General features: G+C 64.9%; 97 protein-coding genes, 1 pseudogene and 1 riboswitch (2 of these 99 cut by a window edge). Of the genes and pseudogenes, 60 read left to right on the top strand and 38 right to left on the bottom strand.

Annotation, left to right across the window (positions count from 1 at the left end; genetic code table 11):
- Window positions 1-252, bottom strand: the beginning of a protein-coding gene (locus tag JQ573_RS32255) for a carboxymuconolactone decarboxylase family protein (RefSeq protein WP_212317302.1). It extends 300 nt beyond the left edge of the window; 252 of the gene's 552 nt are visible here — the first part of the coding sequence; its start codon is at window positions 250-252; its stop codon lies off the left edge, out of view.
- A 174-nt stretch (window positions 253-426) separates the two neighbouring features.
- Window positions 427-1,332, bottom strand: a complete 906-nt coding sequence (locus JQ573_RS32250) for a LysR substrate-binding domain-containing protein (protein ID WP_212320528.1) — start codon at window positions 1,330-1,332, stop codon at window positions 427-429.
- 139 nt (window positions 1,333-1,471) lie between these two features.
- Here JQ573_RS32250 and JQ573_RS32245 point away from each other — a divergent pair, with 139 nt between their 5' ends.
- From JQ573_RS32245 to JQ573_RS32220, 6 genes are all read left to right on the top strand, one after another.
- A complete protein-coding gene (locus JQ573_RS32245; RefSeq protein ID WP_212408777.1) occupies window positions 1,472-2,023 on the top strand; it encodes a hypothetical protein in 552 nt (183 codons plus the stop codon).
- Window positions 2,024-2,395: 372 nt separating this feature from the next.
- Complete coding sequence (locus JQ573_RS32240) at window positions 2,396-2,605, top strand: DUF2945 domain-containing protein (protein WP_212318396.1); 210 nt, start codon at window positions 2,396-2,398, stop codon at window positions 2,603-2,605.
- Window positions 2,606-2,617: 12 nt separating this feature from the next.
- Window positions 2,618-3,166, top strand: coding sequence for a DUF488 family protein (locus JQ573_RS32235; RefSeq protein WP_212318394.1), 549 nt, complete (start codon window positions 2,618-2,620; stop codon window positions 3,164-3,166).
- Between the two features lie 103 nt (window positions 3,167-3,269).
- Window positions 3,270-4,541, top strand: a complete 1,272-nt coding sequence (locus JQ573_RS32230) for a serine hydrolase (protein WP_212318392.1) — start codon at window positions 3,270-3,272, stop codon at window positions 4,539-4,541.
- 585 nt (window positions 4,542-5,126) lie between these two features.
- Window positions 5,127-5,510 carry a hypothetical protein gene (locus JQ573_RS32225; protein WP_212318390.1) on the top strand — a complete coding sequence of 128 codons (384 nt, stop codon included), beginning with the start codon at window positions 5,127-5,129 and terminating at the stop codon, window positions 5,508-5,510.
- Between the two features lie 213 nt (window positions 5,511-5,723).
- On the top strand, window positions 5,724-6,401 hold the full coding sequence (locus tag JQ573_RS32220; RefSeq protein WP_212318388.1) for a Crp/Fnr family transcriptional regulator: 678 nt from the start codon (window positions 5,724-5,726) through the stop codon (window positions 6,399-6,401).
- Between the two features lie 55 nt (window positions 6,402-6,456).
- Here the strand turns inward: JQ573_RS32220 and JQ573_RS32215 are convergent, their stop codons facing one another.
- Window positions 6,457-7,008, bottom strand: coding sequence for a hypothetical protein (locus tag JQ573_RS32215; protein WP_212318386.1), 552 nt, complete (start codon window positions 7,006-7,008; stop codon window positions 6,457-6,459).
- A gap of 25 nt (window positions 7,009-7,033) precedes the next feature.
- Between JQ573_RS32215 and sfnG the strand changes: the two genes are divergently transcribed.
- Window positions 7,034-8,134 (top strand): dimethylsulfone monooxygenase SfnG, encoded by a 1,101-nt coding sequence (gene sfnG, locus JQ573_RS32210; RefSeq protein WP_212318384.1) that lies wholly within the window; start codon window positions 7,034-7,036, stop codon window positions 8,132-8,134.
- A 67-nt stretch (window positions 8,135-8,201) separates the two neighbouring features.
- Here sfnG and JQ573_RS32205 read toward each other — a convergent pair whose 3' ends face one another.
- The gene (locus JQ573_RS32205; protein ID WP_212318382.1) at window positions 8,202-8,507 is read right to left on the bottom strand and encodes a hypothetical protein; all 306 of its coding nucleotides are present in this window, start codon (window positions 8,505-8,507) and stop codon (window positions 8,202-8,204) included.
- Between the two features lie 451 nt (window positions 8,508-8,958).
- Between JQ573_RS32205 and JQ573_RS32200 the strand changes: the two genes are divergently transcribed.
- Window positions 8,959-10,260 carry a sorbosone dehydrogenase family protein gene (locus tag JQ573_RS32200; RefSeq protein WP_212318380.1) on the top strand — a complete coding sequence of 434 codons (1,302 nt, stop codon included), beginning with the start codon at window positions 8,959-8,961 and terminating at the stop codon, window positions 10,258-10,260.
- A 12-nt stretch (window positions 10,261-10,272) separates the two neighbouring features.
- Here JQ573_RS32200 and JQ573_RS32195 read toward each other — a convergent pair whose 3' ends face one another.
- From JQ573_RS32195 to JQ573_RS32175, 5 genes and pseudogenes are all read right to left on the bottom strand, one after another.
- Window positions 10,273-11,745 (bottom strand): cytochrome-c peroxidase, encoded by a 1,473-nt coding sequence (locus tag JQ573_RS32195; protein WP_212318378.1) that lies wholly within the window; start codon window positions 11,743-11,745, stop codon window positions 10,273-10,275.
- Window positions 11,746-11,850: 105 nt separating this feature from the next.
- On the bottom strand, window positions 11,851-12,039 hold the full coding sequence (locus JQ573_RS32190) for a hypothetical protein (RefSeq protein ID WP_212318376.1): 189 nt from the start codon (window positions 12,037-12,039) through the stop codon (window positions 11,851-11,853).
- A gap of 235 nt (window positions 12,040-12,274) precedes the next feature.
- Window positions 12,275-12,655 carry a 4-oxalocrotonate tautomerase family protein gene (locus JQ573_RS32185; RefSeq protein ID WP_212318374.1) on the bottom strand — a complete coding sequence of 127 codons (381 nt, stop codon included), beginning with the start codon at window positions 12,653-12,655 and terminating at the stop codon, window positions 12,275-12,277.
- Window positions 12,656-12,741: 86 nt separating this feature from the next.
- A pseudogene (locus JQ573_RS32180) lies at window positions 12,742-13,500 on the bottom strand (alpha/beta fold hydrolase).
- Between the two features lie 42 nt (window positions 13,501-13,542).
- Window positions 13,543-14,247: an alpha/beta fold hydrolase gene (locus JQ573_RS32175; protein WP_212318372.1), complete on the bottom strand. Its 705-nt coding sequence runs from the start codon at window positions 14,245-14,247 to the stop codon at window positions 13,543-13,545.
- Window positions 14,248-14,411: 164 nt separating this feature from the next.
- Here JQ573_RS32175 and JQ573_RS32170 point away from each other — a divergent pair, with 164 nt between their 5' ends.
- The 7 genes from JQ573_RS32170 (at window position 14,412) to JQ573_RS32140 (ending at window position 22,141) form a co-directional block, all read left to right on the top strand.
- Complete coding sequence (locus tag JQ573_RS32170; RefSeq protein ID WP_212318440.1) at window positions 14,412-15,026, top strand: ABATE domain-containing protein; 615 nt, start codon at window positions 14,412-14,414, stop codon at window positions 15,024-15,026.
- A gap of 254 nt (window positions 15,027-15,280) precedes the next feature.
- Window positions 15,281-15,628 (top strand): hypothetical protein, encoded by a 348-nt coding sequence (locus JQ573_RS32165; RefSeq protein WP_212318371.1) that lies wholly within the window; start codon window positions 15,281-15,283, stop codon window positions 15,626-15,628.
- Window positions 15,629-16,197: 569 nt separating this feature from the next.
- Window positions 16,198-17,661, top strand: coding sequence for a phenylacetate--CoA ligase family protein (locus JQ573_RS32160; RefSeq protein ID WP_212318369.1), 1,464 nt, complete (start codon window positions 16,198-16,200; stop codon window positions 17,659-17,661).
- Between the two features lie 23 nt (window positions 17,662-17,684).
- The gene (locus tag JQ573_RS32155) at window positions 17,685-18,482 is read left to right on the top strand and encodes an ABC transporter permease (RefSeq protein ID WP_229168658.1); all 798 of its coding nucleotides are present in this window, start codon (window positions 17,685-17,687) and stop codon (window positions 18,480-18,482) included.
- Window positions 18,483-18,494: 12 nt separating this feature from the next.
- Window positions 18,495-19,322 (top strand): ABC transporter ATP-binding protein, encoded by an 828-nt coding sequence (locus JQ573_RS32150; RefSeq protein WP_212318367.1) that lies wholly within the window; start codon window positions 18,495-18,497, stop codon window positions 19,320-19,322.
- A complete protein-coding gene (locus tag JQ573_RS32145; RefSeq protein ID WP_212318364.1) occupies window positions 19,322-19,915 on the top strand; it encodes a GNAT family N-acetyltransferase in 594 nt (197 codons plus the stop codon). Before JQ573_RS32150 ends, JQ573_RS32145 begins: the two co-directional genes overlap by 1 nt.
- 165 nt (window positions 19,916-20,080) lie before the next feature.
- On the top strand, window positions 20,081-22,141 hold the full coding sequence (locus JQ573_RS32140) for a DEAD/DEAH box helicase (RefSeq protein WP_212318362.1): 2,061 nt from the start codon (window positions 20,081-20,083) through the stop codon (window positions 22,139-22,141).
- A 223-nt stretch (window positions 22,142-22,364) separates the two neighbouring features.
- Here the strand turns inward: JQ573_RS32140 and JQ573_RS32135 are convergent, their stop codons facing one another.
- Entirely contained in the window at window positions 22,365-23,858 is a 1,494-nt protein-coding gene (locus tag JQ573_RS32135) for a sensor domain-containing diguanylate cyclase (protein WP_212318360.1), read from the bottom strand.
- 122 nt (window positions 23,859-23,980) lie between these two features.
- Here JQ573_RS32135 and JQ573_RS32130 point away from each other — a divergent pair, with 122 nt between their 5' ends.
- The gene (locus JQ573_RS32130) at window positions 23,981-24,238 is read left to right on the top strand and encodes a hypothetical protein (RefSeq protein WP_212318358.1); all 258 of its coding nucleotides are present in this window, start codon (window positions 23,981-23,983) and stop codon (window positions 24,236-24,238) included.
- Between the two features lie 80 nt (window positions 24,239-24,318).
- On the opposite strand, the gene JQ573_RS32125 is transcribed toward JQ573_RS32130, so the two are convergent.
- The 3 genes from JQ573_RS32125 to metG form a co-directional block, all read right to left on the bottom strand.
- A complete protein-coding gene (locus JQ573_RS32125; RefSeq protein ID WP_171947977.1) occupies window positions 24,319-27,195 on the bottom strand; it encodes an EAL domain-containing protein in 2,877 nt (958 codons plus the stop codon).
- Between the two features lie 120 nt (window positions 27,196-27,315).
- The gene (locus tag JQ573_RS32120) at window positions 27,316-28,314 is read right to left on the bottom strand and encodes an NAD(P)H-quinone oxidoreductase (RefSeq protein WP_212318356.1); all 999 of its coding nucleotides are present in this window, start codon (window positions 28,312-28,314) and stop codon (window positions 27,316-27,318) included.
- Window positions 28,315-28,383: 69 nt separating this feature from the next.
- Window positions 28,384-30,063, bottom strand: a complete 1,680-nt coding sequence (gene metG, locus JQ573_RS32115) for a methionine--tRNA ligase (protein WP_212318354.1) — start codon at window positions 30,061-30,063, stop codon at window positions 28,384-28,386.
- A 268-nt stretch (window positions 30,064-30,331) separates the two neighbouring features.
- Here metG and JQ573_RS32110 point away from each other — a divergent pair, with 268 nt between their 5' ends.
- Both JQ573_RS32110 and JQ573_RS32105 read left to right on the top strand, forming a co-directional pair.
- Window positions 30,332-30,523, top strand: a complete 192-nt coding sequence (locus JQ573_RS32110) for a DUF1192 domain-containing protein (protein WP_212318352.1) — start codon at window positions 30,332-30,334, stop codon at window positions 30,521-30,523.
- Window positions 30,524-30,991: 468 nt separating this feature from the next.
- Window positions 30,992-31,504 (top strand): DUF1465 family protein, encoded by a 513-nt coding sequence (locus JQ573_RS32105; RefSeq protein ID WP_092123179.1) that lies wholly within the window; start codon window positions 30,992-30,994, stop codon window positions 31,502-31,504.
- A 16-nt stretch (window positions 31,505-31,520) separates the two neighbouring features.
- Here the strand turns inward: JQ573_RS32105 and JQ573_RS32100 are convergent, their stop codons facing one another.
- Window positions 31,521-33,038 carry a PLP-dependent aminotransferase family protein gene (locus JQ573_RS32100; RefSeq protein ID WP_212318350.1) on the bottom strand — a complete coding sequence of 506 codons (1,518 nt, stop codon included), beginning with the start codon at window positions 33,036-33,038 and terminating at the stop codon, window positions 31,521-31,523.
- Between the two features lie 99 nt (window positions 33,039-33,137).
- Here JQ573_RS32100 and JQ573_RS32095 point away from each other — a divergent pair, with 99 nt between their 5' ends.
- Window positions 33,138-33,764, top strand: coding sequence for an FMN-binding negative transcriptional regulator (locus tag JQ573_RS32095; RefSeq protein WP_212318348.1), 627 nt, complete (start codon window positions 33,138-33,140; stop codon window positions 33,762-33,764).
- Window positions 33,765-33,776: 12 nt separating this feature from the next.
- Entirely contained in the window at window positions 33,777-34,394 is a 618-nt protein-coding gene (locus tag JQ573_RS32090; RefSeq protein WP_212318346.1) for a LysE family translocator, read from the top strand.
- Between the two features lie 536 nt (window positions 34,395-34,930).
- On the opposite strand, the gene rpmE is transcribed toward JQ573_RS32090, so the two are convergent.
- Entirely contained in the window at window positions 34,931-35,158 is a 228-nt protein-coding gene (gene rpmE, locus JQ573_RS32085; RefSeq protein ID WP_016845230.1) for a 50S ribosomal protein L31, read from the bottom strand.
- Window positions 35,159-35,349: 191 nt separating this feature from the next.
- Here rpmE and JQ573_RS32080 point away from each other — a divergent pair, with 191 nt between their 5' ends.
- The 10 genes from JQ573_RS32080 (at window position 35,350) to JQ573_RS32035 (ending at window position 59,449) form a co-directional block, all read left to right on the top strand.
- Complete coding sequence (locus JQ573_RS32080) at window positions 35,350-37,206, top strand: ABC transporter ATP-binding protein/permease (protein WP_212318344.1); 1,857 nt, start codon at window positions 35,350-35,352, stop codon at window positions 37,204-37,206.
- Between the two features lie 152 nt (window positions 37,207-37,358).
- A complete protein-coding gene (locus JQ573_RS32075) occupies window positions 37,359-37,751 on the top strand; it encodes a hypothetical protein (protein WP_249132585.1) in 393 nt (130 codons plus the stop codon).
- A gap of 154 nt (window positions 37,752-37,905) precedes the next feature.
- A complete protein-coding gene (locus JQ573_RS32070; protein WP_212318340.1) occupies window positions 37,906-39,396 on the top strand; it encodes an amidohydrolase family protein in 1,491 nt (496 codons plus the stop codon).
- A gap of 1 nt (window position 39,397) precedes the next feature.
- A complete protein-coding gene (locus tag JQ573_RS32065; protein ID WP_212318338.1) occupies window positions 39,398-40,327 on the top strand; it encodes a GTP-binding protein in 930 nt (309 codons plus the stop codon).
- A gap of 229 nt (window positions 40,328-40,556) precedes the next feature.
- Window positions 40,557-40,753, top strand: a riboswitch (cobalamin riboswitch).
- Between the two features lie 105 nt (window positions 40,754-40,858).
- Complete coding sequence (locus tag JQ573_RS32060) at window positions 40,859-43,138, top strand: TonB-dependent siderophore receptor (RefSeq protein WP_212318336.1); 2,280 nt, start codon at window positions 40,859-40,861, stop codon at window positions 43,136-43,138.
- A gap of 2 nt (window positions 43,139-43,140) precedes the next feature.
- A complete protein-coding gene (locus tag JQ573_RS32055; protein ID WP_212318334.1) occupies window positions 43,141-44,625 on the top strand; it encodes a PepSY domain-containing protein in 1,485 nt (494 codons plus the stop codon).
- A 234-nt stretch (window positions 44,626-44,859) separates the two neighbouring features.
- Window positions 44,860-45,480, top strand: a complete 621-nt coding sequence (locus tag JQ573_RS32050) for an STN domain-containing protein (protein WP_212318332.1) — start codon at window positions 44,860-44,862, stop codon at window positions 45,478-45,480.
- Complete coding sequence (locus JQ573_RS32045; protein ID WP_212318330.1) at window positions 45,477-46,019, top strand: RNA polymerase sigma factor; 543 nt, start codon at window positions 45,477-45,479, stop codon at window positions 46,017-46,019. Before JQ573_RS32050 ends, JQ573_RS32045 begins: the two co-directional genes overlap by 4 nt.
- 62 nt (window positions 46,020-46,081) lie before the next feature.
- Window positions 46,082-47,062, top strand: a complete 981-nt coding sequence (locus JQ573_RS32040; RefSeq protein WP_212318328.1) for a FecR family protein — start codon at window positions 46,082-46,084, stop codon at window positions 47,060-47,062.
- A 195-nt stretch (window positions 47,063-47,257) separates the two neighbouring features.
- Window positions 47,258-59,449, top strand: a complete 12,192-nt coding sequence (locus JQ573_RS32035) for a filamentous hemagglutinin family protein (protein ID WP_212318326.1) — start codon at window positions 47,258-47,260, stop codon at window positions 59,447-59,449.
- Between the two features lie 90 nt (window positions 59,450-59,539).
- Here the strand turns inward: JQ573_RS32035 and JQ573_RS32030 are convergent, their stop codons facing one another.
- Both JQ573_RS32030 and gspD read right to left on the bottom strand, forming a co-directional pair.
- A complete protein-coding gene (locus JQ573_RS32030; protein WP_409334710.1) occupies window positions 59,540-60,067 on the bottom strand; it encodes a tetratricopeptide repeat protein in 528 nt (175 codons plus the stop codon).
- A gap of 22 nt (window positions 60,068-60,089) precedes the next feature.
- Window positions 60,090-62,468 carry a type II secretion system secretin GspD gene (gspD, locus tag JQ573_RS32025; protein WP_212318324.1) on the bottom strand — a complete coding sequence of 793 codons (2,379 nt, stop codon included), beginning with the start codon at window positions 62,466-62,468 and terminating at the stop codon, window positions 60,090-60,092.
- Between the two features lie 322 nt (window positions 62,469-62,790).
- On the opposite strand from gspD, the gene JQ573_RS32020 reads away from it, so the two are divergent.
- From JQ573_RS32020 to JQ573_RS31975, 10 genes are read left to right on the top strand one after another with little or no spacing between them, the layout of a single operon-like run.
- On the top strand, window positions 62,791-64,467 hold the full coding sequence (locus JQ573_RS32020; RefSeq protein WP_212318322.1) for a GspE/PulE family protein: 1,677 nt from the start codon (window positions 62,791-62,793) through the stop codon (window positions 64,465-64,467).
- Window positions 64,468-64,471: 4 nt separating this feature from the next.
- Window positions 64,472-65,683: a type II secretion system F family protein gene (locus tag JQ573_RS32015; RefSeq protein ID WP_212318320.1), complete on the top strand. Its 1,212-nt coding sequence runs from the start codon at window positions 64,472-64,474 to the stop codon at window positions 65,681-65,683.
- Between the two features lie 53 nt (window positions 65,684-65,736).
- The gene (gene gspG / locus JQ573_RS32010; RefSeq protein ID WP_212318434.1) at window positions 65,737-66,219 is read left to right on the top strand and encodes a type II secretion system major pseudopilin GspG; all 483 of its coding nucleotides are present in this window, start codon (window positions 65,737-65,739) and stop codon (window positions 66,217-66,219) included.
- Window positions 66,220-66,234: 15 nt separating this feature from the next.
- Window positions 66,235-66,699: a type II secretion system protein gene (locus JQ573_RS32005; protein WP_092126604.1), complete on the top strand. Its 465-nt coding sequence runs from the start codon at window positions 66,235-66,237 to the stop codon at window positions 66,697-66,699.
- Window positions 66,665-67,084 (top strand): prepilin-type N-terminal cleavage/methylation domain-containing protein, encoded by a 420-nt coding sequence (locus tag JQ573_RS32000; RefSeq protein ID WP_249132583.1) that lies wholly within the window; start codon window positions 66,665-66,667, stop codon window positions 67,082-67,084. Before JQ573_RS32005 ends, JQ573_RS32000 begins: the two co-directional genes overlap by 35 nt.
- The gene (locus tag JQ573_RS31995; RefSeq protein ID WP_212318318.1) at window positions 67,081-67,788 is read left to right on the top strand and encodes a type II secretion system protein J; all 708 of its coding nucleotides are present in this window, start codon (window positions 67,081-67,083) and stop codon (window positions 67,786-67,788) included. The genes JQ573_RS32000 and JQ573_RS31995 overlap by 4 nt, the downstream gene beginning before the upstream one ends.
- Window positions 67,788-68,705 (top strand): general secretion pathway protein GspK, encoded by a 918-nt coding sequence (locus JQ573_RS31990; protein ID WP_212318316.1) that lies wholly within the window; start codon window positions 67,788-67,790, stop codon window positions 68,703-68,705. The genes JQ573_RS31995 and JQ573_RS31990 overlap by 1 nt, the downstream gene beginning before the upstream one ends.
- Window positions 68,705-69,778 carry a PilN domain-containing protein gene (locus JQ573_RS31985; RefSeq protein WP_212318313.1) on the top strand — a complete coding sequence of 358 codons (1,074 nt, stop codon included), beginning with the start codon at window positions 68,705-68,707 and terminating at the stop codon, window positions 69,776-69,778. Before JQ573_RS31990 ends, JQ573_RS31985 begins: the two co-directional genes overlap by 1 nt.
- Window positions 69,775-70,338: a type II secretion system protein GspM gene (gene gspM / locus JQ573_RS31980; RefSeq protein WP_224944000.1), complete on the top strand. Its 564-nt coding sequence runs from the start codon at window positions 69,775-69,777 to the stop codon at window positions 70,336-70,338. Before JQ573_RS31985 ends, gspM begins: the two co-directional genes overlap by 4 nt.
- Window positions 70,335-70,982, top strand: coding sequence for a hypothetical protein (locus JQ573_RS31975; protein WP_212318310.1), 648 nt, complete (start codon window positions 70,335-70,337; stop codon window positions 70,980-70,982). Before gspM ends, JQ573_RS31975 begins: the two co-directional genes overlap by 4 nt.
- Before the next feature lie 19 nt (window positions 70,983-71,001).
- Here the strand turns inward: JQ573_RS31975 and JQ573_RS31970 are convergent, their stop codons facing one another.
- Window positions 71,002-71,649, bottom strand: a complete 648-nt coding sequence (locus JQ573_RS31970) for an A24 family peptidase (protein ID WP_312011693.1) — start codon at window positions 71,647-71,649, stop codon at window positions 71,002-71,004.
- Between the two features lie 77 nt (window positions 71,650-71,726).
- On the opposite strand from JQ573_RS31970, the gene JQ573_RS31965 reads away from it, so the two are divergent.
- From JQ573_RS31965 to JQ573_RS31950, 4 genes are all read left to right on the top strand, one after another.
- Window positions 71,727-72,512 carry an EfeM/EfeO family lipoprotein gene (locus JQ573_RS31965; protein ID WP_212318308.1) on the top strand — a complete coding sequence of 262 codons (786 nt, stop codon included), beginning with the start codon at window positions 71,727-71,729 and terminating at the stop codon, window positions 72,510-72,512.
- Window positions 72,509-73,885, top strand: coding sequence for a cytochrome c peroxidase (locus JQ573_RS31960; protein ID WP_212318306.1), 1,377 nt, complete (start codon window positions 72,509-72,511; stop codon window positions 73,883-73,885). The genes JQ573_RS31965 and JQ573_RS31960 overlap by 4 nt, the downstream gene beginning before the upstream one ends.
- Before the next feature lie 238 nt (window positions 73,886-74,123).
- On the top strand, window positions 74,124-76,181 hold the full coding sequence (locus JQ573_RS31955) for an alkaline phosphatase family protein (RefSeq protein ID WP_249132582.1): 2,058 nt from the start codon (window positions 74,124-74,126) through the stop codon (window positions 76,179-76,181).
- Between the two features lie 120 nt (window positions 76,182-76,301).
- Window positions 76,302-77,015, top strand: coding sequence for a hypothetical protein (locus tag JQ573_RS31950; RefSeq protein WP_249132581.1), 714 nt, complete (start codon window positions 76,302-76,304; stop codon window positions 77,013-77,015).
- 9 nt (window positions 77,016-77,024) lie between these two features.
- Here the strand turns inward: JQ573_RS31950 and JQ573_RS31945 are convergent, their stop codons facing one another.
- Window positions 77,025-78,455, bottom strand: a complete 1,431-nt coding sequence (locus JQ573_RS31945) for a cytochrome c peroxidase (RefSeq protein ID WP_212318304.1) — start codon at window positions 78,453-78,455, stop codon at window positions 77,025-77,027.
- Between the two features lie 303 nt (window positions 78,456-78,758).
- Between JQ573_RS31945 and JQ573_RS31940 the strand changes: the two genes are divergently transcribed.
- Window positions 78,759-80,528, top strand: coding sequence for an alkaline phosphatase family protein (locus tag JQ573_RS31940; RefSeq protein ID WP_212318302.1), 1,770 nt, complete (start codon window positions 78,759-78,761; stop codon window positions 80,526-80,528).
- A 69-nt stretch (window positions 80,529-80,597) separates the two neighbouring features.
- Here the strand turns inward: JQ573_RS31940 and JQ573_RS31935 are convergent, their stop codons facing one another.
- A complete protein-coding gene (locus JQ573_RS31935) occupies window positions 80,598-84,611 on the bottom strand; it encodes a DUF5801 repeats-in-toxin domain-containing protein (protein WP_212318300.1) in 4,014 nt (1,337 codons plus the stop codon).
- Window positions 84,612-85,011: 400 nt separating this feature from the next.
- On the opposite strand from JQ573_RS31935, the gene JQ573_RS31930 reads away from it, so the two are divergent.
- Window positions 85,012-85,665, top strand: a complete 654-nt coding sequence (locus JQ573_RS31930; protein WP_312011692.1) for a FecR domain-containing protein — start codon at window positions 85,012-85,014, stop codon at window positions 85,663-85,665.
- 37 nt (window positions 85,666-85,702) lie between these two features.
- Window positions 85,703-86,566, top strand: coding sequence for a tetratricopeptide repeat protein (locus tag JQ573_RS31925; protein WP_212318298.1), 864 nt, complete (start codon window positions 85,703-85,705; stop codon window positions 86,564-86,566).
- A 102-nt stretch (window positions 86,567-86,668) separates the two neighbouring features.
- Here the strand turns inward: JQ573_RS31925 and JQ573_RS31920 are convergent, their stop codons facing one another.
- The 5 genes from JQ573_RS31920 to JQ573_RS31900 all read right to left on the bottom strand — a co-directional run bounded on the left by JQ573_RS31920 (window position 86,669) and on the right by JQ573_RS31900 (window position 91,351).
- Entirely contained in the window at window positions 86,669-87,556 is an 888-nt protein-coding gene (locus tag JQ573_RS31920) for an HlyD family secretion protein (RefSeq protein WP_212318296.1), read from the bottom strand.
- On the bottom strand, window positions 87,553-87,759 hold the full coding sequence (locus JQ573_RS31915) for a DUF1656 domain-containing protein (protein WP_173639069.1): 207 nt from the start codon (window positions 87,757-87,759) through the stop codon (window positions 87,553-87,555). Before JQ573_RS31915 ends, JQ573_RS31920 begins: the two co-directional genes overlap by 4 nt.
- Window positions 87,756-89,807, bottom strand: a complete 2,052-nt coding sequence (locus JQ573_RS31910) for an FUSC family protein (RefSeq protein WP_212318294.1) — start codon at window positions 89,805-89,807, stop codon at window positions 87,756-87,758. The genes JQ573_RS31915 and JQ573_RS31910 overlap by 4 nt, the downstream gene beginning before the upstream one ends.
- 2 nt (window positions 89,808-89,809) lie before the next feature.
- The gene (locus JQ573_RS31905; protein ID WP_212318292.1) at window positions 89,810-90,313 is read right to left on the bottom strand and encodes a MarR family winged helix-turn-helix transcriptional regulator; all 504 of its coding nucleotides are present in this window, start codon (window positions 90,311-90,313) and stop codon (window positions 89,810-89,812) included.
- 480 nt (window positions 90,314-90,793) lie between these two features.
- On the bottom strand, window positions 90,794-91,351 hold the full coding sequence (locus tag JQ573_RS31900; RefSeq protein WP_016845270.1) for an HNH endonuclease: 558 nt from the start codon (window positions 91,349-91,351) through the stop codon (window positions 90,794-90,796).
- Window positions 91,352-91,543: 192 nt separating this feature from the next.
- Between JQ573_RS31900 and JQ573_RS31895 the strand changes: the two genes are divergently transcribed.
- Complete coding sequence (locus tag JQ573_RS31895) at window positions 91,544-93,304, top strand: chloride channel protein (RefSeq protein ID WP_212318290.1); 1,761 nt, start codon at window positions 91,544-91,546, stop codon at window positions 93,302-93,304.
- A gap of 174 nt (window positions 93,305-93,478) precedes the next feature.
- Here the strand turns inward: JQ573_RS31895 and JQ573_RS31890 are convergent, their stop codons facing one another.
- From JQ573_RS31890 to JQ573_RS31870, 5 genes are all read right to left on the bottom strand, one after another.
- A complete protein-coding gene (locus tag JQ573_RS31890) occupies window positions 93,479-94,456 on the bottom strand; it encodes a peptidyl-alpha-hydroxyglycine alpha-amidating lyase family protein (protein WP_212318288.1) in 978 nt (325 codons plus the stop codon).
- 127 nt (window positions 94,457-94,583) lie between these two features.
- Window positions 94,584-96,371 (bottom strand): NAD(P)/FAD-dependent oxidoreductase, encoded by a 1,788-nt coding sequence (locus JQ573_RS31885; RefSeq protein ID WP_212318286.1) that lies wholly within the window; start codon window positions 96,369-96,371, stop codon window positions 94,584-94,586.
- Window positions 96,372-96,482: 111 nt separating this feature from the next.
- On the bottom strand, window positions 96,483-97,568 hold the full coding sequence (locus tag JQ573_RS31880) for a DUF2855 family protein (RefSeq protein WP_212318284.1): 1,086 nt from the start codon (window positions 97,566-97,568) through the stop codon (window positions 96,483-96,485).
- Between the two features lie 104 nt (window positions 97,569-97,672).
- Window positions 97,673-99,190 (bottom strand): acyl-CoA synthetase, encoded by a 1,518-nt coding sequence (locus JQ573_RS31875; RefSeq protein ID WP_212318282.1) that lies wholly within the window; start codon window positions 99,188-99,190, stop codon window positions 97,673-97,675.
- A gap of 30 nt (window positions 99,191-99,220) precedes the next feature.
- A complete protein-coding gene (locus JQ573_RS31870; protein ID WP_212318280.1) occupies window positions 99,221-100,192 on the bottom strand; it encodes a nitronate monooxygenase family protein in 972 nt (323 codons plus the stop codon).
- A 174-nt stretch (window positions 100,193-100,366) separates the two neighbouring features.
- Here JQ573_RS31870 and JQ573_RS31865 point away from each other — a divergent pair, with 174 nt between their 5' ends.
- Entirely contained in the window at window positions 100,367-101,254 is an 888-nt protein-coding gene (locus JQ573_RS31865; protein WP_212318424.1) for a LysR family transcriptional regulator, read from the top strand.
- A gap of 7 nt (window positions 101,255-101,261) precedes the next feature.
- On the opposite strand, the gene JQ573_RS31860 is transcribed toward JQ573_RS31865, so the two are convergent.
- A complete protein-coding gene (locus JQ573_RS31860) occupies window positions 101,262-102,854 on the bottom strand; it encodes a glycosyl hydrolase family 17 protein (protein WP_212318422.1) in 1,593 nt (530 codons plus the stop codon).
- 142 nt (window positions 102,855-102,996) lie between these two features.
- Window positions 102,997-103,650 (bottom strand): DNA-3-methyladenine glycosylase, encoded by a 654-nt coding sequence (locus JQ573_RS31855; RefSeq protein WP_212318421.1) that lies wholly within the window; start codon window positions 103,648-103,650, stop codon window positions 102,997-102,999.
- Window positions 103,651-103,851: 201 nt separating this feature from the next.
- Here JQ573_RS31855 and gluQRS point away from each other — a divergent pair, with 201 nt between their 5' ends.
- Together gluQRS and JQ573_RS31845 are read left to right on the top strand one after the other, a co-directional pair.
- Window positions 103,852-104,721 (top strand): tRNA glutamyl-Q(34) synthetase GluQRS, encoded by an 870-nt coding sequence (gene gluQRS, locus JQ573_RS31850; RefSeq protein ID WP_212318278.1) that lies wholly within the window; start codon window positions 103,852-103,854, stop codon window positions 104,719-104,721.
- Window positions 104,722-105,048: 327 nt separating this feature from the next.
- Window positions 105,049-106,344 carry an ATP-binding protein gene (locus JQ573_RS31845; protein WP_212318276.1) on the top strand — a complete coding sequence of 432 codons (1,296 nt, stop codon included), beginning with the start codon at window positions 105,049-105,051 and terminating at the stop codon, window positions 106,342-106,344.
- On the opposite strand, the gene JQ573_RS31840 is transcribed toward JQ573_RS31845, so the two are convergent.
- Window positions 106,271-107,131 (bottom strand): YihY/virulence factor BrkB family protein, encoded by an 861-nt coding sequence (locus JQ573_RS31840; protein WP_409334711.1) that lies wholly within the window; start codon window positions 107,129-107,131, stop codon window positions 106,271-106,273. The genes JQ573_RS31845 and JQ573_RS31840 overlap by 74 nt on opposite strands.
- Window positions 107,132-107,297: 166 nt before the next feature.
- Here JQ573_RS31840 and JQ573_RS31835 point away from each other — a divergent pair, with 166 nt between their 5' ends.
- The 5 genes from JQ573_RS31835 (at window position 107,298) to JQ573_RS31815 (ending at window position 111,077) form a co-directional block, all read left to right on the top strand.
- Complete coding sequence (locus JQ573_RS31835) at window positions 107,298-107,492, top strand: twin transmembrane helix small protein (RefSeq protein WP_212318272.1); 195 nt, start codon at window positions 107,298-107,300, stop codon at window positions 107,490-107,492.
- 51 nt (window positions 107,493-107,543) lie between these two features.
- Window positions 107,544-108,116 (top strand): cob(I)yrinic acid a,c-diamide adenosyltransferase, encoded by a 573-nt coding sequence (locus JQ573_RS31830; RefSeq protein WP_212318270.1) that lies wholly within the window; start codon window positions 107,544-107,546, stop codon window positions 108,114-108,116.
- 117 nt (window positions 108,117-108,233) lie between these two features.
- Entirely contained in the window at window positions 108,234-108,983 is a 750-nt protein-coding gene (locus JQ573_RS31825; protein WP_092123260.1) for an electron transfer flavoprotein subunit beta/FixA family protein, read from the top strand.
- Entirely contained in the window at window positions 108,983-109,933 is a 951-nt protein-coding gene (locus JQ573_RS31820; protein ID WP_212318268.1) for an electron transfer flavoprotein subunit alpha/FixB family protein, read from the top strand. The genes JQ573_RS31825 and JQ573_RS31820 overlap by 1 nt, the downstream gene beginning before the upstream one ends.
- A gap of 262 nt (window positions 109,934-110,195) precedes the next feature.
- Complete coding sequence (locus tag JQ573_RS31815) at window positions 110,196-111,077, top strand: 3-hydroxybutyryl-CoA dehydrogenase (protein ID WP_097674094.1); 882 nt, start codon at window positions 110,196-110,198, stop codon at window positions 111,075-111,077.
- Window positions 111,078-111,091: 14 nt separating this feature from the next.
- Here JQ573_RS31815 and JQ573_RS40690 read toward each other — a convergent pair whose 3' ends face one another.
- The 3 genes from JQ573_RS40690 to JQ573_RS31805 are packed head-to-tail and all read right to left on the bottom strand — an operon-like array spanning window position 111,092 to window position 112,805.
- Window positions 111,092-111,217: a hypothetical protein gene (locus tag JQ573_RS40690; RefSeq protein WP_283815130.1), complete on the bottom strand. Its 126-nt coding sequence runs from the start codon at window positions 111,215-111,217 to the stop codon at window positions 111,092-111,094.
- Entirely contained in the window at window positions 111,214-112,425 is a 1,212-nt protein-coding gene (locus JQ573_RS31810) for a pyridoxal phosphate-dependent aminotransferase (RefSeq protein WP_249132579.1), read from the bottom strand. Before JQ573_RS31810 ends, JQ573_RS40690 begins: the two co-directional genes overlap by 4 nt.
- On the bottom strand, window positions 112,422-112,805 hold the full coding sequence (locus JQ573_RS31805) for a tautomerase family protein (protein WP_212318266.1): 384 nt from the start codon (window positions 112,803-112,805) through the stop codon (window positions 112,422-112,424). The genes JQ573_RS31810 and JQ573_RS31805 overlap by 4 nt, the downstream gene beginning before the upstream one ends.
- Before the next feature lie 114 nt (window positions 112,806-112,919).
- On the opposite strand from JQ573_RS31805, the gene JQ573_RS31800 reads away from it, so the two are divergent.
- Window positions 112,920-113,771, top strand: a complete 852-nt coding sequence (locus JQ573_RS31800) for a LysR substrate-binding domain-containing protein (protein WP_212318264.1) — start codon at window positions 112,920-112,922, stop codon at window positions 113,769-113,771.
- A 22-nt stretch (window positions 113,772-113,793) separates the two neighbouring features.
- On the opposite strand, the gene JQ573_RS31795 is transcribed toward JQ573_RS31800, so the two are convergent.
- Window positions 113,794-114,162, bottom strand: coding sequence for a chlorophyllide reductase (locus JQ573_RS31795; RefSeq protein WP_212318262.1), 369 nt, complete (start codon window positions 114,160-114,162; stop codon window positions 113,794-113,796).
- An 85-nt stretch (window positions 114,163-114,247) separates the two neighbouring features.
- On the opposite strand from JQ573_RS31795, the gene JQ573_RS31790 reads away from it, so the two are divergent.
- The 3 genes from JQ573_RS31790 to JQ573_RS31780 all read left to right on the top strand — a co-directional run bounded on the left by JQ573_RS31790 (window position 114,248) and on the right by JQ573_RS31780 (window position 115,309).
- Window positions 114,248-114,823: a DUF2975 domain-containing protein gene (locus JQ573_RS31790; RefSeq protein WP_212318260.1), complete on the top strand. Its 576-nt coding sequence runs from the start codon at window positions 114,248-114,250 to the stop codon at window positions 114,821-114,823.
- A gap of 10 nt (window positions 114,824-114,833) precedes the next feature.
- A complete protein-coding gene (locus JQ573_RS31785; protein WP_212318258.1) occupies window positions 114,834-115,052 on the top strand; it encodes a helix-turn-helix transcriptional regulator in 219 nt (72 codons plus the stop codon).
- Between the two features lie 68 nt (window positions 115,053-115,120).
- A complete protein-coding gene (locus JQ573_RS31780) occupies window positions 115,121-115,309 on the top strand; it encodes a putative motility protein (protein ID WP_092123268.1) in 189 nt (62 codons plus the stop codon).
- Here JQ573_RS31780 and tlpA read toward each other — a convergent pair whose 3' ends face one another.
- Window positions 115,310-115,343, bottom strand: partial view of a thiol:disulfide interchange protein TlpA gene (gene tlpA, locus JQ573_RS31775; protein WP_249132578.1) — the 3' end only. 647 nt of this gene lie beyond the right edge of the window; the window shows 34 of its 681 coding nt (coding positions 648-681); the start codon falls outside the window, past its right edge; the stop codon is at window positions 115,310-115,312. It lies immediately after the preceding gene.

The following is a 115,343-nucleotide window of genomic DNA, read 5'->3' as shown; positions in this document are numbered from 1 at the left end:
GGTGTGGGCCGTCAGGCAGTAGCTGCACCCGTTGACTTCGGCGGTCATGATGTGAAGACGTTCGCGGGTCTTGTGACCAAGGCTTTTGCCGAGCGTCGCATGCATCTCGGCGATCGCCTTCAGGGCATCGGGCGACTGCGAGATGAGGGCGAAAAAGTTCGGCACCAGACCGAGAACTTTAACGTAGTTTTCGAGGATCGGCTGGGACTTGGCCGGGGCGTCCTGGACGGCCGGAATGGCGATGCGAGCCATGATTGTTCTCCTTTGCAATCGAGCCACCGTGGCTCGGTGAGGAGAAAATGTGCGGTTGCGCCGAAAAGAATAATCCGTTGATTTCGAGAGTGTATCTTTCACGGGATGGAAGTTAAGGGCCGCTCGCCGACTATCGGAATTGTCAGAAACGGGCCCCCGGTGGAAGCGCCGAGATCACCCCAGGTTCGACAGGGCAGAGCGCAATTGGCTGGCCGCGAAGTCCAGGAAGACGCGCATCTTGAGCGGCAACAGGCCGCGAGCCGCGTGAACGAGATGGACGGGGATGGATTCCACATCGAACTTTTGCAGGACCTGAACGAGCGCCTTCGAGCGTAGCGCCTCCGCGCAATGATAGCGGTACACCCGAGTCAGGCCGGTGCGCCGGAGTGCGGCCTGGACGGCAGCCTCGGCCGACGTCACCGACAGGCGCGGAACGATGTCGACGTCGAACAGACGCTTGGAGGCCGGATCCCGGAAGGACCACGTGGTCGTGGCGGGACCGGCGAAAATCACGCACGGAAGTGTCTGAAGATCCTTGGGGTGTTTCGGTGTGCCGTGCGCCGCCAGCAGGTCCGGCGAAGCACAGACCACCGTATCCATCGACCCAACGCGGGTCGCGATCATGCTGCTGTCCGGCAACGCGCCCAGGCGCACGGCCATGTCCACGTGGTCGTCGAACAGATGCAGGTTTCTGTCCGACAAGACGAGCCGGACGTTGATCTCCGGGTAGGCGGCAAGGAAGTCCGTGACGATGGGCAGGATGTACATCTGCCCAAACAGTTGGGGCGCCGTCAGCACAAGCTCGCCGCGCGGGGTCGTGTACTCGCTGGATGCGGCTCTTTCGACCTCCTCGATCTCTTCCATGATGCGTTTGACGGCCTCGACATAGTTCTGGCCTGCGTCGGTCAGGGTGAGCTTGCGCGTCGAACGTTGCAGCAGCTTGGTGCCGAGATACGCTTCGAGTTCGCTGACCTTCCGGCTGAGGGTCGGCAGCGGCATGTTCAGCGCCTTGGCGGCCCCCGTAAGACTTCCCTTTTCGACCGTGCGCAGCACGATCGTCATCGCTTCCAAACGGTCCATCTATTCTTCCATCGAATGGAAGTCATACTCCATAAATATCCATATTATCTCTCTCGGCGCAATATCGCAATCTTCGCCAGCCAAGCCCAGCGGCTTGGAAGGGCCATGTCGACGACGTGCCATTGCAACGGAGGCATCGATGATCACGAAGGCCGCGCTGGTTTCTGCACTGACCGACTTTCTCGGTCTAATTCTCCCAGGGAACGAACCTCTGTGCGAGGCGTGGGGACAAAACCGACGGGCTTGTCTCGGCGTTCGGACGATTGCGGCTGTCGCGACTATCTTCGCGCCGCCGGGCACTCTGGCGGCTCAGGACGCGTTGCTCCTCATCATCCCATCGTTGGCTATGGCAAATTCGATGTTCAGGAAGTTGGCGTCGATACGAAAACCTATGCGCCTGCGAGGAAATTTTCCGGTGCTTATTCGCTTAGGTAGGTTTGCCGAGCGGTTGGTTCCCGTCGCCCAGGGTGGATGCGATAGAAGAAGCCAAGTCGCCTCAACCGAAAACTGGTCGGCTCCGAGTGTCGTCGTCGATTTTCGCGGCGAGCTTCCATCGGGCCGTTCAGATCTGCAGGCAGCGCATTGCGCCCCAGTTGCGCCGGTGACGGTTGGAGACGACCGCGCGTGGCAAAGCGGTCGTTCGTCAGCCAACAAGCTGAAGGTGATAGGCTCAAATCCTATCCAGATTTGAACCAAGCCAGAGGTTTGACCAAGCGGCGGCTTCCGGCAGGCCATATAGGTTGTTCCCCCGCCAATAGCAAAACAGGGCTCCCGCGATGGCTTCGCGATGTAGCGAACCTCCGCCACCATGCCAAGCACTCACGCCACCATGCTCAGGACAAACAGCGGTTCGTCGTGTCGGTGGTTGCGTATGATTCCGTCCCTGGGCACCATTCCCCTCGTAGCAATTCTGACCAGCCCAGCCGCGCATTCGGACGATCCAGAACGCAAGGCAGGAACTTGCCCGGCGGCCAACCGGTTTGCAGCGGCGGACATCTTGATTCCGGCGACGGATTTGGCGCCGTATCGTAGAAGCAATCCCGCGCCCGAAGGACATTGCGATATGACCAAGCGATTCAAGGTCGGCGATCACGTCAGATGGAATTCCAAAGCCGGCCGCGTCTCGGGCACCATCATCGCTGTTCATACCAGCGATTTCGACTACAAGGGGCACACGCACCGCGCCTCGGAGGCCGATCCGCAATACGAGATCAAGAGCGACAAGACCGATCACGTCGCGGCCCACAAGGGCAGCGCGCTGCATTACGCGTGATAGGGGCGCGGCGTGACGCTTCCGCTTTTCACGATCGGCCATTCCAATCGCAGTCTCGAGGATTTCGTCGTCCTTCTCACCGTGGCCAGGATCGAGCGCGTCGTCGACATCAGAACAGTGCCGAAGTCGCGTACCAATCCGCAGTTCAACAAGGACACGCTGCCCGCATCGCTGGCGGCCGCGAGTATTTCATATGAGCATCTGGCCGATCTCGGCGGGCTGCGCGGCAAGGCGCGAAGCGTGCCACCTGCGGTCAACGGATTCTGGAGCAATGAGAGCTTTCACAACTACGCCGACTATGCCTTGTCGCCGCAGTTCCACGCGAGCCTGCAGCATCTGCGCGAGGAGGGCCACCGGCAACGCTGCGCGATCATGTGCTCGGAAGCGGTGTGGTGGCGCTGCCACCGCCGCATCGTCGCCGACTATCTCATTGCGTCGGGCGAGACCGTCGTCCACCTCATGGGGGAGGGGCGCCAGGAGCCCGCCCGCCTCACTGAAGGCGCCGTCGTGCAAGGCGATGGTACGGTAGTCTATCCGGCGACGGGAGAACTGGGATTGTGAGGGCGCGGCGCCGCGCCTTGCCGCGCTAGCCGGCGTCATCTAAGCCTGCCGGAGCGGGCAGCGAATTGCATAACAATCGCCCGTGGTCCCCGGTGAGGAAACAATGAGAAAAACCGTCATTGCCGCGGCTGCCGCCGCCACGAATCTTGTCTTCAACATCGCCCATGCCGCGCCGCCGCTCCCGCAAGTCGCGGCGCACCAGGTCGGCTTCTCGGACAAGGGACTGGCGCGGCTCGACGACTTCTTCGCGCGCGAGATCGCGGCCAAGCGCGTACCTGGTGCCGTGGTGGCGATCGCGCGCGACGGCGGGCTCGTGCACTACAAGGCCTACGGCCAGCTCGACCCGGCCAAGGGCACGCCGATGCCGATCGATGCGGTGTTCGCGCTGGCCTCGATGACCAAGCCGATGGCGGCGGTCGCGGGGCTGACGCTGATGGAGCAGGGCCGCTTGCCGCTGCAGGCGAAGGTTGCCGAGTTCTATCCGGCGTTCGCCGACATGAAGATCGGCGTGCAGCAGGCCGATGGTTCGCTGACGATGGAGCCGCAGGCCCGGCCGATCTTCATCCACGACCTCTATCGCCACACCTCAGGCCTGATGTATGGCGGCCGGCCCGACAGCTCGAGCGCGCTGGCGCGGCTCTATCCCGACGGCATGGCACCGGCGGTCGAAGGCGACACGGCGGCCTTCATCGACCGCATCACCAAGCTGCCGCTGGTGCATCAGCCCGGCACCGAGTTCGAATACGGCTTCTCGATCGACGTGCTCGGCGCCGTCGTCGAGAAGGTTTCCGGCCAGCGGCTCGGCGACTATCTTTCGGCCCATGTCTGGAAACCGCTCGGCATGAAGGAAGCGACGTTCCACCCGACCGACGCCCAGCGCGCGCGTCTGGCGCATCCGTTCCCCAACGATCCGCTCACCGGCAAACCGCAAGCCATCAAGCTGCTCGACGCGCCGACCAAGTTCGACTGCGGTGGCGCCTGCTCGTTCGCCACCGTGGGCGACTATGTCCGGTTCGGACAGATGCTGCTCAATGGCGGCGAGCTCGACGGCCAGCGCATCCTCAGCCCCAACACGGTGCGCCTCATGACGTCGAACCATCTCGGGCCCGAGATCAAGAACAACGTCGCCGCGGTCGAGCCGCATCGCGGCGGCTTCGGCTTCGGGCTGGCGGTCGCGGTGCGGACCAGCGAGGGGCTGTCGTCGGTGCCGGGCAATCCCGGCGAGTTCACCTGGAACGGCGCCTACGGCACGCAGTTCTTCTGCGATCCGAAGGAGCGCCTCGTCGTGGTGGTCGGAACCGCAGCGCCCGGCGAGCTGCGCAAATATTATCGCGAGAACGTGCAGGACATCGTCTACGGCGCGATGGTGAGGTGAGAGCCGTCAGCGCAGTGTGAGACCTCTTTCAGCAAGGCATCAAGGCCCATCGCTCGAACTTAAGCGATGGGGCCTTGATTGGCGTGATGAGCGGGCGTGTGGGGCAAACGACCCTGGCGAAGCCGACCGTCATGTTTCGTGTCATGTGAGCAATATTGCTCAGTCGCGGGCAGCGCGGCGTGGCATCGTGCCGGGCTTTTTGGTCTGACGTGTTTTCTTCGCGCGAACCGGGTGCCACTGCGCCCGCAGACGCCGCAGGAAGACTGTCTCGCTCTGCCCGGACGCCGGTGTCATTCCGCCGTTTGATCGGACAGGACGGCTTCAAGCGAAAAGCCCGGCCGCGAGGGCCGGGCTGATCGGCAATATAGTCTATCGAGCAATGTGCCGAATAGACCGGCGACGGCTCCCTCTGTCTGTTCAAAAAGGAACACGGAACCGACTATTTGGGCACCGTCCGCGCCAAACTGCGCGGGAGAGGAATCTGGGTCCGCCCGCGCCTGAATGAGCAATTTGGTACAGACGCCGATCATCCGACGTGTCTTAGTTCCACGAACAGTCCTAAACCTCTAGGTCAGGATGAAGATCATGGAAATCTCCAAGGAAACAAAAGCTGCCATGCGGCCCGCGCTATGGGGTGCTGCAGGCGGAGCAATTGCTCTGGCTATCGTGGGGTTCAGCTGGGGTGGCTGGGTGACGGGCGGGTCGGCCGAGACCCTCGCAAGCAACCGTGCTGCGACGGCCGTCGTCGCAGCTCTCACACCCATCTGCGTTGACAGGTTCCAGCAAGCCGCCAATGCCTCGGCGAACCTGGCCGAAATGAAGAAGGCGACTTACTCATTCGACCAGGGCAGGTTTGTCGAAAAAGGCGGTTGGGCCACGATGCCGGGAAGCACTGAGCCGAACTCGGCAGTCGCAAGGGCCTGTGCCGAATCGCTCGGCAGCGGCAAGGCCGCGGAGCGCCGCAGCTAATCAGGCAACCCGCGCAGGGTGAAATCCGCGCAAAGACGCGCGACCTCTCGACGTGTCCGCATCTCGCGCAATCGCAGGGGGCTCTTGCAAAGGTGGTCAGGCGCGTCGCTTTGACGCCAATTTCGGGCCGCGCGCGCCTTTCCGTGGATGATCATCCTGCAGAACCTTGGTAGCATGACAGAATGCTAACGCCCAGCGAACGAGAGTGCCGTTTTGGTTAAGCCCTCGAAGGACTTGTTTGATCCCAAAAGCTTCTTGGCCAAGGTCGGGGCCGGAAAGTCGATTTCTAGCTTTGGAAAAGGCCAGAACGTGTTCGCACAGGGAGATGTCGCGGACGCGGTATTCTACATTCAAGAAGGAAAGGTCAAACTCACAGTCGTCTCTGACCAAGGTAAGGAAGCCGTGGTCGGGATCCTGGAGCCGGGACAATTCTTCGGTGAGGGCTGCCTCAACGGTCATCCATTGCGGATTGCCACGACCACGGCAATGGAGGACTGCGTCATCACACGAATATCGAAGACGGCGATGATTGCAACGCTCGAAGCCAAGCCGATGTTCTCTCAATTGTTCATGACCTATCTGCTCGCGCGCAATAGCCGAATGGAAGAAGACCTGATCGACCAACTTTTCAATTCCAGCGAGAAACGCCTGGCGCGCCTGCTGCTCCTGCTGGCAAACTTCGGCAAGGAAACCAGCGCGCAACCCATTGACGTCGAAATCAGCCAGGAAACGCTCGCCGAAATGATCGGTGCGACCCGTTCAAGGGTTAGCTTCTTCATGAACAAGTTCCGCAAGCTCGGCTTCATCAGCTACAACGGAAAGATCGAAGTTCACAGCTCGCTTCTAAACGCCGTTCTGCGCGACAAACCCGAGATAGGCCGCAAGGACTAACCGTGGCGCGCTTGAACGGCGCCTACAGCACGCAGTTCTTCCGCGGTCCGCAGGATCACCTCGTCGTGGTGATCGCAACGGCGCATCCGGTGAACTCCGCAAGCATCGCTGCGAGAACGCCCTGGACGTCGTCTATGGAGCGATCGTGAAGTGAGCCGCCTTGCCGTAGCGGACCGCGCGTGGGGCCTAACGGTTCCCGGCTGCTTGTTTCGCCGTTCGTCGCGGGACCAAATCCGCCACAAAGCAACAAACGACGCATTTCTCGCAAACAACAGAATGCGGCTTTCCCGGACTCGATGAAAAAGAGTTTGGGCTGGACTCGCTCCCTCGCGGTTTGTCTGAGACTATTGGCGGCGTCTTGATAGTGCTTGCGAGAGGAATGTTGATGACCTGCAATAGCCTCTTCGATGAAATGAATATCCGCGTCACGCTGAGAGAACCGTGTCGCATCGTCTGCTGCTGACGAATCTGCGGCGCACCGCGGAATTGTGACCGCTCCAATCCTGTGAAAACTCAAGCCTGACTCCGGCTTCAACCAGCCGCGTTGCAACTCGCTGACCCCGTGCAGCTTGGATGCATCGTGTTGCTCGCGCCACCCTTTCACCATATGCCAACTCCGTGAGGTAACCCGAATGACCGCCAGCAATGATCAGATCAAGTTCGCCTATTGGGTGCCCAACGTCTCCGGCGGGCTCGTCATCAGCAAGATCGAACAGCGGACCGGGTGGGACATCGACTACAACCGCCGGCTGGCGCAGATCGCGGAGGACAGCGGCTTCGACTATGCGCTGAGCCAGATCCGCTTCACCGCCGGCTATGGCGCCGAGTTTCAGCATGAGCCGGTGGCCTTCAGTCACGCGCTGCTCGCAGCGACGAAGAAATTGAAGGTGATCGCGGCGCTGCTGCCGGGGCCATGGAATCCGGCGGTGGCGGCCAAGCAGATCGCGACCATCAGCCAGCTCACCGAAGGTCGCGTCGCCGTCAACATCGTCAGCGGCTGGTTCCGCAGCGAGTTCACCGCGATCGGCGAGCCCTGGCTCGACCACGATGAGCGCTACCGCCGCTCGGAAGAATTCATCCGCGCGCTGCGCGGGATCTGGACGCAGGACAATTTCACGTTCCGCGGCGACTTCTACCGCTTCTCGGATTACACGCTGAAGCCGAAGCCGGCGCAGCCGTTGCCCGAGATCTTCCAGGGCGGCAGCTCGCGTGCGGCGCGCGACATGGCCGCGCGGGTATCGGACTGGTACTTCACCAACGGCAATTCGGTCGAGGAGATCAGGAGGCAGGTCGAGGACATCCGCGCCAAGGCGCGCGCCAACAATCATTCCGTCAAGATCGGCGTCAACGCGTTTGCGATCGCGCGCGACAGCGAGGCCGAGGCGCGCGCCGTACTCGACGAGATCATCGTCAAGGCCGATCCGGAGGCGGTCAATGCCTTCGCGCATGAAGTGAAGAATGCCGGCAAGGCCTCGCCGGAAGGCCAGGGCAATTGGGCGAAATCGAGCTTCGAGGACCTCGTCCAGTACAATGACGGCTTCAAGACTAATCTGATCGGCACGCCCGAGCAGGTCGCCGAGCGCATCGTCGCGCTGAAGCAGGTTGGCGTCGATCTCGTGCTGCTCGGCTTCCTGCATTTCCAGGAAGAGGTCGAATATTTCGGCGGCCGCGTCATTCCGCTGGTCCGTGCGCTGGAGGCGCAGGCAGCGGTGCACGTTGAGGCGGCCGAGTGAGGCGAGGAAGGAACGGGAAAAAGGCCCATCGCTCAAGCCGAGCGATGGGCCTTCAGATTTGCGTGGGCTACCACTGGCGATAGACGCCCATCAGCGTGCCGTTGTTGTTGCCCTCGGGACCGACGTCGCCCTGGGTCGAGCTCGGCGTCGGATGGTTGCTGCCATGATGGTAGCGATAGAGCCCGTACCAGCCGCGCTGCGCCGGATAGTACGTCACGTGCGGCCGGACGCGATCGAAGTTCGGGCCGTTGTAATCCCAGGCATAGTCAGCGTTCCGGTGCGGATCGTCGTAGAAGCCCTGCGCGAACGCGCCGGCGGTGGTTGCGATCAGCGCAGAAGCGGCCAGAGCGAGGATCTTGATCTTCCGTTGCATTCGCTTGCTCCTTGCTGTGTCCCGACCAGCCCAACGGTCGTTGGTGGAGCAGCGTTCCCGGTTTTCCGATCAACTCCGTGGCGTGCACACACGCATCGTGATCATGTTCTGGTGAAAGGGATTTGCTCCCTGAAGACCTGTACCGAGCGTTCTGCCCGGTAGAATGCATCCGCCGCTGGCGCGCTATGCTTTTCTGGCTATAACGGCTCGCGGCCGAACCGCGCACGCGGCGCTTTGAAAGAGCCGGGCGCTGCGGAAAAGGAAGCCCGCCGACCGGGGCGGGCAAGGTCTCAGGGAGGAAAACGCTCTGACAAGGGAGCGTACAGCCAGTCTCGTCGATTCGATGGCGGATGCGAAGATCGTATAACTACTGTCATCAGGGCCGGCATTATGCGAATGCTGCTGCGGCCCGAGGCCGGCGGGCAAGGCGCGAATCCAACAGGGGAAGTTCATGAGCACGTCTGGAGTTTTTGCCCGCGTCGTCGCGGCAATCGGGGCCGGCGCCGTGGCGTGGCGGCGGATGCAGGGCGCCGAGCCCGCACCGGCCTGGGGCAGCGCGCCGCAAATCCCGGCGGCGAAGTCGCAGGGCGCGATCCCGACGCTGAAGATGCCGACCGCACGGGGCTGGGACAAGGGCCAGCTTCCGACCGCGGCGCCAGGGCTCAAGGTTAACGCCTTTGCGGCCGGGCTCGATCATCCGCGCTGGATCAACGTGCTGCCGAACGGCGATGTCCTGATCGCGGAGGCGACGCAAATCGCTGGCACGCCGCGCAGCGTCTTCCACTATGCGATGCAGGCGACGATGCGCCGCGCCGCCGCCCTCGGCGTCAGCGCCAACCGCATCACGCTGCTGCGCGACCGCGATGGCGACGGTGTCGCCGAAAGCCGCGGTGCCTTCATGGAAGGATTGCGCCAGCCGTTCGGCATGGCACTGATCGGCGACACCTTCTATGTCGGCAACACCGACGGCGTGGTCGCGTTTCCCTACACCGCGGGCGCGGACCGCATCACGGCGGAGGGACGCAAGCTCGTCACCTTCAAGCCCGACGGGCACTGGACGCGCAGCCTGCTGCCGAGCGCCGACGGCAAGAAGCTCTACGCCGGCGTCGGCTCGCTCAGCAACATCGCCGAGAACGGCATGAGGGTCGAGGAAGGCCGTGCCGCGATCTATGAGCTCGATCTCGCCGCCGGCACCAGCCGCATCTTCGCCGGCGGCCTGCGCAACCCGGTCGGGCTCGCCTGGGAGCCGACCACCAATGTGCTGTGGACCGTCGTCAACGAGCGCGACGGCATCGGCGATGAGACGCCGCCGGACTATCTCACCTCGGTGCGCGACGGCGGCTTCTACGGCTGGCCCTACTGCTACTGGGGCAAGACGGTGGACGATCGCGTGCCGCAGGATCCGGCGATGGTCGCCAAGGCGATCCAGCCGGACTACGCGCTCGGTGGCCACACCGCCTCGCTCGGCCTGTGCTGGATGCCCCAGGGCACGCTGCCGGGTTTTCCCGATGGCATGGCGATCGGGCAGCACGGCTCGTGGAATCGCTCGACGCTGTCAGGCTACAAGGTGGTGTTCGTGCCGTTTACGAACGGCCGTCCCTCGGGGCCGGCGCGCGACATCCTGTCCGGCTTCCTCGCGCCCGACGAGAAGGTCTCGTACGGCCGCCCGGTCGGCGTCGCGCTCGGCCCCGACGGCTCGCTGCTGGTGGCCGACGATGTCGGCAACGTGATCTGGCGCGTCACGGGGGCATAAGCGGCAGGCGAGCTAGTTCTTCGCCGGTGTGTAGCCGTCCGTCAGCGTTCGCATGAACGCGACCAGCGCATCTTCCTCCTGGTCGGTGAGGCGGAGATGGCCGGTCTTGCTGGTGTTCATGTTGTCGGTGGTCTCCGGCGCCGGCCAGCAGCCGGTGCCTTCGCGCGCATCGTGCACGGCGCAACGCGGCAGCACGTCACGCGTGTTGTAGAAGTGGACGATCTCTTTCAAGCTCTTGAAGTAGCCGTTATGGCCGTAGGCCTTGACGAAATCGGGCGACGGCCGGTTGTCGACGTTACGCAGTGTCGGCACCCGGAATCGGCCGCGGGTCTGCGGCGCCAGCGGTTTCCAGCGCGCGTCGACTGCGGAGGGTTGACTGAGCGGATGACCGTTCGCCAGGAAGGCGCCAACCCCGCCATCGACGAACGCAGCGCCATCCTTGTTCGCGACATAGCCGCGATCATCCGGCGCGCTCTCCGCATAATAAGGCAGGTCCGGGTTCGCCGGCGTCCCGATATTGCTTGCGGTGAAGTCGGTGAACAGCGGATCCTCTCCGGGCCCGCCGTCGCGATGACATTCGTTGCAGCGGCCCTTGCCGCGGAAGATCTCGTATCCCTGCTGCTCCAGCGCCGCGAAGGTGGCCTTTCCGGCCTGCGCGGCATCGTATTTCGAGGAGAACGCCGTGACCTCGTGCGAAGCCTCGTAGCCCGCGATCGATTGTGCCATCTGGTCGAAGGTGCTCGCCGCGCGGCCGCGATCCACGTTGCCGAGATGCACGGGAAGCGGATCGCCGGCGGATGGTGGTCCCGGCGTGTTGCAGACTGCCTCGACATCGGCCGGCCAGTCGATCGCGAATGCTTGTGCGCCCCAAACGGCCTCGAACAAGCCGCGATAGGGGCGCTGCGAGGCGCGATACACCGCGCAGGCGATGTCGGGCAGGCCCATCTCGACCGGATTGGTCGGTGGGCCTTCGGCCTGCTCGGCGGCGGGATTGCCGAGGCGCCGTCCGGTTGCGCGCATGTCCCAGAAATTGCCGCCGACCAGATCGCCCTGGCCTTCGTTGTAATGCAGGACCGGCGCCAGCGGCGCGTAGGTGTGGGTCTGCGGCTTGCGTTCGCTGAAGCGGGTGCGGACCGAGCCGGGATAGGAGCCGGTGGTCCGGTTGATCTCCGAGATCGGTCCGGTGAAGCCGGCCTCCGGCATGTGACAGAAGGCGCAGGCTTCGTTGCGGTTCACCGACAGCTGTTTGTCGAAGAGCAGCAACTTGCCGAGCAGCTCGATCTGCTGCACCTGATTGTCGGGAACGGCTGTCAGACGAGTCAACGTATCGCCTTCGATCCGGTCGATCTCCGCTTCCACGCGGGCGATCTCGGCAAGCGTGGCCGGCGACAACGGGCCTGCGCCGTTTCCCGCGAGCAGGAGCGGAATCGCCGAGCATGTGGCGGCGACCGCGACGGCGACGCCGGCCAGAATCCGAAATCTCATCTCGTCCCCCTGGACGCGGTCTTCGCGATGCAAGCTGCCCGCGCTGTCCGCGCAGGGCCGGCAGCCTACAAGTCGAGTCTGCGGCACTCAATGGGCTTTGATCAATCACTCGTAGCGCGACCGGGTCATGACGTATCTGCCGTGCACCTTTGCGAAGGTCTGATGAAGACATCCGGACGCGGTGCAGAGCCTCGGCTGGTTGCCGCATTGCAGGGCTGAATAGTCGAGGTGGATGACGGTGGCACTGTTGGCGAAGGTCGCGAAATAGTGACCGGCTTCGGGCCCGCTGCGCATCTCGCCTGGACGGCATGTTGAACTTCGGCCAGCAACCGTTCGATCCGCTCGGTGCTCCAGACCGGCTCGACAGCGGCGACCGCCGTTGCGTTCGCGGCGAGGGCATGTCCAATCAGAACTGCGCCCATCGCCATGCCGGTAATGCTCTCATGGGACTCCTCTCGAGGCCTGAAACGGCGTCGCGCCACGCGAACGCACCGTTGATCGAGGAGCTAGTTTGACGAACTGCGGAAGATTAGTTGACCACGACTGGATGGACATGGCCGAACTCGATCATCTGCCGCGGCTGCAACTCCTTGAGATAGACCCAGACCGCGCGCTTGCTGTCGACATTGGCGGCTTCAGCAACTGCATCCGCCATCATCCGGACTATCCGCGTCTTGTCGACGGCGGCGCGGCCGGAACGGATATGGCCGTAGACGAAGATGTGGTCATGCGCGACCGGGACCCCGCCCATGAACCAGTTGTCGGACGTGACCTCGCTGAAGATCACCTGCGCGAAAAAGCTCGGCGCGCCCGTCATCTCGGCGTGGATCCGGGTGATCTCGCCCGCGATCCGGCCCTTCTGCTCCGCGCTGAGGCGGCCTTGCGCACTGGTGCAGCAATAGGTTGGCATCTGCGTGAACTCACTTGGATGTCGATCGGGTCCAGCTTCCGCGCCGAATCCGTGCAGTCAAGCGTCAAGCAAGGATCATGCAGACGTCAGCGGCTCAGGAACTCGCGGATGCTTTGCGCGATCTCGGCGGCATGGGTTTCCAGCGCGAAATGGCCGGTGTCGAGGAATTTGACCACTGCCTTCGGATTGTCGCGCTTGAATGCTTCGGCGCCCGGCGGCAGGAAGAACGGATCGTTCTTGCCCCACACCGCAAGGAACGGCGGCTGATGGGTGCGGAAGTAGTTCTGGAAGGCCGGGTAGAGCGCGACGTTGCTCTTGTAGTCGTCGAACAGGTCGAGCTGCGCGTCATGGGCGCCGGGCCGGGCCATGTAGTAATTGTCGAGGTTCTGGCCGTCCGGCGACACGGCTTGCGGATCCGACGTGGAGACCAGCCGTCGCTGAGGCCTTCTTCATAGGCGTTGCCGTTCTGCGAGATGATCGCGGTGATCCGCTCCGGATGCTTGACCGCGAGGCGGAAGCCGGTCGGCGCGCCATAGTCGAACACATAGACCGCGTAGCGATTGAAACCAATGACCTCGGTGAAGCGATCAATCACGCCGGCGATGTTGTCGAACGTGTAGCTGAATGTCTCGCGCGGCGGCATGTCCGACTGGCCGAAGCCGGGCAGGTCGGGTGCCACGATGTGGAACTTGTCCGCGAGCAGCGGGATCAGATCGCGGAACATGTGTCCCGCGCTCGGGAAGCCGTGCAGCAGCAGCAGTTTTGGCGCGCCCGGCGAACCGGCCTCGCGATAGGAACACCTTGAAGCCGTCGACGTCGGCCGTGCGATATTTGACCTGAGACATCTGTCACTCCTGTGGTCGCGATGTGGTGGTGAGGTTTGGAGGTCAGGATTTGGTCTGCCCGGCAAGCCCGCCGATCGCTTCCCGGATGATGTCGGCGACGAGTTTTGGCGCCGTCACGATCGGGGTGTGATCGACGGCATGAGATCGTACGGCAGCCTTCATCCGCGCCGCCATGCTGCGCTGAGTCTCGGGCGCGATCATCCGATCCTCCTCGGCGACCAGGAACCAGCTCGGGACATCCTTCCAAAGCGGGCGGCCGACCGGCACGGTGATGCAGGCTGGCGAGATCGGCCGCTGCACGGCGGCGAGCACCGCGAGGTCCTCGGCGCGCGCGCCTTGCGCGAAGGCCGATGCGAAGCCGGGCTCGGGCAGCCAGATCAGGCCGTTCGCGTCAGGTGCGAGCTTAGGCGCGAACGGATGCGGCGGTGCGCGATAGAACATTTCGGCCACCGTCTCGCCCTCGTCCGGCGCCAGCGCCGCGACATAGACCAGCGCCTTGACGCGCGGCGAGCGGGTCTCGGCGATCACAGCACCGGCATAGGCATGGCCTGCCAGCACGACCGGTCCCTCGACGCGGTCGAGCGTGCGGTTCAATGCGGCGACATCGTCGGCGAGGGACGTCAGCGGCAGCGGTGCCGCGACTGCGGTGATGCCTTCGGCGTCGAGCGCCGTGATCACCCGCGCCCAGCTCGACCCGTCGGCCCATGCACCATGGGCAAGCACCACGCTTACATCCTTGTTCGACATCTTGAGCTCCCTGGCATCAGGCAGATTTGCCTGTAACCTCTAAAATAGCATTTGACAGGTTACGGCGCTTATGATCCGACATTCGTAACTTGTCAATAGGCTTTAAGCAGGTTATTCGAAGAAGCCGGCTGGAGGACGTCACCGTGCAATCCCACCCGCCCGCGATGTTCATCGCCGATAGCTTGGGTCTCGATTTCATCAATTCGATCGCGACCCCGGTCGATACGCCGGTCGACTGGATCGCCGATGGGGGCGGCCTGTTGCGCTGGCTCGCACAGGCGAAGCTTGTGCCGTCAGATGTGCTCGACGAGCTGAAGACGCGCGCGGCGCCGGGCGAACTCGACCGCGTCGCCGGTCAGGCGCGCGATCTGCGCGAATGGTTCCGCGGCTTCGTCCGCAGGCATATGGGCCGGCCGCTGACGCCGCGGGCGCTCAGGGAATTGGAGCCGCTGAACCGGCTGCTCGAAACCGACGCTGCCTTCAGCAGGATCGTGGCGCATCGCCAAGAGGATGGCGAGTCCGGCCATGACGGTTTCGCGCTGGAGCAGACGCGACGCTGGCGCTCGGCTGAGTCATTGTTGCTGCCGATCGGCGAGGCGATGGCCAAGGTCGTCTGCGAGGAAAGCTTTTCCGACATCAAGGCGTGCGAGGGCCCGGCCTGCACGCTGATGTTTGCCGATCACACGCGGGCGCGTGCGCGCCGCTGGTGCAGCATGGCCGTCTGCGGCAATCGCGCCAAGCAGGCCGCGCATCGCAGTCGGATGAAGGACAGGGGCTGAGACCAGAGCACGCTTCGGTTCGACGTCGCCGGCCAGCTGATCCGCCGCCATGGCGCGAAAGGTAACGGCTCCTGACGGATCGCGCGCCTAACGGGAACTCAGAAATGCCTCCAGGCCGATCGCTCGGAAGCGCCTAAAACCGGAATGAAATCCATAGCGGTTTTCAACCATGCCCCTTGAGCCTTCCTCAACTTCCGCGGCCGATGCTTTGCCCGCCGCACAGCACGGACCAGGGATCGACAAGGAGCTTGAACATGCCAGCCAAGGCACGAACGACCGCGAGTAGCGCCACCGCGCAATCGCGCGAGGATATCCTGAACGCGCGGGCCATCAGCACGCTGGGCGCCGGCGTCGTCAACGCGATGAGCGCAGTCGGCGCCGCCGTCATCAAGAAGCACAAGCCGGCGCTCGGCAAGAGCCCGGATTGGTTCTGGCACGTGTTCGCGAAATGCGAGGCCAAGGCGGCACGCGTCGCCGAGCAGGCCGCCCGCGATCCGGAGGCCTGTGGCGATGCCACCTTCATCGAGGTCTATGCCGCGCAATTGCCGAAGCTGATGGCAGCCGCGCTCGATAGCCACGACAAGGTGCTCAAGGCGAAGTGAGGTCGCGTCAAGTCGAAGCGGACAACGGCGATCGTGCCGTTGTCGTTCCCCCGATCTTTCAATTGCATTGCTGCGCAGAGCAGCCATGCGCCTGAAACCATAACCCGCCGCCGTTCGTAACTAGCGGGTGGCAGAAGTCCGCGCCCGCGGGCTTCCGGATTTTTCAATCCAAGGCGGTGGATGGTGAAGCACCTTGTTTCCGATGAAGAAAAGTGTGACGCGTGCAACGGGACCGGCTTTCCAGAGGTGAAGCAGCCGGGCGAGCCGGGACGGAAGATTTATCCCGAGCCCTGCAAGAAATGCGGCGGCAAGGGGCGAGTCAGGAAGGCGACGTGGGGCAAGTAGACGACTGAAGCAATCGGGTCTGTAGGGCGGGTTAGGCGAAGCCGTAACCCGCCACTGCTCCATCGCATAGAGTTGCGGCGGGTTACGCTTCGCTAACCCGCCCTACGTCTCGGCCTGCGCGCGGGGGGCGACCGCGTGTGACGCGCGTCACGGCGGCCACGCGCGCCGCGAGCCATTGATAGCGCCATGAACGGGCGGTCCTCCCGTCAATCATGGAGCTGAAAATGACGTCCTCCCTTGCGATCAGCGTTTCCGATGACGGCGTTGCTCTGGTGCCGGAGCATGATCAAGCCGCTGCGTCCCTCGTTCCCGCCGATGCGGCCGGCGCGCCGCAGCGCCAGTTCTGGGAGACCGAGCACACCCGCCCGGATTTTCAGCCCTCCAACGAGGCAGCACCCGAGCTGGTCGCGGCCACCGCGAACTATCTCGGCGAATGCATGCGGCATCCCTATCTGCCGGTGTCCGAAATCCGCGCGCGGCAGTTCGCCCGCATCAAGGAGCTGGTCGAGCTCGCCTACCGCGACATTCCGGTCTACCGCGCCAAGTATGATGCGGCCGGCTTCAAGCCGGAGCATCTGCGTGACTATGACGACATCCAGAAGATCCCTGTTATCACCAAGCCCGAGCTGGTCGCGGCCTTCCCGGAGCAGTGCGTCAACAAGAAGTACAAGCCGGAAAACCTGTTTCCGACGCGCTCATCGGGCTCGTCCGGCCAGACGTTGCTGATCCGCGTCGATTATGACGCCGTCATCACTGACACCATCCAGGGCGTCCGCCAGTTCGCGATGCAGAGCGGCGGCAATTACCGCGCCGAGGATCTGCTCGCCCATGTCTACACCGTGCCGTGGTGGTTCGATTCGATCGGCGGCGACTATCCGACCGCCTTCATCTCGAACCTGATCCCGCCGGCGCGCGTCGCCCAGCATCTGCGCTATCTCGGGCCGAAGATCCTCTCGCTCTATCCGTCGAGCCTCGACGCGCTGATGCCGCATGTCGACGAGTTCCGTTCCTCGCTCAATCTCGCGGTGACGCATTCGGAATATTCCTCGCGCACTGCGCGCGCGGAATGGTCGCGCCAGCTCGGCGTGCCCGTGCTCGACGAATATTCCTCCGAGGAGGCAACGCGGATCGCGCTCGAGATGCCCGACGGCCAGTATCACGTCTGCGAGGACACCGTGCATCTCGACGTGCTCGACCCCGTCACGATGGCGCCGCAGGCTGCCGGCCAGTCCGGCATCGCCGTGATCACCAATTTGCTCAACGAGGCGATGCCGTTCATCCGCTACGTGCAGGGCGACTACATCACCCAGCCGGCCAACCCTGCGCCGTCTGATATCAACTGGTCGCAGATCGCGAGCATCGACGGCCGGCTCAACGACGCCTTCGTCAACCGCGACGGCCGCAAGGTCCCGGCGGGCAGCATTCTGGATGCGACCTATCGCTGGATGTTCGACTGCAATCTGCATCTGGCGCAGTTCGAGATCGTGCAACGCGGCGTCGACCTCGTCGAGGCGCGCGTCGTGCTCGGCCAGGATACGCCGATGTCACGGCTGCACGGCTCGGTCGCGCATCTCGAGGATCTGCTCGCAGCCTGCCTCGAGCATCCGGTCCGGGTGCAGGCCAACGCGCTGCTGGCGTTTCCGCCCAAGGTCGGCAAGCGCCGCCCGATCCGCCGCGAGATCGACTAATGCCGGCCACACGGATGGATGCCATGACACAGTCACTGAACCGCATCGCCGCCATGACGGCGCGCTATTACTACATCCTGCGCTCGTCATGGCTGCGGCTGCTCGAGATCATCTACTGGCCGGCGATGCAGATGCTGGTGTGGGGTTTCCTCTACACCTACCTCTATCAGAGCAAGTCGGCGATGGCCTCGACCGCCGGCCTGCTGCTCGGCGCCGTCCTGCTCTGGGACGTGCTGTTTCGCGGCCAGCTCGGCTTCACCTTCACCTTCCTGGAGGAGATCTGGTCGCGCAATCTCGCCAACCTGATGATGAGCCCGCTACAGCCGTTCGAGCTTGCGGCCTCGCTGATGCTGATGAGCCTGATCCGCCTCGTGATCGGCACACTGCCGGTGACATTGCTGACGCTGCTGCTGTTCGGCTTCAACGTTTATGCGATGGGGCCGGGGTTGATCGCGTTCTTCCTCAACCTGGTGCTGACCAGCTGGGCGATCGGACTCGTCGTCGCCGGCCTCGTGATCCGCCAGGGCCTCGGCGCCGAAAGCCTCGCCTACTCGATCATGATCGTGCTGCTGCCGCTGTGCTGCGTCTACTACCCGGTCGAGGCGCTGCCGGCCTGGCTGCATCCGGTCGCCTGGTCGCTGACGCCGACCTATGTGTTCGAGGGTATGCGCGCCGTGCTGCTCGACGGCACCTTCCGCACCGACCTGATGATCGAAGGCCTCGCGCTCAATGCCGTCTATCTCGGCTTGGGCTTTGCCACATTCGTTGCCCTGTTGCAGAGCGCCCGCCACAAGGGCGGCCTGCTCACCATGGGCGAGTAAGGGGAGACATCCATGAGCCGCATCGAACGCTTTTTGCCCCGCAGACATCTGACACCGGTGTCGCCAGACGCCGCCCCCGCGCAGGACAATGCGCCTGTCAGCCTCGGTATCGATGAGGCGCCGGCCATCGCGGTCGAGGACCTCTGCAAGAAGTACCGCACCCATTGGGCCGTCGACGACGTGAACTTCAACGTGCCGAGGGGCTGGACCGTCGGCCTGCTCGGCGGCAACGGCGCCGGCAAGACCACCACCATCGCCATGATCATGGGCCTGGTGGTGCCAAGCTTCGGCCGCGCCATGGTGCTCGGCCACGACATGGCGACCGAGCGTCACAAGGTGCTCAGCCGGATGAATTTCGAAAGCCCCTATGTCGCATTGCCGGGGCGACTCACCGTGCGGCAGAACCTGACGGTGTTCGGACGGCTCTATGGTGTCGCCAATCTCAAGGCGCGGATCGAGGAACTGATCGAGGATTTCGAGCTCGGCGACGTGCTCGACCGCGTCACCGGGCGGCTCTCGGCCGGGCAGAAGACCCGCGTCGCCGTCGCGAAGGCGCTGATCAACGACCCGGACGTGCTGCTGCTCGACGAGCCGACCGCATCGCTCGACCCTGACCGTGCCGAGTGGGTGCGCAGCCGGCTGCGCGCCTATCAAAAGCGCCGCGGCGCCACCATCCTGCTGTCCTCGCACAACATGACCGAGGTCGAGCAGCTCTGCGACTTCGTCGTGATCATGAGCCGCGGCCGCGTCGTCGCGATGGGGCGTCCGGGCGAGCTCGCCGAGCGCTTCAAGTGCCGCGACCTCGACGAGGTCTTCATCTATCTGGCGAGGGTCGCGTGATGCCCTCATTCGGTTCTCCGAACGACAAACCGGTTGCGATCCGTCAGGAACGCCGTTCGGACGTGGCGGCGCGAGAGGGTCTGCTCGACGCTGCATTCGGTCCTGGCCGCTTGGCCAAGACCTCGGAGCGGCTGCGCGAGGGCCGCAAGCCTGCGCGCGGCCTCGCGTTTGTCGCGCGCCGTGGCAGCCACCTGGTCGGCACATTGCGGCTGTGGCCGATCGTGACCGGCACCGGTCACGCCTGCCTGCTGCTCGGCCCGCTCGCGGTGGCGGAGGAGGCGCGATGCCTCGGCATCGGCGCCGCGCTGATGCGGCAGGCCTTGCAGCGGGCGCAGCGGCTCGGCCACCGCGCTGTCATCCTGGTCGGCGATGCAGCCTATTATGACCGCTTCGGCTTCTCGGCGGCGCAGACCGGCGCGTTCCGCATGCCCGGCCCGTATCAGCGCGATCGCCTTTTGGCCTGCGAACTCGTGCTGGGCGCGTTGCGCGGGGCGGGCGGCCTGATTGCCGCAGCCAGCCGGCCGCCATCGCGGTTGTCCGGGTTGGTGGACAGGATCGCCGGCAGCCAGGCCCCGCTCGGACAGCCGGCCTGATCCGGCACCTTTTCCGGCTTGGGGGGCCTTGGGGGCATGGCGGTTTGGTTGTTCTTGGCGTAAAGCAGCCCAAATCGTCATGCGGCTGTGCCGCCTGCCGGGTACGCAGCCTCAGGTCGTCCTGCTCGACGTTCTGCACCCGGACCAATCAAGGTTTTCCATCCAGTGCCCTTCCCGACCACAAGTTCGCCGCTCGCCCGCGCCTTGGCTGAGCGCAACTACGAACAGCCGACCCCTGTCCAGCTCGCCGTGCTCGCGGACGACGCCGTCGACCGTGATCTTCTCGTTTCGGCCCAAACCGGGTCGGGCAAGACCGTTGCCTACGGATTGGCCATGGCAAAGGACCTCCTCGACGGCGCCGAGCGGTTCGAGCCGGCGGCCGCGCCGCTGGCGCTGATCGTCGCGCCGACCCGCGAGCTAGCCTTGCAGGTTCAGCGCGAGCTCGCCTGGCTCTATGAGCATGCGGACGGTCGCGTCGTCTCCTGCGTCGGCGGCATGGACCCGCGCCGCGAGCAGCGCGAGCTTGCCGCAGGCGCCCACATCGTGGTCGGCACGCCCGGCCGGTTGTGCGACCATTTGCGGCGGGGCCGTCTCGACATTTCGGGATTGCGGGTCGTCGTTCTCGACGAGGCCGATGAGATGCTCAATCTCGGCTTCCGCGAGGACATGGAATTCATCCTCGAGACCACGCCGGACACGCGCCGAACCCTGCTGTTCTCGGCGACGTTTCCGCGCGGCATCGTCGCGCTGGCCAAGCAGTATCAGCAACAGGCGTTCCGGATCGAGGTCGCGGGCGACGAGGGCGGCCACGCCGATATCGAGTACCGCGCCATCCGGGTGGCCGCCGACGATGTCGAGCACGCGGTCGTCAACGTGCTGCGCTTCCATGAGGCGCCGAGCGCGCTGGTGTTTTGCAACACGCGAGAAGCCGTCAGGCATTTGCAGGCGGCGCTGCTGGAGCGCGGGTTCTCCGTGGCCTCGCTGTCAGGCGAAATGACCCAGAACGAGCGCACCCAGGCGCTGCAGGCGTTGCGCGACGGACGCTCCAGGGTTTGTGTCGCGACCGACGTGGCGGCGCGCGGCATCGACCTGCCGAGCCTCGACCTCGTCATTCATGCCGATCTGCCGAAAGACCCGGAGGTCATGCAGCATCGCTCGGGCCGCACCGGCCGCGCCGGCCGCAAGGGTGTCAGCATCCTGCTGGTGCCGCCGGCACGGCGGCGGCGCGCCGAATTGCTGCTGGGTCTGGCCGGCATCGATGTGGTCTGGGGTTCTGCGCCACAGGCGGACGAGATCCGCAAGCTCGACCATGACCGCCTGCTGCAGGATGCGGTGTTCTCCGAGGAGATGAGCTCCGACGATCAGGTGCTCGCGCAAGCCTTGCTTGCCGAACGGTCGCCCGAGGCGATTGCCGCGGCGCTTGCCCGGTTTTATCGCGCGCGGCTGCCTGCGCCCGAAGACATTCTCGATCCCGGCGAGGGCCGGAGCCGCGACCGCGACGATCGCCGCGGCGAGCGCACCTCGCGCCGCGAGGATCGTCCCGCCGGGCCGCGATCGAAGACCGGCAAGGCCTCCCCGCGTCACGGCATGGAGGAGGCTACCGTCTGGTTCCGCGCCTCGATCGGACGCAGGAAGAATGCCGAGGCCCGCTGGCTGTTGCCGATGATCTGTCGTCGCGGCGGCATCGACAAGCACGACATCGGCGCCATCAAGATCTCGGATACGACCACCGAGTTCGAGATCGCCGCGCGGGTCGCGGAGTCCTTCGCCGTCAAGATCAAGCGTCCGGACAAGGAAGACACCATCCGCATCGAGCCGCTGGCGGATGCTCCGCAGCGGCAGGCACCCTCGGACAAACCGGCGCGCAAGCCCAGGCACGATGCTTGGCGCGACAAGGATGACGGCGGCCACAGCACGCCGCGCCGCGACGAGCCGCGTGACGACGCGGCAGCAAAACGACGCGGCAAGCCGGACCGCGAGGCGCGAGCGTTTTCGAGCGAAGTCGCGGGCCGTTCGCGCGAAGACTACGCGCCAAGACAAGAATCCGGAGCCCCGTTCCGATCCAATCGGGACGGAAAGGGCGCGAAGCCGAAATTCGACAGCGAGCCGGGGTTCGGCAAGAAAAAGAAGAATCGGAACAAGCCCGGCCAGGCCGGACACTGGCCAGACGTGTCGGCTGCGAAGCCGAAGTTCGGCAAGAAGCCAAAGAAGAAGCACCGCGGCTGAACTGGCGTCAGCGCGGCGCGGCGTTTCGGTCAGCATTCCGCGACGAGCCATGTCGCGAGAATACAGAACTGCGTCCCCACCAACACGCGTCGTCGCCCGGCTTGACCGGGCGATCCAGTACGCCGCGGCTTCTCGGCTCAAGCGCCGGCGCCTCTGGAATACTGGATCACCCGCATGCGCGGGTGATGACACCGAATATGCTCTTTGACATAAGAAGCCGAACTCACGCCACCAGCGCGATCTTCGGCACGGTGGCGAGCACCGACTGGTTGCGGCCGTTGGCCTTGGCGGCGTAGAGCGCCTTGTCGGCGGCTTCGATCAGGTCGGACCATTGCTGGCCTGCGAGCGGCCGCATGCTGGCGGCGCCGATGCTCACCGTCGTGATCAGCTCACCCTCGCACCATTGCTGGACCTTGCCGCGGATGGTCTCGGCCAGGTTGAAGGCCTCGAGCGCGGTCATGTTGGGCAGCAGCACGGCGAATTCCTCGCCGCCGAAGCGCGCCGGGCAATCGCCGGCGCGGCGCACCGCATCCGAAATGCAGATCGCAATTCCCACCAGCACCTGGTCGCCGGCCTGATGCCCATAGGTGTCGTTGTAGGCCTTGAAATGATCGGCATCGATCATCAGCAGTGCGACCGGCTGGCCGTAGCGGCCGGCACGACGCCATTCGCGGTCGATCTCGGCATCGAACTTGCGCCGGTTCTTCAGGCCGGTGAGCGCGTCGGTGGTCGCCAACTCCTCGAGCTTGTCCTCGGCGTCGGCGCGGCGGACGATCTCGCGGGCGAGCACCAGCGTCGCGCTGAGCACGAACAGCACCAGAAAGGCCATGATCGCGCCGATCCGGATCGCCTCGGTGCGCCATAGATTGAAGACGGCTTCGAGCGGCTTGCCGACCACCACGTAAAGCGGCCCGCTGCTGCTGCGCCTGACATAGAGCCGCGGCGTGTCGTCGACCGGGCCCTTACCCGAGAACGCGCCGCCCACCTTCAGGTTCTCGGATCGCCAGTCCAGCTGCTCGGCGAGGTTCTTGCCGATCACGTCGAGATCGAACGGTGTCCGCATGATGATGGTGCGGTCGTTGCGCAGCACCGTGATGGTGTCGCCCGGCGTGAGGTTCAGCCGCCCGAACAGATCGTGGAAGTAGCTGAAGCGGATCGAGCCGACCACGACGCCGAGAAAGCGGCCGTCCTCACCGGTGATGCGCCGGCTCAGCACGATGGCGTAGGCGCCGCGATGCAGCATCGGCCGGCTGACATACAGCCCGGTGTCGGGATGGTCGCGCTGGATCGTGAAATACTCCTCGTCGCTGCGGTTCTCCGGCCGCGGATCGAGGCTCGCCGCGTCGATGGTCAGATTGCCCTTGGTGTCGAACACCTGGATCGCGCCGAAATGCTTTGCGGTCGCGGCATGATCGAACAGGATCAGCTGGCGCAGTTCCTTGCTGACGCCGCGGATCTCCGGCATTTCCAGATTGCTGGCGACCGCGCGCAGCGACAGGTCGTAGAGCTCGATGTTGCGGCTGATGTCGGCCTCGATGCCTGACGCCAGATTCTCCAGGGTCCGGCGGGCCAGCTGCTCCTCGCCGCGGCGCATGTCGAACATCACGCCGGCGCAGATCGCGGAAAAGCCGAGGACGGTCGCAATCGACGCTGCGATCAGCAGCTTTGCCGATAGCCGCCAGCGCCGCCTTGCGTCGTTTCCCCGTCGAAATGGCATGTCCCGCTCCAAAGTGCCGTCATGCAACGGAAAATCTTGTTGTCGCCTTAAATGGCGACAGCGGTCGCCGAATGGGTTAACGGGTGGTTGCCGGACCCTGGTTTATTGTCATTGAGGATGTTGTGAACGACTACGACGCGCTGCGCGACTATCTGAAGAAGCAGCATTTGCCCGAATTCGTGCTGACTTTCGACGAGATCGAGGCGATCATCGATGCCGCGCTGCCGCGCGCCGCGCACCGGGCGTCGTGGTGGGAAACCCTGCGCAGCCCGCAGGAGAAGATGCCGCAGCGCGAAGCCTGCCTCGACGCCGGCTACATCGCCACCCGCCAGGCCGACGGCAAGAGCGTCAGGTTCAAGCGCATGCCCAAGCCGCGCTAGCGCATGGTCCGGAAAAGTGCGAAGCGGTTTTCCGAATAGATCATGCGCAAAACAAACGGCTAAAGCGCTCTCGTCGCGCTTTAGCTCGCGGCTTCCAGCCGTTCCTCGGTGAGGAGGCGCGTGGCGGCGTCGGCGTCCATCGGCTCGCCGAAGGCAAAGCCCTGCGCGTATTCGCAGCCGAGCTGGTAGAGCTCGACGGCGTCCGAATCCGTCTCGGCGCCTTCGGCGACCACTTCCATGCCGAGATCGTGTGCCAGCGCGATGATCGATTTCAGGATCACCGGGCGGGTGCCGCGGCTGGTGGTGCGGACGAAGGACTGGTCGATCTTGATGGTGTCGAACGGGAAGCGCTGCAGATAAGACAGCGAGGAGTGTCCGGTGCCGAAATCGTCGAGCGACAGCCCGGTGCCGAGCTCGCGGATCCGCGCCAGCATCTGGGCGGCGTGCTCCGGATTCTCCATGACCAGCGATTCCGTCAGCTCCAGCTTCAGCGTGCCGCGCGCCACCGAGGAGCGCGACAGCACGGTGCGGATATCGTGGATCAAATCGTGGCGCAGCAATTGCCGCGACGACACGTTGACCGACGCGAAGATCGGCTCGCGGGCGCGCATCGCGCGCTGCCACACCGCGAGCTGACGCGCGGTCTGGTCCATCACGAACATGCCGAGATCGACGATCAGGCCGGTCTCCTCGGCGACGTTGATGAACTCCGACGGCGACATCCGGCCGAGCTTCGGATGGTCCCAGCGCACCAGCGCCTCGAAGCCGGCGATCGCGCGATCCTCCAGCCGCACGATCGGCTGGTACAGGATCGTGAGCTCCTGGCGCTCGATGGCGCGGCGCAGGTCGCTCTCCAAGGTCAGGCGGTCGGTCTTCCGCGCCCGCATCGCCGGCTTGTAGACATCGATGCGGTCGCCGCCGATCCGCTTCGAATGATACATCGCAAGCTCGGCGTCCTTGATGATCTCGTCGGTCAGCGGCGCCGCCGGATCGGACAGCGCAAGGCCGATCGAGGCGGTCAGGAAGATCTCGCGGTCGTTGAACGCGATCGGGGCGCGGATGGTCTTGCGGATGGTCTCGGCGAAATTGGTGATCCGCGCCGGGTCCTGCTCGGACAGCAGGATCAGGCCGAACTGGTCGCCGGCCATGCGCGCCAGCGTGTCCTGCGGCTTGAGGATGCGGGTCAGACGGCGCGCCAGCGTCAGCAGGATGGAATCGCCGACCGCGATGCCGACGGAGTCGTTGACTTGCTTGAAGCGGTCGAGGTCGATCACCATCAAGGTCGGCCGCAGGTTCGGCATCGTCTTGGCGAGGTTCGCCACCGCGCCGAGGCGGTCCATGAACAGCCGTCGGTTCGGCAGCCCGGTCAGGTTGTCGTGCACCGAGTCATGCAGCATCCGCTCTTCGGAGTTCTTGAACTCGGTGACGTCGGTGAGGGTGCCGACCACGCGCGAGACCTCGCCGTCGGAGCCGACCACGGGCCGCGCCTTCAGCGCGAACCACATGAAGTGGCCGTCGGGCGTACGCAGCCGGAAATCCTGCACCAGGCGGCCGCGGCGCTGGTCGAGCACGCTGTCGAGCGCGGCGCGGAAACGGTCCTGGTCGAGCGGGTGCAACACTTCGAGCCATTTCGCCGCCGGGCCTTCCAGCGTGCCGCGCTTCAGGCCGAGCAGCGCCTCGGTCTCGGGGCTGGTGAACACCTTGTCGGCGGACACGTCCCAGTCCCAGATCAGATCGCCGGAGCCGGTCAGCGCCAAGGCGCGGCGCTCTACATCGGAGACGACGCCGGTGGTGGCGCCGCCGCCGGCGAAGGCGTGCTGCATGACGGTGAAGCCGATCAGCATGACGATCAGCACGAGGCCGCCGAGCAGCGCCGGGCCGACGATGTCGTTGGTGACGGAACCCGCGACCGTCATGCCGGCCGCGACCACCCAGACCACCAGCAGGAACCAGGTCGGGATCAGCAGTACCGCGCGGTCGAAGCCGTGGGTGGAGAGGTAGACGATCAGCGCGAAGCCGGCGAAGGCGATCATGACCAGCGACATCCGCGCGATGCCGGAGGCGACCGCGGGATCGAACAGCGCCAGCGCCACCAGCGAGCCGAGGAAGACGAGCCAGCCGATCGTGATGTGCGAGTAGCGCACATGCCAGCGACTCAAATTCAGATAGGCGAACAGGAACACCAGCAACGTCGCGGCGAGGATTGCCTCGCCCGCCGCGCGCCAGACGCGCTCGGCGTTGTTCGACATGTCGAGCACCTTGCCCCAGAAGCCGAAGTCGACGCCGATATAGACCAGCACCGCCCAGGCCAGCGCGGCGGCGGCGGGGAACATGATGCTGCCCTTGACCACAAACAAGATCGTGAGCACGAGCGCAAGCAGGCCCGAGATGCCGATCACGATGCCCTGGTACAGCGTGAACGAGTTGACCTTATCCTTGTAGGCGTCGGGTTCCCACAGATAGAGCTGCGGCAGCTTGTCGGTGCGCAGTTCCGCGACATAGGTGACGACAGCGCCGGGATCGAGCGTGATGCGGAACACGTCGGCGGTCGGGCTCTCCTGCCGCTCCGGACGATCGCCGACCGACGGCGTGATGGTGGCGATGCGCGACAGGCCAAGGTCGGGCCACAACAGGCCTGATGACACGATGCGATAGTGCGGCGCGACGATCAGGCGGTCGAGCTGGTCGTCGGTGTTGTTGGCGAGCGCGAACACCACCCAGTTCTGGCCGCCTTCGCGGGCGCGAACTTCGATGCGGCGCACGATGCCGTCGGTTCCAGGTGCAGTGGAAACCTGGATGCGGTCGGTTTCGCTGCGCTGATGGTCGAGAACCGCGGTAAGGTCGATCGCCGGCGCATCGCTGCGCACGCTGACCGCGTCGATCGCATACGCGTCGGGCGCAGCGGCAAACATCATGAGGCCCAGCGCCAGCAGCGCAAGGCACCTGATCAGACGCAATGTCAGTACTCCGCGATCGACAAACTACCCGGGCCCGGCGACCGGCCCAGAGGTGGCGCGATAAATGACACGAAAGCGAAGGGAATCAAAGGGTTTCCGCCCCTGCTTCCGCTGCGAGAGTTAAACCACCAACACAATTTTGCCAATATGTTCGCTGGTCTCCATGCGGCGATGCGCATCGGCGGCCTTTTCCAGCGGGAATGTGCTGTCCATCAGCGGTTTGACGCGTCCTTCGCGCAGCAGCGGCAGCACCTTTGCCTCGATCGCCGCGACCATCGCCGCCTTGTCCGCATTACTACGGGGGCGCAGGGTCGAGCCGGTGTGGTGCAGCCGCTTGACCATCAGCTTGGCGAAATTGGCGGTGGCCTTCGGTGCTCCCGACAGGAACGCGATCTGGACGATGCGGCCCTCGACGGCGGCGGCGTCATAGTTCCGGTCGATATAGTCGCCGCCCACCATGTCGAGGATGACATTGGCGCCGTTGCCGCCGGTGGCCTTCTTCACCGCCTCGACGAAATCCTCGGTCTTGTAGTTGACCGCGTAATCGGCGCCGAGCTTGAGACAGGCGTCGGCCTTGTCCTGCGAGCCGACGGTGACGATCACCTTGGCGCCGAACGCCTTGGCAAGCTGGATCGCCATCGTGCCGATGCCCGACGAGCCGCCGTGAATCAGCAGCGTCTCGCCGGCTTTGAGCGCGCCGCGCTCGAACACGTTGTGCCAGACGGTCATCAGCGTTTCCGGAATAGCGCCGGCTTCCTGCATCGTGAGCTGCGACGGCACGGTCATCGCCTGCGCGTCCTGCGCGATGCAATATTGCGCGTAGCCGCCGCCGGCGACGAGCGACATCACCTTGTCGCCGATCTCGTGCTTGGCGCCATCGCCGAGTGCGACCACTTCGCCTGCGATCTCGAGGCCGGGCAGGTCGCTCGCGCCGGGCGGCGGCGGATAGGAGCCGGAGCGCTGCGCGACGTCAGGGCGATTGACGCCGGCGGCCGCGACCTTGACCAGGATTTCGCCGGGACCCGGCACCGGCAGCGCGCGGGTCTCCGGCACCAGCACCTCCGGGCCACCTGGCTTGCTGATGGCAACGACGGTCATTTGCGCGGGCAGGTTTGGCATGGTTCGTCCCTGGTCAGTGAAGAGGATTGGCTTGTGGCATACCGCCTTTTGCAACGAAGCGAAACGCCATTAAGTCCCGAACCGCCTCGTCAGATGGTCGGCTTTTTCGGGGCTGATTTTCTCGACCAGCGGGCCGAGCCTTGCGACCGGCGTACCGGCGCCTTGATCCAGTAGCGGGATGAGTGGGCCATTGGGCCAGGACGGGATCACATCGTCGCGACCGAGCGCGCCAAGCACGCGCGCCGCGAGATCAGGCACGATGCTCCACGCCAGCGTGGCGCAGAGCGCGACGAGATTCAGGCCCGTGCGGGTGATGACCGCCGCGCGTGCCGGATCGGACTTGATTGCCGTCCATGGTGCTGCGTGCTGCAGGTAAGCGTTCGCGGTGTCCCAGATCGCGCGGGTCGCAGCTGCGGCCGCACGAAACTCCAGCGCCGTGTGATGGCGGTGCAGTGCTGCGATGCGCTGCTCCAGATCAAGCGCGAGTTGCCGCTCGGCCTCACCGGGTACACCACCGTCCGGGGTTCGGCCGTCGAAGGCGCGGTGCGCAAAGCTGATGATGCGGTTGGCAAGATTGCCGAAGATATCGGCGAGATCCTTGTTCACATCGGCAACAAATCTCGCGACGGCAAAATCGGTGTCGGCGCTTTCGGGCGCGTTGGCGATCAGCCACCAGCGCCAGAGATCGGCCGGCAATTCCTCCAGCGCCGCGTCGGTGAAGACGCCGCGCTTGCGGCTGGTCGAGAACTTGCCGCCCTCGTAATTCAGCCAGTGGAATCCCTTGATGACATCGGCGGTTTTCCACGGCTCGCCGGAGCCGATCAGCGTTGCCGGAAAACTCACGGTGTGGAACGGGATGTTGTCCTTGCCGAGAAACTGGATGTAGCTGACGTCGTCGGCCTGCCACCACCATTCTCGCCAGTCGCGGCCGGGCGCAGCGGCGGCCCATTCCTGCGTCGCCGCGATGTAGCCGATCGGCGCATCGAACCAGACGTAGAACACCTTGCCGTCAAAACCCTCGCGCGGCACGGCGATGCCCCAGGCGAGGTCGCGCGTGATGCAGCGGTCGCGCAGCTCGGCATTGAGCCAGCTCCTCGCGGTCGACACCACGAAGGGCGGCCAGCCGGTGCGGCTGTCGATCCATGCACCGATGCTGTCGACCAGCTGGGACTGGCGCAGGAACAGATGACGACTGTCGCGGATCTCGAGCGCGCAGTCGCCCGATAGCGCCGAGCGCGGATCGATGAGGTCCGGCGGGTCGAGCAGCGTGCCGCAATGGTCGCATTGATCGCCACGCGCCGATCCATCGCCGCAATGCGGGCAGGTGCCGAGCACGTAGCGGTCGGGCAGGAAGCGTCGGTCGGCCGGCGACCACACTTGCTGTGAGCTGCGCGCCTCGATCAGCCCGGCTGCATCGAGCCGGCGATAGAAATGCTGCGTCAGCGCATGATTGTGCGGCGCGCTGGTGCGGCCGAAATGATCGAAGGACAGACCGAAGCGCCGGTAGATGTCGGCTTGGACGATGTGCTGCGCATCGCAGAACGCCCGGATATCTTGTCCGGCCTCGATGGCGCCGAGTTCGGCCGGCGTGCCGTGCTCGTCGGTCGCGCAGATGAAGAGCACGTCGTTACCGGTCTGCCTGCGGAAGCGGGCGTGGACGTCGGCGGGCAGCAGCGAGCCGATCAGATTGCCGAGATGCTTGACGCCGTTCACATAAGGAAGGGCGCTGGTGATGAGAATTTTGCTCATGGGTTAGGGTCTTTCGCGTCTGGTGATGCCGACCCCGGTGCAATCAAATCGAAAATCAAAAAGCCCTCCCGCATGATCGGAAGGGCTTGGGGGCGGCTCATGCCTGGCGCGCAGGCGCACTATCCCGTCCGGTCAGACTCCTTGCGGTCGAGCCGGGGCATTCGCTTCAGATGTTGCGCGCACACGAAAGTCACTGCAAAATTCTCCTGCACAAGGACATTACCAGCTCTGGACGCAAGGCGCCAGATCGTCATCGCGGGGAGGACACATGCCGATTGAGGATGAGGACCGGCCGCGGAAGAAGATCACCCACGAGATCGGACAGGAACTCTCGCTGCTGTCGGTCGAGGAATTGACCGAGCGTATCGCGCTGCTCACGACCGAAGTCGATCGCCTGAAAGAGGCGATGACGAAGAAGCGCGCGTCGAAGGACGCCGCGAACGCGTTCTTCAAGTCGTAGCCATTACGTCGTCCCGGACAAGCGAGTCCCGTAGCCCGGATGAAGCGAAGCGCAATCCGGGGCCGCGCTATCCGCGGATCGACCGTTCCCGGATTTCGCTGCGCTTCATCCGGGCTACGCGTTTCGCAGCATGCGTCAGCTGCACCTGTCCCAAACTAGGTCAATGGCCGACATGGCAAACAAAGCCTGAAGAAATCCGTTCATTTACGATCGGTTAAGCTTTCTCGATTATGACTGCATTGTCCTCGTTTGGACACCGAGTGGCTCCTGTCCACTCTGTTTGACGCCTCCCTGTTATCAACTTCAAAAGCCGCCGGAAACGGCGGCTCTTTTTTGTGCGTCCTATCCGTTGGAAACCATAAATCCGGTTGCGGCTGGACTCTTCGGCGCGCCCGCGCAATGATTTGTTCATCATAAGCTGGCGCGTCAGATGCCAGCGGGCGTTACGATGGTGTGAGGGCGTTAACCATGGCGGATCGTTCCCAGAACGAAGCCGGGCTTGTGCTGTTCAGTGAACGGCTGACCAATTCTGCGGCATTTGGCGTGCTGTTCCGGGAAGGCATGGATCTGGTCGAGCAGACCGCCGCCTATCTCGACGGCGACGGCCGTGCCGAGGCCAAGGCGCTGGAACGCTCCGTCAGCCTGACCTATGCCACCGAGAGCATGCGCCTGACCACGCGGCTGATGCAGCTCGCGTCGTGGCTGCTGCTGCATCGCGCGGTCAAGGAAGGCGAGATGACGCTGACCCAGGCCAATCGCGAGAAGACCAAGGTGAAGCTGTCGGCCGCCGATCCCGGCCCGGTCGACATGGTGACCAAGCTGCCGGAGCAATTGCAGCAGCTGATCGCCCGCTCGATGGATCTGCAGGCGCGCGTCCGCCGCCTCGACACCACGATCCATGCGCCGGCGCCGGATCGTTCGTCGATCGGCAACCCGCTGGTGCCGCAGCTCAACCGGCTCAAGGCTGCGTTCGAGCAGTAAGATACGAACAGTCAGCTCAGTGTGAGACCTCGGTGCGGCGTGGCTTGGCCCGCCGCTGTGTGTGCTGATCGATCATCTGTCGCAGCCGTATCGCTGCCGTCTCCAGTTCTTCCGGTTCGAATCCACCGAAGCCGAGCATCAGGCCGGGGCGCGCTGCCGCCTCGTACATCGGTGAAATCGGTCGCACGACGATGCCGTCGGCAAGTGCGGCCTTCGCCAGTTGCACATCATCGAAGTCTTGCGGCATCCACAGCAACAGATGCATGCCCTGGTCGCTCGGCTGCAGCGTGAAATCATCAGGCATGTGACGCGCAAGCGCCGAGATCAGCGTCGCGCGGCGCGCGGCATAGACGCCGCGAATGCGCCGGATATGCGCTTCGAACAGTCCCTCGCGCATGTAGGCCGCCAGCACATGCTGGTCGGCGGTCGGTGAATGTCGGTCGAGCAGCGCCCGCGCGCCGGCGAAGGCGTCGATCAGCGGCAGCGGCGCCACGACGTAGCCGAGCCGCAGCGAAGGAAACAGCACCTTGCTTAGCGTGCCGAGATAAATCACGCGCGACGGCGCGAGGCCTTGCATCGACGGGAAAGGGTGACCCGCATAGCGCAGCTCGCTGTCATAGTCGTCCTCGACGATCCACGCATTGCTTCGCTGCGCCCACGCCACCAGCGCGTTGCGGCGGGCCATGCTCATCGGCATGCCCAGCGGGTACTGATGCGAAGGCGTCACGAAAGCCGCGTGCGCATTCGGGCACGCTGCGATGGCGGCGTCGACGTCGATGCCCTGCGCATCGACGCTCACGCGGGTGGTGACGAGATCGAGATCGTCGAGCACGGCGGTCATGCCGGGATAGGCCGGATCCTCGGCCCAGACCCGATCGCCCGCAGACAGCAGCACGCGGCCGGCGAGGTAGAGGCCCTGCTGCGTGCCGGCCGTGATCACGACCTGCCCGGGTTCGCAATGCACCGCGCGGGATTTGCGCACATAGTCGGCGATCGCCTGCCGCAGCGCCATCAGGCCGCGTGGATCGCCATAGCTTGCCGGCGCTGCCGCGCGGGATGCGCGCACGCGGTTGCCGAGGCGGCGCCAATTGTCGTCGGGCGCGACGGCGCCGCCGGGGACTGCGATCGCAAACGGGACTTCCGGCATCGGCGTGAAGGCCGTCACCACCTTGGCAAGCCGCACCGCGCGCGGCGGCAACTCGATCGGCGCAGGCTTGTTCGGGCTGCGACCGGCCGGCGGGCGGACCGGCTGGGCTTGCTCGGCGAGCGTCGCCGCGACGCGGGTGCCGGCGCCGACCTGCGATTGCAGATAGCCCTCGGCCTGCAACTGCTCAAACGCCTCCGTGACCGTGCCGCGCGCAACGCCGAGCGAGGTCGACAGCGCGCGGGTCGACGGCAGATATTCGCCGGCCTTCAGTTCGCCATTGGCGATGGCGGCGCGCAGCGCCTGCGCGATCTGGCGTCCGACCTGTCCGGCGGCGTGGTCGACCGCCCGCAGCGAGGGGATGCTGATGGTGGCGCGCAGACGGGGCATAGTGGACCAGTCATGATGATCGAAAGTGGCCCTTATCATAGGCCACTTCGGCGCTATTGTGCGAGCAACAATTCGATGAGGTTTGCCAAGAGGCCTGCCATGTACCTGCCGCCGCATTTCAAGATGGATGAGCTCGGCCCGATCCACGCCGCGATGCGGGCCTCAAAGCTCGCGACACTGGTTACCGCGACCGCGGACGGGCTGATCGGAACGCCGCTGCCGCTGATCCTCAATGAAAACGAGGGCGGTTACGGCACGCTGTACGGTCACGTCGCGCGGCCCAATCCGCAATGGAAGCTGCCCGCCGTGGGTGAGGCGATGGCGATCTTCATGGGGCCCGACGCCTATGTGACGCCGTCCTGGTATGTGACCAAGGCCGAGCACGGCAAGGTGGTGCCGACCTGGAATTACCTCGCCTTGCACGCCTACGGTGCGGCCGAGTTCTTCGAGGATGCGGACCGGCTGCTCGATGTCGTGACGCGACTGACCCGGTTGCACGAGAGTACGCGCAAGGAAGTCTGGCAGGTCAGCGATGCGCCCGATGATTTCATCAAGGCGCAGCTGCGCGGCATCGTCGGCTTCCGGATGCCGATCACACGGATCGACGCCAAGAAGAAGATGAGTCAGAACCGCAAGCTCGAGGATCGCGCCGGTGTCATCGCGGGCCTAGGCGCCAGCGACAATCCCGTTGATCACGAAGTCGCGGCGATGATCCCGGCGAACTGACGAAAGCCTTCGATGGAATTGTACCTTGCCTTTGCGATCACGACCGCGACCTTCGCGCTGATTCCGGGGCCGGCCATGCTGTATGCCGCGGCCCGCACTTTGGCGGGCGGCCGACGTGCCGGGCTGATGGCCTCGCTTGGCCTGCATCTCGGCGGCTACGTTCATGTCATCGCCGCGGCCGCCGGCCTAGCGCTTCTGTTTCATGCGGTGCCGCCGCTATTCACAGCGATGAAGCTCGCCGGTGCGGCCTATCTGGTCTGGCTCGGGCTGTCGCTGTTTCGCGATCGCGACAGTACAAAGCGCCCTGAGCTTGCGCCGCTTTCCGCGGAGCGCGCGTTCGCGCAGAGCATCGTCGTCGAGGTGCTCAATCCGAAAACTGCGATCTTCTTCCTGGCGTTCCTGCCGCAGTTCGTCGATGTGTCGGCTAGCCTGCCGGTCTGGGCCCAGCTGTTCCTGCTCGGCACGACAGTCAATTTGACGTTCTCGGCGGTCGATATCGTCTGCGTGTTCTTCGCCAGCGCCGTGATGTCGAAGCTGCAGCGCTCCCGCAGGTCGCAGCGGATCATGCAGCGGATCGGCGGCAGTATCCTGGTCGCACTCGGCGCGCGGCTCGCCTTCCAGGATCGGTAGGGTCACGGCGGTCCATCTACCGGCGTCCGCCTCGCGCGCGTGCCACTGAGTTGCCCGACGGCGCAAGCCCTTCGCGTGCAGAACTCGGGCGCTTCATGTCGCGAGAATGCGGATGTGTGGCTCACAAGTGGCGCAACAAACTCAGTGTCGTCCCGGGCTTTACCCGGGACCCATAACCACAAATGGCAATTGGTGCGCGATGCTGGGGCCACAACCTTCTTCAACATCACAACTCTGTGGTGATGGGTCCCTGCTTTCGCAGGGACGACGATTGTGGATGCAGGCCACACATTCAGTTCGTCCTGGCGAAAGCCAGGACTCATTACCCCGAATCTCAATTGTTGCGCGCGCGGGGGCTGCGATCCCGTTCATCACTGAATGCGGTGGTTATGGATCCTGGCTTTCGCAGGGACGACGCACGGAGCGAGCCGCGCGCTCGTCCGTCCGGCCGGCCGATCCGGAGCAGCCCAAAACAAAAACGCCCCCGAGACGGAGGCGCTTTGCGTTTGATCGCGAGGGCGATCCCGAAGCGGACTTTAGTCCTTCTTGAGGAAGCCCGAAAACTTCTTCTGGAAGCGCGACACACGGCCGCCGCGGTCCATCAGCTGCTGGGTACCGCCGGTCCAGGCCGGGTGCGACTTGGGGTCGATGTCGAGGTTCAGCGTGTCGCCTTCCTTGCCCCAGGTGGAGCGGGTCAGGTACTCGGTGCCGTCGGTCATGACGACCTTAATCGTATGATAATTCGGATGAATATCGGCTTTCATGACAGTTCCTTCGGCGCGCCAGCGCCCGTCTCAAGACATCTAGGTACGGGATTTGGGCGGCTCTATAACCCATGGTGCCCGCCAAAACAAGCCAAGAAAGGGCTTAAGCCCATCACCGGATTGGGACTTTACCGGATTTGCCAGCCGGGGGTCGGCGGGCCTATGTGGGGGCAATAGAACCGGTCTAGATAATGAGTGTAGCCGAACAGCTTGAGACCCCTCGCGGCACCCCCGAGCCGCCGCGCGACGCGTTGCTCGATGAGGAGGCCTTCATCGAGAGCCAGATCATGGAGCCGGCGAAGAGCCGTGCCCGCTTGCGGCCCCTGCTTGCGCTCGCGCCCTATGTGGCGCGCTACAAGCGGCGGGCGATCCTCGCGCTGATCTCGCTGACGATCGCGGCGATCACCACGCTGATCGTGCCGGTCGCGGTGCGGCGGATGATCGACCTCGGCTTCACGCCCGAAGGCATCGCGATGATCAACAGCTATTTCAGCGTGATGATCGCCGTCGTCGCGGTGCTCGCCTGTGCCAGCGCCTCGCGCTACTACCTCGTGATGACGATCGGTGAGCGCATCGTCGCCGATCTCCGGCGCGACGTGTTCGCGCATCTGATTTCGCTGTCGCCCGCGTTCTTCGATTCCGCACGGTCAGGTGAATTGGTGTCGCGGCTCACCGCCGACACCACGCAGATCAAATCCGCGGTCGGCGCCTCGGTGTCGATCGCGCTGCGCAATCTGATGCTGTTCTTCGGCGCCGCCGCGATGATGGTGATCACCAGCCCGCGGCTCTCGGGCTTCGTTCTGCTCGCGATTCCGATGATCGTGATTCCGCTGGTCGCGTTCGGCCGCTGGGTGCGGCGATTGTCGCGCAACGCCCAGGACACGCTGGCCGATGCCAGCGCCTATGCCTCCGAGCTGGTCAATGCGATCCGCACCGTGCAGGCCTATACCGGCGAACGGCTCGCCAGGGCGCGCTTTGCCCGCGAGGTCGAGCAGGCCTATGTCGCCGCGCGCAGCTCGACCAAGGCGCGCGCGATGCTGACACTCATCGTCATCTTCATCGTGTTCGCCAGCGTCGTCGTGATCCTCTGGGTCGGGTCGCACGACGTGCTGATCGGCGCCATCAGCCCCGGCCGGCTCGGCCAATTCATTCTCTATACGGCCTTCGCAGCGAGCGGCCTCGGCCAGCTCAGCGAGGTCTGGGGCGAGGTCTCGGCCGCATCGGGCGCCGCCGAACGGCTGTTCGAGATTTTGCGCGTCAGGCCACAGATCGCAGCTCCCGCGTCGCCGCGCGCACTGCCGCAGCCTGCGCGCGGCGATGTCGGCTTCGACAATGTCAGCTTCGCGTATCCGACCCGGCCCAACGCGCTGGCGGTCGACGGCGTGTCGCTGGAGGTGCGCTCCGGCGAGAAGGTCGCGATCGTCGGCCCGTCGGGCGCCGGCAAGAGCACGCTGTTCCACCTGCTGCTGCGCTTCTACGATCCGAAATCGGGCACCATCTCGCTCGATGGTGTGCCGATCCGGCAGGCCGATCCGGCCGACGTGCGCGCGCGGCTCGCGCTGGTGCCGCAGGATTCCGTGGTGTTCGCCGCGAGCGCCCGCGACAATATCCGGTTCGGCCGGCCCGATGCCACCGACGCCGAGGTCGAGCGCGCCGCTGATCTCGCCCATGCCACCGAATTCCTGCGCCGGCTGCCCGGCGGCTTCGACGCCCAGCTCGGCGAGCGCGGCGTGACGCTGTCCGGCGGCCAGCGCCAGCGCATCGCGATCGCGCGCGCGATCCTGCGCGATGCGCCGCTGCTGCTGCTCGACGAGGCGACCTCGGCGCTCGACGCCGAGAGCGAGACGCTGGTGCAGACCGCGCTGGAGGAATTGATGCGCCATCGCACCACGCTTGTCATCGCGCATCGCCTGGCCACCGTGCTGTCCTGCGACCGCATCCTGGTGATGGACCAGGGCAGGATCGTCGAGCAGGGCACTCACGCCGAGCTGGTTGCCGCGGGCGGCCTCTACGCGCGGCTGGCACGGCTGCAATTCGAGGGGATTTGAGCGAATTGGGACTCGGTGCGCTCCGTCTATGCGATTCCTATGCGATCGAGCGCGCGCTCCCCTCGAAAACCTATTCCCGCGCGAGGATAGTCGCGCCGCGCCTGACCTCCCTCGACGGCCGAAGGGGCATCGGCGCGCGGGGTGTTCGACTGATGCGCGAGGACGCGACCGAACCGGAGAGCAAGCTGCTTCGTGCCTGGCAGCTTGCCGTCCTGCGCTTCGCGGTGACGCTCGACGACGATGATCGGATGCACGCGCTCGGCGTGGCCGGCGAGGTCGACCGGTTGGGTGGCGCGGCCGATGACGCCTTCCACTTCTTCCGCAGGACGACCGCGGAGCTGTGCGCGGCGATCTCCGGTCGGGGCGCGGATCAGGATGCCGTCATCCGGCGATTTCTGGCAGAGATCGACAACGTCAGACTCAAGCGCGCGGTCGAAGCGGCGATCGCCAAGGACCGCACGCCGCCGAAACTCGTGGCGAGCCGCATCAAGCCCGGCACCGATCTCTGGCGGGGCCTGCCATCGCGGCGTGCAACCGGAACGTAGGGAGGGGCTCTCTGCAATCGCCATCACGGCGCGGCGGATATTCCGCCAGAACATGTCGCCACGACCCCTTGCCGGGTTGCTGCGATGAGTGCGATGCGCTTCTCTGTGCTCGAAAAGAGACCGGTCGGTGTCGGACAATGCGGGGAGTGGCGAGATGGGTGGTTTGGTGATCAGCGGCGGCCGGGTGGTGGATCCGGCCAGCGGGATGGACGCGATCGGCGACGTCGCCGTCGTCGACGGCAAGATCGCCGCGGTCGGCACCGGGCTCGGCGGCGCGGAGCGGCAGATCGACGCCAGCGGGCTCGTGGTCGCTCCCGGCTTCATCGACCTGCACGCGCATGGCCAGACCATACCGGCCGATCGCATGCAGGCGTTCGACGGGGTGACGACATCGCTCGACCTCGAGGCCGGCGTGCTGCCGGTGGCATCCTGGTACAAGCGGCAGGCCGAGAAGGGGCGGGTGCTGAACTACGGCGCCGCGGCCAACTGGGCGTTCGCGCGGATCGGCGCGATGACCGGTTCGAATTCGGAAAGCTCGCTGGAATCGTTCGGCGCAGCGATGCGCGATCGCCGCTGGATCGAGAACGTGGCGACCGAGGGCGAGGTCGGCGGTATCCTCGCGCGCCTTGCCACCGCACTGAATGAGGGTGGCATCGGCATCGGTATTCTCAACGCCTATGCGCCCGGCGCCGGCGTGCAGGAACTCACCGCGGTGTGCCAGCTCGCCGCGGATCATGCGGTGCCGACCTTCACCCACGTCGCCTACATGTCGCGCATCGATCCCGAGAGCGCGGCCGAGGCCTATATCCGCCTGATCGGCTATGCCGGCGCCACCGGCGCACACATGCACATCTGCCATTTCAACTCGTCGAGCAAGACGGACATCGAGCGCTGTGTTGCGCTGATCGCCAAGGCGCAGGCGCAGGGCCTGCCGATCACGGTGGAGGCCTATCCCTACGGCACCGGCTCGACCGTGCTGGCGGCGACCTTCTTCAGCGATCCGAAATTCGAGGAGCGTAACGGCCTCGGCTATGATTCGGTGCAGCGAGTGACCGACGGTCACCGCTTCGGCAGCCGCGAGGAGCTGCTGGCGGCGCAGGCCGCGGAACCCTCGACGCTGGTGCTGTGGCACGTGCTCGATATCGAGAACAATCAGCATCATCGCGACCTGCTCGACATGGCAGTGCTGTATCCGGGCGGTGCGATTGCGTCCGACGCGATGCCGTGGACGCTGTCGGATGGCCGCCCCTACACCGGCGACGCCTGGCCGCTGCCTGACGATGCCACCTCGCATCCGCGTTCAGCCGGCTGCTTCACCCGCTTCATCCGCGAATGGGTGCGCGAGCGCAGGAAGGTGTCGCTGCTCGAGGGCATCCGCAAATGCGCGCTGATCCCGGCGGAAATCCTGTCCGCGAGCACGCCGGCGATGCGCGCCAAGGGCAGGTTGCAGGTCGGCGCCGACGCCGACGTCGTGGTGTTCGACTTCGAGACGCTCAGCGATCGCGCGACCTTCTCCGCGATGAACCGCCCGGCGGAAGGCGTGCGGCATCTCGTGGTCAGCGGTCAGCCGCTGATCAATGATGGCGTGCTCGACGTCGCGGCACGGCCGGGCCGGCCGGTGCGCCGGCCGGTCACTGGGGGCTGATGTGGCGGTCCCGATCCTGCTGGTCGCGGGTTTTCTCGGGGCGGGCAAGACCACGGTCGTGAACCATCTGCTGGCGCATGCGCAAGGCCGGCGCATCGCCGCCGTGGTCAACGATTTCGGCGCGATCAATATCGACGCGGAGCTGATTGCCGGCGCCAGCGACGGCGTGGTCAGCCTGAGCAATGGCTGCATCTGCTGCACGCTGGAAGGCGATCTGCTGCGCACGCTCGCAACCTTGCTGCGGCGTGATCCGCGTCCCGAATTCATCGTGATCGAGACCAGCGGGATCGCCGATCCCGCCGACATCGTGCGCAACCTGATGGATCCGGTGATCTGGAAGGAGGCGCCGCTGGAGACCGTGCTGTGCGTGGTCGACGCGACGCAGCCGGTGGCGATGCTGAACGATGCGCTGCTGCGCTCGCAGCTGCGCGCGGCCGATGTGGTGGCGCTGAGCAAAGTCGATCTGGCCGATGCAGCCGCGTGCGCGGCGATCCGCGATGCCGTGCGGACAGTGCGTCCGGCTGCGGTCATCGTTGCTGCCCTGCATGGCGAGGTGCCGGCCGAGCTGGTGTTTCCGGCCGATCTCGATCATGTGCCGACGCTGCGCGAGACCGCGCCGCGACGGCCGACGTCCGATCGGTTCGAGACGCTGAGCTGGACCTCGGAGCGGAAGGTAGCGTTGCCGCGCTTGCAGCAGGCGATCGGCAGACTGGCGCCGAAGCTGGCGCGGGCGAAGGGATTGTTCGAGACGGTGGAGCAGCCGGGACGGCTGACGGTATTTCAACTCGCCGGCGGACGCGCGACACTGGCTGCCGGCGGCGTGCCGGCGCCCGGCGTGCCACGCACGCGAGTCGTGTTCATCGCCGAGATGGGCGCGCTGTCGCGGGCCGAGATCGATGAGGTGATGCAGGGATGTGTCGAAGCAGGGTGATGTGAGCTTACGTTTCCGTCACCCTGAGGAGCGCGAAGCGCGTCTCGAAGGGTCGACGGCCACCAGCCGGGCCGCGCATCCTTCGAGACGCGCGTTCCGCGCTCCTCAGGATGACGGGTTACCTCTCCGCGTCAGCAGTAGATGTGGCCGGGCTGTGTCATCGCCGCAGCATCATCCCGCAAAGCATGTGTGCGACAATCGCATCGAATTGACAGCCCATCCCGCACCACCTATCGTTTCGCTCGACGGTTCCCTTCGGGGATCAAAAGGGAATGCGGTGCGAGGGTAACCCCAATGCCGCAGCTGTCCCCGCAACTGTAAACGGCGAGCCTTTCGTCAATTTGCCACTGGGCCACTCCGCCCGGGAAGGCGTCGACAGGCGATGACCCGTGAGCCAGGAGACCTGCCGTCAGTCGTGGTCACACGCGAGCACATCGGGCGGGGGCGTCCTGGTGGGATCGGAGCACTGCCTCTGGGGCAATGCGCCAGTCCGCGTTCGCGGTGACGTGCCACGTTACCGCGAGTCTTTCCATGTCTCCGTCAACTCCCGCCGCGCGCCGTTGGCGCCTCGGTCTCGTTTGCTCCCTGTCATCGCTGCTGCTGCCGGCTGAAGGTTCGGCACAAACATCTCCACCCACCACGCTCGATCCGATCGAGGTCGCACCCTCGACATCCGCAAAGCCCAAGCCTGCGGCGCGAAGCCGCAACTCGGCGACGTCGTCGCGGCCGCGCGCCAGACCTGCAACGGCGGTAACCGCTGGCGCGCCCCGTGCTGCAGCGTCGGGCGCTTCGGGATCGGCATCGCCGACGCTCAACGCCACCACACAGGGAGGCACCGGCAGTCGCCTCAATTTGACGCCGCTGCAGACGCCGGCCAGCGTCGAGATCATCTCGTCGCAGACCATCGCCGAGCGCGGTCAGCATAATGTGCTCGATGCCGTCACCCAGAACGCGGCCGGGTTCATCGCGACGCCGGCGCCCGGCAATGGCGGCCTGTCGTTCAGCACCCGCGGCTTTGCCGGCAGCAACTCGGTGATGACGCTGTATGACGGCACACGCTTCTATATCGGCTCGGGCACCCTGACGTTCCCCTACGACACCTGGTCGACCCAGCGGGTCGAGGTGCTGCGTGGCCCGGCCTCGGTGCTGTATGGCGAAGGCGCGATTGGCGGCGTCATCAACGTCGTTCCGAAGAAGCCGCAGGGCATGCCCTATAACGAGGCCGAGGTCTCGCTCGACAGCAACATGACGCGACGGCTGTCGGTGGACAGCACCGGTCCGATCAGTCCCAATGTGTCCTACCGCATCAACGCCACCGGCAACATATCGGACGGCTGGGTCGATCGCGACAAGACCTCGAATGCGGTGGTCTCCGCCGCCGTGCGGGTGCAGGCATCGGACAATCTCGCCTTCACGCTGTCAGAGGATTATGGCGACCGCAGCCCGTCGCGCTATTTCGGCACGCCGCTGATCAACGGCTCGATTCAGGACGCGCTGCGCTTCAAGAACTACAACGCATTGGACAGCGCAATTCGCTACCAGGACAGCTGGACCCAGCTCAAGACCGAGTGGGACGTCGCCGACGGCATCAAGATCAACAACACGCTGTATTACCTGACCAGCGAGCGGCACTGGCGCGATATCGAAAACTACACCTGGAACCCGAAGACCCAGCTGATCGACCGCTCCAGCTACATCGAGATCTTCCACGACCAGAAGCAGCTCGGCAACCGGATGGATGCGACCTTCAGCGGTCACGTCCTCGGGCTCGCGAACCAGTTCGTTGCCGGGTTCGACGTCAACCGGATCGACTTCGCCCACACCAACAACTCGCCCTATGGCGGCGCGTCGTCGGTCAATCCTTACGTGTTCGATCCCGGATCGTTTTTCGCGACGACCACGGCGACGACGCCGGGCTTCAACGCGATCGTCAATCAATACGCGCTGTTTGCCGAAGATCGTCTGTCGCTGACCGATCAATTGTCGCTCGTCACCGGCGTCCGGTACGATCGTCCCGAGGTCGATCGCACCGACTACAAGACGCCGGCGAACAGTTTTGAAACGACGCTGTCGGGCACCAGCTGGCGAACCGGGTTGGTGTACGAGCCGATCAAGAACCTCGCGTTCTATGGTCAGTACGCGGTCGGCTTCGATCCGGTCAGCAATTTGATCTCGCTGTCGACCTCGCAAAAAACCTTCCAGCTCGCGACCGGCAAGCAGACCGAGATCGGCGTCAAGCAGTCGTTCTGGGGCGGCCGCGGCGAGTGGACGCTGGCAGGGTACGAGATCGTCAAGACCGGCCTGACCATTCCCGATCCCAGCAATCCCACTGCCGGCCTGGCACTGCAGATCGGCCAACAATCATCACGCGGGGTCGAAGGATCGATCGGGCTCGCGCTGAACGATGGCTGGCGCGTCGACGCCAATCTTGCGCTGCTGCGTGCCCGATACGACAACAACAGCCAGGTGGTCGGCGGCAAGGTCGTCAGCTACAACGGCAATGTTCCGGTCAACGTTCCGCAGCAGGTCTCGAACGTCTGGCTGACCTGGGACTTCGCGCCGAACTGGTCGGTTTATAGCGGCGTGCAGATCGTCGGCGCGATGTACTCCGATCTCGCCAACACCCAGCTGCGGCCGGGCTACAATGTGGTCAATGGCGGCATCAGGTGGAAGCCCGATGATCGCACCACGGTTGCGTTCCGCGTCTACAATCTGTTCGACAAGGTCTACGCGGTGACCTCGAACGGGACGGGGCAGTGGCTGCTCGGCATGCCGCGCACCGCCGAATTGTCCGTCAACGTGAAGTTCTGACCATGCGCAACGCTCTGATCCGGCGAGCGCGGCGATGGCTTTATGTCGTCCATCGCTGGATCGGCATTGCGACGTGTCTCTTCTTCGCGATGTGGTTCATCTCTGGCCTCGTCATGATGTACGTGGCGTTTCCGCGCCTCACTGACGACGAGCGCCTCTCTGCGCTCCCTGGCATCGTTTGGGGCAAGGTACAGATCGCACCTGATCGTGCGATGGCGATCGCGGGCACGGAACATTATCCACGCGATCTCCGGCTCTCGATGCTGGACGACGTTCCGGTCTATCGCGTGACCGGATGGAACGGGGGCGCCGTCACCATTTCGGCGATCGACGGCAGCGTCATCGACCGGATCACGCCGGGTCAGGCACTGGCCATTGCACGCCATCATCCGCACGCGGTGCGTCCGCAATTGCTCGACACGGTGACGCGCGATCAATGGTCGGTCACTGCGCGCTTCGATCCGCTGCGGCCGCTCTATTTGATCGGTCTCGGCGACGCCGATGGCACCGAACTTTATGTCTCGTCGCGCAGCGGTGAGATCGCGCTCGACACCACGCGGCAGGAACGTATCTGGAACTGGCTCGGCTCAATCCCGCACTGGATCTATCCGACCGTGCTGCGCAAGGATGGTCCGGTGTGGCGGGACGTGGTGCTGTGGATCTCGGGCACCTGCCTCGTCGTCGCGGTCACCGGCTTCTGGATCGGCATTTTGCGCCTGCGGCTGACGCGCCGTTACGCTGATGGCGCCGTCTCGCCCTATCGCGGCTGGATGGCCTGGCATCATATCGCCGGCCTCGTCGGCGGCATCTTCGTCTTCACCTGGATGTTCAGCGGCTGGCTGTCGCTCAATCCCGGCGGCGCCTTCTCCGGCCGCGGCCTCACGCGCGAGATCGCGGTTGGCTACAGCCGCCACGATGCGCCCGATATCGTCGCTCACTTGCAGTCGCCGCCGCAGGTATCGGCGGTGGAGGCGCGCTTCGTCTGGATCGGCGGACATCCCCTGATCGTGCTCGACGCTAGCGGCGGCCGTCGCAGCCTCGCCGATCCCTTGACCGGTGCGCCCGTGACGCTCTCGCAGGACGAGATCATCGCGGCCGCCCGGCGCGCGATGCCGAAAGCTGCGATGATATCGGCGCGACAGCTCGATGAACCGGACGCCTACTGGTACACGCTGCACCAAGCGCGCGAGCTTCCGGTGCTGCGGATCGCCTTCGACGATCTCGCCCATACCTGGCTGCACATCTCTCCGGTCACCGCCGAGATTCTCGATCGCAGCGACGACAGCCGCCGGTCCTACCGCTGGCTGTTCAACGCGCTGCACAGCCTGGACTTCCCGCTGCTGCTGCGCATCTGGCCGGCGCGCGATGTCGTGGTGTGGCTGCTGTCGGCGGTCGGCACCATCGTCTCGATCAGCGGTATCGTGATCGGCTGGCGCAGGCTGCGACGGCGCAAGGTGCGGCCGGCGCGAGGTCTCCGCCCTTGTTAGCAGATTGTCACAATCTGTTTCTATGTTGCGCCTGCCGCGGGGTTTGACGAACAGCTCTATCGATCACCGATAGATCGTGCTGTTCGGCTGGGCTTGAGGATCAAGGCGGCGCCTCATGCACTTTGTTCAATGGGTCGGAAGATCGGGCTGCGCTCGAAGCATGATCGGATGTGGCAGCGCTTTCTTGGCCTGGTCATAGGCACTCTCGTTGCCGGGAATATCCAGACGGTAACGATGGCCGCAAGCCTTGAATCAATTCGGACGCCGGCAACGGTCGACTTCGATATTGGCAGCCAGCCTCTGGTCTCCGCGCTCGATGCCTACAGCGCGGTCACCGGTCTTCAGGTCGTTTACGACGCCACACTGGCTGGGGGACGCCGCGCACAGGCCGTCAAGGGATCGATGACGCCCGACATGGCGTTGCAGCTCCTGCTCGAGGGAACCGGTCTGGTTGCAGTCTATGCCGCGGCGAACGCCTTCACGATTGTGCCTGCGGCCACTGCGCCGCAGACGGCGTCGATGCGTGGCTTCATGCCGTATCTTGCGGCCGTCCAGAGCAGCGTCGAGGAGGCATTCTGCCGGTCCGCGCTGACCGCGCCGGGCGGCTATCGGATCAAGTTCAGGTTCTGGATCGGGCATGCCGGCGAGGTGCTGCAGCCCCAGCTGCTCGGCTCGACCGATGACAGCGCGCGTGACCAGGCGATCGCCGCCCTGTTGCGTGCTGTCGTGATCGGCCGGCCGCCGCCTCCGGACATGCCGCAGCCGGTCATGATGGCGGTTTCGCCGCGGCCGCCTTCCGAGACCGGCGACTGTGCCGCGCGTGACCCAAGGCGCCCGGGACTGGTCGCGCGATGACGGAAACCACTTCGACCACGCTTCGGCAGGTGCTCGTCGAGCGCTACGACGAGCTTCGCCGCCGCCTCGCGCGGCGTCTCGGCGACGAAAGAGCCCGCGAAACCCTTCACGAGACGTGGCTGCACCTTCGCGACAAGAACGGCTCGGGCGTGGTGGACAGCCCGATCGGCTATCTGCTGCGCAGCGCGCTCAATCTTGCGATCAGTCGCGAGCGCCAGGAGACGCGCCGCCTCAAGCGGTTCGAGGTGCAGCCGATGCTTGAGATCGCCGACGCGGCGCCCGGCCCGGAACGCGAGGTCGAATCGCGGGAACAGATTGCGCATCTGGAGCAGGTGCTTGAGGAACTCACGCCGCGCCGCCGGACGATCCTGCTCGCATCCCGCCTGGAGGGCACGCCGCTCCGGGAAATCGCCGCGCGTCTCGGGGTTTCGCAGCGTCTGGTGGAGCTTGAGCTGAAAGCTGCGCTCGAGCATTGCGCCAAGCGCTTTAATAAAAAGGTCACAAGGCGTTTCGGTCCGGCACCGCGGGAAACGTCCTGATAGGAGAGCGTCAGAGTGTTGCGTATTTGGATGGACGTGCTGCCAAGAGAAACGCCCGATCGATGACACGTAGCGACGAACCGTCGGAGGAGCTGACCGCGATCGAGAGCGAGGCGCTTGCGCGCGTCCAGCGGCTTGGTTCGGGGCAGGCTACCCGGCGGGACATCGAGGAAACCCGGCATTGGGGAAGCCAGAGCAGCGCCCATTCGGAGGCGCTGGCGCAGGCCAGCCTGCTCTGGGATCAGCTCGGCCCGGCCGGCGCCAACCTGTTGAAGCGGCGCGGCGATTCCATGCCGGCGGACGTCCGGCGGCAGCCGCGCATGACGCGGCGGGCGATGCTCGGAGGCGCGCTGGCGACGTCGGCCGCCGCCTATCTCGTGGTGTCGCCACCGATGCAGCTGTGGCCGTCGCTGCAGGATGTGATGGCGGACTATCGCACCGCCGCCGGCGAGCAGCGCAAGCTCACGATCGATGGCGGTGTCAAGGTGACGCTGAACACCGGAACCAGCGTCAATGTTCAGTCGGGCGACAGCAGCCAGGATCGCATCGAGATCCTGACCGGGGAAGCCGTGATCGCGGCGGCCTCCGCGAGCCGCGAGGTGCGCGTGGTGGCCGGCGACGGCGAGATGAGCGCGCGTCAGGCGCAGTTCAACGTCCGTCATGAGCCGCGCAGCACCTGCGTGACGTGTCTCGATGGTGAGGTCCGGGTCACCCGCCACAGCTCCGTCGCGGCGCTGCATGCGGGGCAACAGGTCAGCTATGCAGCGCTTGGTCTCGCGGCGCCCATGTCGGTCGATCCCGCCGAGGTGACAGCCTGGCGCGACGGAATGCTGATCTTTCATGATGCTCCGCTCGGCAACGTCGTGACGGAGATCAATCGTTACCGGTCGGGCAAGGTCATGGTGACGAACGCGGAATTGGAACGCCGTCTCGTCAACGGCCGGTTCCGGATCGACAATGTCGATGGCATCCTGACCATGTTCCAGCAAATCTTCGGCGCGAAGGCGCGACATCTGCCCGGCGGCATCGTGCTGCTGAGCTGATATCGGGCGGCCGTGAAAGCGCGCATCATGTCTGCGCTGGAATTGTGATGCAGCCCATGATTTTGTCGTTCGGTCCCGCCGATCAAATGGCGTCCTTGGAGACGAGAAGCCCGGCATACGGTCAAGCCGTGTGACGAGCACCTGCGCGGATCCGATCTGCGCATCTTTCCGTCCGTTGTTCCCAGGGGACACCCTATGCCGTCTCGTCAGCGCGTTGCCCGCCATCCTCGCCTCGATCCGCGTCGGGTCGTGCCGCTTCCGTCGCGGCAGCGGATCGGATGGGCATCCCGCTCCATGCTGCTCGCCGGAACGAGCACGCTGGCGCTGCTGCTGAGCGGGCTTGAGGGCACATCCGCGCGTCCATTCGGCAATTTCGCGACGACGAACTCGGCGCCGGCGATCGCCAGCGATGCCGCAGCTGCCGCGGCCCAGCAGGCCACTGACGTCGCGAGGCAAAGCCAGAGCGCGCTGACGCGGGCGACACAGGCCATCCAGGCGTTGCAGGCCGCGCAGTCCGCCGCACGCAACGCAGCTGCCGCCTCGCAGCGATCGGCCACGTTGCCGCAGGTGGCGGTGCCGAACGGCCTCGCGCCGGGCGGGCTTCAGGTTGCGCCGGGCGCTGTGCCCGGTTCGAGCCTTTGGCAAGGTGCCGCCCTGCCGAGCCAGGCCGCAAGCGGTGGCCAGACCACGGTCACCGTCAATCAGACCGCGCCGCAGGCGATCCTCAACTGGCAGAGCTTCAACGTCGGCAGCCAGACCACGCTCAACTTCAACCAGCAGGCCAGCAACTGGACCGCGCTCAATCGCGTGGTGGGCAATGCCGGACCGAGCCAGATCCTCGGCCGCATCACCGCGCCGGGGCAGGTGCTGGTGATCAACCAGAACGGCATCATTTTCGGTGGCGCGAGCCAGATCAATGTCGGCTCGCTGATCGCGTCAAGCGCCAATATCGCCGACAGCCAATTCCTCGCCAATGGTCTCTATTCGGCCCAGAGCGGCACCAATTATCTGCCGAGCTTCACCGGAGCCGGTGGCAAGATTGTGGTCGAGAGCGGCGCGCTGATCACCACCAATGCGCCGTCCTCGGTCACGACGGGCGGCGGCTTCGTGCTGTTGATGGGCACCGAGGTCGACAATGCCGGTGCCATCGCCACGCCGAAGGGGCAGACCCAGTTCGCGGCCGGCGACGATTTCATCCTGCGCGCCGGCTATGGCACCAACACCAACCAGAACTCGACCACGCGCGGCAACGAGATCGCGCCGGTGCTTTATCCCAGGAGCGGCAGCGGGACCGTCACCAACACGGGTCTCGTCCTCGCCCAACAGGGCGACATCACGCTCGCCGGCCATGCCGTCACCCAGGATGGCATCCTGGTCTCCACCACCTCGGTCAATCAGCGCGGCACCATCCATCTGCTCAATTCGGCGTCCGACACGACCGGCAGCGTCACGCTGACCAATCACGGCATCAGCCTGATCCTGCCGGAGACCGATGCGGCGGCCGCACTGGTGTCCGGCATCGATCCGAGCGTGACCGCGCTCAATTCGCAGCGCGATGCCCTCATCGCCTCGGCCAAGCCGAATGTGCTGGCGACCGGCCAGTTCGACAATCTCTCGACGCTGTCCGATCGGCCCGATCAGTCGCGCATCGAGATCGTCACCGGCGGCACCATCGATTTCAGGAACGGCTCGCTGACCATGGCGCAGGGCGGCCAAGTGACCGCCTCCGCCGGTAAGCGCGTGTTCGCCGAAAGCGGATCGGTCATCGACGTCTCCGGCACCACCGGCACCGTGCTGCCCGTGTCGGCCAATTCGATCAAGGTCAACGTTCAGGGCAACGAGCTGCGCGACAGCCCGCAGAACCGCGACAACGGCACGCTCACCAACAGCAATCTGTGGATCGACGCCCGCGATCTGACCCTGGTGCCGGCCGGCACCGGCGGCTATGCGACGGACCGCTACTACACCGCGGGCGGGCTGCTCGAGGTCTCCGGCTATCTCAACAACACCGGCCACAAGATCGGCGAATGGACTGCGGTGGGCGGCACCATCACGCTGTCGGCGCCGGAGGTGGTGGCGCAGCGCGGCGCGATCTTCAACATCTCCGGCGGAGCGGTGCAGTATCAGAGCGGCTATGTGCGGCAGACGCTGCTGCTCGGCAATGACGGCCGCATCTATAGCGCCGACGATGCCCCGGCCAATTTGACCTATGTCGCGGTGGCCAACGGCTTCATCGTCAATCACGCGCACTGGAACGTCGTCGAGGTCTATCTCAGCCCGTTCGGCAAAGGCAGCTCGCGCTGGGAGAACGGCTACACCATGGGCCGCGACGCCGGCAGTCTCGTCCTCGCGACCCCGACCTCGGTGTTCGAGGGCACGATCCTCGCCAATGTGATCGACGGCGAGCAGCAGGTCGCCAAGCGCCCGGCCGGTGTCATCGACGGCTACAAGCTGACGCAGAACACCGTGCCGCTCGCCGGCACGCTGGCGCTCGGGCAGTACAATGGCTATGGCCTCGTCAACGCGTACAACACCGACGTGTCGTTCGGTAACCTGACCTCGGTCGCAGGCGGCCTGGACCCGACCTCGGCGCTGCCGGCCGGTCGCGTCAACACGGCCTGGTTCGATGCGCCGGCGCTCAACAGCTTCGGCCTCGGCGGCCTCAACATCAATACATCCAACAAGATCGCGATCGACGCGCCGCTGCAATTCTCATCGGGCGCGCAAGTCAAGCTGATCGCCCCGGCGGTCGACATCGGAGCCGACATCACCGCGCGCTCCGGCAGCGTCACGGTGAGCAACATCCTCAATGCCGCGACCGGCACGTTTGCGCTGACAAACGCGGCGGGAGGCGCAGCGCTGACGCTGGAGTCCGGCGTCACCATCGACACGCGCGGCCTGTGGGTCAACGCGCAGACCAATCCGAACAGCGTGTCGGGCCTCGGCTTCCTCGACGGCGGCAACGTCACTTTCGATTCGACTCAGGACGTTACGCTCGCTGCCGGCAGCACGGTCGACGTGTCCTCCGGCGGCGCCGTCCTCATCAACGGCAAGACGCAAGGCGGCAAAGGCGGCAACGTCACAATTCTCGCGGGGCACACCCAGCAGAATGCCGGAACGCCGGGCGACGGAAATCTTGTTCTCGACGGCGCGATCCGCGCCTGGGGCGTCACCGGCGGCGGCACGCTGACGATCTCGACGCCCGGCAACATCCTGATTGGCGACAATGCCGAACTCGCGGGTGGTGTGCTGCCCGCAGGCACGCCCGCACCCGCTGCCGTGAAGCTCAAGCAATCGTTCACGGTTCCCGCAGGCCAGCCGCTACCGACGGCGCTGACGCTGAACTTCACCACGCTGGTGTACGACACGCCGATACCGGCGGACGTCACGATATCCGCCGCGCCGACCGCGCCGACCGGTGCGGAATGGACCATACCGCAAGGTATGGACGGCCTGCAGAGCCGGGACGCCAATGGCCAGACGCAATATTGGAGCCCGGGCAGTGTGCTCCCGGCCGGGACGATCATCACTGGCTGGAGCGGCACGGGTCGCATTCCTGCGGGAACCACCATTCCATCCACTGTCTTCCCGAACGGCATTCCAGTCGCACCCTATCAAGTCACCTATGCGGCAGGATCAATTCAATCCACGCCGATGACTTATCCGGTCGGAGCCGTTATTCCAGCCGGCGTGGTGCTGCCGCAGACGGTCCAGATTACGCCAGCGCCTGCGCTCAATCCGTCGTTCTTCACCGCCGGCTTCTCCAACTACGATATCAACGGCGGGCTGGGCGTTGTGGTCGCCAGCAACACTGTGGTTGCGGCCGCGATGCCGGTCTACCGGTTCACGGCAAGCAGCTATGCGGCACCGGCCGGCATCGATCCGTCGTCGGCGCTGACGCTGTGGACGCCGCCGTTGTTCACCGCGGATCCGGTCAAGGCCACCGTGACCCAGCGCGGCGGCGCGAGCCTCACGCTGCGATCGCTCATCAGGTCGGGCGGCGGACTGCTCGCGGGCGGCGGCGCGATCGTGGTTGGTGACGGCTCCTCAGTCGGCGTCGATCCGGGCCAGAGCATCACGCTCGATGCCTTCGGTCAGATCAGCGTGTTCGGCAATCTGACCGCGCATGGCGGCAGCATCAATCTGGTCAATGATGCCTACGGTTCGCCGGTGCGAACAGGCTTCAACTTCGACCTGAGCGGCAACGGCCGCGGCGTTTCGATCTGGGTCGATGCCGCTGCCAAACTCGATGTCTCGGGCCTGGTCTATCAGGCGTCCGATACATCAGGACATCCATTCGGGAAGGCGACGGACGGCGGCTCCATCGCTATCAATGGTGGCGGTGCCTTCGTGATCGTGCGTCCGGGCGCCGAGCTCAACGCAGATGGCACGCAGGTCGCGATCGATCTCGCGGCGGGCGGTGCGGCTTCGTCAAGCCGCCCACAGATGGTCACAACGAATGGCGGCTCCATTACGTTGTCATCGCAGAGCGGCCTCTATCTTGACGGCGATATCCACGCCCTCTCCGGCGGAGCCGGCGCCTCCGGCGGCAGCCTGTCGATCGCGCTCACTACGCCGAACTTCGACGTGAATTCCTTCCCCAAAGGGGTGGCGCCGGCCAATGTGGTCGTTCCGAGCCTGATGACCGTAGTGCAGGCGCGTCCGGCTTCCTCGCTGCCGGAGAATATCGCCCCGGGCACGGCCGCGTCGCACCTGACGTTTGGCCAAACCACCGTAAGCGCCGACATGGTCAAGGCCGGCGGGTTCGACAGCCTGACGCTGACGTCCGGCGACTACATGGCGTTCTCCGGCAATGTGTCCCTTTCGTTGGGCCGGAGCTTGACGCTGACGGCAGCGGCCTTCGCGTCGGGAGCTCCGGTGACTGGACCGGTCGACTCCTCGATGGCAGCCACGACTGGCAGCGTGAAGCTGTCGGCCCCCTACATCCTGTTTCGTGAAGCGACGGCCGTTGTCCCCGATGGGACCATCAGCGGCAGCATCCGCAATCCCGGCGGTGCGGCCTTGCCGACCACGGCCACGTTCGAGGCCGACGCAAACCAGATCGACATCCAGGGCCTCATCGGCTTCTCGGCGCGTTCGCCGAACAACATGTACGCGCCGGGATTCCTGACGACGAAGCTCGTCAGCCAGGGCGACATCCGCTTCCTGTCGATGCCCGGGGTTGTCGCGACCCAGCTGTCCACCAGCGGCAATCTCGATCTCCTTGCCGCGCAGATTTATCCCGCGACCAATGCCGTTGCCACCGTCATCGCAGGCAGTGGAAATTCCGATCCCACGACGACGCTGACCATCGGACGCACCACCGCTACGATTCCGGATGCACCGCTCTCCGTGTTCGGCCAGCTCGCGTTCCAGGCGCCGGTGATCGAGCAGGGCGGCATCGTCCGCGCGCCGTTCGGTCTTTTGACCTTCGGCCTGGGCTGGCCAGTGTACACGCCGCACGTCGACCTGCTGGCCGGCAGCCTGACCTCCGTCTCGATGGCGGGCCTGACCATTCCGTACGGCGGCACGATCGACGGCGTCACCTACACGTATAACGGCACCAGCATCCGTACGATCGGCCTCACCAACTTCAACAACAACGGGCCGCAATCCGGCATCATCCTGGACGGGCAGTCGATCAACGTGGCGAGCGGCGCGATCCTCGATATGTCGGGTGGCGGCACGCTCGCCGGTGCGGGCTTCGTCTCCGGACGCGGCGGCTCCGTCAACGTGATCAACACGCCGCTCATCAACGCCAACCCTGCGACCCCTGTCAGCAAGGCGACCGACAAGGTCTACGCCATCCTGCCCGGCTACAGTTCAGGCTATGCGCCGATCGCGCCCGAAAATGGCGCCGGCGATCCCGCGATTGGTCAACAGGTTACAATTCCGTCCGGTGTCCCGGGACTGCCGGCGGGAACGTACACGCTGCTGCCGTCCAACTACGCGCTGCTGCCCGGCGCATACCGTGTCGAACTCGGCACCAGCACCACGACGCCGGTCGGCAGCCCGATCACAATCGGCAACGGCACCTACGCCACCTCGGTTACCACCGGCATCGCCAACACCGCGATCAAGGGTAGCCTGCCGGTGACGGCGCTGATCACCGCGGGCACCTCGGTCCGCAAATATTCGCAATTCAACGAGCAGAATTACAGCGATTTCCTGCTTGCCAACGTGGCGCAATTCGGCGGCGTGCGTCCGTTGCTGCCGAGCGACGGCAAGACGCTTGAGATCATATTCGAGATGCCGAACGCCACCCCGATCGGACCAGCGCTCACATTCGACGGCACCGCGCTGTTTCAAGGCACGCAGGGCGCTAATGCTGGTCAGGTGGCGCTGCTGAATGTCGGCGAGGTTTATGCGGACGCGCCGACCCAGGGATTTTCCAGTCCCTCGGTCGGCGCCGCCGATCTCAATGCGCTCAAAGCGCCGCGCCTCCTGATCAACGGAACTGTCATTATCTCGAATGGCACGCTGTTCCTTAGTCAACCCTACGGTCATGATCTGTTCATCCGCGATGGCGTCTCCCTTTCCGCCGGGGAGATATTCCTCATCGGCAACAATATCAGCGTCGGTAACAACGTGACGCTCAGCACCGTCGGACAGGGCGCAGTCCCGTTCGATTCCGTGTCGACCGGCATGAGCTATGCGGTCAGCCAGTTCACTGTGCTGGCGCTGTCCAATGGTGACATCAACTTCCTGCCATCGAATGTCGGCAACGGTTCGATTACGATCGGCGCCGGCTCGTCGCTCTATTCCGAAGGGACGCTGGCGTTCGTCACCAACGGCGCTTCCGCGATCGATCCGACCGCCCATTTCGGGTCGAGCAACATCGCGCTCGCGGTCGGCACCATCAATATCGGCGACGCCGCGACCGTGGCCGCGGCCGGCGCACCCGCCGGATTGATGTTCGATCAGACGCTGTTCAACACGTTGGTCAATGGTGATCCCCTGCACAACGCGCCGGCGTTGAAGACCATTACGCTTGCCGCGGCGAATTCGATCAACCTGTTCGGAAACGCCGGCCTCGACGCCACCGGCAGCGGTGTCAACCTGGTGCTGAACACGTCGGCGATCTATGGCTACGGCGCGGCCAGCGACAACTCGACCATCGCCGCCGACAAGATCACGTGGAATGGCCTGAGCGGTGCGACGCCGCCGGCCATCGCCGCAGGCGGGCCCGGAACCGGAAGCGGCACATTCAACCTCGTCGCCAACGAGATCGACTTCGGCCGGTTCGCCTCGCTCGATACCTCGACGGCAAGCCGCGTGATCTACGGCTTCAGCAACGTCAACATCACCGGCAACTCAAGGATCATCTCGGCTGGCAACAGCAAGCTATTCGTTTACCAGTCACCGAGTTCGGATCCTGCCGCCGCATTCGGCCAGAGCGGTAGCGGCGGCAATTTGACGCTGACGACCCCGCTGCTCACCGGTGCGCAGAAGTCGATCATGGCCTATTCGGCGGGCGGCGCGCTCAATGTCGTTGCGCCGGCGGGCGTTGCGCCGAGTGCTGTCAAATCCGTTGTGGCAGGCGCCGAGATCGACCTGACCGGCGGCAGCGTTGCTATCGGCACGACGATCTTGCTGCCGAGCGGCAAGCTCGTCGTCAATGCGACCGGCGATATCGTGCTCGACGGTGCAAGCCGGATCGACCTCAGTGGTCAACCGTCGACGATCCAGCGGGCGACTGTCTACGGCTTCGGCGGCACGGCGATCTTCAACAGCGCACAGGGTGGTCTGACGCAGCTTGCCGGCTCCGTGATCGACGTCTCCTCGACCAATGCCGGTGCCGGCTCGATCAGCATCGCGGCGGCGAATGGGCCGGTCACGCTCGGCGGCGTGCTCAACGGGGCGGCGACAAATGGCTACGCGAGCGGCGATTTCAGCATCGCCGCCGGCCGGCTGTCCAACTCAGATTTCGCCGCGCTCAATGCGCTCCTGACCCAGGGCGGGTTCTTCGACGCGCGTGCCTTCGATATCAGGAACGGCGATCTCGTCATCGGCGACGGTGTGAAAGCCAGCAACGTCACGATCGCCACCGACAACGGCAGCCTGACCGTCGTCGGCACCATCGATGCGTCCGGTGCGGCACCCGGAACCATCCGGCTCTCGGCCGGCAATGGGCTCGCGCTGGCGCCGACCGCCGTGCTCGATGTTCACGGAACGGTGCTGCAGGTCGACAGCTACGGCCAGCCGATCGAGGCGAGGAACCGCGGCCATATCGAGCTGACCGCGGCAGGCGGCGCGCTCACGCTGTCACCGGGCGCGACCATGAATCTTACCACGCCGAACGGCGTCGCCTATGGCGACGTGGTGCTGAACGCACAGCGCACCGGCGAGACCTCGGGCGATATCGCGATCAACGCAGCAGGTCCGCTCAACATCAAAGGTGCCTACAGCATCGCGCTCAACGCGTTCTGGACCTATGGCCTGCCCGGCGGCAGCACCATCAGCCAGGCGACGCTCGACGGTTACGACATCGCAAGCACGGCCTTCATAAACGCCGCGTTGGGCAATGCGGGTTTGGCGGCGCGCGTCGCGGGTCTGTCCGCGTACGGCAGCACCTACCATCTGCGGCCGGGCGTCCAGATCACATCGAGCGGCGATCTGTCGACGTCAGGCGATATCGATCTTGCCGGCTACCGCTACGGGCCGAACGCCAATCGCGACGCGACCTCCGCAAGCTACGGCGCCGGCGAACCGATGGCGCTCGTGATCCGCGCCGGCGGCAATCTGACGGTCAAGGGAAGTATCTCGGATGGATTCAAGTCGACGCCAGGAACACCGCCGGTCTATCGCCTGATCGACCTTTCGACAGATCCGCTTTCTTCTTTCTGGTCAGCCAGCGACACTGGCCTGAGCAGCGCCAGTTACGGTTATACCGGCAACGCAATACTTACCGCGGATTGGACAATACCGAATGATGATTTTTATCAGGGTCTAACGAGTTCTTACGGTGCATATGTCGATACCGCTGGTCACTCATACGGCCCAGGGAGCACTATTCCCGCCGGTACCATCCTGGATGTCGGAACTTCGGAAGGCGGGGTTGGGTGGCTGTTCTTCGAAATAGGTCATTTGCCGACGGTTGGAGCGGTGGTTACTCCCGGCGTCCCCGGCGGTTCGGGTTCGTCGGCAACGGCCTTGATGCTTGCGCCGGGCTCGCTGTCCGCTTCGATCCGCCTCGTCGCGGGTGCCGATCTCGCCGCCGCCGACCAGCGCATGCTGCAAACGACACAGGCGCTGAACGGGAGCGGCAACCTGACGCTGAGCGATCCGGCCTACAATGCGTCGCGCAACGGCACGTTCTTCAGCGTGCTGCGCACCGGCACCGGCAGTCTCGACCTGTTGGCCGGCGGCAGCTTCAGCGAAGCCACGCCGTATGGCGTCTATACGGCCGGCACCCAGGCGGCGCCGATCCTGGCGGCCGACGGCAGCAATCCCTACGATCTCGTCGGCGTCACCAGTAGCGGCAACTCCCACGCCTGGTACCCCGAGCATGGCGGCGACCTGCTGCTCACCGCGCAACGGGATATCACCGGCAATCTCCAGATCGCGGACAACAACATCCGGTTCGCCGACTCCAATCTCACCGCCAACTGGCTCCGGCTGCAAGGCGGTGGCGCCTCTGCCGATCCGTCAGCGTGGTGGATCAATTTCGGCTCGTTCGCGAAGACCAACCCTTATAATAACGGCCAACAGCTGATCGGCTTCCAGGGCATCGGCACGCTCGGCGGCGGCAATCTGACCGTGATCGCTGGCGGCAATGCCGGCGTGACGGGCAGCGGCTCGACCGGCCTCGATCTGGCGGTCGCCTCGACCGGCCGCGTTCTGGCGAATGGCACGCTGGTGCAGACCGGTGGCGGCAATCTTGTCGTGAAGATCGGCGGCGGACTCAATCCGGTGGTGCCGACAACACCTGACGGTCAGGGGCAGGTGCCGGACTATTTCGGCTCGTTCACCAACCTGCGTGGCGACACCACCGTCAGTGCCGGATCCGTCGGCGCGCTGGCCCCGAATACCTGGGGATCCTATCTGGTTTCGTACGATCCGCGCGCCATTGATCCCAACGTCTTCAAGCGCTCGCTCAAGACACCAGGGCCGCTCGTCATGCCGGGTGACGGCAGTGTCAGCATCACCACGCGCGGCGACCTCGTGCTTGGCGGCGCGGGGGACGCCGGCATGGCGGCATCGGTCGATCTGAATGGCATTGCCTACACGGTACGCAACGCGGACGGCAGCACGACGTTGAAGAGTGGCGGACAGTCGAACTTCACATTGTGGAGGCCGGAGACGGCGATCAATCTCTACGCTGCGGGCGGCGATGCGGCCGTATTGAATGGGATTTCCTTCAGCGGCACCGGCTTCTTTCCGGGAACGTTGATCGTCGCAGCCGCCAACGGAGATATCCGCTTTACGGAGCCTGGGGCGGGCGGCGGAGTGCCGACAATCGAACTGATGCCGTCGCCGTTCGGCCAGCTTGAACTGCTCGCGGCCGGGTCAATCTTCGGGACGAGCCAGGTCGTGGCGATGTCGGGCGCGGACATGAGCGCGCTGGCGACGCCGTTCAATCCCGTCTTTGCCACCGGCACCGGCGGCGCCGGCAGCAGCAACGCGTGGGCGAACGCCGCCAATCGGATCAATCCCATCAGTCCAATCGCCTTCGGCGAGGACACGCCCATCTCCAATCTGCATGCAGGCGATGATCGGCCTGCCTTGGCCTACGCGGGCATCGACATCGTCGATCTCACCCTCGGCCAGGCGCTGCCGGAGAGCCCAGATCGGGGCAAGTATTTCTATCCGACCCACAGCACCTGGTATATCGCGGCCAAGCCGTTCGAAGTCATCGCCGGCCGCGATATCGTCGGCACCGGTCCCGTGCCCAGTGTGTTCCTGAACAACGGGCCGAACGACATCTCGCTGATGCAGGCCGGCCGCGACATCTTCTATCAATCCGCCGCTGTTCTCGGTCCTGGCCTGCTTCAGCTACAGGCTGGCCGCAACCTGTACCAGGGCTACTACGGCTCTCTGCTCAGCGTGCGCGATATCGTCAATCAGTCCAACACCACGGGCGGTGCAGGCATCGTCACGATCGCTGGTGTCGGCGCCAGCGGTCCTGACTACACCGATTTCGCCAAGCTGTATTTCAACGCAGCGAACCAGCTTCCCGGCGACGGCACGCCGCTCGCCGGCAGCGGCAAGGTCGCCAAGGCCTACGCCGACGAATTATACAATTGGCTGCATAAGCGCTTCTCGTCCGGTCAGAACTATATCTACAAGGGCCAGTCCTACATCTTCACCGGCACGAAGGACGACGTGTTGGCGTTCTTCCTGTCGCTGCCCGTGGAGCAGCAGGGCGTGTTCGTCCGCGGCATCTACTACAAGGAGCTCACGCTCGGCGGTCGCGAATACAACGACAAGGCCAGCCGCCGCTACGGTAGCTATCTGCGTGGGCGCGATGCGATCGCCACGCTGTTCCCGGATCAGGATGCGCAAGGCAATCCGCTGACCTATTCCGGCAAGATCACGATGTTCAGCAGCGTCACGGGCTCCACCACCGTCAACGGCGTCACCGTCCCGGTGGTCAGCGATGCCGGGATCAACACCCAGTATGGCGGCGACATTCAGATCCTCAATCCGGGCGGGCAGACCATCATCGGGGTCGAGGGCGTGACGCCAGGTCCTGGTGCTGGCCTGATCACGCAAGGCCAGAACAGCAATATCGATGTGTATTCGCTCGGCAGCGTGCTGCTCGGCCAGAGCCGCATCATGACCACGTTCGGCGGCAATGTGCTGGTGTGGTCGGCGACCGGCGACATCAACGCCGGCCGCGGCTCGAAGACGACGGTGATCTATACGCCGCCGCTGCGCACCTATGACGCGTATGGCAATATCGCACTGTCGCCGGCGGCACCGGCCAGTGGTGCCGGCATCGCGACGCTCGCGACCATCCCCGGCACTCCGCCGAGCGACGTCGACCTGATCGCGCCGCTCGGCACCATCGATGCGGGCGAAGCCGGCATCCGTGTCTCGGGCAACGTCAACCTCGCCGCGCTGCAGGTGGTCAACGCCGCCAACATCCAGGTGCAGGGCACCTCGACCGGCATTCCGACGGTGCAGGGGCCACCGGTCGGGGCGCTGACATCCGCGTCAAACACCGCCGGCGCCAGCCAGCAGGCCGCGGCGCCGCCGCCAAAGAACAATGACCAGCCGTCGGTCGTGATCGTCGAAGTGCTCGGCTATGGCGGCGGCGACGGGAGCCCGCCGCAAGAGCAGCCGGAGCAGCAGCGCAAGCCGCGCGAAAAACAGAGCTACAACGAGAACAGCGCCTTCCAGGTCATTGGGCTCGGCGATGCGGCGGGCTCGTCCGGCAGGTGATGCGCGCGAATGGACGACTTCCGGGAGAGCGATCGCGCGCTTCCGGAAGTGCCAGCGCGGCGCGCATAGACTTGGGATAGCGATCGGTGATTACTTGACCGTCAGGTGCGCGTCCGGCACGGGCCGGCCGGGGACCCATTCCAACGCAAACCGCTGACCGGCGACGATCTCATTCCTCGAGAGCTTTGAAGCAACCGCGTCGCGGAATCGGAGATAGGCATCGCGCTGCCGCCCGCCGGTGCGGGCCGCCGCCAGATTGAGCCATTTGTAGGCCAGCACGTAATCGTTCGGGAGGCCGTGGCCCTTGTCGTACATCAGGCCGAGCATGGCTTGCGCGAACGGGTCGCCCTGCACCGCACCGCGATAGTAGAGATCGGCGGCGGCGTCATAGGCCTGCGGGACGCCGAAGCCGTGCTCATACATGAATCCGAGCAGGCCGAGGGCCCTTGGGTTGTCGCGGTCGGCGGCCGGCGCGAGCTCCCGGGACGCCCTGACATAGTCGCCGCGATGGAAGGCGGCCGTTCCGCGCGCGACGCTGTCGGCGCTCGCGACGGACGCGGTCATGCCCCAAAGCGCGACCGCAAGCGAGGCGCAAAGGGCTGTCCGTTGCGTGCGCATGCGGCGCATCGTGCGCCCCGGCTCAGTGATAGGCGGTGGTGATCGGCGCATTGGTCGATGTCGTTGCGATGTTGCCGCGCAATTTCGATCGCAGCTCCTCGGCCACCATCTGGGCGTCGGAACCGTTGCGGATGATCTGCGGGCGAATGAAGATGATCAGCTCGGTGCGCTGGGTGCCGTTGCTCTGATGCCCGAAGGCGTCGCCGAGGCCGGGAATCTGGTCAAGCACGGGAAGCGCATTGCGGCTGCCGCTCTGCTGTTCGCTGATCAGGCCCGCCAGCAGCACGGTCTGGCCATTGGCCACCGCGATCTGGCTCTTGACCCTCCGTTCCGACACCGTCGGGGTCAGGCTGTTCGCGCTGGTCTGCGGAACGTTGCTGATCTCCTGCTCGACATCGAGCCGCACGGTGCCGTTCACACTGACGCGCGGCGAGACCCGCAGGATGATGCCGGTGTTGCGATAGTCGATGGTGTTGACCACCGTGTTGCTCCCGGTCAGCACCGTCGCGCTGCCGGTCGACACCGGGACGACGTCGCCGACCTGCAAGGTCGCGACCTGGTTGTTGATCACGACCAGCGACGGATTGGAGAGCACCTTGACGCTGGTGACGGCATGCAGCGCATCCAGGATCAGGCTCGGCTGCGTCTCCGATCCGATCAGGAAGTTGAAGCCCGGGAAGGCGCGGTTGATGAAGGCATTGGTGACCGAGCCGGCGACGGAGGCGACCCCGGTGGTCGCGTCCGTGGTGGTCGCGGGCGCGGTGGTGGCTTGGGTGCCCGTGAACGAGCCGACGTTCGGCTTCAGGCCGAGGTTGCGGCTGGTGAGATAGGTCTGCACACCATAGGACAAAGTGTTGTTGAGCGTGACCTCGGCGATCGTCGCGTCGATCGCGACCTGGAGCTGCGGCTCGTCGATCTGCTGCAGCGTCGCCTCGATGATGCGGTAGTTGGCCTGGTCGGCATAGATCAGCAGATTGTTGTTCACGACATCGGGCGTGATCCGCACGTCCTGCATGACGGGCTGGCCGTTGCCTGAGCCCGAGTTGGCGCCGCGTCCGCTATCCAGCGCGGCATTGTTGCCCTGGCCCTGATTGGGATTGTTCGCTTGCCCGCCGGCGCCAAATCCCTGGCCGAGGCCCTGGCCCGTTGCGCCTGTCCCTGACGTGCCGCGCGAGGCAAAGCTGCCCGAGTTCGCGCCCGAGTTGCTGTTCGCCGACAGACGGTCGGCGACGCTCGATGTCGACGAGGTGCCGGAGCCGGGCGCGAGCTGACTGTCGGCGCTATCGAGCAAATTGCCGGACGATCCGCCGAGGAACATGTCGGTGAGAACCCGCGCGATCTGGCGCGCGTCGCCGTATTTGACGCGGTAGACATGGACCGAGGTGCGCGCGGTGTCGTTGCGGTCGAGGCGCTTGATCCATGTCGCCGCCGTATGCAGCATGTCAGGCTTCTTGGTCACCACCAGCACCGCGTTGAGGCGTGCGATCGGCATGAACTTGATGACGTTCTGGCTGAGGCCGTTCTCGCCGGAATCGACGATCTTCTCCAGCTCGGCGATGACGGGCGCGGGCGAGCCGCTCGAGATCGGGAAGATGCCGACCGATTGGCCGCGCATCCAGTCGACGTCGAAGCTGAGCACGGTGTCGACCGCGGTGCGACGCTCGGCGCCGGTGCCCTGGATCAGAAGCAGATTGCGCGTCGTGTCGGCGCGGATCGAGCCCGCCCTGGTGGCGAAGCTGTCGGTCAGCTTCAGCAGGGTCTGGGCCGACACATATTGCAGAGGGACCACCGAGATGCCGAATCCGGGTTCGGGATTGGCCGCCGCGGCATCGACGCGGCCGCCGCCAACGGCGTCGCCGAGCGGCGTCAGGCGATAGCCCGCGGTATCCTTCAGCAGCACCACGCCGCTCAGGCGAAGCGCGTTTTCAAGCACGAAGACCATGTCGGATTTCGGCACCGGTCGGACCGACACCAGGCTCACCGTGCCCTGTACCCGCGGGTCGATTGTGTATCCGACATGCAGGATGTCGCCGAGCACGACCTTGGCGACGGTCGCAACCGGCGTGCTCTCGAAATTCAGATCGAAGCCATTGCCGTTCGAGGCCGGCTGCGGCCGCGCGTCGGCGACCCCCGTCACTTCGCTTCCCTCATACATCGCCGCGCGCACGGCGCCGCCCTGGCTGCCGCCCGCTGCCGCCAGCCCGCTCACCGGTTGCGGCTGGCGCGGCAAGAGATCGAGCGATCGCACCTTGTCGGTAACGTCGACCTGGGACGCGTCCACGCTCTCGCCGACCGTCGCGGAATTGCAGGACGCCAGCAACCCCAGCGACGTCAGGGCAAAAATGGCTGCCAGGCCGCCACGGATCGTCGGGCAGCGGCCCACTGTGCCTACGCGTTGCATGAAGGCCCTTCGCTCTGACTAACTGAAATCTCGACGGCGTGCGACGATCGGTCCTACCCCGGTGGGACTCTTAGCGATCGAACATGACAGAAATAAATTGGTTACATGATTGTCGTTCGCGACCTGACGATCGCATCACACCAATCTGCGCAGCCGGCGCGCCGCCGTGTCCGCGATGCCACGTCAAGGTTTCTTGAGCCAGGCGAACGATGTGACTTCGCACAGCTGTCACACTTCGGATCGATAACCGCAGAATTGCCGGGAGCCGACGCGACGGCGGATGGCACGGACTGATCCGGGATAGTGTGGCGGGATATCGAGAATGGCCAACGACCTGTCCGTTCGGTTCGTGGATTATCTGCGCCAGAACAATCATTTGGCGCCGATCGACGGAGCGGCGGAGCGGAGCGGGCAGGGCGCCGACGCCAGGCAATTGAAGCTGTGGGAGGTCACCAGCCTCGCACCGACCGAATTCGCCGACGAGGCCGCGCGCTTCTTCGCGCTCGGCCGCCTGACGCTCCAGGAGATGACCTCGGCCGAACCGCTGGTCGGGGCGTTCTCGCCGCGCTTCCTGCGCGAGACCATGGTCTATCCGTGCCGGACGGCCGATGGGACCACTGTCCTCGCGGTCGTCGACCCGACCGACCAGGCGACGCTGCGGGCGGCACAGATCGTGCTCGGCGCCGGCATCAACGTGAAGGTGGCATCGTCGGAAGACGTCGCCATCGCGCTGAACAACTCTTCCAGCGCCGAGGAGGCCGAGACCGCCGATACGGCGACGGCGCTGCCCCGCGAAGACGACATCGAGAGCCTGCGCGATCTTGCCAGCGGCGCACCGGTGGTGCGCGCGGTCAACGATCTGATCGAGAAGGCCGTCGAGCTCCGCGCCAGCGACATCCATATCGAGCCGTTTTCCGCCGGCCTCATGGTGCGCTTGCGCATCGATGGCCTGCTGCGGCCGGTCGCGGCGCTGTCGGGGGTGTTGCCACAGGCGGTGGTCTCCCGCATCAAGATCATCGCCAATCTCAACATCGCCGAGCGCCGCCTGCCGCAGGACGGCGCGGCGCGGCTGCGGGTCGGGCGCACCGACATCGATATCCGCGTCGCGATCATGCCGATGCAACACGGCGAATCCGCCGTCATCCGCATCCTGCCCAAGGATCGCGGCCTGCTGGTCGTCGAGAAGCTGGGCTTCTTGGAGGCCGACGAAGCCAAGCTGCGGCGGCTGCTGAAGCTGCCATACGGTATGGTCGTGATCACAGGGCCGACCGGCAGCGGCAAGACCACGACACTGGCGACGATCCTGTCGATCCTCAATGAGCCCAGCCGCAAGATTCTGACCATCGAGGACCCGGTCGAGTACGAGATCCCCGGCGTCAACCAGTCCCAGGTCAAGCCGGCGATCGGCCTGACCTTCGCCACCGCGCTGCGGTCCTTCGTTCGCCAGGACCCTGATGTCATCATGGTCGGTGAAATCAGAGATTCCGAGACCGCGCATGTCGCGGTGCATGCGGCGCTGACCGGGCATCTGGTGCTGACGACGCTGCACACCGAGACCGCGGCCGCCGCGGTGCCGCGCCTGCTCGACCTCGGGGTCGAAGGCTATCTGCTGCGTTCGGTGCTGCGCGGCGTGATCGCGCAGCGCCTGGTCCGGCAATTGTGCGAGCGCTGCAAGACGGCGCGGCCGCTGGCAACGGCCGATTTCACCGAGGATCCCCGGCTCACCGCACTCGGATTCCGGGAAGGCGAGATCATTCACGAGCCATGCGGTTGCGAGCGTTGCGGCGGGACCGGTTATCGCGGCCGTCTCGGCGTGTTCGAGCTGCTCGAATTATCCAATGAACTGCGCGAACTGATCGGAGAGCGAAGCGACGGAATGAAGATCGATACGATGGCGATCCGGGCGGGCATGACCACGATGCTCGATGACGGGGTTGCCAAATGCCGCGCCGGATTGACCTCGCCCGCCGAGATCCTCCGCGTTGCAACGGTGCGGTGACGCCGTGCCGAATTATCGCTATCGTGCTTTGACCCAGGCCGGCGAGATCGTCAACGGCACGATCTCGGCTCCGACGGCGGCCGAGGTGGCGCGGCGGATCGAATATCTCAAGCTGCTCCCGATCGAAACCACCGAGGACAAGCGCGCATCCGGCGCAGCCGGTGGCGGCAGCCTGTTCGGCGGCCCGAGTGCAGCCGAGGTCACCACCTTCACGCGCGATCTCGCGCTGCTGCTCAAGGCCGGCGCCCGTCTCGACGATGCCCTGGAACTCTTGTCCGGCGATGCCGATGTCGGCCGGATGCGTCCGGTGGTGGCAAAGATCCGCGCAGCCCTGCTCACCGGCGAGAGCTTTGCCGATGCGGTGGCGGATCATCCGACCCTGTTCCAGCCGATGTACATCGCCCTGGTCCGGGTGGGGGAAATCTCCGGCACGCTCGACTCCGTGCTCGAGATGCTGGGGACCGAGCGCGCGCGTTCCGAGCAGATGCGGCGCAAGCTGACCGACGCGATGCAGTATCCGGCCTTCGTGCTGGTCGCGGCATCCGGCGTGATGCTGTTCTTCCTGCTGTTCGTGCTGCCGCAATTCTCGACCGTGCTCGGCGATTTCGGCGGCAAGTCGGATACGGCGCTCGCCAGCTTCATCGCGGTGTCGGATTTCCTGCGCGCCAATGCCACGGCGGCGAGCCTGATCAGTGCGGCCACGATTGCGCTCGCATGGTGGCTGCTGCGGCAGGCGCGCGTGCGCGCCGCGCTGGTCAGCGGGATCTCGCGGGTGCCGGGCATCAGCAGTGCCTTCCAGTTCTATCGCGCGAGCCTGTTCTGCCGCAATCTGGGTGTCCTGCTCGGCAGCGGCGTCAACCTCACGGCCGCGTTGCGCATCCTCGTCGACATCATGGCGGTGACCGGGAGCGGGGCGAACTGGACCGCCGCCGCCGACCGCGTCCGCCATGGCGGAAAACTGTCGGACGCGCTCGCCGTGGCGGACAGCCTGCCGCCGATGGCGGTCCGCATGCTGCGGCTCGGTGAAGAGACCGGGCAGCTGCCGGTGCTGGCCGGGCGGGTCGCGGAATTCTACGAAGCAAAATTGCAGCGCAGCCTGGACCGTGTCGTCGGCATCGTCGGTCCACTGGCGATCATCACGATCAGCACCGTCGTCGGCGGCCTGATCGTGTCGGTCATGACGGCGCTGCTCTCGGTCACGCAGCTAGTCGGTTAGAGCAGGGGTCATCGGTCATGATATCGCGCAACACGATCATCGAAACATTCTCCATGCGAGCGGGACGCGATCCCGCGCGCTCACAACCGCCAAGGCGCTCGGGGCAGGAGGGCTTTACCCTCGTCGAGATGCTGGTGGTGATCGCGATCATCGGCCTCATCATGGGGCTGATCGGGCCGCGCGTGCTCAACTATCTCAGCGAATCCAAGGTCAAGACCGCGCGCATTCAGTTGCAGAGCTTCTCCAGTGCGCTCGACCTGTTCTACCTCGACGCCGGACGCTTCCCGTCCACGGCGGAGGGACTTGCCGCGCTGGTCCGGCGCACGCCGGGCGTCGCCGCCTGGAATGGTCCGTATCTGAAGGGCGGTAACGTTCCGAGCGATCCCTGGAACCATCCCTATCTCTATCGCTCGCCCGGCGAACACGGACCTTACGACATCGTCTCCTATGGCTCTGACGGTCAGGAGGGCGGCAGCGGCACCTCGGCCGACATCTCGCTCGAAAAGACGACAGCCGCCAACAACGACCAACAATGAGGATGCATGGCGAGCATGAATGAGGCGTCGCAGCGCGGTTTCACCCTGCTCGAGATGGTGTGCGTGCTTGCCATCATCGCGCTGCTGGCGGCTGTGCTGCTCCCGTTCATTCCGCACCAGACCTCGCGATCGCGCTTGCAGGCCTATGCGTTGCAGACCGCAACATTGCTGAAGGCCGATCGCAATGCCGCCATCGAGCGCAGCACCAGCGTTGCGACGCTGGTCGATGCGGCGAGCCGGGTGATCCACTCCGGCGCGTCGCGCATGACGGTGCGAATCCCCGATGACGTACGGTTCGATGCGGTGCTGCCGCAGAGTTGTCAGCGCCGCGCCGCACTGTCGACCATCCGCTTCTTCGCCAATGGCGGTTCCTGCGGCGGCTCCATCGCGCTGACGCGGCTCGATGCGGGATATGAGGTCCGCGTCAACTGGCTCACCGGAAGGGTTGAAATCGTTGCTCGCGACGTCGCCGCCAACTAACCGCGCTGACGCGGGGTTCACCATCATCGAGGTGCTGGTGGCGCTGGCGCTGGTGGCTGTCTCGATCGTTGCGATCGGCGCGGTCATGGGCGTCAAGACGCGCGGCGTCCGGGCCATGGAGCAGCACGTCGCGCTGATGCAGGCGGTGCGCACATTGATGACGGTCGGCATTCCACCGCGCGCCGAACTGCAATCGGGGACGTCGACGGGGCAGGCGGAGGGCTACCGCTGGACCATCGAGGTCAGTCCGCTCGGTGGCGACTGGACGGTGCCCGAGGGCAACGTACCCTGGGCGCCGGAGCTGGTGCGCATTCGCGTCAAGTCTCCGGGCGGTGCGTTGTCCGACATTCGCACCGTGCGCCTGATGCCGAGGTCATCGCAATGACCCCGGCAGGCACAGCACAGCGAACGGGGGAGCGTGGCTTCACGCTGATCGAGACCATCGTCGCGCTGGCGCTGATGGGGCTGTTGCTGTCGGCGCTCGCCAGCATCACGGCGCAATGGCTGCCGAGCTGGAACCGGGGGCTCGACCGGATCCAGCGCAGCGAATTCATCGGAATCGCGCTGGAGCGGATCGGCGCCGATCTCGCCGCGGCGGAGTTCGTTGCCGCCAACCGCGATACCCACAAGGCGCTGTTCGACGGATCGGAATTGTCGGTCACTTTCGTGCGCACGTCGGTGGGGCCGAATGCGGGGCCGGGGCTCGACGTGGTGCACCTTGGTGAAACCCGGGATCGCAGCGAGTTCGTCACGGTTCGTTCGCAGGCGCGCTTCACGCCGCTTGCCGACGGGGTGTCGCTGTCGGAACAGGTGCATCTCGGCAGCCCGGTCGTGCTGCTGCGCGCACCCTATCGCCTGTCGTTCGCGTATGCCGGTGCCGACCGGGCCTGGAAGAGCGTGTGGAAGGATGCCAACAAGCTGCCGGCGATGATCCGGTTGACCGTGCGTGACGCGGCGAGCCAGCGCGTCCTGTCGGTTTCGACCATCGCGCCGGTCCATGTCCAGATTCCGAGCGACTGCACCAAGCCGGACGGCAATTGCGGCGACAAGCAAAGTTCCGACGGTGCCACCGATCAGGGGAAGACGTGATGGGTGCGTCCGGCAATATCGGCCGATCGCCGGCCAATCGCGGCTTCGTCATCGTTGCAGTGCTCTGGATCCTGCTCGCGCTGTCGTCGCTGGCGATCATCTTCTCGGCCTATCTTGCCGCCTCCGCGCGCGCGCTGGCGGCCAGTGACTTGTCGCTGCAGACCGAGGCGCTGGTGTCGGCCGGGCTCGAACTCACCACCTATCAGCTGACGCTGACGGATGAGAAGACGCGGCCGCAGTACGGGGCGTTTCATTTCGGGCTGGACGACGCCAGCGTCGGTGTCTCCTTCACGTCGGAGGCCGGCCGCGTTGACCTGAACTACGCGTCGAAGGAAATGCTGATCGGCCTCTTTGTCGTGCTCGGCGCCCGGAAGGACGCCGCCAGCGAATACGCCGACCGGATCGTCGGCTGGCGAACCCGGCCCTCGCCGGGCAGCGAGAATGTGGAGGCCGCGCGCTACAACGCGCTTGGCTATTCGCCGCGGCAGGGGCTGTTCACCCATGTCAACGAGCTGGCTTTGGTCGCCGGGATTCCCGAAGCCTTCGTCGATCGTGTGTTGCCTTTCGTGACGGTGTTCAACGGCAGTCCGGATGTTGATCCGGCGATCGCCGCGCCGGAAGTCGCTCTTGCCGTGGATAAGGCATCGGGGAAGCAGCAGGACAGCTTCGGCGCGCCTGCTCCCTCGCCGAACGGCGGCCCCATCGCCGGATCGCAGGCGCCGAACCCGCAAACTGCGGCATCGACCGCGCAGAGCCCATGCTACCGGATCGCAATCTCGATCCGGTTCCGCAACGGTCACCGCACCACGTCTGAAGCGGTGATTGCGCTCGGCGACAAGGTCGAGCCATATCGTGTGTTGTCCTGGCAGAACGATGTCGAGCCGCGAAGCACGGTTCTGCCGCGGAGGAGAGGTTGATGGCAATACTCGCCGAGGCACGGCAATGGTTCGAGCAATGGATCGGCGCGGTCGCGACCGCCGTCGACGGCGTCGCGGGCAGGTTCATGCGCCGGCGCAGCATTGAGCTCGACGAAAATGCCGACGGTACGTTCACAGCCAGCGCCACCGCATCGAGAGATGGCTCGCCGTCAGCTCCGGTTTCGTTCCGGCTCGATCACGATGCGCCGCAGCCTCCGCTGTCAACAGAGTGGAAGACCGCGTTCGACGGCAGCCGCATCGAGGTGCGATTGCGATCGGATCACGTCGTCAGCCGCGTGCTCGATTTCCCGAGCCAGGCGGGCGACTTCCTCGATGGCATGATCCGCGCGCAGGTCGACCGGCTGACGCCATGGACCGCGGCCGATGCGGCCTTTGGCTGGGGTTCGCCACAGCCGATCGCCAATGACCGTATCGAAGTCGCGTTCAGTGCGACCGCGGCGAGCAAGGTCGATCCGCTGATCCGGATGGCCAGGATGCTCGGCGCCGCCACCGTTGCGGTCTCAGCGCCGGCGGTTGGCGGCGATGGCGCCCCGCAGCAGGTGACGCTGCTCGACAAATCGTTGCGCGGCCTGGCCGGACCTGCGGTTCCGCGCCTGTTGCGCATCGGCCTGGTCGCGACGGCGGCTGCGGCCGCGGTCTCCCTGCTGCTCAACATCTATCTCGGCGGCTGGCTGCAATCCGAGCAGGAGGACCTGCAACACCGCATCTCGCAGCGCCGCGCCGCGCTGCGTCTCGATGCCAATGGCGACTCGTCCGGTCTCGGCCTGCTCGCCAAGCGCAAGCAGACGACGCCATCGAGCGTCATGGTTCTGGAAGCGATCTCGCGCGTCCTGCCCGACACGACCTATGTGACGGAGCTCCGCATCGAGGGCAACAAGGTGCAGGTGGTGGGATTGACCCAGGATGCGCCATCCCTGATCCGCCTGCTGGAACAGTCGCCGCAATTCACCCGCGCGACATTCTTCGCGCCGACGACCCGCGCCGCGAATGAATCGGCGGAGCGGTTCCACGTCGAGGCCAATATATCCGCTTCCTTTGGGTCCGGCTCATGAGCGCAGCATCCCGATCGCTGACGGCCGTCAGTACTTCGCCACTGGTCGCGACCGCGAGCTATCTCGGCCTCTTCGTGCTGCTGCTCTTCGTCGTCATCTCGTCGCTCTCGGACATCATCGGCCTGCGCAGCGATGTTGCGGCGTCGGCCGGAATGCTGGAGCAACTGGAGGGACGGTCCAAGGCGAATACCGCGCCCGGTCAGTCCCCGATGCCGACCGGTTCCGCCTATCTCGAGGGGGCGACCGTCACGGTTGCCGGCGCCACGCTGCTGCAGCGCGTGTCGGGCGCGGTGATCAAGGCCGGCGGCAATGTGCTGTCGACGCAGCTCGACGTTCCCAACGCGCCGGCCAAGGCCGGCTTCATCAGCATGGTCGCAAGCAGCGAGATCGAACAGGCGCAGTTGCAACAGGTGCTCTACGATCTCGAAGCCGGCATGCCGTTCCTGTTCATCGACCAATTGGTCGTGCAACCCGTCGCCGACGAGGCGGCGAAGGGCGCCGATCCCGGCAAGCTGCGCGTGCTGCTCGGCGTATCCGGACAATGGCGAGGGGCCAAATGATGCGACGCTTCGCTGCAACCATCGTGCTGTTGGCGGTGTCGGCCTATTCGGCGCCGGCTGCGGTGCCTGACCCATCCGGCGATGCGCTGGATGCCGGGATGCTCGATGATACCCGCTTGGGCGGACCGGTGCTGAGTTCACCGCCGCCGTCCGAACCGGTGACATCGGTCCGGGTGGCGCCTTCGCCGGCGCCGACGCCCCGGCCGCTCAGCGCAAATCCGCTGTGGGGCATTCCGCTCAAGACGTTGTCCAACACCCGCGACCGCCCGGTGTTCTCGCCGTCGCGGCGGCCGCCGCCGGCCGTCGTTGCAGAGCCGGAAGTCAGCAAGCCGTTGCCGCCGCCGCCACGCAAGGTTGCGCTCGAGCCGCCGCCGCTGTCGCTGGTCGGCACGATCGCGGGAGACGATGAAAGCTTCGGGATATTTCTCGACCAAGCGAACAAGACCGCATTGCGGCTGAAGCTCGGTGACGATTTCCAGGGATGGAAGCTGCGAGCCATCAGCGGACGCGAAGTCACGATGCAGAAAGACGAGCATGATGCCGTGCTCACATTGCCCCAGCCGGGCACCGAGGAGAGCGGCGATGTCCGCCTCGTTCCGGTCAGTACCGACCGGAGGCCGTTGGCTGCGCGGATCCAGCGGTGACTGCGATCTCGATCCCGCGCTAGTTCAATCCCAGCCAGCTCTGCAGGGCCGGCGTCAGGAGAAGTCCGAGCGCAAGAAAAGGACCGAACGGGATCGACGTCTGGCGTTTCATCTCGTGTCCTGCGAGTTGCAGGCTGCCGGCGACAGCAAGTGCTGCGAGCGCCGCGATCAGCAGCAAGGTCGGAATTCCCGCCGCGCCGACCCAGATCGTTGCGGCGGCAAGAAACTTGACGTCGCCCAGTCCCAAGCCGTCCACGTGCCGCAAGGCGAAGTAGAGGCGCTGCAACAGAAAGAACAGGGCGCCGACGAGAGCGGCGATCGCCATCGCACTGAGCGCGGCTGTCGTGCTTTCAGTGATGACGACATGTGCAAGACCGAGTGCCGCGATCGCAAGATTCAGCCAATCGGGAATGATGCCGTGGCGCAGATCGATCAGCGCGACGGTGCAGCACAGCACGCAAAGCGCGCCGTAAGATGCAATGAAATAAAGAGCTTCGCGATCGATTGGCATGGTGGCGGGACAAGTGTGACGCGTGAACACTCTGTGTTGCAACAACTCGCGCGCGTTGAACAGTGCATTTTCAATCGAGCAATGCGTTTGCGGGATTGTGATCGTCAACAACGATCGCGAAGCAGAAAAGATGCGACAAAAAGTCTGCGCTGTCACAAATCCGCATAGGATACCGACAATAGTTCGGCCGATTACGTGCCGCGAGCCCTTTGCGGCAGACGAGTGGGTTGGCTATGCACAAGATGCGAGTGGCGGCGTGCCTTGCTTTGCTGGCAGCGTCGGCAGGCGTGCGCACCGCGAATGCGGGCGCTCTCGAGGACGGCGCCGAGCGCTATCGGCCGTATCTGATCGAGGGCGTTGCCAGTGCGCTGGCGGGTGCACGTGCGTTGCGCGAGCGCGCCGCTGCGGCGGACTTGCCCGGTGCACGGAAGGCCTGGCTGTCGGCGCGCGCCGGCTGGGAGCGCTCGGAGGTGTTTACCGCAGGCTTCGTCCCAGAGCTCGATGCGCAGATCGACGCCTGGCCGAACGCGGACAGCGGGTTTCACGCCATCGAGGCGAAACTGTTTGGAGCGGGTAGTACCGACGTCGCTACCGATGCGACGGGCCTAGTCGAGCACCTGAACGATCTTCACGGCAAGCTCAAGGATATCAAGCTGACGCCGCAAGGTCTCCTGGATGGCACCGTGCGGCTTGCTTACGAAGTCGGCGAAAGCAAAGCCGATGGCGGCGAGTCGCGCATCAGCGGCACCTCGCTGGACGATATGCGCAACAACATCGCCGGCATCGACTTCGCCTATCACACGATTTTCTCCGCCGCGCTCAATACGGTCGACGGCAAGCTCGACGAGATGGTGACGAACCGGATCGAGCAGCTCGAGGCGATCGTCGCGACGCCCGACCTGCCGCATGTCAATATCGCCGATCTGCGCCAGACCAGCGAGGAACTGGTCGTCGCGTTGCAGAGCGCCTCGGCAAAGCTCGGGCTGCAGCGCCCGACCCTGGAGGCGCAGGCGCGATGAGATCGCTTCACCTGCGTCCGGCTGCGCTGCTTTCCGCGGTCATCGCCCTTGCGCTGCTCGGGCGCGCGGCGGCGTTTCCGGTCGATGGCGACAAGACCGTGCTGCCGGTTGCGACCGAGTTGAACGAGGATGCGCTCGACAAGCCGCGTGAGGTGTTCCAGTCCGAGCGCACCGGAGCCAAGTCGTATCTGGTGAATCTCGGCGATCTCGCCTTCAATTCGCCGGGGCTGCTCGGCGAGGTGGCGCGGCAGGCCGGTGTGAGCTGCGGCACCTGCCACGTCAATGGTGCGAACAACGCCAAATTCTTCATGCCGAAGATGTCGAGCCGGCCCGGCACGTTCGACACCACGGGGGCGTTGTTCAATCCGAAGGCCAACAACCTGTCGTTCGATCCGGTGCGGATTCCGAGCCTGCGCGGCGCCCGCTATCTTGCGCCCTACGGCGCCGATGGCCGGTTCGCTTCGCTGCGTGACTTCGTCCGCAACGTCATCACCAGCGAGTTCGCAGGTCCCGAGCCGTCGTCGGCCACGCTCGATGCGATCGTGGCCTATCTTCACGACATCGATTTCCTGCCCAATCCGAGCCTTGGTCCCGCCGGGCGGCTGGCCGGCAAGATCACCGACGCGGAGCGCCGCGGCGAAGCGCTGTTCGCGAAGCCGTTCCCGCACGATCCCGCGCTGAGCTGCGCGGGGTGCCACGTGCCATCGTCCGGCTTTGTCGATCACCAGCAGCATGACGTCGGCTCGGGCGGTCTGTTCAAGACGCCGACCCTGCGCAACGCCGACTTCAATGCGCCGTATTTCCACGATGGCCGCTTCGACAATTTCAACCAGGTCGTCGATTATTTCGACCGGACCTTTCAGCTCGACCTCTCGGCGCAGGAAAAGGGCGACCTCGTCGCCTATCTCACGGCCGTCGGCGACGGCGTGCAGCCCTATGAACGCGACGGTGCCGGTGCGACGCTGAAGGAGATCAACGATTTCTCGACGGTGCTCGCGACCGCGATTCCGGCCGGCGACAAGGACATCGTCGCGCTTGCAGTCGATACGATCGGCCGCGAGCTGCGCGAGTTGACCGAGCAATATCCCGATCGCAAGAACACCAGCGTGTCCGGCGGCGAGCAGCAGCGCGTGCTTGCGCGCAGCGGGCTGAAGGAGCTCGTGCTCACGTTGCGGCGCATCGAGATGGCCGTTGCCGCGGGTCGCAACGCGGATGCTGCAGCCGAGTTCAGGAATTATCGCAATCTGATGGCTGCAGCGGTGCCTGCGTTACTGGCGAGCGCCGAGCCATGGTCGTTGTTCAATCAAGATGTGCATGATCAGCATTACGCCGCGCTTCGCGAGGTGATGCGCTCCAGGCACATCTCGCATTGATTGAGCTGAATTGTAGGGCATTTGCGATCCGCGTCGCTGCGTGGCGCGCTCCGTCTGCTTTCGATCTTCAGTTGAAGAGTCGAATCGTGGAGATGCGGCGTGCAGCAGCAGATGTCTCCACAGAAAATATTTGAACGTTTCGAAATTTCTCGCGCGCTTTCACGCAAGCGAAAACCATGCGTCATACTGTCGCACTAAGCAGTGTGTGTTGCTAACCGCAAACACCCTGAGGTCGACAATGAGTTTGAACTACAAAAAGTACTGGCGAACCAGCACCGCGCTCTGCATCGCGTCAACGGTGCTCGTCGCAACAGCCGCATATGCCGCTCACTATCCGGGCGGACACAGTGATTGGGACAAGCGTCCGCATCACAATCACCAGGCGCATCAGGAAGCTGATCGCGTCAAGCATGACCACGATCATGACGACAAGGATCACGGCGGCAAGGGCAAGACCGCTTCGCCGATCAAGCACGTCATCATCCTGATCGGTGAGAACCGCGGCCTTGATCACACCTTCGGTATCTACAAGCCGAAGGGCAAGGGGCAGACCATCTCCAACCTGTTGTCGAAGGGCATCGTCAACGAGGATGGAACGCCGGGACCGAACTTCGCGCAGGCGCAGCAGTACTCGGTCGCGGGCCAGCCGTCCTTCTACATCGGCGCGCCGGCGATCGCGAAGTCGCCCTACAACGCGACCAATTTGATGCCGCAGCCGAACACCAATGGCACGCCGACCGCGCAGGGCGACACGTCGCCCCCGTTCAAGACGATTGCCGAAGCCAGCGTCGAAAAGGACATGGACCCGGCCGATCTCGACATCCTGACCACCGGCTTCAGCGGCCTGCCCACCGGTGTGCTTGATACCCGCGTTCCCGGCGCCGGCGGACTGAACGGACCGTTCCCGCTGCAGGGCGAGCAGATCAGCGACGACGACTACACCGGCGACTCGACCCATCGCTTCTATCAGGACTGGCAGCAGGAAGATTGCAGCGCCGCCAGCGCCACCAAGAAGAACAATTCGGGCTGCCTGAACGACCTGTTCCCGTTCGTGATGGCGACCTATTCGGCGTCGAACAAGAGCATGGCCAACTCGATGGGCTTCTACAATGCCCAGCAGGGTCAGGCCCCGATCCTGAAGATGCTCGCCGACCGCTTCACGCTGAGCGACAACTTCCACCAGTCGTTCCATGGCGGCACCGGTGCGAACCACTTCATGCTCGGCACCGGCGATGCGGCCTTCTGGAGCGATGGCAAGGGCAATCCGGTGACGCCGCCGGCGAACCTGATCGCCAACCCGAACCCGGTCGCGGGCTCGGTCAACCGCTACACCGTCGACGGCAATTGGAGCAACTGCTCGGACGTGTTCCAACCCGGCGTGAAGCCGATCGTCACCTACCTCAACAATCTGCCGTACGCGGCGGAGCCGAACTGCAAACCGAACCACTACTACATGCTCAACAACGTCAATCCGGGCTATCTGCCGAACGGCGCGCTGGCGGGCGGCAACAACGTCCCGCCGTCGTCGGTTCGTACGATCGGTGACGCTCTGATCGAGAAGAACATCACCTGGGCGTTCTATGGTGGTGCGTTCAACGACGCCGTGGCGCTTTCCAACGCCGCGGTTGCCGCCAACCCCTCGAACCCCAACCTCGGCGCCGCCGCGGTCGCCGATCCGGCGCACGCGCTCGGTGTTGCCTACTGCCAGATCTGCAACCCGTTCCAGTATGCGACCTCGATCATGGCCAACCCGGCCGTGCGTCAGGCTCACATGAAGGACACGGCGGATCTGATCACGGCGATCCAGCACAACACGCTACCCGCGGTATCGTTCGGCAAGCCGGACGGTCTGCTCGACGGTCATCCGCAGAGCTCGAAGGTTGATCTGTTCGAGGCCTATGTCCTGAACGTGCTCAACGCGCTGGACAACAATCCGGAGCTGAAGGCCGACACCGCGGTCTTCATCACCTGGGACGAAGCCGGCGGCTACTGGGACTCCGGCTACACGCAGTCGATCGACTTCTTCGGCGACGGACCGCGTATTCCGACCCTGATCCTCTCGCCCTATTCGACGGGCGGCAAGGTCAACCACAACTATGCCGACCACGTTTCGCTGCTGAAGTTCATTGAGCGCAACTGGGCTCTCGAGCCGCTCACGCACCGCAGCCGCGATAACCTGCCGAACCCGACCTACTCGAAGAACAACGAGTACGTCCCGACCAACAGCCCGGCGCTGTCTGACCTGTTCGACGCGTTCGACTTCAGCAAGCCGGTCACGTTGTCCTACACCGAGTGATCGAGCTCTCGTCCAGGACGAGGTCTTGAGTCCATCCGAGGCCGGCGCCGATCGAACCATTGGTTCGGTCGGCGCTGTCATGTTCTGCCGGCCCGCCAGCCGATCGACCGGGGATACGCGATGAAGCGCGACGAGACGACGTGCAGGAAGATGTGGAAGAAGATGTGGAAGGGCAGCAGGAATGCCATGGCCTGCCTGTTCGTCGCGATGGCCATCCTGGCCAACGTGCCGACGCCGGCCGCGGCGCAGCAGTTTTCCGCCGACCTCCTCGCGCGGAAGGACGATACGGCAACCGCCATGGGAACGCTGCGGGTCTCGGGCGGAAAAGCGCGGATCGATTCGACCGCGCTGCCCGACGGCTTCTTTCTGCTCGATACGGCTAAGCCCGCCGCCTATTTCGTCCGCCCGGCCGCACACGTCTATATGAAGGCGATGCAATCGAGCCCGCTCACCCAGCTGTTCGTCCCGGTCGATCCGGACGATCCCTGCCGGCAATGGCTGGCGATGGCGCAGCTGTCCGCGCCGGTCGATCTCGCGACATGGCACTGCCAGCGCGATGGAGAGGAAGCGATCGCGGGGCGCAACACCGACGTCTATCGAATCGCGGCGCCGTCCGGCTTGAGCTTTACCGGCTGGGTCGACCGCGCGCGCGGGTTTCCGGTGCAGATCAAGACCGCGGATGGGACGGTGATCGTCGCCGATCACATCCGCGACGAGCCGCAGCCGGCGCAAACCTTCGAAATTCCCGCAGGTCTGCGCAAGTTCGACCCGGTGGCGCTGATCCGCCGGATCCAGCAGAGCGACGTATGGGTCGCGCCGCCGGCCTCGCAGTGAGTGCGTGCGCTACTGCGGCTGCTGGCTTGTCACCGGCAATATCCGGCCGAGCGCCGTGTAGTGCGACTGATGCACGTTGCTGTTGAAGAGGGACCAGGGCTCGGCCTTCTTCAGGGCGACCGGAACGTCGAAATTCACCAACTGGGCAAATTTGCGGAATTCCGCCATCGCTTCGTCGATCCGGCCGGCGCCGACCTCGAGGTCGATACGGCGCAAGGTCAGAACGAGATCCTTCAGGATTGCGCGCGCAGCGAGCCGCTCGGCCTTGCCGCCGACCGAGGTGTTCCTGATGTCGGGGATGTGCTCGGTCAATTCGCGCAGTTCGGCGCCGACCCCGGTCACGGCCAGTGACACCACTGCGGTATCGGCGGCCGGGATCGCGACCTCGAGCACGCTCGAGAGCTCCAGCACTTCCTTCATCCGGAGCACGACGCCGTCCTTGTCGAACGGGCGTTCGCCGTCGCCGACCGCATTCAGATAGGCTACGAGGTCCTGCGTGTCCTGGGTCGACAATTCGAGGTCGAACACGCGATCGAAATGATCGACGACCTGTTCGTAGCTGTCATAGCGGCCGTCGTGGAAGTAGGGCGCATTGAAATTGGCGTTGAGCAGAGTGGGGGTCTTGACCAGCCCGCCGGACCCGACGTCGTGACGCAGCTGGTCGTTGAAGGTTCCGGCCGGAATATGACAGCCGGCGCAGCTCAGCTCGGCCTGCTTGGGGAACGGTTTGAAGAACAGCGCCTCGCCGCGGCGCTCGGGCAAGCTTGCCTGCGCGGCAAGCCTGCCGCCGGGCGCCATCTTCGGATTGGGGAGGAAATCGATATCGTTGATATAGGCGACGAGGCCGTCGAGAATCTCGTCGCGCGGCCGCGGTCCGGAAAACTCATTGACGATGACATTATATACGAAGTCGCGCAGCGAGGTGATGCGCCCGTCATGTCCGTAGGGGGCGAGGAAGCGGGCGCCCCGCAGGCTCGGGATCCTGACCGGATCGAGGATGCTGTTGAACGTCTTCGCGTTGAACACAAGGCTGGTCGTGTCGAAGGTGCCGGGGCGGGAGGATGCGCCCGGAACGAACAATTTCGGGTTCGATGCGCCGTTGACGTGACAGGTGCCGCAGCTCATCTCGGCCTGGCGGGCCTTGCCGCCCAGGATGGAAGGCGAATTGAACGCGAGATCGCCGAGATTGACCAGATAGGACTTTCGCCCGCCCATCGCTTCGGAATGAAAGATTTCGCGCGGCCGTGCCAGCGCTTCCTCTGAAAACTCGGTGCCGGCCGGCAGCACGGTCTGGTCGCCCCCGAGCGGGAATGCCATCGCGCGCGACGGGAGAAGCGCAACGACGACTGCCAGCAACGCGACCCGTGCGGTTCGAACGCCATGGTCGGCCGATGCCGCACGACATTTTCCGGAACCGGACGCCAGAATATCCCAAACCATTGCGAGAAAACGCCCCTGTCACAACGCATTTGCGCTGCCGTACGTTGGAAGATGTCACGGAGATGACAGTTTCCTGTCGGCAGGATCAATGACCATCTGTTTGGATAGACGACTGTTGATTGCGGTTTGATGACGATCGATCAACGAGACGCAGGCCGATCTCGATTTGATAGAACGAAGATTTATCGGCGCGTGCATCTTTTCACGCGTTTGTGCGCGCGTCGAAAAACGGTCATCCCGGCGAAATGTGTTTTGCATAGCGTGTAACTCCATTTCTATTTCTTTCTGAATCAGGAGAGCACTATGCGGCTTTGGGGAGCCATTCCGGCGCTCGCAGTTGTTGCTGGCGCCGTTGCCATCTCACCGGTGGCAAACGCCGAGAATTTGGTCGAAAAGATCATTGATGAGTTCAAGCACGAGGTCAGGGACGAGCTGCGTGACCTGCGCGACCGCGGTCATGAAGGTGTGCATCAATACAAGCACATCGTCGTCATCTACCAGGAGAACCACAGCTTCGATAACCTCTATGGACACTGGGGCGATGTCGGCCGTGACCGGATCAATGGTACCTCCGACGCCGATCAAGCCCATACGCTGCAGGTCCGGCAGGACAACCAGACCGTCTATGCCTGTCTGTTGCAGACTGACGTCAACCTGACTTCACCGTCGCCGCAGCCGACGACCTGCACCGACAATACGGGCTCGGTCGCGATCCTCAGCGCCTTCAAGAACAAGCCGTTCGAGATCAACGACTTCATCCCGACCTCGGCGACCACCTGTCCGAAGCCGCTCGGGTCTTTCGCGGCGCACGGATTCCTCAACGGCACCGGCGCGCCCGGCGGCTGCACCGAGGACATTGTGCATCGCTTCTACAGCGAGCAGTACCAGCTCAACGATGGCCGGCAGAACCGCTACATGACCGGCAGCGATGCTGCGGGTCTTGTCATGGGCTACTACGACACCAAGAAGCTGCCCATCTACACCTATCTCCACGGCCACGGCGCGCCGAACTACGTCATCGCCGACAGCTTCTTCCAGGGCGCCTTCGGCGGTTCGTTCCTCAACCACCAGTTCCTGGTCGCGGCCGCGGCGCCGCAATTCGTCGGCGCCTTGAACGACGGCAGCGCCAACGACTTCCACTCCATCGTCGACGCCAACGGCATGCCGACCAGCACGCCGCTCTACACGCCGGTCTCGACCGTGAAGGATGCGCAGCTGACGGCGAAATGCAACCAGGCCGGCCTGCCGGCTGGCCTCGCCTGCGGCGACTACGCGGTCAACACCACGCAGCCGACCTATCAGCCCTATTCGCCGGGCACTCCGGACATCAAGCGCCTGCCGCCGCTGCACACGCCGAACATCGGCGATCGGCTGTCGGCCAAGCATGTTGACTGGGCCTGGTATTCGGGCGGCTGGTCGAACGCCAATGGCGATGTCGGCGCGTCCGGCTGGACCAACGGCAACGGCACCACCTGCACCGATCCGAACCATCTCTCCACGGCGGTGTTCCCGAACTGCCCCGATGTGGACTTCCAGTTCCACCATCAGGCGCTCAACTACTTCGCCAGTTACGCGCCGGGAACACAGGCCCGCAGGGATCACCTGAAGGACGAGGCGGAGTTCATCCAGGCGGCCAAGAACGGCCGGCTGAAGCAGGTCAGCTTCATCAAGCCGATCGGCGAGGAGAACGAGCATCCGGGCTACACCAGTGAATCCGAAGGCAGCCAGCATCTCGTCGATCTCGTCAAGGCGATCGTCGAAGGGCCGGATGGCAGGGACACGCTGATCGTCATCACCTATGACGAGTTCGGTGGACAGTGGGACCACGTTCCGCCCCCGCCGCACAACCGCCGTGGTGCCGAGGCCCGTGCTGCGGACCAGTGGGGTCCGGGCACCCGCATTCCGGCACTGCTGATCGCCAAGCGCTTCAACAAGTCGGGCGTCGCGCATGAGGACTTCGACACCACGTCGATCCTCCGGCTGCTCGAGAAGCGCTTCGATCTCGATCCGCTGGTGACGCGCCCGGTGCGCAGCCTCTCGGCGGCGCTGAAGGCCGGCGAAGGCTGGCACTGACCCGAGAAACGATCCTGGCCCGCGCCGACATCCGACGCGGGCCAGGACCTTCACCAGGCTTCAGGGCCCTTACATGATCAGATCGTGAGGCGCATGGGTCACGACGGCGTCCATGTTGATCGAGGAATATTCTGGCTGGTGCTCCGGGATCGCCGTCCCAGTTGCTGGCGCTCCATCTGCAGCCCCTTGTGCCAGGCGAAAGCCGGAGAAATCCTGGTGGTGACCGAACCACGCCGCGGCTTGATCGAATTGTGCAGGGGACGAAGCTCCCTGCTGTTCATGGCTCGGAAGTTGCTCCGCGAAATGAAAGGACTGCTCGGTTCCGGACGTTCCGCTCCCTACGAAGGGCACCATGGCCTGTGACGATGCTGCGTCTTCGTGGCCGCTGGTTGACGTAGCGCTGACGACGGAGGCTGGAGCGTTGGTGCTGCCGCCGACCGGTGGTGCAGCAGCACTGTCCGGGCTGGGCGCGAATGTGAAGGCGTCCATCCCCGCCGTGTGGCACTGAATATCGACCTGAAGATTGGTTGTAGCCGAGTCGCCATCTCCGTCGACCGCAGTTACATCGAACAGGAGATCCGTATTGATACTCGTCTTCTCGGTATAGTTGATGTTGTTGACTGCGAAGGTGGGGTGCCCGGCCTCCGGCCGATCGTAGTCGACCTGGACTTGATTGAAAGCCTTGTCAACGTACAGCGTGTACGTCGTCGTCGTGGCATCAAAAGCATAGGTGTCGATCAACGAAGCATCCGATGTCTCCTGGACCACGAAGCTGGCACTGCCGCACAGCGGTTTGGGAACATCGATGCAGAAGTCGTGAACGTCGGCGCCGCCGTCAAGAACCTTGAGGATCACGCCGGCGGTGCCATAACCCTGCCATTGCGTGAGATCGAAACTGACCTGCGACTGCTTCCCGGAGAACGCGAGATTCAACTGCTCAGTGGGGTCCATTTGCAGTCCGCTGTCGCCGACCGCGATACCGCACTCCGACGCTTTGACGTCGAGCGGATGGCCGGCGCAGTCGGACCCGGTAATCACCAGTTGTCCGTCCGGAGCGGTTAATGACGGCGTGCCGCAGGCCGGGGCGTCGAAATCGGAGCCGCTAACGGTGACGTTCTTCGACAGCCCGGCGTGCTCTAGATCAAAGCAATAGGTTCCATCCGGATCGATCAGCAACTTGAAGTACGGATCGGCCAGCGTGCCATCGCAATCCCTGAAGTACGCGTCGAGTTCGACACCGCCGCCCACCTCATGGGTCGTATAGTAGAAGCTGTAGTCATCGCCATGTCCGGTGACGTGCACCGAGGTGATGCCGTCACCCAGGGATGACGTGGCCAGATCGTATCCCGTGCAGCCGACTGCACCATTGTAGACAGCAACGCGCATCGCGGCGTCGCCATCCGCGCCGAAATCGACATGGTAAGTGCCGGTTGCAGTCTGATTGTCCTGAGCGGCGATGAAGGTCTCCGGGAAGCCGCAAATGGTCGGGTGATCGTCCGTGATCGTCAACTGCTTGCCGAGGTCGATGTACGCGCTCTGGGTGTCACCATCCTTGTCCGTGATGGTGGCAACCAGGTTCACGATGCCGGCGGTCAGCGACGCGGCTTCGTCAGCGCTGGTGCAGGACGGATGCGTCACCGCGCGATATTCGGTGAAAGTGACGCTTCCGGTGGCCGAATCAAGCGCGATGGTGAATGCCAGCTCCCCGCTTGCCGTGCCGACGTGGCCTTCGATTGTGTCGCCGTGCAGAACCAGCACGTCGGCGAGGCCGGTATGTGAGTCGGTCAGACCGGACGGAGTGCTGTTACCTCCGTTGATCATCAGGGCATAGTGGGTCGTCGCGCCATCGGCGCCTTGTACCGAAGTGAATGCCGTCGAGAAATCAGCCGAAATCGTCGTCAGTGCCGCGCACGGTGCCGAGCCCGCGATGTGGTCGTCCAGCGCCGTTGCCGTCAGATGCGTCTCGCTCAGCGTCAGCGATGGGGCTGTGCCCGTCGCCGCAATGTGCGGGCCATCGTCCGTGATTGTCAGCTGCTTGCCGAGATCGATGCTTATATCCTGGTACAGGCCATCGCTGCTCGTCACCGTCGCGATCAGATTTACAATGCCCGTCCCTAGCGCGATCGCTTCGCCGCTGTCCGGGCTGGTGCCGGACGATTGTTCCACCGCGCGGTGCTCGACGAAGGTCACGCGGCCCGTGGCCGGATCGACCGTGATGGTAAATGCGAGCGTGCCGCTTGCTGTGCCGACATGGCCTTCGATGGTGTTACCGTTCAGAACCAGCACGTCGGAGAGGCCGGTGTGCGAGTCGATCAGCCCCGACGCTGCACCGTTGCCGCCGGTGATCGTCAGCGCGTAGCTGACCGCCAGACCCGCTTCGGTAACGAATGCCGCCGAGAACTCGCCTGAGGTCGTCGTCAACGCGGCGTCCGGCGCCGAGCCGGCGATGTTGTCGTCCAGCGCCGTCGCTGTCAGGTGCGTCTCGCTCAGCGTCAGCGACGGCGCCGTTCTGGCCTCGATCAGCGGGCCGTGGATGGTGATTGTCACCACCTGCGGGGTTCCGCCAATCGTGGTCACCGTGAAGCTGTCGGTCAGCGTGTCGCCGACATGGAGGGCTTGCACGGAGCTGTCGGCGTTGTTGAGCGTATAGGTCCACACGCCGGCCGTCGTTAGTGTGAATGTGCCATGGCCGCCCGCGCTTGTCGTGGGCACGTTCACCGCGGTGAAGGTGTTGGCGGGGTCGTCGACATCGGTGTCGGTGAGCGTGCCGGTCGCGATGAGCAGACCGGGCGAGGCTCCGCTGACGCCGACTGCCCCCACAACCGCGCCAGCCTTGGCGCCGGAGATGATGGAGGCGTCGTCGACACCAACAATGGTGATGTTGAAGCTCTCACTCGTCGAGAGCGTGCCGTCCGATACGGTGATAACGAAACTTTGGCTCGAGTTGACCTTCAGCGCGTTGATCGCGGCATTGTTCGGAACGAATGTGTAGTTTCCCGTCGCGCTGTTGAGGTAGAGCGTGCCAAACTGTCCAGTGCTCGACACGTCGTAGGTCAGCTGGCCCAGCACCACGTTGCCGGCAGTTCCGCCGCCGATACCGAATGTCACTGCACCGTTCTTGCTGCTCGCGGAAAAGGTCCCGCTCGCCGCACTGAAGTCGTCAAATTTCGCCGTGTCGATTTCTGCCAGTCCTGCTCCGAGGTTCAGGCTCGGCGGCACCGGCGGCGGCTTGAAGGTCTCAATGGTGGCGAAGATAACCACCGGCACGGGCGCGAGCGGATCTTGCGTCAGCGGCGGGGCGCCAGGCTGAAAATTGATCGGTTGCAGCAACGGCGACCCATCGAGAGCGGGCATGCCGGACCCTTTTGATCCTGCTCCCTTCTCGAAATTGGCAAGCGCCTCCTGTTGGGCCTCCCGCAACTCCTCCATGTGCGCAGCAGAATTCGTGACATGGCTTACGCCGAAAGAAGACCCTTTTCTGCTCAGAATGATCGTCTCGCCGGGATCCTCGACGATGATGTGCCGGGGGATCGCCTCCTTGGTCACGAGCTCAAACACGCCGTGGTGGAGGTCCTTGTAGCTGATGCTGTCGTCGTCCAGGAACGTGACGTTCGGCTCCGCAGCCCGGGCCTCGTTCAGGAGCGAGAAGGTCAGCGCGGTGAGCGAAAGCGTGCCGAAGCCGCCCGCTCGAATGTCGCCCACCGACGGGGCCGCTGTCGGGGGGCCCGACCTCGCCAGCCAACTGCCAATGGAACGGAAGATGCCCCTGGTCTTCGCGAGCAGGCCCGGTCGCGCGATGTCGCTGGGGTCCTGCGCGCATGCATCTAGCTTGAGGCAGGTGCCGCCTGGCAGGTCGAGCACCCTGCCATCGATCAAGCGTATCTCGATCCGCCCGCCGGCTGCGACCTCGATGACGTCACCCTCGCGAACGGGGTCGCCAATCGCGCCTCGAACCGCGATGCCGCTCGCACGCTTGATAGTGCCGCAGCCGATCGCCGTCTGAATGTTGCCGATCAATCGGGGCGGCCGGCCCAAAGCGGCCACGCACACGCCCCCGAACTCGACGCCGGACGCAACTGACATTGGCTTTTCGCCTGCTGAGCAATTCAGACGGAACGTGGTTGCCGAGTTTTTTGGTTTGGCTCGCCGCGAGGTAAAAAACCCTCGCGTCAGCAGCCATAGGCTTGCCCGCCGAAACGTCCTGATTGAAACTAAATTCGGTAGTGAAAATCGAATTCCAGTACTGCGCGGAGCGTTTACGAAAATGGCAGAACAGCTGTCCTTTATCGCGCGTGCAGCCCCACAAGATTAATAGTATAGTTACCAAGCAAATTGTCCACTTATTAATTTTTAGTCGAACTGCGTCAGGTACTTAGGCCTGTCTGCGGCAACTCTTTTGGCACTCAAGGTCCTGCGGTCTCGGCCCGACGGTCCGGTTACCATCGCGCTGCGACACGACGAAATCTTCTCAAAGGAGGGGATCGTGCGCATCCATTTGCTTGTTCAATTGCTTGCAGGCTTCGTCCTGGCGCTCGCAACTCTCGCGCCCGGCGAGGTGCAGGCGCAAACCGAGCCGGCGCAGCCCGCAGTCCAGAATTCTCCATTGAAATTCATCGGGAGAGTAGTGGCGGCCACCGGTTCGGTCACGATCGAGCATGCGGGTGCTGTCGTCGTTCAAGCAGGGTTGCCCGACAAACCGCCTCAAACGCAGGTTGGCGACCCCGTCTATTTGGGCGATGTGGTGCAGACCGGGGCCGACGGACGGGTGGGGATCAACTTCACCGATGGCACCTCGTTCAATCTGTCGAGCAACGCCAAGATGGCGATGACCGAATTTGTATACGACCCGAACGGCAAGTCGAACTCGACCTTGTTCAAGCTGGCCAATGGAACGTTCACCTTCGTTGCCGGCAATATCGCGAAGACCGGTGACATGAAGATCGACACGCCTGCCGCAACGATGGGAATTCGAGGCACCACGCCGCGCATCGAAATATCTGAGGATGGAACGGTGAGGTTCGCTACGCTCGTCGAGGAGGGCAAGAGCAAGGTCAGAAAGACCGGGACGCGAACGACGCCGCAACCTGAGCAAAACATCCTCCACAAGTTCAATCCGAACATCTGCCGAGGATGCTAGGCCAAGCGTGGGCCTTTTCGAGCAAGCAAGGGCCGACATGAAATCTCGTGCAAGCGCCGGCGCAATTGTCAACCTGATATCGCTTCTCGTTGCGCTCTTTGCATTACCGGCGGTCGCGCAGAAGACGAAGCCGAAGGACAGCTATCTGCGGAACGTCGAACTGTGCAGCGGGCGAGAGCATGCGCCCCTCGACGCGCGCATTGAAGGATGCACGGCGCTGATCGACGCGGGTCAGGACATGACGCCGGCCGGCCTTGCGATCGCCTATAACAACCGCGGCAACGCCTACGCCGCCAAGGGAGACTATGACCGTGCCATCCCGGATTTTGATCGATCCATCGAGCTCAATCCAACCTACGCCAAGCCGTTCAACAACCGTGGCGTGGCTTACTTCAGAAAGCGCGAATACGATCGCGCGACCGACGCGTTCGATCAGGCCATCAGGCTCAACCCGAATTACGGCGAAGCCTTTGCCAACCGAGCCGGTGCCTACCTGAAGAAAAATGAATATGCCCGCGCAGGGCAGGACTACGATCAGGCCATTCGCCTCGAGCCGAACCTCGACGGCGTGTGGAACGGACGCTGCTGGAGCCGGGCTATCCTTGGTTCGTTGCAGGAGGCGCTGGAAGATTGCAACAAGGCGCTGCAATCGGGATCCGCCAACGCCGCGACCTACGACTCGCGCGGCCTGATCCATCTGAAGACCGGCGAGCTCCGCGCGGCAATCGACGACTATAGCTCCGCGCTACGCACCGATCCGAAGCTGGCAAGCGCACTCTATGGACGCGGGCTGGCGAAGCTGAAGCAGGGCGACAAGGCCGGCGGCAATGCCGACATCTCGGCGGCCAAGGCGATCCAGGGCAGCATCGGAGACGACTTCACCCGCTACGGCGTGCAATAGCGCGCATGGCCAGCTAGAGCGTTTTCGAGCGAAGTGGACGCCGGTTCGCGTGAAGAAAACGCGTCAAAACAAGAGTCTAGAGTCTAGAGTTTCGGTTCTGATTCAATCAGAACCGAAATTGCTCTGGTCCATGATCTCGACCGTGGCCGAACGCCCGGCGACCAGTGCGATGCGATCCGGCAGGTGATCGAGCGCGATGCGCACCGGAACGCGTTGGGCGAGCCGGACCCAGCTGAACGTCGGATTGACGTTTGCGAGCAGGTTCGCGCCGTCCGTTCGGTCGCGGTCCGCGATGCCGGCCGCAATGCTCTCGACATGTCCGGTGAGCCGGACCGGCTCACCCATCAGCCGGACCTGCGCCTTGTCGCCGACGCGAATGCGCGCGAGCTTGGTCTCCTCGAAATAGCCCTCGACATGCAGCGTATCGGTGTCGACCAGCGCCATCACGCCCTTGCCCGCGGTGACGTAGGCGCCGGGCCGCAGGTCCATATTGGTGATGGTGCCGTTCACCGACGCGTGGACTTCGCTGCGATCGAGGTTGAGCTGCGCCACCGCGCGATCGGCGACCGACTGGTCATAGGCGGCCTTGGCCTGAAGCTGGGTGGCCAGTACCTGCTCCTGCTTCTGCTGCGACACCGCATCGGTGGTCAGCGCGCTGTAGCGTTTGAGGTCGGCGTCGGCTTGATCCAGTGTCGCGCGATGGCCGGCGACCGCAGCGTCGGCCTGCTGCAATGCCAGGGCAAAGCGGGCGCGATCGATCCGGAACAGGATATCGCCGCGATGCACTTGCTGATTGTCCTTGACCAGCACGTCGGTGACGAAGCCGGAGACGTCAGGAGCTACCTGAACCACGTCGGCGCGGACCCTGCCGTCGCGAGTCCACGGCGACTCCATGTAGTAGATCCAGAGCGCGCGGCCGACGGCGAGCGCGGCGACGAGCGCGATCGCGGTCAGCGCAACCCGGCCGAGCCAGGCGAAATTCCCTTTCATGGCAGAAACTCCGAAAGATAGACGACGACGCCGAGCAGGCATACGTACAGGGCGAAATTGAACAGCGCGCGATGCCAGACCAGCCGGTAGAGCCCGAAGCGCTGCATGATCCGGCTGATTCCCGCGCTCAGCGCATAGGCAACGATCAGCCACAGCAGCAGCGCCGGGACCAGGACACCGTAGATGTCGAGCTCATATCTCATGCGGCAAAGCTCTCCTCGGGCTGCGATCGATACGCAGGTGCATCCGGAAACAGGCCGCGGCGGATGCCGACGAGGCCGAGCAATGCATCGTCCCGCGCGCGTTCATTGGGATCCTTGACGACCGCGGTCACGGCCGCATCGACGCGCGACAGCAATTCGGCCGGCAACGCCTCGTCCGCATGGGCACGAAACGCCGCCGCGAGGTCGTCCAGCATGTCGTCGATGGTGCGCACGGTCGATGCGGCGAGGCCGTAACGGGCTCGCCTGAGGTCGATGATGTTGAGCCCGATGCGCAGCTGGACCAGGCTGTCGGCATCGCGGCGGTCGCTCTCGGAGATGAAGGCGATGCGCTGGACCAGGAGGCCGAGCCGATGCAGCATCAGACCGGCGAACTGCGCGCGATCGCCGTGGCCGCGCCGCTCGGCCGCGACCGCAAGCGTCTGCCAGCCCGACGTCATCAGCCGCTTGGCGATCCATTCGGCGCCGACGCCGCGCGCGACCCGCGTCACGATCTCGGCGATGACGACACCGAGGAAGAAGGCGACCGACGTGTTGGCAAAACCGGCAAAATCGGCGCTGTAGGTCGATTGCAGCGCCAGCAGCGTCGCGGTGTTGGCGGCGAGCGCCATGCCGATCGGCGCGGTTTTGGGCCGCGCGATCAGGAAGCCGTACAGCAGGAAGGTCGGCGCCAGCGCGGCGATCAGAACCTCGACATGGGAGATGCCCGGCACCAGTGCGAATTGATAGATCGCGACGACGACGATCGCGACCAGCGAGAACAGGCCGAAGGCCCGGATGCTGCGCGCCGGCTCGTCCTGCGCGGCGAAGAAGGAGCAGGCGACCGCGGCCATCATCGGCGCCGAGGCGCCATCGGCCCAGCCGGTCGCAATCCACAGGCCGCAGCAGATCAGGATGGCGACCGCCGCCCCCGCGGCAGACCACAGCGCCATGCCGTGGTCGCGATGACGGACCGGCGCGGCGCCCGATTCCGGGTGGAACGCCAGCGGGACGGTTGAGATATCCTGGCCCGCGGCAATCGCATCGCCGATTGCGCGGCAGTCGGCCGAGATGTCGACGAGCTCGCGGAGCCGGAGCAGCAGGCTGATCGTGATGATGCGCTCGCGCGGCGCGAGGCCGTCGAGGGCAGATTGCCGCTCGGCGATCGCAGCGCGGATCTCGTTGCCGGATTGCCGCTGGCGATCGTCGTCCACGATCCATGCGGCGAGATCGCCGATCAGGCGCCGCAGCTCCGGCTGCCTTGGCAGCGCCGCTTCGCCGAGTGCGGCGAGCCGGTCTTCGATCGACGTGATGATCGGCAGCAGCATCAGCATGCGCAGCCGGACCTCGCCGAGGCCACGCGCGGTGCCGGCATCGGCCAGCCGGTCATAGGCGACATGGGTTGCCAGCGTATCGATCTCGACGATGTCGGTCGCAAGGCGAAGGCGTTGGGCCCGGCGCGTCTCGCTGGTCCCGCGATCAAGCAGTACGTCGCGGGACAGGCGGCGCGCATCCGACAGCCAGCTCCTGACGCGGCCGCCGACCGCCGGCGCGACGCTGCGCGGGAACACCACGGTCGACACCAGGCTCGCACAGATGATGCCGAGCGAGATCTCCTCGACCCGCGCCAGCGCAACATCGAAGATGCTGCCCGGGTCGGCGACCGACGGAAAGCCGATCAGTGCGACGGTATATCCGCCCAGCATGAAGACATAGCTGCGCGGCGTGCCGTCGAGCAACGACAGATAAAGGCACAGTCCGACCCAGAGCGCGATCGCGAGGCACAGCAGCTCCGGCGCATTGATCAGGTTCGGCACCAGGGCGACCGTCATGCTCGCGCCGACGAGGGTACCAATCACGCGGAAGAACGCCTTCGAGCTGGTCGCGCCGGCCAACGGCTGCGACGTGATATAGACCGTCGCCATCGCCCAATAGGGCCGCGGCAGATCGATCGCCAATGCGATTACAAGCGCCAGCATCGACGCGGCGAACGTCTTCAACGCGAAGATGAGGTCCGCGTGGCGGACCAGGAACGGCTCTTCCGCGCGCATGACTATTTCGCCTCTGCAGCGGTCTTGGCTAGAGCGGTCTTGGCTGCAGCGCTCTTGGCGTCTTGCAGGCGGCTCGCCCGCGCCTCGATGCGCTGCAGCGTCTCGAAGGTTATCGCAAGTTCCTCGCTGCCGATATCCTTCAGCACGCTGGCCCGCACGCGCCGCAGCACCCGGTTGGTTTCCTCGACCTTGGCTTCGCCGGCCGCGGTGAGATGCAGTGTCTTGGCGCGCCGATCGGTTGGGTCCTCGCGACGCTCGACCAGGCCTTCGGACTGCAGCAGATCGATCAGCCGCACCAGTGAAGGCCCTTCGATCCCCAGTTCGTCGGCGAGCACGCCCTGGCGGACGTTCTCGCCCTGCCGCGACAGCACCAGCAGCGGTATAGCCGTCGCGTAGGACAGGCCGTGATCGGACAGCGCCTGATCCGACTCGCGCCGCCAGATCCGCGCGAGCCTGGTGATCAGGCGGCCGATCTCGGCGTGGATATGGGATTGCGAAGGAGGCATGCAAATTAGATAGGATACGAACTATTAGGATGCAATAATATTGCTTCGAGCGTTGCCGATGATCACGCAAATGCGATCACGCGGCAGGGGCGTCGACGTGGCCGGTGCTATCGAGGTAGCGGAACATCCCACCCCAGCACGCCGACTTCCTGGCCGGGAAGCGACAGGAGGTTGAGAACATGCGCAGTCGCCCCCGCAGATGCATAATAGACAAAGCAGCCAATCATCGCGCCAGAACCGTCTTCGATCGCGCGGATCGTGAGCGCGCCGAGTCTGGTGTTCTGCGCCGCTAGGCCGACCAGCCAACCGAGCTATTCGTACGACAAGCTCTCGGATCGATCGGTCGACAGACCGGCGAGCAACATTGCCTGTCCTTGAGCTCGGTATGCCGCGCGGCAGCGAGCAGAATCCGGAGGACGTGATCGTCCTCCGGGCGAAGCTTCACAACGCGCGAATAATATTAGACGACACCGCCGCGTCTTACGGATCGAGCTCAGTATCCCAGTAGAGATAATCGAGCCAGCTCTCGTGCAGATAGTTCGGCGGGAACAGCCGGCCGTTGCGGTGCAGCTGATGCACGGTCGGTGCATAGGGCGTCTGCTTCGGGAACATCTTGGCCTGTTGCGGCGTCAGATTGCCCTTGCGCAGATTGCACGGCGAGCAGGCGGCGACGACGTTCTCCCAGGTGGTCTGGCCACCCTTGCTGCGCGGAATGATGTGATCGAAGGTGAGGTCGTCGCCCGACAGGCAATATTGGCAGCTGAATCGGTCGCGAAGGAAAACGTTGAACCGGGTGAAGGCGGGGTGGGTGGTCGGCTTGACGAAGGATTTGAGGGAGACGACGCTCGGCAGCTGGATTTCGAAGGAAGGACTTCGTACCGCTCGGTCGTAATATTCGACGATGTTGACACGATCGAGGAACACCGCCTTGATCGCGTCCTGCCAGGACCAGAGCGACAGCGGGTAATAACTCAGCGGCCGGAAGTCCGCATTCAAGACCAGCACCGGCCAACCGCCTTGCGAGACATGTGCGTTCAAATAACGCTCCTGATCTCCCATTAGCTGCGAAGCAGCATGCACTCACATACTACAGGCAGCGTGACGGGATTGTGAAGAGCAATGAGCGGCTTATCCGCCATGCCCTGCCATGTTCCTGCCCCGATTGCCTCCCGCCCGCGAGGCCCGTAAAGGGAGCCGCAAGGCCCTGTCGGCCAGTGACGGACCCTGCCGATGACCACGACCACAAGCTATCTCGAGGCGCCGCGCCGGTTGCGCGCATTTGTGCGTGCGCACGAGACGAGCCTCGTGGTGCTGGCGCTGCTGATCGGCGCCATTGGCGGCCTCGTGGTGGCGGTCATGAGCGGCCTCGTCACGGTGCTGCATTCGGTGCTGTTCAATCTGCCGCTGGGCGATCGGCTGTCGAGCCAGCCCAGCATCGATCCCGTGCGCGCCCTCGTGGTTCCCACGGTTGGCGGGCTGGTGCTTGGAGTAGCGTTCCTGCTGCTGCTCAGGGTCCGGCCGGCCCGGGAAATCGACCCGATCGAGGCCAACGCGCTTTATGGCGGCCGGATGTCGTTCCGCGGCAGCGTGATCGTGGCGCTGCAGACGATCTGGTCGAGCGGCGTCGGCGGCTCGGTCGGGCTTGAGGCCGGCTACACCCAGCTTTCGAGCGGCCTGGCCGCCTCGCTGGGCCGCGGCTTTCATCTCCGCCGCAACGACCAGCGAATCATGGTCGGCTGCGGCGCGGCGGCGGCGATCGCGGGGGCCTTCAGCGCGCCGCTGGCGGGCGCGTTCTACGCTTTCGAACTTGTGATCGGCGGCTATACGCCGGCGAGCCTGACCCCGGTCGGTGTGGCGGCGGTGGCCGGCTATTTCGTCGCCCATGCCTTCGAGCCGCTGCCGCTCGGCGTCGGCGTCGGAACCGTCGGCGATGTGCTCGGGCGGGATCTTGCGATCGCCGCGCTGCTCGGCGTGGTCGCGGCCCTGACCGGGATTGCGATCATGCGCGGGGTGGCGCTGTGCGAGACGCTGCTCGCCAAGACCCGGCTCTGGCCGCCGCTGCGGCCGGCGCTGGGCGGGCTTGCGGTCGGCGCCATGGCGCTGCTGACGCCGCAGGTGATGTCGTCGGGCCATGGCGCGCTGCGCTTCGCCGGCATCGTGGCGATGCCGCTCACCTTCATCGCCGGCGTGTTCGCGCTGAAGGCGGTGGCCTCGATCGTCTCGCTCGGTTCGGGCTTCCGCGGCGGATTGTTCTTCGCGACGCTGTTCATGGGCGCGCTCGGCGGCCGGCTGTTTGCGGCCGGCGTCGACATCGTGTGGCCGGGGCTCAATCTCGATCCCAACGCCTATGCCGTGATCGGCATGAGCGCGCTGTCGGCCTCGGTGATCGGCGGTCCATTGACGATGTCGTTCATCGCGCTGGAATCCACCGGCAATCTCTGGCTCACCACCGCGGTGCTGGTCGCGGTCATCATCTCGACCACGATCACGCGCGAGTTGTTCGGCTATTCGTTCGCGACCTGGCGGCTGCATCTGCGCGGCGAGACCATCCGCAGCGCCGCCGATATCGGCTGGATCCGCGATCTCACGGTCGGCAAGATGATGCGGCAGGACATGACGACGGTGAACGCCGCGATGCCGATCGAGGCGTTTCGCGAGGAATTCCCTCCCGGCTCGAAGACCCAGGTCGTCGCGATCGACGGCGAGGGACGTTATGCCGGGCTCGCGCTGGTCGCGGAGGCGCACGCGCCCGATCTCGAGGCCGACAAGGGGCTTGCCGCCATCCTGCGCTACGCCGACGTGGTGCTGCATCCTGCCATGAACGTGCAGGAGGCGATCGCGGTGTTCGACGCCGCCGAAGCGGAATCGCTCGCGGTGGTCGAGGACGACGGCGACCGGCGCCCGATCGGCCTGCTCACCGAAGCGCACGCGATGCGGCGCTATGCGGAAGAATCCGAGCAGCGCCGCCGCGAGGTGATCGGCGAGATTTGATTGCGGCGGGCGTGATCATCGCGTGGTGCTCGCTATTTGATCCGTCATCCTGAGGCGCGAGCGGAGCGAGCCTCGAAGGATGCACGGCCACCAGCCGGGCCGTCGACCCTTCGAGGCTCGCTCCGCTCGCGCCTCAGGGTGACGGGTTAGAGGGATCGCTTCGGTACGCTAAAACTACACCGTCACCCGCTCCAGCTTCTGCAGGCACCGCGTCAGGCGCACCGCGGCCGGCATCTCGGTATCCGGAAAGCTGGTCTTCCAGTCGGTGACGCCGACTTCGCCGACATAGATGTCGCCGCGCGAGTCCAGCGCGATGCCGTGCGGCGCCAGGAATTTGCCGGTCTCGACGCCGGGGCCGTGCTCGCCGCCGAGCCGGGCGATGCGCTTGCCGGTGTGATCCACGATCGACAGCCGCGGGCCGAGATTGGGCACCTTGCGGTTGACCGCCATGCCGGGGCCGAGCTCGCCGATCACGAAGTTCGGCTGCTTGCCGCCACCGCAGCAGCACAACGCGCAGGGCCGGTGCAGATTGTTCCACTGCGTCTCGTATCTGCCGTTGCCGTCGAACACCTGGACGCGGTGGTTCTCGCGGTCGGCGACATAGACCCAGCCGTCGGCGTCGGTCGCGATGTTGTGCACGATGTTGAACTGGCCGGGATCGGTGCCGGGCTCGCCCCAGGTTTTGATCAACTTTCCATCCGGCGTGTATTTGTGGACGCAGGCATTGCCGTAGCCGTCGGAGACATAGATCTCGCCGTTCGGCGACAGCGCGGTATGGGTGCAGCGGTGGAACGGCTCGCCGCTCATGAACGGCGCCGGCTTGTTCGGGATGCCGATCGTCAGCAGCACCTTGCCGTCGGTCGAGCACTTGCGCACGGTGTGGTCGCCGTCGTCGGTGCAATAGAGATTGTCGTCGGCATCGATATGCAGGCCGTGGGCGCGTGCGAACACGCCTTCGCCCCAGCTCCGGATGAAGCTTCCCTCGCGGTCGAGCACCACCATCGGATGTTCGCCGCGGTTGAACACATAGACACGGTCCTTGCTGTCGACCGCGACGGAGGCGACATCCGTCAGGCTCCAGCCGTCGGGGAGTTTTGCGAAGTTCTCCACCACGCGATAGCGGTGCTCGCCGGTGCCGAGGATGGTTGGCATTGCTCGTCCTCTTTCTTCTCGTCATTCCGGGATGCGCGAAGCGCAGGCCCGAAATCCATTCGTCCGCAGAGATTGTGGCCCAATGGATTCCGGGTTCGCGCTACGCGCGCCCCGGAATGACGGCTGACTACATTAGCCTCGCCACCGGCCCGACATCGCGCGGCAACAGGCCTTCCTCAATCGCCTTGATCTGCAGCGCCAGATAACGCGAGTTGATGCGGCATTGCGCGAGGCTGCCGGCGATGAACCACAGGCCGGGCTGCGGCGTGCGCGTATACATGTTGCGCAGCTCCTGGCCGTCGCCAAAACCCCAGATCGGGCCGACCCGCGCGGCCATCACCTCGCCGAACAGCCTCTTCACCAGCTCTTCCTGCGGCCGGTAGCCGGTCGCGAGCACGATCAGGTCGGCGGCAACCGTGTCGCCGCTCTTCAGCCGCGCGCCTTCGCGCACGAAGGTCTCGATGTCGGCAAATTGCTTCAGGACGATCGCGCCGCTCGCGACGAGATCGGAGCAGCCGACGTTGAAGTAATAGCCGCCGCCGCGGGTCAGGTACTTGAACTGCCAGCCGGTGCCGCCGTCACCGAAATCGAGCTTGAAGCCCTTGCGCGCGAGACCGTCGAGCAGTGGTCTGTCGAGCTCTTTCGACTGCTCGGTCATCAGCACATGGCTGCGCTTGGCGAGCGCCAGCGGCATCGAGGTCGCGATCAGATCGTTGTCTTCGAGCGAGCCTTCATTGTAGGCGGCATAGGCCAGCTGCGCCGAGGGCTCGATATTGGTGACCAGCGTCGAGGAGCGCTGCACCAGGGTGACGTCGGCGCCGGAGGAGTGCAGATCCTGCGCGATGTCGTGGCCGCTGTTGCCGGTGCCGATGACAAGCGCGCGCTTGCCTGCCCAATGTTCGCCGTCTTCATAGCCGCTCGAATGCAGCACCTTGCCGGAGAAAGTCTTCAAGCCGGGGATATCAGGCACGCTCGGAATGCCGCTGACGCCGGTCGCCATCACGACATGGCGCGGCTGCAGTTTCCGCGTCGTGCCGTCGGTGCGGCGCAGCTCAATGGTCCAGCGTCCCTGTGCGTCGTCATAGCTGCCGCCGACGAATTCCGTTCCGGTCCAGAAGTTAAGCTCCATGGCATCGACATAGGATTCGAACCAGTTGGCGAGCTTGTCCTTCGGGATGTAGGTCGGCCAGTTCGGCGGGAACGGCATGTAGGGCAAATGATTGACCTGCACCTGGTTGTGCAGGGTGAGCGCGTGGTAGCGCTTGCGCCAATTGTCGCCGACGCGCGCCTCGCGGTCGACGATCAGCGCATCGATCTTGAGCTGTTGCAGCCGGGCGGCGATCGCAAGCCCGGCCTGTCCGCCGCCGACCACCAGCACGTCGGGATCGTGGTCGGCATATTCGGCGGCCGCCTTGCGCAGGTCGAGCCAGTTGGGTCCGCGGAAATCGCGCGAATAGGCCTGTCCACGCGGTCGTGTGTTTCCCTGCTGCTCCTCGAATCCCTTCAGTTCCTCCAGCGCGGTCAGCAAGGTCCAGGCCTTCAGCCGATCGCCGTCGGCGGCGTCAGGGATCAGCCGCACGATGCCGTGGCCGCGGCCGACAGCGGTCTCGAACTTGAAGATCGCCTCGATCGCGTTCGTGCCGGCGCGCATCACCCGGCGGGGCGGCGCGCGCTCGGCATCGATGCGGAAATCATGCGGCGCGCTGCGGCGGGCATGTGCGGGCAGTTCCTCGATGATGGCAAAGGCGCGGTTGACGGTCTGGATGTTCCAGCTCAGCGCCAGCACGTCGCGCCAATAGCTCTCGGGATGGAACAGCGGCTTCAGCAGCACATCGTCGGGGCCCGCCAGTGCATCCTCGAACTGCACAAGCCAATTGTCGGCGGCGACCGAAATATCGTCCGTCTTGTCGAGCATTGAGCGTTTCTCGTCATCGGCCGCCTTGGTGACGTTTTCTTGGCGGCGTTCCCTTGTCCGCGAGCCTATACCCATTGGCGAGGCCGCAGAAAGGGCGCGACGGGATATCGCCTATTCGGCCAGCGACAGGATCAGGCCTTGATCCGGCGGAACGCGGCCCTGCAGGGTATCGAGATAGGCCTCGCGCACCGCGGCCGGGCCCCGCCGCTCGACGACATCGAGCCAGTTGGGCAGATGCGGCACGAGCTCCGTCCATGCGGCGCCGAAACGCTGGTCGATGCCGCCGGGACCCCATTCCTTGGCGCGCTTGCGGATCTGGTCCGGTGCGAAGAACCACACCGGCTTGGCGCCGGGCAGCGTCGGCTCGTCCGGCTCGCTCGCACGATGGGTGAGCCCGACCCGGCCCGAATAGACCATCTGCGCACCGAAGTGCCGGTGCAGCGTCTCGCGTAGCGCGCTGTTGCCGGCCATGTCGACATAGGCTGTAGGCTCGGCCGCCGGGATCGCGGCGACCTGGTCATAGGTGACGACCTCGTCGTAGCAGCCGAGCGAGGTGACGAAATCGACATTGCCCTTCGAGGTCAGCCCGATCACCCGGATACCGCGCTTGTGCAGGAGGTGGGCGAGCCCGAACGCGGTCTTGCTCGAGGCCGACGACAGGATGACGCGGCGTGCGCCGTAGAACGCGTTCTCGGCCAGAAAGTCGTCGACCAGGAACGACAGCATGAACAAGGGCAGCAGCAGCGCGCGGAAATCGCCCTGCTGGCCGGCATAGGTCGGATCGCCGGAGACGCGGGCATAGGCATTGTAGACCGGCGACACCTCCTGCCGGTGCGCGGCGCCGTCACGCAGGCCACGCTTGCTGACATCGGCCGCCTCGATCACCAGATGGGTCGCCATCGGGAAATAGCCGAACAGCGTTTCGCCGGCTGCGACCGCGGGATGCTTCGAGGCCAGCACCTCGCCGAAGCCCCACACGGGGATAATGCCGTACCCGTCGGGCGCCGGGAACAGGTGCCAGTATTTCAGCTGCTCGCCGATCACGGCGTAGGTGATGTTGTTGGCGGTGAAGGCGAAGCGGGTCACCTTCACCAGCAGCGCATCGGCCGGCAGCGCCGTGGCGTCGGGCAGCTGCGTCTCGATTACCTTGCATTGCTGCAGGTCGTTGCGGATGACGATGAAGTCGGTGGAGTTCATGGCGATGATCCCGGCGTCAGATGCGCCGGCATCGTTGCGTCGATCGCCGGCCTTTTGCAACAGCAACTAAGTTTCAAACGCCGTTCGCCTCACCGTCACCTTGGTTAGCGAAGCTGCCCTTCGCGGTAGAGGTCGCGCAGCTTGCGCTTGAAGATCTTGCCGGTGGCCTCGCGCGGCAGCGCGTCCATGAAGCGGATGTCCCTCGGCACCTTGAAATTGGCGAGCTTGCCGCGCAGGAAATCCTGGATCGCCGCGACCGACAGCGTGCTGCCCGCTTCCGGCTCGACGCAGGCGAACAGCCGCTCGCCATACTCGTCGTCGGGCACGCCGAATACGGCGCAGTCGCGGACGCCTGCCATGCCGATCAGGGTATTCTCGATCTCCGCGGGGTAGATGTTGACGCCGCCCGAGATCACCATGTCGCGCTTGCGGTCGCACAGGAACAGATAGCCGTCAGCGTCGAGATAGCCGACATCGCCGACGCTGATCAGGCCGTCGTGATCGGCCTCGGCGCGTGCCTTGGCGTTGCCGTGATAGTCGAAGTCCGAGATCAACGTTTGGCGCATGAAGATCTCGCCGGGCTCGTCGACGTCGCATTGCGTCCCGTCGGGCCGGAAGATCTTGACGATGCCGCCCTCGATGGCGCGGCCGACGGTGCCGGGCTTCGCCAGCGCCTCGGCCGACGAATGCCAGACCGGGATGCCGGTCTCGGTCGAGCCGAGATATTCGTTGATGACCGGTCCCCACCACTCGATCATCGCGCGCTTGACGTCGACCGGGCAGGGCGCCGCGCCGTGCACGATGAAGCGCAGCGACGACAGGTCGTAGCGGCGCCGTGTCTCTTCCGGCAGGCGCAGCAGCCGCACGAACATAGTCGGCACCATATGCATGTGGGTGACGCGGTGACGCTCGATCAGTTGCAGCAGATCCTCGGGATCGAAACGCGGTTCGAGCACGATGCTGCAGCCATTGCGGAACGCGAGCATGCCGTAGGAATGCGGCGCCGAATGGTACATCGGCCCGTTCATCAGGATCACCTGATCTTCGTCAGGCTTGACGCCATAGGTGATGGCGCCGATGCGGGCCGCCGCCGGCAGCTGCTCGGGACGCATCGGCTTGCGCCGCACGCCCTTCGGCAGTCCGGTCGTGCCCGAGGTGTAGAACATCGGCGCGGCGCCGAGTGGGGCGTCGGTCAGCGGCGCATGGGTGTCGCGCCATTGGTCCCAGTCGGCGACGCCGTCGGGCACGCGCGTGAGTTCCGGCGCCACGCCATAGGCTGCGGCGATCTCCGGCGGCGTCGTCACCACCAGGAGCTTGATCCCCGGCGGCAACCCGTCGCGGATCTGCGGCAGCAGGTCGGCGTGGCAGACCAGCGTGTCGGCGCCGCTGTCGGACAGGATGTAGGCGACCTCGTCGGCCTTCAGATGCCAGTTGATCGGCACCACCGGACTGCCGAGCGCGGCTGCGGCCGCGACCACCTCGAACAGCGCGAAATCGTTGCGTAGCATCATGCCAACCGGCTTGCCGCCCTGAACGCCGAGCGCGCGGAAGCCGGTCGCCGCCCGCGCGATACGGGCGTGAATGTCGCTATAGCTGATCTGTCTGTCGCCGCTGATGATCATGGCCGATTCCTCCAGACGATCATGCAGGCGTCAGGCACTGGCCCGCAAGAAGTCGCTACGCGCCGCGGTGAACTCCGCCTTCATCCGCGCCACCAGCTCGGCGACCGGCGGGGCGTCGGTGATCTGGCCGATGCCCTGGCCCGAGCCCCAGATGTCGCGCCAGGCCTTGGCCTTCGTGTTGCCGCCGGAGCCGAAATTCATCTTGGACTTGTCGGCGACCGGCAGATTGCCCGGATCGAGGCCTGCCGCTGCGATCGACGGTCCGAGATAGTTGCCGTGCACGCCGGTGAACAGGTTCGAATACACGATGTCGTGCGCGGCGTATTCGGTCAGCGCCTGCTTGTACCTGATGTCGGCATTGGCTTCCTCGGTCGCGATGAAGCGGGTGCCCACATAAGCGAGGTCGGCGCCGAGCGCCAGCGCCGATGCGATGCTCCAGCCGTCCGAGATCGCGCCCGACAGCAGGATGGTGCCCTTGAACCACTGCTTGACCTCGCGCACCAACGCGAACGGCGACAGCGTGCCGGCATGGCCACCCGCGCCGGCGCAGACCAGGATCAATCCGTCGACGCCCTGCTCGGCGGCCTTGCGGGCGTGCTTCACGTTGATGACGTCGTGGAACACCACGCCGCCATAGGAATGCGCGGCTTCGACGATTTCGGACGGCGGACGCAGCGAGGTAATGATGATGGGCACCTTGTGCTTCACGCAGGTTTCCATGTCGTGCATCAGCCGGTCGTTGGAGGCGTGGCAGATCTGGTTGACTGCGTAAGGGGCGACCTTTTTCTCCGGATGCTTCGCCTGGTACTCGCCGAGCTCGTTCTCGATCTGGGTCAGCCATTCGTCGAGCTTCTCGACCGGGCGGGCGTTGAGTGCCGGGAATGAGCCGACGATGCCGGCCTTGCACTGCGCGATCACGAGCTCGGGCCCCGAGACGATGAATAGCGGGGAACCGACGACCGGCAGTTCAAGCCGGTTGGCGAGCGAGGCGGGCAGCGACATTGTTCGGATCCTCCATGCGCGCCGCCCGGCTAGTGCCGGGGTGGATCGCGATTTGTTGTGATGGCCGGAGCGGCGGCTCCCTTGGCGCGGCAATATAAGGCTGGACGGCTGCGTCATGACGTTCAATATTGAACAGATGATTGGCCAGAAATGAACAAAGGCGCGGGCGGCGGCATGGACTGGGAGCTTTGCAAGACGTTCGTCGCCGTGGCTGAGACGCGCAGCTTTGCCGGGGCGGCGCGGCGGCTGCGCATCAGCCACCCCACCGTCGGGCGCAACGTCGCGGCGCTCGAGAAGCAGCTCGGGACCCGCCTGTTCGCCCGTTCGAATGACGGCCTGTCGCTGACATCGCATGGCCGCAAGTTCCGCGAGCACACCGAGGTGATGGCGGCTGCGGCCCTGCGCGCGGAGGCGGCAGCGTCCGCCACCGGTGCGCAGGCCCGCGGCGTCGTGAAGCTGTCGATCGGCGCGACGCTGGCGGCGCATTGGCTGATGCCGCGCCTCGGGCCGTTCCTGCACGATCACGCCAACATCCAGCTCGAGATCATCACCCATCCGTTTCCGGCGAGCGTCCGGCGTCGCGAGGCCGACGTGGTGCTGCGGCCGGTCGATGCCGGCGACGAGAACCTGATCGGGCGCAAGATCGGACGGCTCGGCGCCGGCTTCTACGCGTCACGCGGTTATGCCGCTGGACGCAAGCTGCCGGAGCGGCCGGACGAGTGGCGGGGGCACAGCGTGATCGGATTTGCCGACCAGGCCTCGAATGCGCGGCTGGCGCGGTGGAGCGATGTCATCACACGGCAGGGCACGCTGGTGATGCGCTGCTCCTCGCAAAGCGACATGCTTGCGGCGGCGCGGGCTGGCCTCGGGATTTGCGCGCTGTCCTGTCTGGTCGGGGCCGACTATCCCGATCTGGTTCGGGTCGCGCCGCAAAAGCTGTCGAGCCTCTCCGATCTCTGGCTGCTCGCCCATCCCGATCTGGTCGAGCTTCCCTCGGTGCGCGCCGTCATCGGCTTCGTCACCGATTGCGCGCGCGAGGACCGCGTCAGGCTGCGCGGTTAGCTGTGTTTCAGGCGCGGGCCCGCCATAACGTTACCGCGAGCAACATGAAGGCAGCGCAAGTCCACAGCGACTGCCAATTCTCTGGCCCTTCGTTGAGCCCTGTGTAGACTGCGGCTGCAAGGAAAATGCCGGCAAATATCGATTCCGCCAGAGGGCGGTTTCCCTTCCCGGGAGGATTGAGCAGCGTCAAGGCTGCAAAGGGCACCGCCGCCATCGTGAGGGGCGCGAACGGAAAATCGATGAAGCGCGGGTCGAAGATAAGGCCGAGTGCTGTCGCTGTGCCGATCACGGCGGTGACCATCAAGGCCAATCCGTGCACCGTCACCAGTATCGATTCAGTGTGGTAGCCCCTCGGACCCAGCAATTCGGCAAAGCTGGGCGGTGCGCGGCCCGACATCAGGGCGTTGGCGCCGAACACCGGCGAGGCCGTTGCCGCCACAAGAAGCGAGCCCCACACAAGCCAGCCTCCGGTGCCGTAGCTTTCATAGACCAGTCGCTGCGCGGCGACCCCGAACAGGATTCCGGCTGTGGTCGCAGAGAGTCCAACCGCAAGCCATGACACGAGCCTTGCTTCCTTTGGCTCCCTCGGCTTGCGGCGCAAGGTCAGCCATGCCGCGCCGAACACCAGGATCGCCAACGCCATTCCGCTGCACATTTGCAGTTTCCAGAACGGAAAATTGCTGATCGGCAGGCCAGCCGGATACTTCAGTGTTCGCTCTTCGGAATCGAACAGGCCCCAGGAGCCGCCGACCGTGCCCTCGATCTCGCGCTTCCATCCTTCATCGTACGCCTCGAACAAATTGACGCGGAAATGCTCACGCCGGGCAAGGTCGAGCACTTCCGAGACCACCCGCGCCTGATTGACGCGTGACGGCAGCGCAGACTCGCGCATGCGCCCCTCGCTCGGCCAGCCTACTTCTCCGATAAAGATTTCCTTGCCCGGAAAAACCGCCGCGATCTGCCGGCGCATCTCGTCAGCGTGGGCAGCGGCACGTTCCGCGGGGATCGGGATGTTCTCCCAGTACGGCAGGATGTGAATCGTGATGAAGTCGACGGCGTCGGAAAGTTCGCGATTGCTCAGCCAGAACTCCCAGACGTCGGCATAGGTGACGGGAACGCTAACCTGCGCCTTGATCGAGCGGATCATGGTGGCGAGGTCGGACGGCGACATTTCCTTGCGCAGCAAAACCTCGTTGCCGACCACGAGCGCGATGATCGTGTTGGGATATTCCTTGGCGAGGCGTATCGCCGTTTCGACCTGCGTTGCATTCTTCTTTCGGTCCCGATCGAGGAAAATGCCCTGAATGACTTTCAGCCCCGCCTTGGCTGCGAGCCCGGGAATCTGATCGAGACCGAGATCGGTCGCATAGGTGCGGATGCAGTCGGATATCTTCGCGAGTTGCGCGAGATCTTCCGCGATCTGTTCCGGTGTGACCTGCGTCGCGGGAGCAAGTGATGTCTGATTGTTGCGGAACGGGGCGTAGGAGATGCACTGGACTTTATCGCTCGGATCGATCGGAGCGCGCACCAGGCTGACCGGGATGCCCAGCCACCACCACGCCGCGGCGATAGCCCCGAGGGATATCAGGAGAAGCGTCAGCGGAGTGCGAAGTAAAACCAGGTCCGTCCTCCTTGCAGGAAGGATGTGCTGGGCAAAATGGGCGAGGCCGGCAAATTGAAAAAATATTGGTCTGCTCTTGCTATATCACGCGATCACGCAGTTGGAATATTTTCTCGACGACCTACTTCGCGCCGGCGATCACGCCTTCGCGATTCCTGAGTACGCGATAATATGCCCACCACAGATGCGCGGCGGCGCCGCGCAGCGGACGCCACGGTTCGGCAAGCGGTGCCATCTGCTTCGGCGTCGGCCGCTCCTTCAGCCCGAGCCCGACCTTGACCGCTTCCTGGACGGCGAGGTCGCCGGCCGGCCACGCATCGCCATGGCCGAGGCAGAACAAGAGATAAACGTCGGCGGTCCACGGGCCGATCCCGGGCAGCGCGGTCAGCGTGTTGTGCGCGGCATCGGCCTCTTCGTTGGCGAGCACATCGAGGTTCAGCCGCTCCTCGGCGAGCTCGCGCGCGATGTGCTTCAGCGTCTTGATCTTGGCCGCCGAGAGCCCGAGCCGGCCGAGCCGGTCGGCGCGCGCCTTGCGAATCGTCTCATGGTGGAACGGGTCGAACGCCTTGCTGACGCGACCCCAGATCGCGGCAGCACTCGCGGTCGACAGCTGCTGGCCGCAGACGATCGCGGCAAGTCCCGCAAACCCCGGCTCGCGCTGCCGGATGGCCGGCATTCCGGTCAGTTCTAGGATCGGGCGCAGCCGCCGATCCTGGTCGACCAGCTTCTGGATCGCCTCGTCAAGGTCGGCCTGGGTTTCGAGATGGATCAGCATTGCGGGATCTGCATTCGGCTTGTCATGCGCGGGCTTGACCCGCGCATCCATCTCCTATCGTAACAGAGTCTTGTCCAGCCGCATGGTCCGGAAAAGTGGAAACCGGTTTTGCTTCGCGACAAGCGCCAGGCGTTTGCGCGAAGATCATGCCCAAACAAGCATCGCCGGGTCGAGCCCGGCAATGACCTGCGATCGAACGCCATGCCACCCGTTTTCCGTTTTGCCCCGAGTCCGAATGGCTACCTGCATCTCGGCCACGCCTATTCGGCGCTGCTCAACCATGACCTCGCGAAGCAGTCGGGCGGACGCTTCCTGCTGCGGATCGAGGACATCGACGCGACGCGCTGCCGGGTCGAGTTCGAGCAGGCGATCTACGAGGATCTGGCCTGGCTCGGCATCGCCTGGGAGACCCGGGTGCGGCGGCAGTCGGAGCATTTTGCCGCCTATGGCGCGGCGATCGATCGTCTGGCGGCCGAGCGGCTGGTCTATCCGAGCTTCGAGAGCCGCGCCGACATCGCGCGGCTGGTCGCGGACCGCGAGTCCGCCAGCGCGTGGCCGCGCGATCCGGATGGCGCGCCGCTCTATCCGGGAACGGCGAAATCGCTCTCGGCCGAGCAGCGAGACCGGCTGATCGGGCAGGGCGCGCCGTTCGCGCTGCGGCTCGACATGGCGGCGGCATGCGCGCGCGCCGGCGGCCTGCGCTGGCAGGAGGCCGGCGAGGGACCGGCCGGCGAGACCGGGGACGTGGGGGCCCGGCCGGAGGCCTGGGGCGACGTGATCCTGGCGCGCAAGGAGACCCCAACCAGTTACCATCTCTCGGTCGTGATTGACGACGCGCTGCAAGGCGTCACCGATGTGGTCAGGGGCGTTGACCTGTTCTGGTCGACCAGCGTGCATCGGCTGTTGCAGGAGCTGCTTGGCGTGCCCGTGCCGGCCTATCGTCACCATGCGCTGATCCGGGACACCGCCGGCCAAAAGCTGTCGAAATCGACCCGGGCGACCGGGCTGCGCGAGCTGCGGGCCGAGGGTGCGAGCCCGGCCGATATCCGCCGCCTGGTCGGCTTGCTCTAGCGTGCTGCACATGATTTCGGAATAATGGAAGTCTGCCGTTGATTTGCCCGACGTGTCAAGTTGCCGTGTCGAACGCCGGTAGCCGCCGGCTACTTTGCATGGGGTTGTTTTCGATATTTTGGCGGCGCGTCCCTGCGACGGCAGGCTATCGCATATGGCTGTCAGCCAAGTGCCATGTCCGACAGCCCTTCCCGCAAGCGGGTGAGATACCGCGGGTGGATGGACTGGTTACCATCATCCTGACTTGCCTTGGCTAAACCCAAAGGGCGCCGTGACTCTGCCGCTCCTGGCATGCCATGCTGCCCGCGGGGCGGGGTCACGGAGATCATGGCGAAAGTATCGCGCGGAGGGCGCAACAAGCGGCGAGCCAAGGGCGAGCCGTCGAAGACCAGCGTCGCCAAGACGGTCACCAAGACGGTCGCGAAGCCGGGCCGCAAGCGAACTGCGCCGAAGGCCTCCCGCAAGGCCGGTCCCGGCATGATCGAGACTGCGCTTGCCGCCTTTGCCCATGAGGTCCGGACCCCGCTGACCGGAATCCTCGCGATCAGCAACCTGCTCGCGACATCGGATCTCGACGAGCGCGAGCGGCGCTGGGTCGATACCATCAAGGCCGGCGCCGAGCATCTGGCTAACCTTGCGACCCTGTTCGTCGATGCTGCCCGGAGCGAGGGGCCGGGGCTCGAGATCCGGCAGGATTTCTTCGACCTGCGCACGCTGGCGCGCCACGCCGGGGATTCGCTGGCCGGACGCGCGGCAGCCAAGGGATTGCGGGCCTCGGTCGAGATCTCCGCCAAGTTGCCGGCGTTTGCGGTCGGCGATCCCGTCCGGCTGCGCGCGGCGCTGGAGAACCTGATCGACAACGCCGTCAAGTTCACCGAGCAGGGCAGCATCGAGCTGCACGTCGCGCCGGCGCGCGCGGCCAAGGGGGCGGCCAAGAGAAAGGCCGACGGCAGGATCGGGGTTGTCTTTGCGATCTCCGACAGCGGCATCGGCTTGACGCTATCGGAGGTCAAGCGCCTGTTCCGGCCGTTCTCGCAGGCCAATGTCTCGATCGCCGCGCGGTTCGGCGGCGCCGGGCTCGGCCTGTCCTCGGTGAAGCAGCTCGCGCGCGCCATGGGCGGCGACATCGTCGTGGCCCAGCGCAAGGGCGGCGGCGCCGTCTTCACGCTCAACGTGGTGCTGGCTTCAGCCGCAGGACCGGCCGGTGCGTCCTCGAGCGAAGGCGCGGCGGTGCCTTCATCGCAGGGGCTGCGGCTGCTCAGCGTCGAGGACAATCCGTTCGGCCGTGTCGTGCTCAACACGATCCTGACCGAGCTCGGCCACCATGCCGAATTCATCGGTCAGGGCGAGGGGGCGCCCGACCGGCTCGGACAGGGGGCCTTCGATGCCGTGCTGATGGATATGGTGCTGCCCGGCATCGGCGGTGTCGAGGCCATCAAGCGCATCCGCGCGCTGCCGCCGCCGCACGGCCGCATCGTGATCGTCGGGATTTCCGGGCGTGCCGAGGACGAAGCCGCGGCGCGCGCCGCCGGCGCCGACGCGTTCCTGGTCAAACCTGTTTCTCCGCGGGCGCTCGCGACTGCGCTGCTTGAAGCGGCACGCCGTGCGGCAGCCGCGACTTGATGATCGCCGCGTTCAGCTCGCCGCCGAACACGAAGATCGCGGCGATGAAATACAGGAACACCAGCGCGATCACCACCGAGGCGAGCCCCGCATACATCGTGACGTAGTTGTTGGCGAAGCGCGCCAGATACATGCCGAAGCCGATGCCCGAGATCAGCGACGCCACTATGGTGAAGATGATGCCGGGCAGGATCTGCGTGAAGCCGCGGCGGCCCGCCGGCAGCCAGGCGTGCAGGATGAAGAGCGCGACGACCAGCGCCAGCACGGTGATGCCGTAACGGGCGGTGTTGAGCAGGCTCTCGTTCGATTCGACGAAGAACGGAATATAGCGCCGCGCCGCCTCGATGATCAGCGGCCCGAGCACGATCAGGAAGGCCATCGCGAGCGAGGTGAACGCCGCGACCAGCGTGTAGCCGATCGATTCCAGCCGCAGCCAGTACCAGCGCCGCGGCTCGATCACGGCATAGGCGCGGTTGAGCGCCACCCGCAGCGCCTCGACGCCGTTGGAGGCGAAGTATACCGCGAGCACCGCGCCGATGGTCAGGATGCCGCCGCGGGTGTTGGTCAGCACGTCGTGGATCTGGCCGGACAGCGCCTCGGCGACCTGCTGCGGCCAGACCTGCAGCAACAGACCGACGGCCTGGTCGGCAAGCTCGTTGGAGCCGAAGAAGCCGGCCACCGACGTCAGCACGATCAGGAACGGAAACAGCGCCATCAGGGTCGACAGCGCGATGTGGCTCGCGATCGCCCAGCCGTCGTCGGCGAGGAACGTGTAAAAGGCATCCATCACGACGTGGTAGACGTAACGAAGCTGCTTCACATTCCACCCGGCATTGTCGAAAACCGCTCGGTCCGAGGACGGACCCAGCATCTGATATTACGCCGTGAAAAGCCAGTTGGTTGCATGCGCCGCCTGTGTGGAAGTCCGCGTCCTGCGGTGTTATGTACCGCAGATGACATCTGTCCTCAGCACGATCATTCTTCCCGTTGCCGTCGGCGCCGTCGCGCTGGTGCTCTTGCTCGGCCTCGTCAACATGATGAAGGGCGGCTCGCCGAACACATCGCAGAAGCTGATGCGGCTGCGCGTGCTGCTCCAGTTCGTCGCCATCGTCATCGCGATGATCGCGGTCTGGGCGATGGGGCGGTAGACGCGTTTTGAGCAAAAGTGCGCGAGGCGCAAACCTTAGGGGATCACGGCCATGGTCGTTCTCAATCGGATCTACACGCGCACCGGCGATGACGGCACCACCGCGCTCGGCTCCGGCGAGCGGCGACCGAAATACGATCTGCGGGTTGCCGCCTATGGCACCGTCGACGAGACCAATGCCGCGATCGGCGTGGTGCGGCTGCATCTGGCCGACAGCCACGAGGTCGATGCGATGCTCGGCCGGATCCAGAACGATCTGTTCGATCTCGGCGCCGACCTTGCGGTGCCCGAGCGCGAGGGCAAGACTGAGCGTCTGCGGATGCTGGCGAGCCAGGTCGAGCGGCTCGAGCATGACATCGACAGCCTCAACGACCAGCTGGCGCCGCTGACCTCGTTCGTGCTGCCCGGCGGGACGCCGGCTTCTGCATATCTGCATCTCGCCCGGACGATATGTCGCCGCGCGGAACGGATCATGGTGGAACTCGCAGCCCGGCCGGACGAGACGGTCAATGCCGCTGGCATCCAGTATATGAACCGACTGTCCGATTTCCTGTTCGTTGCCAGCCGCTTCCAGAACAATAAAGGGGCCGGTGACGTGTTGTGGGTGCCGGGCCAGAACCGCTAAACTGGTTCAAAACCGGGGGACGGTTTTTTGGCTTTGCCGCGTTGACCGGGGGGTACGGGACCTTTAGGTTCCGCGCCAGCCAACCGAAACCCATAAAATCAAAGCGAAAGAGGATCGATGAAGGTTCTTGTGCCGGTAAAGCGGGTCGTCGACTACAACGTCAAGGTCCGCGTCAAGAGCGATGGATCGGGCGTGGAGCTCGCCAACGTCAAGATGTCGATGAACCCGTTCGACGAGATCGCCGTCGAGGAAGCGCTGCGGCTGAAGGAAGCCGGCAAGGCGACCGAAGTGGTGGTGGTGTCGATCGGACCGGCGCAGGCTTCCGAGACCATTCGCACCGGGCTTGCGATGGGCGCCGACCGCGGCATCCTGGTCAAGGCCGAAGGCAATGTCGAACCGCTCGCGGTGGCCAAGATTCTCAAGGCGGTCGTCGAGGCGGAGCAGCCCGGCCTCGTCATCCTCGGCAAGCAGGCGATCGACGACGATAGCAATCAGACCGGCCAGATGCTGGCCGCGCTGCTCGGTTGGTCGCAGGCGACCTTCGCCTCCAAGCTCGAAGTCGAAGGCTCCGACTTCAAGGTCACGCGTGAAGTCGACGGCGGCCTGCAGACCATCAAGCTCAAGGGCCCGGCAATCGTCACCACTGACCTGCGCCTCAACGAGCCGCGCTATGCGTCGCTGCCCAACATCATGAAGGCGAAGAAGAAGCCGATCGACGACAAGAGCGCGTCGGATTACGGCGTCGATCTCACGCCGCGTCTGGAAGTGCTGAAGACCGCGGAACCGGCAGGCCGCAAGGCGGGCGTCAAGGTCAAGGACGTCGCCGAACTCGTGAACAAGCTCAAGACCGAAGCCGGGGTTCTCTGATGACGACGCTGTTGATTGCTGAACACGACCACGAGACCCTGAAGGACTCGACCAACAAGGCGCTGACGGCGGCGAGCCAGCTCGGCGGCGACGTCCATGTGCTGGTTGCCGGTGGCGGCCAGGGCACCAAGGCGGCGGCGGAAGCAGCCGCCAAGCTTGCCGGCGTCGCCAAGGTGCTGGTGGCCGAAGGTCCCGCCTATGAGCACGACCTTGCCGAGCCGCTGGCTGCGCTGATCGTCGCGCTGGCCCCGAACTATGACGCCTTCGTCGCGCCCGCGACGTCGCGCTTCAAGAACGTGATGCCGCGCGTCGCAGCGCTGCTCGACGTCATGCAGGTCTCGGAGATCATCAAGGTGGTCGCGCCCGACACCTATGAGCGGCCGATCTATGCCGGCAACGCGATCCAGACCGTGAAGTCGAAGGACGCCAAGAAGGTGATCACCGTCCGCACCTCGACCTTCGCTGCGGCCGGCGAGGGCGGCAGCGCCGCGATCGAGAACGCCGCATCCGCCGCCGATCCCGGCCTGTCCACGTTCGTCGGCGAGGAAGTCGCCAAGAGCGACCGTCCGGAACTGACCTCGGCCAAGATCATCGTCTCGGGTGGCCGCGCCATGCAGAGCCGCGAGAACTTCGCCAAGTACATCGAGCCGCTCGCCGACAAGCTCGGTGCCGGCGTCGGCGCCTCGCGCGCCGCGGTCGATGCCGGCTATGCGCCGAACGACTGGCAGGTCGGCCAGACCGGCAAGGTGGTGGCCCCGGAACTCTATGTCGCGGTCGGCATCTCCGGCGCGATCCAGCATCTGGCCGGCATGAAGGACTCCAAGGTGATCGTCGCCATCAACAAGGATGAGGACGCACCGATCTTCCAGGTCGCCGATTACGGCCTGGTCGCCGACCTCTATCAGGCGGTTCCGGAGCTCACCGAAGCACTCGGCAAGCTCGGAAAGTAAGCGACAAGACACCGGCCGGGTGGCTAAGCTCCGGCCGGTGTTACTATTCTTGGGGCGCAACTCTTGGGGCGCAACGATCCGGAAACGGTTTTCCGGAAGGATCGTTTCCGGCAGGGAAGATGGATCGGGTGCGATTACGTCGTAATCACATCATGGTCCCGGGAAACGTTTTCCGGCGGATTGGGCAACCCGGAAGGCTTCACTTCGGGTATCGTTGGAATTGGGCAGGCGCGACATGCGCGCCGTTCCGGTGGATGACAAGATGACGGTGGCAATCAAAAAGGTCGGCGTGATCGGTTCGGGCCAGATGGGCAATGGTATTGCCCATGTGGCGGCGCTGGCCGGTTTCGACGTGGTGCTCAATGACGTCTCCGCGGACCGGCTGAAGTCGGCGCTGGCGACCATCAACGGCAATCTGACCCGCCAGGTCGCCAAGAAGGCGATCAGCGAGGGCGAGCGCAAGCAGGCGCTCGACCGCATCGCCTCCGCCGAGACGATCGATGCGCTGGCCGATTGCGATCTCGTGATCGAGACCGCGGTCGAGAAGGAAGAGACCAAGCGCAAGATCTTCCACGACGTCTGTGCGGTGCTGAAGCCGGAAGCGATCGTCGCGACCAACTCGTCGTCGATCTCGATCACACGGCTCGCTGCCTCGACCGACCGCCCGGAGAAATTCATCGGCATTCATTTCATGAATCCGGTGCCGGCGATGGAGCTAGTCGAGCTGATCCGCGGCATCGCTACCGACGACACGACCTTCGACACCGCCAAGGCGTTCGTCGCCAAGCTCGGCAAGCAGGTCGCGGTGTCGGAGGATTTCCCCGCCTTCATCGTCAACCGCATCCTGCTGCCGATGATCAACGAGGCGATCTACACGCTGTATGAAGGCGTCGGTAACGTCGAGGCGATCGATGCCGCGATGAAGCTCGGCGCGCACCACCCGATGGGCCCGCTCGAGCTCGCCGATTTCATCGGCCTCGACACCTGCCTGTCGATCATGCAGGTGCTGCATGAGGGGCTCGCCGACTCCAAATACCGGCCGTGCCCGCTGCTGGTGAAATACGTCGAGGCCGGCTGGCTCGGACGCAAGAGCCAGCGCGGCTTCTACGACTACCGCGGCGACAAGCCGGTCCCGACGCGGTAATCCACGCGCTCTCGTCAGATCAGTGTCCGCAGCAGTGCAAGCGTCGCGGGCACGAGACCTGCAATCATCGCCACGCCCATTCCAAGTCCGAGCAGATGCGCCGTCAGCGCGAGGCGTTGGATCTGCCCGTGCGCTGTCATTGCAGTGCCTCGCAAGCGCGTTTCAGACGCCTTCCGGCCTCCTCGATGATCGATGACGGGTTGGCGAAGCTGACCCGAATAAAAGGTGACAGCCCGAGATCCTCGCCGGGAAATACCACCAGATCGGCTTGCTCAAGCAGGTAGGTCGCAAAATCGCGGTCGGTCGCAATCAGCTTGCCGTCGGCAGCGCGCTTGCCGATCACGCCGGCGCAACTGACCAGCAGATAGAACGTGCCTTCGGGCGGCGTGCAGGAGAGCCCGCTGCATCCGTTCACGCGTTCGGCAAAGCGGTCACGCCTCGCGCGAAGGATGGCGGCGCGCTCGGCCAGCACATCCTGCGCGCCTTCGAGCGCCGTGACCGCGGCGGCCTGGCTGATCGACGAGGCGCCGGACGTGGTCTGCGACTGGATCGTGATCATCGCGCGGATCAGCGCCGATGGTCCCGCGGCATAGCCGATGCGCCATCCCATCATGGCGTAGCTCTTGGCGAGGCCGCTGACGGTCAGCGTCCGCGGCTTCAGGCGCGGTTCGATCTGCGCAAGCGTCGGCGCGGGCGCGCCATCGAACACGATGTGCTCGTAGAGCCCATCGGCAAGCACCCAGATGTCCGGATGCTGCAAGAGGATCGCGGCGATGTCAGCTAGGTCCTCCAGAGAATAGACTGCACCGGAAGGATTGACCGGGTTGTTGATCACGACCCAGCGCGTTCGCGCCGATATCGCCGCCTGCAAATCCTCCGCACGCAGCTTGAAGCCATTGTTCTGTGCGCACGGCACGACCACCGGCGTGCCGCCCGCCAGCCGCACCTGATCGAGATAGGGCGCCCAATACGGCGCAGGGATGATCACATCATCGCCGGGTGCCAGCGTCGCGAGTAGCGCGTTGAACAGCGCCTGGGTCGAGCCGTTGGTGATGAGGATCTCATCCAGCCGATAGTCGAGGCGATGGTCGCGCAGCAGCGCGGCCTGCACCGCCCGCTTTAGCTCCGGCGTGCCGTCGACATCGGTGTAACGGGTTTCGCCGCGCAATGCCGCTTCATGCGCCGCCGCGATCACATGGTCAGGTGTCGGGAAGTCGAGATTGCCCGACGACAGCTCGATGATGTCGCGTCCGGCGGCGCGCAGTTCACGGGCGCGACGGCGCAGCACGGACGCCGGCGATGCCTTGATGCCGCTCATGCGCGGCGAGAGGGTCGGTGTCGCGGTCATCGGACGTACTGCGCCTCACCGTTGCCGAACGACCAGTTTTCCGGAAGCACCTCGACCAGGTTGATGAAGATGTCCTCGGCGCGCAGGCCGGGATTCTCGGTCAGCAGTTCGGCGATGCGTCGGTAGAGCCTCTGCTTCTGCGCCACCGGGCGGGTGTTGCTGACCGTGATCTGAATGATGACCAGATCGTCGCTGCGCCTGATGCCGAGATAGTCGGCGCCGTAGGCGAAACCGTCGTCATCGTGCTCGGAGATCGTCATGAAGCGATCGCCTTCCGGCACATCGAAGGTTTCGCGCATGGCGCGATAGAGGCTCTCGAGAATGGCCTTGCGGTAGGCGGCGGGCTTGCCCCGCCGCAGGGAGACGCGGGTCAGCGGCATGATGATGGCTCTCCTGGAGGCGATCGTTGCGTGCAGCCAATCCTAGGGGCTTGTTGATCATTGAAAAACGGTATGATATCGCATTTCAATGATTGTCAATTTAAATGTCTGGCCATGAAGGCGCTCGACGTCGAGGCGGTGCAGGCCTTTGTCCTGGTCGCCGACCTCAGCAGCTTCACGCGCGCGGCGCAGGCCATGGAGACCACGCAGTCCGCGGTCAGCCTGAAGATCAGGCGGCTGGAAGATGGGCTCGGCCGCCGGCTGCTGGAGCGAACGCCGCGGCTGGTTCGACTGTCAGCGGAAGGCACCGCCTTCCTCGGTGCGGCGCGCAATCTGGTGGCCGCGCATCAATCGGCGATCGGGGCGTTTGCGGTCGAGCATCGTCGGCTTATCGTCGGCATCAGCCACCACATCGTCGGATCGGAATTGGCCTCGCTGTTGAAGCGGATGAACGCCACCGATCCCGGACTGGTGATCCAGTTGCATGTCGATACGTCGCGTTCGGTGCTCAGCGCATTTGACGACGGCAGGCTCGATGCCGCGATCGTGCTGCGCCACGACGCCAAGCGCCGCGATGGCGATGTGCTGTTCGAAGAACCCTTCGGCTGGATGGCCGCGCCTGATTTTCACCATCGACCGGGCGAGCCGCTGCGCCTGGCGACGCAAGCCGAGCCTTGCAGCGTGCGCGCCATGGCGGTTGAAACTCTCGACGCCGCCGGCATCGCCTGGACCGAGGCATTCGTCGGTGGTGGGCTTTCGACGATCGGGGCCGCGATATCCGCCGGGCTGGCCGTTGCCGCGTTGGCGCGCCGGGTGGCGCCGGCCGACACCGTCGACCTCGGGCCGCGGCTTGGCCTGCCGCCATTGCCGTCGCGCGACGTCATGCTTCACTCAAAGCTGTCGGACGCGCGGACCCGGCAGGCGCTGCGCACCCTCGGTGCGGCCTTCGCCGCGAACGCAGCCTGACCGCGCAAGCATTGTCCGCTTCTCATTCTGTCAGGCGACATCCCGCGCGCTTGAGCATGTCGCGGATGATCAGGGGCGTGGCCGGCGTCTCGGTCGCGGCGGTGGCTGCCGCGCTCGCGATCGCATCACGCGCCTGCTGCGCGTCGAGTGTCAGCCGCCGCGCGCAGGGCGGCAGGCCGCGTGCCGCATCGAGCAGCCAGCCGGCGGTTTCGCCGGTACCGGCCAGATAGGCCGTCAGCGTCTGCCGCGCGGTCGGATTGGCCGCGGCCTGGTCCAGCATGGCCCTGACCTGCGCGACCGAGATCTGCCCGCGCGATGTCGAGGGCAGCGCGTGAGCCGCGGTCGTCAATAGAAGGACGGCGCAGATGGCGTGAGCGGCACGAACGAGCATGACTTCATCTCCTGAGGCATGTTGACTTGCAGATATTAATTATCGTAAAACAATAATATCAGATCAGCAATCCCGAGGTTGAGTCATGTCCGCGTCCCTCTCGTCAGAGCTTTCCCCATCCGCGCGGCCGGCCCGCCTGGAACGCATCCGCGCGGTCAGCCGCGTGCTCGCCTATGCCTGCATCGCCATCTCGTTCGTGCTCGCGGTCGGATTGCTGGCCTATTGGCTGGCGAGCCCGGATGAGGCGATCCTGCGCGATGCAGGGCTGACCGGCATTGCGTTCCATCCGATCGGCTGGCTCGTTCGCCTGATGGGTCTGTTGGTCTCGGCGTTGCCGCTCGCCTGTCTGATCTGGGGCTTGTCGCGCGTGCGCCGCGCTTTCACGTCGTTCGCGGCAGGCCGCTTCTTCACGGCGGCAAACGTCGCGGGGTTGCGTGACCTCGCGATCGCGATGCTGCTCTCGACCCTGCTGAAGCCGGTGATCGGCGCGCTGCTCTCGATCCTGCTGAGCTGGCAAACCTACGCGCAGGGCAAGTCCGTCGTCATCGTGCTCGGCTCCGACACGCTGCTGGCGCTGCTGTTCGCGGGTCTGGTTGCGGTGACGGCCTGGGTGATGGCCGAAGCCAATGCGATCGCCGACGAGCACGCACAATTCGTCTGAGGCCTTTGCAATGCCGATCCGGGTCCGGCTCAACGTGATGCTCGCCGAGCGCAATGTGAAATCGAAGGAGCTCGCCGAATATGTCGGGATCACCGAGGCCAATCTGTCTCTGCTCAAGCAGGGCAAGGTGAAGGGCGTCAGGTTCGATACGTTGGAGCGGATCTGCACCTACCTGAAGTGCCAGCCCGGCGACTTGCTGCGCCATGACGACGACGATGCGTCAGCCTGACGCGGCCACCCGTTACCCAAGCATTAACTTTCGCGCGCTACGCAAAAGCAAGCTTTGGAGTGCCGCGTATGGACATGATGAGCATGGTGTCGAGCATCCTGTCGATGCAGCAGGGCAATTTGCAGGGGCAGATCGCGACCCGCGTGACCAAGCAGAACCTCGATGCGGAAAAGTTCGCGGTTCAGACCCTGCTCGGTACGCCGTCGACCGCCAATCTCGGTCCCGGCGTCGGTGGCAACCTCAACGCCGTCGCCTGATCAGAACCCCGCCGCGGCCGGGGCTAGCGCCGCC

The sequence above is a fragment of the Bradyrhizobium sp. AUGA SZCCT0105 genome, from assembly GCF_018129565.1.
In the GTDB taxonomy this organism is placed as follows: domain Bacteria; phylum Pseudomonadota; class Alphaproteobacteria; order Rhizobiales; family Xanthobacteraceae; genus Bradyrhizobium.
This window is presented reverse-complemented; position numbering and strand designations above follow the sequence as displayed.

Excerpts from the sequence above, each read along its gene's own strand:
- JQ573_RS32040 (WP_212318328.1), top strand. The coding sequence starts at position 46,082 with ATGACACGTAGCGACGAACCGTCGGAGGAGCTGACCGCGATCGAGAGC.
- JQ573_RS31915 (WP_173639069.1), bottom strand. The coding sequence starts at position 87,759 with ATGAGATATGAGCTCGACATCTACGGTGTCCTGGTCCCGGCGCTGCTG.
- gspD (WP_212318324.1), bottom strand. The coding sequence starts at position 62,468 with ATGCAACGCGTAGGCACAGTGGGCCGCTGCCCGACGATCCGTGGCGGC.
- rpmE (WP_016845230.1), bottom strand. The coding sequence starts at position 35,158 with ATGAAAGCCGATATTCATCCGAATTATCATACGATTAAGGTCGTCATG.
- gluQRS (WP_212318278.1), top strand. The coding sequence starts at position 103,852 with ATGCCACCCGTTTTCCGTTTTGCCCCGAGTCCGAATGGCTACCTGCAT.
- JQ573_RS31870 (WP_212318280.1), bottom strand. The coding sequence starts at position 100,192 with ATGTCGCTGCCCGCCTCGCTCGCCAACCGGCTTGAACTGCCGGTCGTC.
- JQ573_RS32160 (WP_212318369.1), top strand. The coding sequence starts at position 16,198 with ATGACGTCCTCCCTTGCGATCAGCGTTTCCGATGACGGCGTTGCTCTG.
- JQ573_RS32095 (WP_212318348.1), top strand. The coding sequence starts at position 33,138 with ATGTACCTGCCGCCGCATTTCAAGATGGATGAGCTCGGCCCGATCCAC.
- JQ573_RS32145 (WP_212318364.1), top strand. The coding sequence starts at position 19,322 with ATGCCCTCATTCGGTTCTCCGAACGACAAACCGGTTGCGATCCGTCAG.
- JQ573_RS31905 (WP_212318292.1), bottom strand. The coding sequence starts at position 90,313 with ATGCCTCCTTCGCAATCCCATATCCACGCCGAGATCGGCCGCCTGATC.
- JQ573_RS31840 (WP_409334711.1), bottom strand. The coding sequence starts at position 107,131 with ATGGATGCCTTTTACACGTTCCTCGCCGACGACGGCTGGGCGATCGCG.
- JQ573_RS32170 (WP_212318440.1), top strand. The coding sequence starts at position 14,412 with ATGTTCATCGCCGATAGCTTGGGTCTCGATTTCATCAATTCGATCGCG.
- JQ573_RS32090 (WP_212318346.1), top strand. The coding sequence starts at position 33,777 with ATGGAATTGTACCTTGCCTTTGCGATCACGACCGCGACCTTCGCGCTG.
- JQ573_RS31985 (WP_212318313.1), top strand. The coding sequence starts at position 68,705 with ATGGCAATACTCGCCGAGGCACGGCAATGGTTCGAGCAATGGATCGGC.
- JQ573_RS31805 (WP_212318266.1), bottom strand. The coding sequence starts at position 112,805 with ATGCCGCTGACCCGCGTCTCCCTGCGGCGGGGCAAGCCCGCCGCCTAC.
- JQ573_RS32035 (WP_212318326.1), top strand. The coding sequence starts at position 47,258 with ATGCCGTCTCGTCAGCGCGTTGCCCGCCATCCTCGCCTCGATCCGCGT.
- JQ573_RS32205 (WP_212318382.1), bottom strand. The coding sequence starts at position 8,507 with ATGCAACGGAAGATCAAGATCCTCGCTCTGGCCGCTTCTGCGCTGATC.
- JQ573_RS31800 (WP_212318264.1), top strand. The coding sequence starts at position 112,920 with ATGAAGGCGCTCGACGTCGAGGCGGTGCAGGCCTTTGTCCTGGTCGCC.
- JQ573_RS31935 (WP_212318300.1), bottom strand. The coding sequence starts at position 84,611 with ATGTCAGTTGCGTCCGGCGTCGAGTTCGGGGGCGTGTGCGTGGCCGCT.
- JQ573_RS32120 (WP_212318356.1), bottom strand. The coding sequence starts at position 28,314 with ATGCCAAACCTGCCCGCGCAAATGACCGTCGTTGCCATCAGCAAGCCA.
- JQ573_RS32165 (WP_212318371.1), top strand. The coding sequence starts at position 15,281 with ATGCCAGCCAAGGCACGAACGACCGCGAGTAGCGCCACCGCGCAATCG.
- JQ573_RS31965 (WP_212318308.1), top strand. The coding sequence starts at position 71,727 with ATGCACAAGATGCGAGTGGCGGCGTGCCTTGCTTTGCTGGCAGCGTCG.
- JQ573_RS31830 (WP_212318270.1), top strand. The coding sequence starts at position 107,544 with ATGGTCGTTCTCAATCGGATCTACACGCGCACCGGCGATGACGGCACC.
- JQ573_RS31880 (WP_212318284.1), bottom strand. The coding sequence starts at position 97,568 with ATGAACTCCACCGACTTCATCGTCATCCGCAACGACCTGCAGCAATGC.
- JQ573_RS32200 (WP_212318380.1), top strand. The coding sequence starts at position 8,959 with ATGAGCACGTCTGGAGTTTTTGCCCGCGTCGTCGCGGCAATCGGGGCC.
- JQ573_RS31885 (WP_212318286.1), bottom strand. The coding sequence starts at position 96,371 with ATGCTCGACAAGACGGACGATATTTCGGTCGCCGCCGACAATTGGCTT.
- JQ573_RS31895 (WP_212318290.1), top strand. The coding sequence starts at position 91,544 with ATGACCACGACCACAAGCTATCTCGAGGCGCCGCGCCGGTTGCGCGCA.
- JQ573_RS32070 (WP_212318340.1), top strand. The coding sequence starts at position 37,906 with ATGGGTGGTTTGGTGATCAGCGGCGGCCGGGTGGTGGATCCGGCCAGC.
- JQ573_RS31790 (WP_212318260.1), top strand. The coding sequence starts at position 114,248 with ATGTCCGCGTCCCTCTCGTCAGAGCTTTCCCCATCCGCGCGGCCGGCC.
- JQ573_RS31825 (WP_092123260.1), top strand. The coding sequence starts at position 108,234 with ATGAAGGTTCTTGTGCCGGTAAAGCGGGTCGTCGACTACAACGTCAAG.
- JQ573_RS31955 (WP_249132582.1), top strand. The coding sequence starts at position 74,124 with ATGAGTTTGAACTACAAAAAGTACTGGCGAACCAGCACCGCGCTCTGC.
- JQ573_RS32060 (WP_212318336.1), top strand. The coding sequence starts at position 40,859 with ATGTCTCCGTCAACTCCCGCCGCGCGCCGTTGGCGCCTCGGTCTCGTT.
- JQ573_RS32030 (WP_409334710.1), bottom strand. The coding sequence starts at position 60,067 with ATGCGCACGCAACGGACAGCCCTTTGCGCCTCGCTTGCGGTCGCGCTT.
- JQ573_RS32185 (WP_212318374.1), bottom strand. The coding sequence starts at position 12,655 with ATGCCAACCTATTGCTGCACCAGTGCGCAAGGCCGCCTCAGCGCGGAG.
- gspM (WP_224944000.1), top strand. The coding sequence starts at position 69,775 with ATGAGCGCAGCATCCCGATCGCTGACGGCCGTCAGTACTTCGCCACTG.
- JQ573_RS32195 (WP_212318378.1), bottom strand. The coding sequence starts at position 11,745 with ATGAGATTTCGGATTCTGGCCGGCGTCGCCGTCGCGGTCGCCGCCACA.
- JQ573_RS31815 (WP_097674094.1), top strand. The coding sequence starts at position 110,196 with ATGACGGTGGCAATCAAAAAGGTCGGCGTGATCGGTTCGGGCCAGATG.
- JQ573_RS40690 (WP_283815130.1), bottom strand. The coding sequence starts at position 111,217 with ATGACAGCGCACGGGCAGATCCAACGCCTCGCGCTGACGGCGCATCTG.
- JQ573_RS32105 (WP_092123179.1), top strand. The coding sequence starts at position 30,992 with ATGGCGGATCGTTCCCAGAACGAAGCCGGGCTTGTGCTGTTCAGTGAA.
- JQ573_RS32020 (WP_212318322.1), top strand. The coding sequence starts at position 62,791 with ATGGCCAACGACCTGTCCGTTCGGTTCGTGGATTATCTGCGCCAGAAC.
- JQ573_RS32245 (WP_212408777.1), top strand. The coding sequence starts at position 1,472 with ATGATCACGAAGGCCGCGCTGGTTTCTGCACTGACCGACTTTCTCGGT.
- JQ573_RS31910 (WP_212318294.1), bottom strand. The coding sequence starts at position 89,807 with ATGCGCGCGGAAGAGCCGTTCCTGGTCCGCCACGCGGACCTCATCTTC.
- JQ573_RS32250 (WP_212320528.1), bottom strand. The coding sequence starts at position 1,332 with ATGGACCGTTTGGAAGCGATGACGATCGTGCTGCGCACGGTCGAAAAG.
- JQ573_RS31990 (WP_212318316.1), top strand. The coding sequence starts at position 67,788 with ATGGGTGCGTCCGGCAATATCGGCCGATCGCCGGCCAATCGCGGCTTC.
- JQ573_RS31780 (WP_092123268.1), top strand. The coding sequence starts at position 115,121 with ATGGACATGATGAGCATGGTGTCGAGCATCCTGTCGATGCAGCAGGGC.
- JQ573_RS32215 (WP_212318386.1), bottom strand. The coding sequence starts at position 7,008 with ATGGTGAAAGGGTGGCGCGAGCAACACGATGCATCCAAGCTGCACGGG.
- JQ573_RS31795 (WP_212318262.1), bottom strand. The coding sequence starts at position 114,162 with ATGCTCGTTCGTGCCGCTCACGCCATCTGCGCCGTCCTTCTATTGACG.
- JQ573_RS32190 (WP_212318376.1), bottom strand. The coding sequence starts at position 12,039 with ATGCGCAGCGGGCCCGAAGCCGGTCACTATTTCGCGACCTTCGCCAAC.
- JQ573_RS32110 (WP_212318352.1), top strand. The coding sequence starts at position 30,332 with ATGCCGATTGAGGATGAGGACCGGCCGCGGAAGAAGATCACCCACGAG.
- JQ573_RS31890 (WP_212318288.1), bottom strand. The coding sequence starts at position 94,456 with ATGCCAACCATCCTCGGCACCGGCGAGCACCGCTATCGCGTGGTGGAG.
- JQ573_RS31785 (WP_212318258.1), top strand. The coding sequence starts at position 114,834 with ATGCCGATCCGGGTCCGGCTCAACGTGATGCTCGCCGAGCGCAATGTG.
- metG (WP_212318354.1), bottom strand. The coding sequence starts at position 30,063 with ATGAGCAAAATTCTCATCACCAGCGCCCTTCCTTATGTGAACGGCGTC.
- JQ573_RS32225 (WP_212318390.1), top strand. The coding sequence starts at position 5,127 with ATGGAAATCTCCAAGGAAACAAAAGCTGCCATGCGGCCCGCGCTATGG.
- JQ573_RS31855 (WP_212318421.1), bottom strand. The coding sequence starts at position 103,650 with ATGCTGATCCATCTCGAAACCCAGGCCGACCTTGACGAGGCGATCCAG.
- JQ573_RS32175 (WP_212318372.1), bottom strand. The coding sequence starts at position 14,247 with ATGTCGAACAAGGATGTAAGCGTGGTGCTTGCCCATGGTGCATGGGCC.
- JQ573_RS31925 (WP_212318298.1), top strand. The coding sequence starts at position 85,703 with ATGAAATCTCGTGCAAGCGCCGGCGCAATTGTCAACCTGATATCGCTT.
- JQ573_RS32230 (WP_212318392.1), top strand. The coding sequence starts at position 3,270 with ATGAGAAAAACCGTCATTGCCGCGGCTGCCGCCGCCACGAATCTTGTC.
- JQ573_RS32080 (WP_212318344.1), top strand. The coding sequence starts at position 35,350 with ATGAGTGTAGCCGAACAGCTTGAGACCCCTCGCGGCACCCCCGAGCCG.
- JQ573_RS31810 (WP_249132579.1), bottom strand. The coding sequence starts at position 112,425 with ATGACCGCGACACCGACCCTCTCGCCGCGCATGAGCGGCATCAAGGCA.
- JQ573_RS32050 (WP_212318332.1), top strand. The coding sequence starts at position 44,860 with ATGGCCGCAAGCCTTGAATCAATTCGGACGCCGGCAACGGTCGACTTC.
- JQ573_RS31845 (WP_212318276.1), top strand. The coding sequence starts at position 105,049 with ATGGCGAAAGTATCGCGCGGAGGGCGCAACAAGCGGCGAGCCAAGGGC.
- JQ573_RS31995 (WP_212318318.1), top strand. The coding sequence starts at position 67,081 with ATGACCCCGGCAGGCACAGCACAGCGAACGGGGGAGCGTGGCTTCACG.
- gspG (WP_212318434.1), top strand. The coding sequence starts at position 65,737 with ATGCGAGCGGGACGCGATCCCGCGCGCTCACAACCGCCAAGGCGCTCG.
- JQ573_RS32150 (WP_212318367.1), top strand. The coding sequence starts at position 18,495 with ATGAGCCGCATCGAACGCTTTTTGCCCCGCAGACATCTGACACCGGTG.
- sfnG (WP_212318384.1), top strand. The coding sequence starts at position 7,034 with ATGACCGCCAGCAATGATCAGATCAAGTTCGCCTATTGGGTGCCCAAC.
- JQ573_RS31945 (WP_212318304.1), bottom strand. The coding sequence starts at position 78,455 with ATGGTTTGGGATATTCTGGCGTCCGGTTCCGGAAAATGTCGTGCGGCA.
- JQ573_RS31865 (WP_212318424.1), top strand. The coding sequence starts at position 100,367 with ATGGACTGGGAGCTTTGCAAGACGTTCGTCGCCGTGGCTGAGACGCGC.
- JQ573_RS31940 (WP_212318302.1), top strand. The coding sequence starts at position 78,759 with ATGCGGCTTTGGGGAGCCATTCCGGCGCTCGCAGTTGTTGCTGGCGCC.
- JQ573_RS32055 (WP_212318334.1), top strand. The coding sequence starts at position 43,141 with ATGCGCAACGCTCTGATCCGGCGAGCGCGGCGATGGCTTTATGTCGTC.
- JQ573_RS31950 (WP_249132581.1), top strand. The coding sequence starts at position 76,302 with ATGAAGCGCGACGAGACGACGTGCAGGAAGATGTGGAAGAAGATGTGG.
- JQ573_RS31875 (WP_212318282.1), bottom strand. The coding sequence starts at position 99,190 with ATGATCATCAGCGGCGACAGACAGATCAGCTATAGCGACATTCACGCC.
- JQ573_RS32075 (WP_249132585.1), top strand. The coding sequence starts at position 37,359 with ATGCGCGAGGACGCGACCGAACCGGAGAGCAAGCTGCTTCGTGCCTGG.
- JQ573_RS32005 (WP_092126604.1), top strand. The coding sequence starts at position 66,235 with ATGAATGAGGCGTCGCAGCGCGGTTTCACCCTGCTCGAGATGGTGTGC.
- JQ573_RS31975 (WP_212318310.1), top strand. The coding sequence starts at position 70,335 with ATGATGCGACGCTTCGCTGCAACCATCGTGCTGTTGGCGGTGTCGGCC.
- JQ573_RS32135 (WP_212318360.1), bottom strand. The coding sequence starts at position 23,858 with ATGCCATTTCGACGGGGAAACGACGCAAGGCGGCGCTGGCGGCTATCG.
- JQ573_RS32100 (WP_212318350.1), bottom strand. The coding sequence starts at position 33,038 with ATGCCCCGTCTGCGCGCCACCATCAGCATCCCCTCGCTGCGGGCGGTC.
- JQ573_RS32240 (WP_212318396.1), top strand. The coding sequence starts at position 2,396 with ATGACCAAGCGATTCAAGGTCGGCGATCACGTCAGATGGAATTCCAAA.
- JQ573_RS32045 (WP_212318330.1), top strand. The coding sequence starts at position 45,477 with ATGACGGAAACCACTTCGACCACGCTTCGGCAGGTGCTCGTCGAGCGC.
- JQ573_RS31820 (WP_212318268.1), top strand. The coding sequence starts at position 108,983 with ATGACGACGCTGTTGATTGCTGAACACGACCACGAGACCCTGAAGGAC.
- JQ573_RS31920 (WP_212318296.1), bottom strand. The coding sequence starts at position 87,556 with ATGAAAGGGAATTTCGCCTGGCTCGGCCGGGTTGCGCTGACCGCGATC.
- JQ573_RS31960 (WP_212318306.1), top strand. The coding sequence starts at position 72,509 with ATGAGATCGCTTCACCTGCGTCCGGCTGCGCTGCTTTCCGCGGTCATC.
- JQ573_RS32155 (WP_229168658.1), top strand. The coding sequence starts at position 17,685 with ATGACACAGTCACTGAACCGCATCGCCGCCATGACGGCGCGCTATTAC.
- JQ573_RS31835 (WP_212318272.1), top strand. The coding sequence starts at position 107,298 with ATGACATCTGTCCTCAGCACGATCATTCTTCCCGTTGCCGTCGGCGCC.